General features: G+C 46.4%; 96 protein-coding genes and 1 tRNA gene (2 of these 97 running past the window's edge). 38 read left to right on the top strand and 59 right to left on the bottom strand.

What is annotated here, in order from left to right; all coding sequences use genetic code 11:
* Together J2X05_RS08075 and pabB are read right to left on the bottom strand one after the other, a co-directional pair.
* A protein-coding gene (locus tag J2X05_RS08075) for a dienelactone hydrolase family protein (RefSeq protein ID WP_310071029.1) crosses the window boundary here: on the bottom strand, nt 1-333 show its beginning. Its footprint begins 420 nt before the window's first position; only the first 333 of its 753 coding nucleotides appear in the window; its start codon is at nt 331-333; its stop codon lies beyond the left edge, outside the window.
* Between the two features lie 85 nt (nt 334-418).
* Entirely contained in the window at nt 419-1,858 is a 1,440-nt protein-coding gene (gene pabB, locus J2X05_RS08070) for an aminodeoxychorismate synthase component I (protein ID WP_310071028.1), read from the bottom strand.
* Nucleotides 1,859-2,016: 158 nt separating this feature from the next.
* On the opposite strand from pabB, the gene J2X05_RS08065 reads away from it, so the two are divergent.
* From J2X05_RS08065 to J2X05_RS08015, 11 genes are all read left to right on the top strand, one after another.
* A complete protein-coding gene (locus tag J2X05_RS08065) occupies nt 2,017-2,646 on the top strand; it encodes a DUF4230 domain-containing protein (protein WP_310071025.1) in 630 nt (209 codons plus the stop codon).
* A gap of 10 nt (nt 2,647-2,656) precedes the next feature.
* Nucleotides 2,657-5,512, top strand: coding sequence for a DUF2339 domain-containing protein (locus J2X05_RS08060; RefSeq protein ID WP_310071022.1), 2,856 nt, complete (start codon nt 2,657-2,659; stop codon nt 5,510-5,512).
* Between the two features lie 14 nt (nt 5,513-5,526).
* The gene (locus J2X05_RS08055; RefSeq protein ID WP_310071021.1) at nt 5,527-6,921 is read left to right on the top strand and encodes a DUF3999 family protein; all 1,395 of its coding nucleotides are present in this window, start codon (nt 5,527-5,529) and stop codon (nt 6,919-6,921) included.
* A gap of 49 nt (nt 6,922-6,970) precedes the next feature.
* Nucleotides 6,971-7,699: a hypothetical protein gene (locus tag J2X05_RS08050; RefSeq protein WP_310071020.1), complete on the top strand. Its 729-nt coding sequence runs from the start codon at nt 6,971-6,973 to the stop codon at nt 7,697-7,699.
* Between the two features lie 95 nt (nt 7,700-7,794).
* Nucleotides 7,795-8,550 carry a ribonuclease H1 domain-containing protein gene (locus J2X05_RS08045; RefSeq protein ID WP_310071017.1) on the top strand — a complete coding sequence of 252 codons (756 nt, stop codon included), beginning with the start codon at nt 7,795-7,797 and terminating at the stop codon, nt 8,548-8,550.
* Entirely contained in the window at nt 8,550-9,131 is a 582-nt protein-coding gene (locus J2X05_RS08040) for a hypothetical protein (RefSeq protein ID WP_310071014.1), read from the top strand. The genes J2X05_RS08045 and J2X05_RS08040 overlap by 1 nt, the downstream gene beginning before the upstream one ends.
* Nucleotides 9,132-9,278: 147 nt before the next feature.
* On the top strand, nt 9,279-10,022 hold the full coding sequence (locus J2X05_RS08035) for a Crp/Fnr family transcriptional regulator (RefSeq protein ID WP_310071011.1): 744 nt from the start codon (nt 9,279-9,281) through the stop codon (nt 10,020-10,022).
* An 88-nt stretch (nt 10,023-10,110) separates the two neighbouring features.
* The gene (locus tag J2X05_RS08030; protein ID WP_310071007.1) at nt 10,111-11,556 is read left to right on the top strand and encodes a hypothetical protein; all 1,446 of its coding nucleotides are present in this window, start codon (nt 10,111-10,113) and stop codon (nt 11,554-11,556) included.
* Between the two features lie 59 nt (nt 11,557-11,615).
* Entirely contained in the window at nt 11,616-12,461 is an 846-nt protein-coding gene (locus tag J2X05_RS08025; RefSeq protein WP_310071004.1) for a hypothetical protein, read from the top strand.
* A 435-nt stretch (nt 12,462-12,896) separates the two neighbouring features.
* On the top strand, nt 12,897-14,186 hold the full coding sequence (locus J2X05_RS08020; protein ID WP_310071001.1) for a DASH family cryptochrome: 1,290 nt from the start codon (nt 12,897-12,899) through the stop codon (nt 14,184-14,186).
* Between the two features lie 145 nt (nt 14,187-14,331).
* Complete coding sequence (locus J2X05_RS08015) at nt 14,332-15,474, top strand: helix-turn-helix domain-containing protein (RefSeq protein WP_310070998.1); 1,143 nt, start codon at nt 14,332-14,334, stop codon at nt 15,472-15,474.
* A 70-nt stretch (nt 15,475-15,544) separates the two neighbouring features.
* On the opposite strand, the gene J2X05_RS08010 is transcribed toward J2X05_RS08015, so the two are convergent.
* Complete coding sequence (locus J2X05_RS08010; protein ID WP_310070997.1) at nt 15,545-16,912, bottom strand: family 16 glycosylhydrolase; 1,368 nt, start codon at nt 16,910-16,912, stop codon at nt 15,545-15,547.
* Nucleotides 16,913-17,185: 273 nt separating this feature from the next.
* Between J2X05_RS08010 and J2X05_RS08005 the strand changes: the two genes are divergently transcribed.
* The gene (locus J2X05_RS08005; protein WP_310070995.1) at nt 17,186-18,043 is read left to right on the top strand and encodes a 3-keto-disaccharide hydrolase; all 858 of its coding nucleotides are present in this window, start codon (nt 17,186-17,188) and stop codon (nt 18,041-18,043) included.
* Between the two features lie 456 nt (nt 18,044-18,499).
* Nucleotides 18,500-18,949, top strand: coding sequence for a hypothetical protein (locus tag J2X05_RS08000; protein WP_310070993.1), 450 nt, complete (start codon nt 18,500-18,502; stop codon nt 18,947-18,949).
* A 152-nt stretch (nt 18,950-19,101) separates the two neighbouring features.
* Here J2X05_RS08000 and J2X05_RS07995 read toward each other — a convergent pair whose 3' ends face one another.
* The 7 genes from J2X05_RS07995 to J2X05_RS07965 all read right to left on the bottom strand — a co-directional run bounded on the left by J2X05_RS07995 (nt 19,102) and on the right by J2X05_RS07965 (nt 29,157).
* The gene (locus tag J2X05_RS07995) at nt 19,102-22,602 is read right to left on the bottom strand and encodes a HEAT repeat domain-containing protein (protein ID WP_310070988.1); all 3,501 of its coding nucleotides are present in this window, start codon (nt 22,600-22,602) and stop codon (nt 19,102-19,104) included.
* 184 nt (nt 22,603-22,786) lie between these two features.
* On the bottom strand, nt 22,787-24,142 hold the full coding sequence (locus tag J2X05_RS07990) for a multicopper oxidase family protein (RefSeq protein WP_310070987.1): 1,356 nt from the start codon (nt 24,140-24,142) through the stop codon (nt 22,787-22,789).
* Nucleotides 24,135-25,700, bottom strand: coding sequence for a TolC family protein (locus J2X05_RS07985; protein WP_310070986.1), 1,566 nt, complete (start codon nt 25,698-25,700; stop codon nt 24,135-24,137). Before J2X05_RS07985 ends, J2X05_RS07990 begins: the two co-directional genes overlap by 8 nt.
* 107 nt (nt 25,701-25,807) lie before the next feature.
* Nucleotides 25,808-26,206, bottom strand: coding sequence for a hypothetical protein (locus tag J2X05_RS07980; protein WP_310070985.1), 399 nt, complete (start codon nt 26,204-26,206; stop codon nt 25,808-25,810).
* A 13-nt stretch (nt 26,207-26,219) separates the two neighbouring features.
* On the bottom strand, nt 26,220-26,678 hold the full coding sequence (gene cueR / locus J2X05_RS07975) for a Cu(I)-responsive transcriptional regulator (protein ID WP_310070984.1): 459 nt from the start codon (nt 26,676-26,678) through the stop codon (nt 26,220-26,222).
* 5 nt (nt 26,679-26,683) lie between these two features.
* Nucleotides 26,684-28,936 carry a heavy metal translocating P-type ATPase gene (locus tag J2X05_RS07970; protein WP_310070982.1) on the bottom strand — a complete coding sequence of 751 codons (2,253 nt, stop codon included), beginning with the start codon at nt 28,934-28,936 and terminating at the stop codon, nt 26,684-26,686.
* 11 nt (nt 28,937-28,947) lie between these two features.
* On the bottom strand, nt 28,948-29,157 hold the full coding sequence (locus J2X05_RS07965; protein ID WP_310070980.1) for a heavy-metal-associated domain-containing protein: 210 nt from the start codon (nt 29,155-29,157) through the stop codon (nt 28,948-28,950).
* A gap of 147 nt (nt 29,158-29,304) precedes the next feature.
* On the opposite strand from J2X05_RS07965, the gene J2X05_RS07960 reads away from it, so the two are divergent.
* The 4 genes from J2X05_RS07960 to J2X05_RS07945 all read left to right on the top strand — a co-directional run bounded on the left by J2X05_RS07960 (nt 29,305) and on the right by J2X05_RS07945 (nt 32,850).
* The gene (locus J2X05_RS07960; RefSeq protein WP_310070978.1) at nt 29,305-30,282 is read left to right on the top strand and encodes an HPP family protein; all 978 of its coding nucleotides are present in this window, start codon (nt 29,305-29,307) and stop codon (nt 30,280-30,282) included.
* Nucleotides 30,283-30,432: 150 nt separating this feature from the next.
* Nucleotides 30,433-31,242, top strand: coding sequence for a peptidylprolyl isomerase (locus J2X05_RS07955; protein ID WP_310070976.1), 810 nt, complete (start codon nt 30,433-30,435; stop codon nt 31,240-31,242).
* A 24-nt stretch (nt 31,243-31,266) separates the two neighbouring features.
* The gene (locus tag J2X05_RS07950) at nt 31,267-31,632 is read left to right on the top strand and encodes a hypothetical protein (RefSeq protein WP_310070974.1); all 366 of its coding nucleotides are present in this window, start codon (nt 31,267-31,269) and stop codon (nt 31,630-31,632) included.
* A 213-nt stretch (nt 31,633-31,845) separates the two neighbouring features.
* Nucleotides 31,846-32,850: a right-handed parallel beta-helix repeat-containing protein gene (locus J2X05_RS07945; RefSeq protein WP_310070972.1), complete on the top strand. Its 1,005-nt coding sequence runs from the start codon at nt 31,846-31,848 to the stop codon at nt 32,848-32,850.
* Nucleotides 32,851-32,961: 111 nt separating this feature from the next.
* Here J2X05_RS07945 and J2X05_RS07940 read toward each other — a convergent pair whose 3' ends face one another.
* The 8 genes from J2X05_RS07940 to glgC form a co-directional block, all read right to left on the bottom strand.
* Nucleotides 32,962-33,651: a response regulator gene (locus tag J2X05_RS07940; RefSeq protein WP_310070969.1), complete on the bottom strand. Its 690-nt coding sequence runs from the start codon at nt 33,649-33,651 to the stop codon at nt 32,962-32,964.
* A gap of 68 nt (nt 33,652-33,719) precedes the next feature.
* Complete coding sequence (locus J2X05_RS07935) at nt 33,720-35,252, bottom strand: sensor histidine kinase (protein WP_310070967.1); 1,533 nt, start codon at nt 35,250-35,252, stop codon at nt 33,720-33,722.
* Complete coding sequence (locus tag J2X05_RS07930; protein WP_310070964.1) at nt 35,249-36,700, bottom strand: TrkH family potassium uptake protein; 1,452 nt, start codon at nt 36,698-36,700, stop codon at nt 35,249-35,251. The genes J2X05_RS07935 and J2X05_RS07930 overlap by 4 nt, the downstream gene beginning before the upstream one ends.
* Before the next feature lie 128 nt (nt 36,701-36,828).
* Nucleotides 36,829-39,927, bottom strand: a complete 3,099-nt coding sequence (locus J2X05_RS07925; RefSeq protein WP_310070962.1) for a phosphorylase b kinase regulatory subunit alpha/beta — start codon at nt 39,925-39,927, stop codon at nt 36,829-36,831.
* Nucleotides 39,928-40,133: 206 nt separating this feature from the next.
* Entirely contained in the window at nt 40,134-40,496 is a 363-nt protein-coding gene (locus J2X05_RS07920) for a hypothetical protein (RefSeq protein WP_310070959.1), read from the bottom strand.
* 59 nt (nt 40,497-40,555) lie between these two features.
* Nucleotides 40,556-42,070 (bottom strand): 4-alpha-glucanotransferase, encoded by a 1,515-nt coding sequence (gene malQ / locus J2X05_RS07915; RefSeq protein ID WP_310070957.1) that lies wholly within the window; start codon nt 42,068-42,070, stop codon nt 40,556-40,558.
* Nucleotides 42,071-42,137: 67 nt separating this feature from the next.
* Nucleotides 42,138-43,868 carry a glycoside hydrolase family 57 protein gene (locus tag J2X05_RS07910; protein ID WP_310070952.1) on the bottom strand — a complete coding sequence of 577 codons (1,731 nt, stop codon included), beginning with the start codon at nt 43,866-43,868 and terminating at the stop codon, nt 42,138-42,140.
* Complete coding sequence (gene glgC, locus J2X05_RS07905) at nt 43,861-45,126, bottom strand: glucose-1-phosphate adenylyltransferase (protein ID WP_310070950.1); 1,266 nt, start codon at nt 45,124-45,126, stop codon at nt 43,861-43,863. The genes J2X05_RS07910 and glgC overlap by 8 nt, the downstream gene beginning before the upstream one ends.
* Before the next feature lie 110 nt (nt 45,127-45,236).
* Here glgC and J2X05_RS07900 point away from each other — a divergent pair, with 110 nt between their 5' ends.
* The 3 genes from J2X05_RS07900 to glgA are packed head-to-tail and all read left to right on the top strand — an operon-like array spanning nt 45,237 to nt 49,183.
* On the top strand, nt 45,237-45,485 hold the full coding sequence (locus tag J2X05_RS07900) for a hypothetical protein (protein WP_310070947.1): 249 nt from the start codon (nt 45,237-45,239) through the stop codon (nt 45,483-45,485).
* A 19-nt stretch (nt 45,486-45,504) separates the two neighbouring features.
* The gene (glgB, locus tag J2X05_RS07895; protein ID WP_310070945.1) at nt 45,505-47,712 is read left to right on the top strand and encodes a 1,4-alpha-glucan branching protein GlgB; all 2,208 of its coding nucleotides are present in this window, start codon (nt 45,505-45,507) and stop codon (nt 47,710-47,712) included.
* 22 nt (nt 47,713-47,734) lie between these two features.
* Nucleotides 47,735-49,183: a glycogen synthase GlgA gene (gene glgA / locus J2X05_RS07890; protein ID WP_310070943.1), complete on the top strand. Its 1,449-nt coding sequence runs from the start codon at nt 47,735-47,737 to the stop codon at nt 49,181-49,183.
* A 46-nt stretch (nt 49,184-49,229) separates the two neighbouring features.
* Here glgA and J2X05_RS07885 read toward each other — a convergent pair whose 3' ends face one another.
* The 4 genes from J2X05_RS07885 to J2X05_RS07870 are packed head-to-tail and all read right to left on the bottom strand — an operon-like array spanning nt 49,230 to nt 54,314.
* Nucleotides 49,230-50,843, bottom strand: a complete 1,614-nt coding sequence (locus tag J2X05_RS07885; protein WP_310070940.1) for an ABC transporter ATP-binding protein — start codon at nt 50,841-50,843, stop codon at nt 49,230-49,232.
* A 3-nt stretch (nt 50,844-50,846) separates the two neighbouring features.
* Complete coding sequence (locus J2X05_RS07880; RefSeq protein WP_374725259.1) at nt 50,847-51,737, bottom strand: ABC transporter permease; 891 nt, start codon at nt 51,735-51,737, stop codon at nt 50,847-50,849.
* 3 nt (nt 51,738-51,740) lie between these two features.
* Nucleotides 51,741-52,676 (bottom strand): ABC transporter permease, encoded by a 936-nt coding sequence (locus tag J2X05_RS07875; RefSeq protein ID WP_310070937.1) that lies wholly within the window; start codon nt 52,674-52,676, stop codon nt 51,741-51,743.
* Nucleotides 52,677-52,679: 3 nt separating this feature from the next.
* Nucleotides 52,680-54,314: a peptide ABC transporter substrate-binding protein gene (locus J2X05_RS07870; protein WP_310070935.1), complete on the bottom strand. Its 1,635-nt coding sequence runs from the start codon at nt 54,312-54,314 to the stop codon at nt 52,680-52,682.
* Nucleotides 54,315-54,569: 255 nt separating this feature from the next.
* Between J2X05_RS07870 and J2X05_RS07865 the strand changes: the two genes are divergently transcribed.
* Together J2X05_RS07865 and J2X05_RS07860 are read left to right on the top strand one after the other, a co-directional pair.
* Nucleotides 54,570-55,187 (top strand): histidine kinase, encoded by a 618-nt coding sequence (locus J2X05_RS07865; protein WP_310070931.1) that lies wholly within the window; start codon nt 54,570-54,572, stop codon nt 55,185-55,187.
* Nucleotides 55,188-55,252: 65 nt separating this feature from the next.
* Nucleotides 55,253-56,167 carry a GGDEF domain-containing protein gene (locus tag J2X05_RS07860; RefSeq protein WP_310070929.1) on the top strand — a complete coding sequence of 305 codons (915 nt, stop codon included), beginning with the start codon at nt 55,253-55,255 and terminating at the stop codon, nt 56,165-56,167.
* Between the two features lie 62 nt (nt 56,168-56,229).
* Here J2X05_RS07860 and J2X05_RS07855 read toward each other — a convergent pair whose 3' ends face one another.
* The 9 genes from J2X05_RS07855 to topA all read right to left on the bottom strand — a co-directional run bounded on the left by J2X05_RS07855 (nt 56,230) and on the right by topA (nt 68,441).
* Nucleotides 56,230-58,098 carry a SurA N-terminal domain-containing protein gene (locus J2X05_RS07855; protein WP_310070926.1) on the bottom strand — a complete coding sequence of 623 codons (1,869 nt, stop codon included), beginning with the start codon at nt 58,096-58,098 and terminating at the stop codon, nt 56,230-56,232.
* Nucleotides 58,099-58,294: 196 nt separating this feature from the next.
* Nucleotides 58,295-58,567, bottom strand: a complete 273-nt coding sequence (gene hbs, locus J2X05_RS07850) for a non-specific DNA-binding protein Hbs (RefSeq protein ID WP_039914522.1) — start codon at nt 58,565-58,567, stop codon at nt 58,295-58,297.
* Nucleotides 58,568-58,782: 215 nt separating this feature from the next.
* Nucleotides 58,783-61,203, bottom strand: a complete 2,421-nt coding sequence (lon, locus tag J2X05_RS07845) for an endopeptidase La (protein ID WP_310070919.1) — start codon at nt 61,201-61,203, stop codon at nt 58,783-58,785.
* Between the two features lie 159 nt (nt 61,204-61,362).
* Nucleotides 61,363-62,661 (bottom strand): ATP-dependent Clp protease ATP-binding subunit ClpX, encoded by a 1,299-nt coding sequence (clpX, locus tag J2X05_RS07840; protein ID WP_310070915.1) that lies wholly within the window; start codon nt 62,659-62,661, stop codon nt 61,363-61,365.
* Between the two features lie 137 nt (nt 62,662-62,798).
* Nucleotides 62,799-63,437, bottom strand: coding sequence for an ATP-dependent Clp endopeptidase proteolytic subunit ClpP (gene clpP, locus J2X05_RS07835; RefSeq protein ID WP_310070912.1), 639 nt, complete (start codon nt 63,435-63,437; stop codon nt 62,799-62,801).
* Between the two features lie 176 nt (nt 63,438-63,613).
* Nucleotides 63,614-64,927 carry a trigger factor gene (gene tig / locus J2X05_RS07830; RefSeq protein ID WP_310070910.1) on the bottom strand — a complete coding sequence of 438 codons (1,314 nt, stop codon included), beginning with the start codon at nt 64,925-64,927 and terminating at the stop codon, nt 63,614-63,616.
* Nucleotides 64,928-65,001: 74 nt separating this feature from the next.
* Nucleotides 65,002-65,086: transfer RNA gene (locus tag J2X05_RS07825), tRNA-Leu, on the bottom strand.
* A gap of 148 nt (nt 65,087-65,234) precedes the next feature.
* Nucleotides 65,235-65,756 (bottom strand): DUF6586 family protein, encoded by a 522-nt coding sequence (locus tag J2X05_RS07820; protein WP_310070907.1) that lies wholly within the window; start codon nt 65,754-65,756, stop codon nt 65,235-65,237.
* A gap of 63 nt (nt 65,757-65,819) precedes the next feature.
* A complete protein-coding gene (topA, locus tag J2X05_RS07815) occupies nt 65,820-68,441 on the bottom strand; it encodes a type I DNA topoisomerase (protein WP_310070904.1) in 2,622 nt (873 codons plus the stop codon).
* A 335-nt stretch (nt 68,442-68,776) separates the two neighbouring features.
* Here topA and J2X05_RS07810 point away from each other — a divergent pair, with 335 nt between their 5' ends.
* Entirely contained in the window at nt 68,777-69,478 is a 702-nt protein-coding gene (locus J2X05_RS07810) for a hypothetical protein (RefSeq protein ID WP_310070903.1), read from the top strand.
* Here the strand turns inward: J2X05_RS07810 and J2X05_RS07805 are convergent, their stop codons facing one another.
* Nucleotides 69,479-69,982, bottom strand: coding sequence for a hypothetical protein (locus J2X05_RS07805; RefSeq protein WP_310070901.1), 504 nt, complete (start codon nt 69,980-69,982; stop codon nt 69,479-69,481).
* Between the two features lie 75 nt (nt 69,983-70,057).
* Between J2X05_RS07805 and J2X05_RS07800 the strand changes: the two genes are divergently transcribed.
* Nucleotides 70,058-70,516, top strand: coding sequence for a universal stress protein (locus J2X05_RS07800; RefSeq protein ID WP_310070898.1), 459 nt, complete (start codon nt 70,058-70,060; stop codon nt 70,514-70,516).
* A 29-nt stretch (nt 70,517-70,545) separates the two neighbouring features.
* Here J2X05_RS07800 and J2X05_RS07795 read toward each other — a convergent pair whose 3' ends face one another.
* On the bottom strand, nt 70,546-72,471 hold the full coding sequence (locus J2X05_RS07795) for an ATP-binding cassette domain-containing protein (RefSeq protein ID WP_310070895.1): 1,926 nt from the start codon (nt 72,469-72,471) through the stop codon (nt 70,546-70,548).
* Nucleotides 72,472-72,689: 218 nt separating this feature from the next.
* Between J2X05_RS07795 and J2X05_RS07790 the strand changes: the two genes are divergently transcribed.
* Entirely contained in the window at nt 72,690-74,690 is a 2,001-nt protein-coding gene (locus J2X05_RS07790; protein WP_310070892.1) for a transglycosylase SLT domain-containing protein, read from the top strand.
* Nucleotides 74,691-74,775: 85 nt separating this feature from the next.
* Here J2X05_RS07790 and J2X05_RS07785 read toward each other — a convergent pair whose 3' ends face one another.
* A complete protein-coding gene (locus J2X05_RS07785) occupies nt 74,776-75,714 on the bottom strand; it encodes a chemotaxis protein CheV (RefSeq protein ID WP_310070889.1) in 939 nt (312 codons plus the stop codon).
* Between the two features lie 227 nt (nt 75,715-75,941).
* Here J2X05_RS07785 and J2X05_RS07780 point away from each other — a divergent pair, with 227 nt between their 5' ends.
* Entirely contained in the window at nt 75,942-77,180 is a 1,239-nt protein-coding gene (locus J2X05_RS07780) for an EAL and HDOD domain-containing protein (RefSeq protein ID WP_310070886.1), read from the top strand.
* An 8-nt stretch (nt 77,181-77,188) separates the two neighbouring features.
* On the opposite strand, the gene J2X05_RS07775 is transcribed toward J2X05_RS07780, so the two are convergent.
* The 6 genes from J2X05_RS07775 to J2X05_RS07750 form a co-directional block, all read right to left on the bottom strand.
* Nucleotides 77,189-77,437 carry a glutaredoxin family protein gene (locus J2X05_RS07775; RefSeq protein ID WP_310070883.1) on the bottom strand — a complete coding sequence of 83 codons (249 nt, stop codon included), beginning with the start codon at nt 77,435-77,437 and terminating at the stop codon, nt 77,189-77,191.
* A gap of 61 nt (nt 77,438-77,498) precedes the next feature.
* Nucleotides 77,499-78,803: a DUF5610 domain-containing protein gene (locus tag J2X05_RS07770; RefSeq protein ID WP_310070881.1), complete on the bottom strand. Its 1,305-nt coding sequence runs from the start codon at nt 78,801-78,803 to the stop codon at nt 77,499-77,501.
* Between the two features lie 74 nt (nt 78,804-78,877).
* Entirely contained in the window at nt 78,878-79,759 is an 882-nt protein-coding gene (locus J2X05_RS07765; protein ID WP_310070878.1) for an FHA domain-containing protein, read from the bottom strand.
* Nucleotides 79,760-79,847: 88 nt separating this feature from the next.
* Complete coding sequence (locus J2X05_RS07760) at nt 79,848-80,570, bottom strand: sensor histidine kinase (protein WP_310070876.1); 723 nt, start codon at nt 80,568-80,570, stop codon at nt 79,848-79,850.
* Between the two features lie 2 nt (nt 80,571-80,572).
* Nucleotides 80,573-82,219, bottom strand: coding sequence for a response regulator (locus J2X05_RS07755; RefSeq protein ID WP_310070873.1), 1,647 nt, complete (start codon nt 82,217-82,219; stop codon nt 80,573-80,575).
* A 95-nt stretch (nt 82,220-82,314) separates the two neighbouring features.
* A complete protein-coding gene (locus J2X05_RS07750; protein ID WP_310070868.1) occupies nt 82,315-84,096 on the bottom strand; it encodes a bifunctional diguanylate cyclase/phosphodiesterase in 1,782 nt (593 codons plus the stop codon).
* A gap of 159 nt (nt 84,097-84,255) precedes the next feature.
* Between J2X05_RS07750 and cmoA the strand changes: the two genes are divergently transcribed.
* Both cmoA and cmoB read left to right on the top strand, forming a co-directional pair.
* A complete protein-coding gene (gene cmoA / locus J2X05_RS07745) occupies nt 84,256-84,990 on the top strand; it encodes a carboxy-S-adenosyl-L-methionine synthase CmoA (RefSeq protein ID WP_310070865.1) in 735 nt (244 codons plus the stop codon).
* Nucleotides 84,991-85,013: 23 nt separating this feature from the next.
* The gene (gene cmoB / locus J2X05_RS07740; RefSeq protein ID WP_310071351.1) at nt 85,014-85,982 is read left to right on the top strand and encodes a tRNA 5-methoxyuridine(34)/uridine 5-oxyacetic acid(34) synthase CmoB; all 969 of its coding nucleotides are present in this window, start codon (nt 85,014-85,016) and stop codon (nt 85,980-85,982) included.
* 53 nt (nt 85,983-86,035) lie between these two features.
* Here the strand turns inward: cmoB and J2X05_RS07735 are convergent, their stop codons facing one another.
* Nucleotides 86,036-86,578, bottom strand: coding sequence for a flavodoxin (locus J2X05_RS07735; protein WP_310070860.1), 543 nt, complete (start codon nt 86,576-86,578; stop codon nt 86,036-86,038).
* Between the two features lie 159 nt (nt 86,579-86,737).
* On the bottom strand, nt 86,738-87,244 hold the full coding sequence (locus J2X05_RS07730) for a Spy/CpxP family protein refolding chaperone (RefSeq protein ID WP_310070858.1): 507 nt from the start codon (nt 87,242-87,244) through the stop codon (nt 86,738-86,740).
* Nucleotides 87,245-87,433: 189 nt separating this feature from the next.
* Between J2X05_RS07730 and J2X05_RS07725 the strand changes: the two genes are divergently transcribed.
* From J2X05_RS07725 to J2X05_RS07715, 3 genes are all read left to right on the top strand, one after another.
* Nucleotides 87,434-88,141, top strand: a complete 708-nt coding sequence (locus J2X05_RS07725; RefSeq protein WP_310070856.1) for a response regulator — start codon at nt 87,434-87,436, stop codon at nt 88,139-88,141.
* Nucleotides 88,141-89,538 carry an ATP-binding protein gene (locus J2X05_RS07720; RefSeq protein ID WP_310070854.1) on the top strand — a complete coding sequence of 466 codons (1,398 nt, stop codon included), beginning with the start codon at nt 88,141-88,143 and terminating at the stop codon, nt 89,536-89,538. Before J2X05_RS07725 ends, J2X05_RS07720 begins: the two co-directional genes overlap by 1 nt.
* 298 nt (nt 89,539-89,836) lie before the next feature.
* Nucleotides 89,837-90,769 carry a GGDEF domain-containing protein gene (locus J2X05_RS07715; RefSeq protein WP_310070852.1) on the top strand — a complete coding sequence of 311 codons (933 nt, stop codon included), beginning with the start codon at nt 89,837-89,839 and terminating at the stop codon, nt 90,767-90,769.
* Nucleotides 90,770-90,837: 68 nt separating this feature from the next.
* Here the strand turns inward: J2X05_RS07715 and rluB are convergent, their stop codons facing one another.
* From rluB to J2X05_RS07690, 5 genes are all read right to left on the bottom strand, one after another.
* Nucleotides 90,838-91,755, bottom strand: a complete 918-nt coding sequence (gene rluB / locus J2X05_RS07710) for a 23S rRNA pseudouridine(2605) synthase RluB (RefSeq protein WP_374725261.1) — start codon at nt 91,753-91,755, stop codon at nt 90,838-90,840.
* A 227-nt stretch (nt 91,756-91,982) separates the two neighbouring features.
* Nucleotides 91,983-92,918 (bottom strand): SMC-Scp complex subunit ScpB, encoded by a 936-nt coding sequence (gene scpB / locus J2X05_RS07705; protein WP_310070849.1) that lies wholly within the window; start codon nt 92,916-92,918, stop codon nt 91,983-91,985.
* Nucleotides 92,915-93,733 carry a segregation and condensation protein A gene (locus J2X05_RS07700; protein ID WP_310071346.1) on the bottom strand — a complete coding sequence of 273 codons (819 nt, stop codon included), beginning with the start codon at nt 93,731-93,733 and terminating at the stop codon, nt 92,915-92,917. The genes scpB and J2X05_RS07700 overlap by 4 nt, the downstream gene beginning before the upstream one ends.
* A gap of 230 nt (nt 93,734-93,963) precedes the next feature.
* Entirely contained in the window at nt 93,964-94,590 is a 627-nt protein-coding gene (locus tag J2X05_RS07695) for an L-threonylcarbamoyladenylate synthase (protein ID WP_310070847.1), read from the bottom strand.
* Between the two features lie 69 nt (nt 94,591-94,659).
* Complete coding sequence (locus tag J2X05_RS07690) at nt 94,660-95,496, bottom strand: PHP domain-containing protein (protein WP_310070844.1); 837 nt, start codon at nt 95,494-95,496, stop codon at nt 94,660-94,662.
* 71 nt (nt 95,497-95,567) lie between these two features.
* Between J2X05_RS07690 and J2X05_RS07685 the strand changes: the two genes are divergently transcribed.
* The 6 genes from J2X05_RS07685 to rlmB all read left to right on the top strand — a co-directional run bounded on the left by J2X05_RS07685 (nt 95,568) and on the right by rlmB (nt 99,592).
* The gene (locus tag J2X05_RS07685; protein WP_310071343.1) at nt 95,568-96,305 is read left to right on the top strand and encodes a VC0807 family protein; all 738 of its coding nucleotides are present in this window, start codon (nt 95,568-95,570) and stop codon (nt 96,303-96,305) included.
* Between the two features lie 62 nt (nt 96,306-96,367).
* A complete protein-coding gene (locus J2X05_RS07680) occupies nt 96,368-96,667 on the top strand; it encodes a YciI family protein (protein WP_310070841.1) in 300 nt (99 codons plus the stop codon).
* 36 nt (nt 96,668-96,703) lie between these two features.
* On the top strand, nt 96,704-97,363 hold the full coding sequence (locus J2X05_RS07675; protein WP_310070838.1) for a TIGR04211 family SH3 domain-containing protein: 660 nt from the start codon (nt 96,704-96,706) through the stop codon (nt 97,361-97,363).
* Between the two features lie 11 nt (nt 97,364-97,374).
* Nucleotides 97,375-98,028, top strand: coding sequence for a peptidylprolyl isomerase (locus J2X05_RS07670; protein ID WP_310070835.1), 654 nt, complete (start codon nt 97,375-97,377; stop codon nt 98,026-98,028).
* On the top strand, nt 98,015-98,785 hold the full coding sequence (locus J2X05_RS07665) for a pyridoxine 5'-phosphate synthase (protein WP_310070833.1): 771 nt from the start codon (nt 98,015-98,017) through the stop codon (nt 98,783-98,785). Before J2X05_RS07670 ends, J2X05_RS07665 begins: the two co-directional genes overlap by 14 nt.
* A gap of 33 nt (nt 98,786-98,818) precedes the next feature.
* A complete protein-coding gene (gene rlmB, locus J2X05_RS07660) occupies nt 98,819-99,592 on the top strand; it encodes a 23S rRNA (guanosine(2251)-2'-O)-methyltransferase RlmB (RefSeq protein WP_310070831.1) in 774 nt (257 codons plus the stop codon).
* Nucleotides 99,593-99,673: 81 nt separating this feature from the next.
* Here the strand turns inward: rlmB and J2X05_RS07655 are convergent, their stop codons facing one another.
* Nucleotides 99,674-100,987 carry an ammonium transporter gene (locus tag J2X05_RS07655; RefSeq protein WP_310070829.1) on the bottom strand — a complete coding sequence of 438 codons (1,314 nt, stop codon included), beginning with the start codon at nt 100,985-100,987 and terminating at the stop codon, nt 99,674-99,676.
* Between the two features lie 411 nt (nt 100,988-101,398).
* Between J2X05_RS07655 and J2X05_RS07650 the strand changes: the two genes are divergently transcribed.
* Entirely contained in the window at nt 101,399-102,397 is a 999-nt protein-coding gene (locus J2X05_RS07650; RefSeq protein ID WP_310070827.1) for an MraY family glycosyltransferase, read from the top strand.
* On the opposite strand, the gene J2X05_RS07645 is transcribed toward J2X05_RS07650, so the two are convergent.
* The 11 genes from J2X05_RS07645 to cysN all read right to left on the bottom strand — a co-directional run.
* Nucleotides 102,398-104,287 (bottom strand): polysaccharide biosynthesis protein, encoded by a 1,890-nt coding sequence (locus J2X05_RS07645; protein ID WP_310070825.1) that lies wholly within the window; start codon nt 104,285-104,287, stop codon nt 102,398-102,400.
* 124 nt (nt 104,288-104,411) lie between these two features.
* Nucleotides 104,412-104,705, bottom strand: a complete 294-nt coding sequence (gene ihfB / locus J2X05_RS07640; protein ID WP_310070822.1) for an integration host factor subunit beta — start codon at nt 104,703-104,705, stop codon at nt 104,412-104,414.
* 123 nt (nt 104,706-104,828) lie between these two features.
* Nucleotides 104,829-106,508 (bottom strand): 30S ribosomal protein S1, encoded by a 1,680-nt coding sequence (gene rpsA / locus J2X05_RS07635; RefSeq protein WP_310071340.1) that lies wholly within the window; start codon nt 106,506-106,508, stop codon nt 104,829-104,831.
* Nucleotides 106,509-106,833: 325 nt separating this feature from the next.
* Entirely contained in the window at nt 106,834-108,174 is a 1,341-nt protein-coding gene (locus J2X05_RS07630; RefSeq protein WP_310070819.1) for a UDP-glucose dehydrogenase family protein, read from the bottom strand.
* A gap of 42 nt (nt 108,175-108,216) precedes the next feature.
* Nucleotides 108,217-109,635, bottom strand: coding sequence for a mannose-1-phosphate guanylyltransferase/mannose-6-phosphate isomerase (locus J2X05_RS07625; protein ID WP_310070817.1), 1,419 nt, complete (start codon nt 109,633-109,635; stop codon nt 108,217-108,219).
* Nucleotides 109,636-109,743: 108 nt separating this feature from the next.
* The gene (gene galU / locus J2X05_RS07620) at nt 109,744-110,637 is read right to left on the bottom strand and encodes a UTP--glucose-1-phosphate uridylyltransferase GalU (protein ID WP_310070814.1); all 894 of its coding nucleotides are present in this window, start codon (nt 110,635-110,637) and stop codon (nt 109,744-109,746) included.
* A gap of 25 nt (nt 110,638-110,662) precedes the next feature.
* Nucleotides 110,663-112,015: a phosphohexomutase domain-containing protein gene (locus tag J2X05_RS07615; protein ID WP_310070812.1), complete on the bottom strand. Its 1,353-nt coding sequence runs from the start codon at nt 112,013-112,015 to the stop codon at nt 110,663-110,665.
* Between the two features lie 139 nt (nt 112,016-112,154).
* The gene (gene cmk, locus J2X05_RS07610) at nt 112,155-112,826 is read right to left on the bottom strand and encodes a (d)CMP kinase (protein WP_310070809.1); all 672 of its coding nucleotides are present in this window, start codon (nt 112,824-112,826) and stop codon (nt 112,155-112,157) included.
* Nucleotides 112,827-112,862: 36 nt separating this feature from the next.
* On the bottom strand, nt 112,863-113,564 hold the full coding sequence (pyrF, locus tag J2X05_RS07605) for an orotidine-5'-phosphate decarboxylase (RefSeq protein WP_310070807.1): 702 nt from the start codon (nt 113,562-113,564) through the stop codon (nt 112,863-112,865).
* A 110-nt stretch (nt 113,565-113,674) separates the two neighbouring features.
* Nucleotides 113,675-113,992, bottom strand: coding sequence for a ComEA family DNA-binding protein (locus tag J2X05_RS07600; protein ID WP_310070805.1), 318 nt, complete (start codon nt 113,990-113,992; stop codon nt 113,675-113,677).
* A 191-nt stretch (nt 113,993-114,183) separates the two neighbouring features.
* A protein-coding gene (gene cysN, locus J2X05_RS07595; protein ID WP_310070803.1) for a sulfate adenylyltransferase subunit CysN crosses the window boundary here: on the bottom strand, nt 114,184-115,343 show its 3' portion. Its footprint extends 259 nt past the window's final position; only the last 1,160 of its 1,419 coding nucleotides appear in the window; its start codon lies off the right edge, out of view; the stop codon is at nt 114,184-114,186.

The following is a 115,343-nucleotide window of genomic DNA, read 5'->3' as shown; positions in this document are numbered from 1 at the left end:
GATCATCGCTTGCGTATCGGTATCGTGTGCCTCCAATGTTTTGGCGACTTTGTCGGCATTGCCTTTATCGCGGCCCGCATCGTCATAACCCAGTACAGTGCCGATTGGATTTAATTCATGGAACACTTCTGGAACAATGACGATAAAGCCATGGCCCGCCATAATTTGTGCGCTGCGGCGAATCGGTGACGTTTGTTGGAAAATTTCAGAGTAGAGAATAATGGCGGGAAATTTTTTACCGGCAGTTTCAGCGGTGTCTTTCGGGTGATACAGATAGCAACGCATGATGCCAGTTGGGGTGTTGAGGTCAACCTGGTGATTCTGAATAAGCACGTTTCTCTCCTCTAAATTAATTGTTGCTCGAAATTGACTGTTGCTCGAAATTGATTGTTACCCGAAATGATTTGTTAATAAATAATTAAATGCCTGTTCCAAATTCCCGCTCAAGTGTATCCATCAGCACTTTTACTTTGGCGATGGACTCGCGGTATTCCTGATCAGTTTCCGAGTCGGCGATTATGCCACCACCACCCCAGCAGTGAATCTTATCGCCATCGCACACCAGTGTGCGGATCGTGATGCTGGTATCCATTTGGCCATCGGCACTGATGTAACCCAGGCTGCCGCAATATAGCGAGCGACGGGTGGGTTCCAGTTCTTCGATAATTTCCATGGCGCGGATTTTCGGCGCGCCGGTAATACTGCCACCGGGGAAGGCATCGCGCAGCACATCAATTGCACTCGCATTCGCTTTTAATTCCCCCGTCACAGTACTTACCAAATGATGGACATTGGCAAAGGTCTGCAGTTCACAGAGCTTAGGTACGCGCACATTGGCGCAATGTTTACTTAAATCGTTGCGCAGCAGATCGACAATCATCACATTCTCAGCGCGATTCTTCTGGCTGTTTTGCAGCCATTGGGCATTGGCTGCATCTTCCTCAGGGGTGATGCCGCGTTTGATCGTACCCTTAATCGGTTTGGTTTCCACCTCACTGCCGCGCACCTGAATAAATCGCTCAGGCGATAAGCTCAGCACCGCGCCCGTTTCCAATTGCATAAAACCGGAGAAGGGCGAGGGCAGCGCATCGCGTAATACCAGGTAGGCGATAAGCGGATCACCGCTGAATTCCGCACTGAAGCGCTGGGCAAAATTCACCTGATAGCAATCTCCCGCGCGTATGTACTCCTGGATTTTTGCCAATGCATCGCGGTAGTCGTGTACATTAAGATTGCTCTTGAAGTCACTGATTTCAAATGATTTATCGCCACTCTTAAATACTTGCTTTAAGTCGTGGAACACTGGCTTTTCAGCCTGTGCCACACATAGCTGCTCAATTTCCAAAAAGTTATAAGCACCTTCAAGGGTTTGACTGAGCCCTTCATTGATCACCAACCAGCTCTGTTGCTGGCTGTGATCCTGCAGTATCGCCCAAGGGTAGATGCCGACCGACATGTCCGGAAGGGCAACATCATCCAGCGCAATGCTTGGAATAACTTCCAACCGGCGGCCAAGGTCATAACCAAAATAGCCGAGCGCGCCACCGATAAATGGGAGCGGGTGGTTTTGGGTTGGCAGATAAATTGGTAGCAATTGTTTGAGGAGATAAAAAGGATCTTGCGCGGATTCTTCAGCGCGTCCGCTGGCGTACTGAATCAAGGTGGTAGCACCGCGTGTCTGCAGTGAGCATTGAGGTGCGGCGGCGATAATATCGAAGCGGCCATAGCTACTGCCGGGGTGCCCTGAGTCTAACCAGATGGCATTGGGTAAATGGCGTACAACCGCAAACCAATGGGCCGAATCTGGTTGATAAACAAGCGGAATAATGCGTGGCTCTTGATAGGCAAATTCGTGCATGAAATCTCGTCGGGCAGTGCCGTTACGGGGGCTGTATTCTACCCCATCACGCATGGCCTGCGGCAAATAGACTTTGGTGCCAAGCCCGTTTAAGCTGGCCGGACTTTTTTGTTTGCTTGTCTGCCCCACCGCTTCTTTGACCCAGTAAGGATTTCACGATGGATGTGCTCGTCTTTATTCTCGCCATGTTTCTGGGTGGCATCGCTGCCTGGCAGATTTTTAATTGGTACTACGCCAAAAAATTTAAAACGCCCAAACAAGATGTGACCACTGAATCCTTTGTTTTACTGGAGCGCATCGAGAAGGTCTTTAAGGTGGTATTGGCTGAAGGCTACTTCACCGAGATATACGACCACAACACCAAAAAAGATTTCTTCGGCATTTTCAAAACCAATAGCAAAGCATTGGTGGTCGCCAAGGCCAAAGTGTCGGTGGGTTACGATTTTTCCAAAATGAAATTCCGCCGCGATCACAACAGCCGCACCTTGGTGATTGAACATTTCGCCGACCCGGAAATTATCTCTATCGATACTGACTACAAGTTTTACGATATCAACCAGGGCATCCTCAATAAATTCGATAATGATGATTACACCGCAATCCTCGCCGAAGCCAAAAAGTTGATGCAAGAAAAAGCGCAGGAAAGCGAGCTACCGGAGATAGCGCAAAAACAAGTGCAATTGATGATGCAACAACTCTGCGCCTCTGCCGGATGGCAGTTGGAGCATGAGAAAGTATTGGAACCGCTGAAAACGGTTCAGGTCATTACCGGCGACAATAATAAATAAGGAATTCAAAATGGCACTACTCATTATTTTCACGCTGGTCGGTATGGGCATTGGCGAAGCCGTGTTTTATAACAACGGTTGGATCATCGGCGGCGCACTCGGCTTTTTAATCACCAAAATTTTTCAAATGACCAGCACCATCAATCGCCTTGAGCGCGATGTGAAAATACTGCAAACCCAAGCCGAAAATTCGCCCCCGCCAATTGTGCAACCCGTTCAGCAACCGGCGGCGCAATCAGCGGCACAGGCAGCGCCTGTTGTTCCTATTGTTGCCGAACCAGCGCCAGAAAAAATTCCATTGGCCGAGCGCTTGAAAGCCCATGGGATTGAATTGCCGCCAGAAGTACCGCAAACACCACATACACCTCAAACAGAAAGTTCTACAGACAATAACGATCTGCCCATCAGCGATGCTGAACTTGAAAACCTTGCGATGGCAACGGCGCAACCTGCCGCTGAGCAAATCAAACCCGCTGTTGCGTCTGTCCAATACAGATCGCAAGAGCGTGTCCCCGCAGAACCTAACGCATTTGAAAAAGGTATTGCTTATGTGAATCGCTTTTTTACCGAGGGCAATCCCATTGTGCGCATCGGTATGGTGGTGATGTTTTTCGGTTTAAGTTTTTTAGTGAAATACGCGTCCAACCAAGGTCTGTTGCCGATTGAGTTGCGCATGGCTGCCGCTGCAGCAGTGGCGATTGCATTAATCGGTTTGGGCTGGAAAACCCGCACAAAAGAGGGCGGCTATGGGTTGGTGTTGCAAGGCGGTGGTATTGCCGCACTCTATCTAACCGTATTTGCTGCGGCAAAAATGTATTCGCTTATGCCGACCGGTGCCGCCTTTGCGTTGATGTTTATTATTGTGATGCTGGGTGCCGCGCTCGCGGTTTTACAAAATGCACAAGTGCTTGCGCTTATGGCCACTGCCGGTGGTTTTCTTGCACCCATTCTTACGTCAGACGGCTCTGGTAATCACGTAGGTTTATTCAGTTTTTATCTGCTGCTTAATATTGGAATTCTCGCCATCGCCTGGTTTAAAACCTGGCGCTTGCTCAATTGGGTTGGTTTTGTTTTTACCTTTGTGATTACCTCAGCCTGGGGTGTGCTGGATTACCAGCCGCATTTGTACGCAAGCACCCAACCGTTTTTGCTCGCATTTTTCGCACTTTATTTAACCGTTTCGATTTTATTTTCGCTCAAGCAACCGCCGAACTTAAAAGGTTTGGTAGATGGCAGCCTCACTTTCGGTTTGCCCATTGTTGCGTTTGGTTTGCAAACCGCGCTGCTCAAACACACCGAATACGGTTTGGCGATTAGTGCGTTGATTCTCGCGGCGATTTATATTGGTTTGGCGCGTGTGCTCTGGGCTAAATACCAAACTACACATCGCGTATTGATCGAATCGTTTATCGCACTCGGTGTTACCTTTGCCACCTTAACCATTCCACTCGCGTTGGATGCGCAGTGGACATCCGCCACCTGGGCACTTGAAGCAACCGGTTTGATTTGGGTCGGTTTGCGCCAGCAGCGTTTCCTGCCGCGTTTTGCCGGCTATTTATTGCATATTGCTGCGGCCTTTTCGCTGGTCATTCACGGCATAGATGCAGGTGCGATTCCGCTGATCGCAGGCGATTTTATTAGCCTCTTGATTTTGGCAGCGTCGGCCCTGTGCATTTCCTATTTACTCACGCGCTTTGCTGAACACAGTAATCGTTTTGAAAAGCCCTTCGCACAACTCACGCTAATCATCGGTTGGTTGTGGTGGTTACTCGCCGGTTATATCGAGATAGAAAAGCATATTCCCGGCGAACAACACTTCCCGTCGCTGATGTTATTTTTTGCAGCTTCAGTTGCTGCGTTCGTGCTACTGAGTATAAAAGTACAATGGCCACAATTGGCGCGGGTCGGTTTCTGGTTGTTGCCTTTAACTTGCGTACTGGCAATGAGCAATTTTGGTGAAGGCTTGTTTATCGGTTATGACGTTTATCCCTCGCAAGGCTGGGGTTTGCTTGCGCTGCTGGCTTTTGTGTTGGTGCAATATCGCTTTTTGTGGCGCCAACGCGAAATAAGTTCTTGCGGTTTGCTCAGTGTGTTTCACGTCTTAACCGCCTGGTTTTTATTTAGCCTTGTGTATTGGGAGGCGATCCATTGGCAAAACGAACTTAATTGGCACGGCACCAGTGCAGCGGTATTGTGGTTTGCCTGTTTGGTAGTGCCTTTGGTTGCCTTGTTGAACCTCACCAATAAATCCATTTGGCCGTTTGCAAATTACCCTGCGGATTACAAAAACTTAATTCCCGCACCACTGCTGTTTGGTCTATTGCTTTGGTTTATTTATGCCAGCCACTATTCCGGTATTACCGATCAATTCTATTTGCCCATTTTAAATCCGCTCGATTTAGCGCAAGCAGCGGTTCTGGTAATTTTTGCTTACGCAATTAAGCGCGGTTTTATCGGCTTGCATTCTGCACCCGCAGAGTTGCGTTACGGCGCAATCGGTTTATTGGGTTTTGTGTGGATTAACATTGTGTTGCTGCGTGCAATTCACCAATACGCCGATGTTGCCTATGTATCCCATGTGATGTGGGATTCCGTCATCGTACAAATGGCATTATCGATCCTGTGGGCGATCTGTGCATTGGTTATCATGAACCTCTCGCGCCGCTGGCAAGAGCGCAAACTCTGGATGCTCGGCGCGGGATTATTGGGTTTAGTGTTGTTAAAACTTTTTACCAAAGACCTAACCGGCACCGGCACGCTCGCGCGCATTGTCTCGTTTATGGTTGTCGGTGGTTTGATGTTGTTGATTGGTTATTTATCGCCAATTCCGGCGAAGGCGAAATCAACAACAGATGAAGAGGTTTGATTGTGGAGTTAGCCATGCAAGTTATTAAAAAGCGTTTCCTATTGTTATCGTGCTTACTGGGTATGACGGCCAACGCCGAGGTGATCCCCGTTTACCAAATAAACGAAGCGCCCGGCACCTATGTGCAAACTACGCTTACTCACGATATTTATCGCTACAGTGCGGACACGCAGCTAAATGATTTGGTAGTGACCGATGCGCAAGGCAATAAATTGCCTTACCGCATTACGGCGCCCAGTACCCAAGTGAATGAGCAATCGCAATTAGCCGATGCGCGTTTCTTTCCCGTTGCCGTCGGCGCACCGCCTGAGGCGTTAATCGCGTTAAGCAGTGCATCAATCCGGTTGGATGCGAATGAAATATCGGTCAGCGTAGAAAAAACCACTAACGATAAACTGCAAGACCAAAGTGCACCGGTTGATTTTTATGTGGTGGATGTAAGCGATCTAAAAACCCGCATCGATAAATTGGTGGTGGATTGGCAGGTAACGGAAACTAGCCAATATTTGGAGGTACAAGTCAGCGGTACTAATGACCTCACTACTTGGTCGAACATCGCGCAAACCACATTGGTGCAATTGCAAAAAGAAGGGCAGTTGCTTACTCGCAATAAAATTTCAGTCAATTTGAGCGAGAAACAATACGCCTATTTGCGGTTGAAATTCACACGTGGCAATGAGAATTTGCAGCTCAGCAAAATCCAAATCGAAAACACCGATAAAGTCGCCAATGCCTCAGAGGTTGATCGCTGGGAAGTAAAAGGCACACTCGCAGAAGATCAGGATTCAGCACTGCGCGCAGGCAATCACACCGCCGCCATGCCTGTCGCAGCATGGGAATTTGCGCGTGACGATATTGCGCCCGTTGCCAATATCAGCCTCAACCTCGGCACCATTATGTATGGCGATAACATCAAAGTGTTTTCGCGCAACACCGAAAAACAACCCTGGCAATTACTTCATCAAGGAATTTGGTTTAATACGCAAGTAGGGAGCGAGTGGCAGCAGAGCGATGCAATCAATATCTACAGCAATAGCGATATCTACTGGCGCGTTGAACTCAACGAGTTGGTGCGCACCACGCTTAATCCCTCCTTGGTTTTCCATCGCCAACCACAAACGCTGCAATTTATTGCAAACAATGCCGCGCCTTACAAAATCGCGATAGATGATCAAGCCGCCCCCAATAGCCAACAAACCAGCACACAGATTTTTTCGCAGTTGGTGAGTGGTAAAGAATTGCAGTTGGGGCAGGTGGCATTTACGGAATTGAACCCGAATATAGATTCGTTTGCTCGTCATGGAATGCAGGTGAGTTGGAAGACGCTGTTGTTTTGGGGGATTTTGTTGTTGGCTGTGGCGGTATTGGTGGGTGTTGCTGTTCGGTTGATGGGGCAGATGAAGATTTGAATTCAATTGGGATTGCTCTTGAGAATCTGCTGAAATAATGGAGATTGTTGTGAAGTCACTAAAAACCTATGTTAAATACTTGATTTATTGTGCATTAATTATCATGGGAGTCTCGTTGCTGGTATCAATTTTGATTTGGTTGTTGTCTTTCTCTTTATGGGTAACAGTGCTAACAACCAAAGAATACGGATACGCTTATGAGCTGAAAGACAACGTACAGACGGCAGTTGTGAGTGTTTGTGGCGCAATCCTGGTGGCTTTTTGTGCCTTTTTTGGAGTGAGAAGCCAAAACTTAAGTGCTGAAAAACGTCACAATATCGATTTAAATAGAAGTCTTCGAAAAGATTTATATTTTGAAGTATGCACATCTTTTTCTCAACGTTACGAGTACTTGATAAATTTTTCCAATCCTTTGATTGCAGAAGGGGATAGAGAAAAATTAATGAACAATAAAAGTGAAGGATTATTTAAAATGCAAATGGTAGCCTCAGCTGAGCTAATAAAGAAAATGCTTGAGGCGGAAGAGGAGTGGGCAAAATCATTATTTGATATTAAATTTAATATAATCAATAAGCCAACATGCCATTTAGAAAAAGTTATAGAGGTTATGGAAAGAGTGCAGCCTTATGTTATTAAAGTTGCTGAGTTTAATGTGCTTGCTCGTCGTGATCTCAAAGAAGATTTTCCTGATGAGAGTGAGTACATGAAAATCATTGAAACTAGTTTTAATGGAATGCCAATTTTTCTTAAGAAATTAAAACACGAAGTTGAGTGTTGATGCAGTTGGTGTTAACTCCACATCGTCATCCTGAGTTCAATGAATAAACTAGATATCAGCAAATATTTGTTTGCAAATCAATTAAAGAGAGTGTGATGGCTTCAAAATTTTATGTGGTATGGGCAGGGCGGGAGACGGGGATTTTTACGGATTGGCCGACTTGTAAGAAGCAGGTCGATGGATTTGTGGGGGCGCGTTATAAATCGTTTCTAACACGTGAAGAAGCCGAAGCCGCTTTTGGTGGCGCAAAATCTACCGCCGGAACCGGACGTGCTGCAGCCGCTAGCGGTGCCAAAATCAAAACCTATAATGCCGCTGAAGTAAACGCATTACCCGTCGATGTAAAAATATTTACCGACGGTGGATGCGAACCAAACCCCGGCGAGGCGGGTTCGGGTTTAGCGGTTTATCACGATAATAAAGTGGTTGAGCTTTGGTATGGTTTGTATAACCCCATGGGTACTAACAACACCGCTGAATTAAATGCATTGCATCAAGGTTTATTATTGGCAAAAGATGAAATCGCCAAAGGCAAAACTGCAGCGGTTTTTTCTGACTCCCAGTACTCCATCCAATGCGTTGTGCAATGGGCAATTGGTTGGGAAAAAGCGGGTTGGAAAAAGAAAGGCGGCGAGATTAAAAACCTCGAACTGATTAAAGAAATTTATTCCCTGCACCAAACCCTGAAAGACAAAGTGCAAGTGTTGCATGTGAATGGCCACGTTGGTGTACAAGGCAACGAACTCGCTGACCGCATGTCCATTCTTGCTATCCAGTCCCGCGAAACTGAATTTGCACTCTACCGCGAGCCGTTGGATATAACAGCAATTTTGGCAACACGTGCAGGTTGATGAATAGAATGAAATTCGGTGTATGCCCTTGCTGCAGATCGCGCAATTTAAAAAAGATTCAAGGGGAGCAATTCACCTGTTTGGATTGCGCGGCACCTTTGCGCTTCACATGGAATTGGCTGCACTGGGCTAGCATCATTGCCTACATATTGTTGTCACATTATTTGGATGAGGTTCCAGTAACTATTCGCTTTAGCATTCTTGCTGTGGTGCTGGTGGTGTTGCTGATTTTATATTTTCGCCTTCGCCAGTTTCATTTGGATGAATTTAAACTTGATGAAGAGCTCACTGCGGCCAAGAGCGAGTTGTATCAGATAGACAGATTTGTTGGCGGCAAAATCGGTGTAATCGACTTTATTAACGAAGTGGATGAGTTAAAAAAGACCTATGCAAAAGAGCCTGCAATACGGTCGCTTGTACAGGATCACTTTAACCGTGTCGGTGGTTTGAGTATTGAGGAGCAGGCACTCAGTTTTACATCAATCCACCCTTATGTGGATCTTAAAAAGATCGCGCTTCAACAGCAACACGAGACCCGTAAACGATTTGAGCGTTTGAATGCCTACAAATTACAAATCTAATGTAAATAATCACCTCATTCAGAAAAACATTGGTATTCCCGCCACTAACTGCTTTAATCCCATCAGCAACACAAATGGCAGTCTAAGGCTGCCCACATACGATAATTATCGTTTACGCGGTTAAATCCGTCTCTTTACAAGCCACTTATGCCAAAAGCCCTGAACAAAGACACAAAACTCCCTAACCCAAAATTAAATCACATACTCGCCTCGCTCCCTGCCGCGGACTATGAACGGATTTTGCCCGACCTCAAACTAATCGATATGCCTCTCGGCTGGACTATGTCTGAATCGGGCGATCATATTAGTTACCTGGATTTCCCAATTTCGGGCATCGTCTCTTTGATGTATAACCTCGAAGATGGCTCAACCAGTGAAACAGCACTGGTAGGTTGTGAGGGTATGGTGGGGATATCCATTTATATGGGCGGAGAGAGTATGCCCTCCAGTACGGAAGTGCAGACCGCCGGACAAGCCTATCGCCTCAGCCGTAGATTGATGAAGCGCGAGTTCGCTTTGGGTGGAGAGTTACAACATTTATCCTTATTATTCGCCCAGGCCTTAATATGCCAAACATCGCAAACGGCAGTTTGTAATCAACATCACTCTGTCGAGCAACAAATGTGTCGCTGGATGTTGATGTCGTTAGATAGATTGAAAACTTCTGAACTGTTAATCACTCAGGAAGCCGTTGGCCGACTCTTGGGTGTAAGGCGTGAAAGCGTGACACAAGTAGTGAGCCTGCTGCAAAAAGACGATTTGATAGAGCGTGGCCGTGGCCGTATTAAAATTTTGGATCGCGTCAAGTTGGAAAAACGTGCCTGTGAATGTTACGCAGCTGTTAAGGATGAGTACGAGCGTTTGCTTCCAGGTAGTTTGAATTTAGAATAAGCAGAGCAATATAAAATTTAACACTGGGCAGGAAGGGCAAGGAGCTGCATATATCCCGGGTAGATTTTTATACGTTTTTGGCAATATTATGAATAACACTGTGTCTGGTTTTTTCCCCCGTTATTTTCACAACACCTCATTTACCGTTTTTGCCTTTCTATTATTTGGTTTGTTGTTGTGGATACCCTCGCTTTTTATTCCCTTTTGGGGCGATGATTATTTTTTCTTAACGCAAGCACGTGAAGCTCGCTTAAATGGTGATTCCTGGTGGTTGCCGTTTGTAACGCAATCGCAAACCGGTTTCTGGCGGCCGTTAAGTATGGATACCGGCTGGCGGTTTGTAGAACAAGTGCTGCACGGCGATGTCATATCCGCGCATATTTATTCATGGTGTTTAACACTCGTATCGCTACTGGCCGTAGCTTGGTTCGCGTATGAATTTGCGCGGGCGATACAGTGGCCGCAACCAAAACTGATTGCACTACTCACAGCGGCTATGCACGCGGTACATGTGGCTACTTATTTGCCGCTGCATTGGGTCGCAGCGATGAATAGCCCGACGCTGGTGTTTTTTATGAGCGCAACGCTCGCCTTGTGGATTGCATTGCCGCGTTTGCAGGGCAGGGTTCGCTGGCTGGCTTTACTGATGCTCCCCGTGCTGCAATTGCTGGCATTGTTTAGTAAAGAGTTGGCAATTTTAATTCCCGCATTAGTGGTGGTGCTTGCGATATTTTTGCGCGACAAACAAAGCTACCAAAGAGCGGATGTAGTTGTTTTGTTGGTGTGTGTAGTGATGTGTTTGGTGTGGTTGTATTTCTATAAAGAGTTCACACCCAGCCGCCATTCCGCTTATGGTTTGACGCTGGGCGAGAATCTGGTGATTAATACCCTGAGTTATTCCGCATGGATTTTTAATGTGCCGCGCGAAGCCTTGCGTATGATCGTTATGGAGCGATACTTGTTGGGGGTTGCATGGGCGGCTGCCTGTTTTATCCCCATGGCTATTGTGTATTGGCTAAGTATTCGCGCGTTAAAACCTTCACTCACCATTGTGCAATGGCTTGCGGGTTTGGCTTTTTTAATTATCGCTTACGGCCCCTATTTTTTATTGGCTAACCAATCTTATGAATATTATGCCGCTGTGGCGATAATACTTCCCCTGCTGTTGGTTGCGCGCGCGCTGGTGATGACTGATCGAATTAAGATTGGTTTGTTACTGGTAGGTTTTTCATCATTAATAGCAGTGCAGGGCACACGCTCGGCAGCTTACCCTGCGGTAATTGATCGCGCCTTTTGGGCGGAACGGCAAATAGAAACATTGCAACAAGATACGATTGTCTCGCCCTTATTGGTCAGGGTTGCTAATGAACATCAGTTTGCCGCTATAGGTGTGCGTGGCTTAGAGTGGCGATTGGGGTTGCCCATAGGCAGTGTAATACTCACACGGGATTGTTATCGCAACGGTGAAAAATTAGCACAGAGAATTCTGGTGCAAAATACTGCTGGGGATTTTGTGTGGGAGGATTGCAATTGATCGCAGCAAAACAGATTTGTCTTAAAACAATTTTAACTACATATGCAGATGAACTTGCTTTGATCATCGGCAATGGCATCAATCGTTACAACAGTGATAGTGGCCTGAATTCGTGGGATGCAATGTTGTTGGATTTATGGATTAAACATACTGACGATGACCCCAAGGATATTCCGCTCGGAATATCACTCACTGAATTTTATGACGCACTGGATTTAAGTAGCACCTCTAAAACCAAAAACCTACAAAAAGAATTTTGCGATTTTCTTGTTGGTTGGAATGCAAAAGCGCATCACCAGACGATGATGGCTTGGGCAAAACGCCATTCAGCCCCGGTATTGACGACTAACTTTGATGAGACCTTGTCAGATTGTGCCGCGCTGGAATTACACCATGCCGATGCTGTGCGCTTTACGGATTTTTATCCCTGGGCCAGCTATTTTGCAGCGGGAGAAGTTAGAAACCCTGCGCAGGAATTTGCGATTTGGCATATCAATGGTATTAAGCGCTATTCGCGCAGTATCCGCTTGGGGTTAAGCCATTACATGGGCTCCGTTGAACGAGCGCGCACCTTAATCCATAAGGGCGGGGAGGGGCGTTTATTTGCCGATGCCAACCATGGCAAGTGGAATGGTCGCGATACATGGCTACATATTATTTTTAATAACGACTTGTTGTTTATCGGTTTGGGATTGGACACTTCTGAAATATTTTTGCGATGGTTACTGATTGAGCGCGCAAAATATTTTAAAACTTTCCCCGAGCGCGCCAAAAAAGCCTGGTATGTTCATGCAGGGCGGGACTTATCACAAGGACAAACAATATTTTTGAAAAGTGTCGGCTGTGAAATTATCAAAGAAGAGAGTTACGACGCGCTTTATGGGGATAGTTGGTCAGTCCTTTGACTCCGATCGCTTAGGCCGCTCGTACATTTATCTGTGCGGTCTTAAATGATCGACAGATAAACAAGAGGGTTTCACGCGTTTGAATATCGGTTACCGTTCGTGCGACCGCGACGGCAGTTTCAAAATCGTGTTTCAGGCACAGGCATCTGACTTCACGAATCAATTCAATGTCTTTCCTAATCAAATCCATCTTCTACCTCATTGTTAGTTGAAATCTCCGTGTGGGAATCACACATTTCTACCTGCTCCGCAGGCACCGTTGTAAGTATCGCGTAGGCTCGCAAAAGCTCCAATCCGATAGGTCTGGTTTGCTAGATTAGATTTTCATAACAGGAATTTTGCTAGCACTTTCACGCCTAATAAGCCCCCCACAGAATGATACAAAACCGTCTTCAGATCGTATTGGTGAACACTAGCTTGCCAGGATCTTTACAAATGAAAACAGCAATTTATTGGTTCAGATATGACCTGCGGTTGGCTGATAACCCCGGTTGGACGCAATTGGTTGCCTCCTGCGACTCTGTGGTGGGTGTGTTTGTATTGCCCAAACGCTGGTTTGTGCCGGGGCGTTATCAAAGCAAGGGCATAGAATCCCATCGTTTGAGGTTTTTGCTTGAATCACTTGTTGATCTGCGCTCCCAGTTGCGCGCCTGCGGTAGTGAATTGATCGTACTTGATGGCGATCCTGCGCACGAGCTTGCAAGCCTCGCGGAGCATTTGGATGTGGGGGCAATTGGAGTGGGGCAGCATCCGGGCAGTGACGAGTGTGATGACGTGGTGCGTGTGCAAAATCGGATCGATATTCCGGTCAAGTCCAGTGAGAATTTCACGCTCTTTGATCGCGCCGAATTACCCTTTGATCTGCAAGACTTGCCCGATATTTTTTCGCAGTTTCGCAAGCGTGTAGAGCAACAGCCGCCAAGCTGTGCACTCTCTGCGCCACAGCGCTTGCGTCAGAGTGTGATGGTTGATCATTCAGCTTGTGTACTGGACAAGTGGTGCGCGATTTTGTCAGCGCAGCGTATGGCCAATCCAGTACATTCACAGGCTCTGGCTTTTTCGGGCGGCACCAGGGCAGGTGTTGAACAATTACAATATTATTTGGAAGATTCACACAACATTGCATCCTACAAAGAGACGCGCAATCAACTTGATGGCTGGGATTTTTCATCCAAGTTATCGCCTTGGTTAGCCTTTGGTTGCATTTCTGCGCGGCAAGTTGCCGAGGCTATTCGGCACTACGAAAATAAATATCAGGCCAATGATTCCACTTACTGGCTGTATTTTGAATTGCTCTGGCGTGAATACTTTCAATGGCTCGCGTTTCGTTACGGCAAAAAAATGTTTGCGCTGCGCGGCATACAAAATAAAAATCCGCTGTTGAGTTTTTATTCCGCTGAGTTTACTGCCTGGTGTTACGGTAATACCGCCAGTGATTTTGTGAATGCGTTTATGCGGCAGCTACTTAACACGGGCTGGATGTCGAATCGCGGCCGCCAGATTGTCGCCAGCTATTTGATTAATGAATTGGGTGTTGATTGGCGCTACGGCGCTGCCTGGTTTGAACAGCAACTTATTGATTATGACGTAGCCGCCAATTGGGGTAATTGGCAGTACCTTGCCGGAGTGGGCACAGATCCGCGTGGACGGCGGCATTTTAATATTGAAAAACAGCGGCAGACTTACGACCCCGAATCAATTTTTATCGAGCGCTGGGGAGCATAAATCTAACTGCTGCGGTGGTGTAGCAAATACTGATGGTGCGCGGGGTTTTGTGATCAATTCCTGCAGAATCGTATTCTGTATCGCGCCTGATCTGTAATTCCCGGTTTATACTATCGCCAATTTATTATTGGTATGGTGTAAGTCGATGGATACGCCGATTTTTAATATTCACGATGTCATTTTGATTATGACATTTGCTGTTAGTGGTGCATTGGCGCTCATGCAGCCTGTAGTGCCTGATTCCAACCACTTGGCAAAAGGCGTGTTGGCGATATTTTATATCTGTATTGCCATCGACGCCGTGTGTACTTTGTTGCTCTGGAATGATCAAATCCACCACAGTGAATTTACTTCCTATGTTATTGCCTATTTTTTTGTGTTGGCCTCTCTCATCAAAGGCGCTGCGCTGTATTTTTACATTCTGGCGATTACCCGCGAAAATTTTTCATTTCAGCTGACTGATGCGCTGCACCTGGTCCCTGTCTCGTTGTGTTTGTTATTGTTAGTGGCGCTTAGAGTCAATACGGATGTATTGCGTTTTGATCTCGATGAGATTAGTCCCGCATTTGAACGGGCCATTCATGGCATTTGGTATTTTATTAAGATAATGCCGGTGGTTTATGCGGTGGCGGCACTGGTGGGGTTGCGTTGGTATCGTCAACAGTTGCGCGAGCGTTATTCGTCTATTAGCGATGTGCCGATCGATTGGCTGAACTACTTGGTGATAGGCTTTTTATTCTCATGGATGTGGACGCTGGCGGCAAATATTTTGGGTAACATTTCCAGTTTATCAACCGCAGAAGTGGTAGGGCTGGCAAATAATTATATCAATTTCGTTCTGGCGATTGCGCTATTTGCCTACAGTATTGCCTATGTCAAAACCCTTCTAAGGGCAGGGGGCGATAACCAATCGGCTGAAATGCCTGATAAAACCAGTGAAATGCTGCTTGAGAAAATCCGTGCAGGCATCGAGCTACAAAAACTCTATTTGAACCAAAGCCTCACAATTGAAGAGTTTTCCAATGAAATAGCCGCTCCTTATCGAGAGGTTTCCAATACCATTAATAAACACTTTAATACCAATTTTTTTGAGTTTATTAATCGCTACCGGGTGGAAGAAGCCAAACGTATGTTGGCTGATTCTGCCTATGATTCGCTAAGTATTTTGGAGATATTGCACGAGTCCGGGTTTAACAGTAAGTCTGCCTTCCAACGGTTTTTTAAACGGCTAACGGGTGTTTCTCCGCGTGCCTTTAGAAAAAATCCGATGAGCGTAAAAACCGACTAGTGTAAAAACATAATGGCGTAAAGAACAAAAAGGGCGCCTGTGCCAAGCGGACATCAGGCGCCTTTTTTAGTTAGGGTTTTTGGTAAATACGCACATGCTCAATTTCAAATGAGCGCGGGAATATAGAATCATCCACCGCCCCGCCCATATCGCCACCAACAGCAAGATTCAACAATAAATATTGCGGTTTGTTGAACGGCCAGGCCGCTATTCCAGAGCCAGTATTGTAATAAGTGTGATACACAGTGTTATCCACCGCAAATACAATCTTGTCGGCAGTCCAGGTCATTTGATAATTATGGAAGTTGCTGCAAGCATCGGGAATTTGGATGGATTTGCTATCGCCCCATGTGCTTTCGGTTGCAGGTGTCCAAATGGTTCCATGCACAGTCGTAGGATCCATACCCACATGCTCCATGATGTCGATCTCGCCATTGGCTGGCCAGGGGTCATTGACGGTGCCGAGTGTCCAGATTGCCGGCCAGGTTCCTTTGCCGCAGGGCATTTTTGCGCGAATTTCAAAATGCCCATACGTCCAACTGGCTTTGCCATTGGTGATTAAACGTGCAGAGGTATACTGCTGGCCACCGTAATCAGCTGCTGAGGTGAGCGCCTCTTTGCGTGCAGTAATAATTAATTTTCCATTTTTTACTTCAGAGTTTTGTAAACGCGCTGCTGCATAATATTGTTTTTCGTTGTTGTACCAACCGGTTTGGTTCGCCTCTGTGTCGTATGCCCACTTGGTGCTACTTGGTAAGCCAGCAACATCGAATTCATCTTGCCACACCAAATTGTAGCCAGCCGGCACGCCATTGTTATTGGATGCTGAACTGGATGATTTTGTTGATGAGGCGACGGAAGATTTAACTGCAGAAGAGGATTTACTCGATGAGGATGATTTGATCGATGACGAGGATTTGCTTGAGCTAACTGCACCATTGGGAATGACTTCGATCCAATTAAAATTCCAACCCGCCGTTTCGGCATAGACCCCAAGCTGATAAGTCCCTGCTGCGATAGTGGTAGTGAACGAAACGGTCTTCCAATTTTGCCAGCCGTTGGTCGCCGATATTGGAACACTCCCCAAATAAATTGACCCGGCATTCAAATCGAGCGCAACGCGCGCACCGGTTGGACTGGCCACACGCAGGTTGATGGTATAGCTACCACTGCTGGGGATCACCAAATTGCTATAGGTGAGCCATTCATTGGCGGTGATCCAACCCAGATTAAAACCGCCATTGGTATCCAGCGTTTTTTCGATATCGACATTATCTGTGCGATAGGCGCCTCCGGTATTACCGGTGGTGGAATCGTAATAGTAGTTGTAGTTCTCCGCTTGAAAAACAACTGCTTGCGCCGGAGCGCATAGCATCCCGGATATCAACAAACCAGCGCTGCCAAAACAGGTGTTATTGAAAAGATGTCGAAGCTTCATACTAACCTCATTAATTATTCGTGGATGATTGGGCTCGCCAAGGCGATACCACTCATGAATATTTGCGTTTGGCTGGGGCTAAGTCGCTCCACTTTTCGCCAGGAGAAAAATCAAACGTCCCATTCCAGTGTGCGGAAGTGGGTTGTTGGAGAGGTTTGTGCGTTGGTTCGCAGCCACAGGGCGACCAGGGTTTGGTTTTGTAAATTCCTTGTTATTTATCTGATAATTGGGTTAGATTTGCCGGATAAACACTAATAACAGGATGATTTACTGATGACTAACCTACGCTTATCCCTGACGACTCTTATAGTGTCTCTTCTTTTTAGCTCTGTAGCCCATGTGGCGTCCGCCGCTGCGCCAACGACGGCACAGAATCCGGACCAGGAAGAGTGGATCGATTTATTTAACGGCAAAGACCTGAGCAACTGGTCGCCGAAGATCCGTGGTTTTGCGCTGGGTGAAAACGCATTTAATACGTTTCGTGTTAGCGACGGTATTCTGCAAGCGCGCTACGATGAGTACACCGAGTTTAAAGAACGTTTCGGCCATATTTTTTACAATGGAGGGCCGTTTTCCCATTACAAAATCCAGGTGGAATATCGTTTTGTGGGTGAACAAGTGAAAGGGGGCCCAGCCTGGGCATTGCGCAATAACGGTATCATGTACCACACGCAAGATCCTAAGACCATGGCAGTGGAACAGGATTTTCCGGGCAGCATGGAGTACCAATTATTGGGTGGTAATGGCAAAGACCCGCGGACCACCGGCAACCTTTGCACTCCGGGCACACATGTCGTTTTCAACGGAAAATTTACTGAAGACCATATTATTAATTCCAGCAGCGACACTTATCATGGCGACCAATGGGTCACAGCAGAATTAATTGTGCACGGCAGTGAAAAAGCCGAGCACTTTATCAATGGCAAAAAAGTATTGGAGTACACCGGTTTACAATGGGATGACCGCACGCCCAATGGCAGTGGTTTTATTGCTTTGCAAGCAGAGAGCCATCCAACCGATTTCCGTAAAGTGCGGCTGTTAAATCTGGAAGGTTGTATGGATAAAAAAGCGAATAACTACAAAAGCTACTTTGTAAAAAACAAACCTGATGCCTGCCAATACAACAAATAACCCTCATGTCACACCCTACTGGTAATTGTATTAACGGTACGTCGCTGAGTATGTGCTGGATGATTTAAAGCAAGCCTGATCATTATTGTTGCTTATTGCATTCGAATAACCTTGCGAGTGTTGTTAAAGCCAGCTCATAACGAGCTGGCTTTTTTATGGGCATCGCCGTAGTGCGGTTTTTTAGGGCAATCGAATGCCCTACGTAACGACAATTTATGTTGTGCAACGAACAGACGCTCAGCATATATGGGTAGATACTTTAATTTTAACGTAATGTTTATCTGTTGGCTCAGGTGAAACAGATTCCGGTTGATTGGAGCAGTTGTGGATGTGCAAGTGACGGATTTTCAGGATGTCACAATAAGCAAGAAGCCATTAGTTAGATGGCACCCTTATCCAAAGCGCTAAGGTTCGAGAGTGATATAGCTTGTAAGGTCAAGACATGAGGCAGATGACATGGAAATTAAAACTTTTTCAGATTTGATTGGCTGGACTCGTCAGCTGCATAGCTACTTGGCAAAATATCTTGCGGATTGCTCATCAAAAAATGAAGAAGAGCGAGCTAGATTACTACTCGATTATCTGGCCGAGCACGAATCCAAAATGGAAAAAATGGTGGCAGCGTTCGAAAGGCAGGCCGAAGCCGAAGTGATGAACACTTACATTTACGACTATTTATCTCATCAACCTATCCAATCAAACGAGATACCCTACGTGCAACTTGGCTTTGATAGTATCTGCCAAGAGGTGTTTGATTATCATCAGCAGGTCATTGAGCTCTATCGCGATCTTGAAGAAAAAGCCGTAATTCCTGAAGCGAAGGATTTGCTTGGTTCCTTACTGGCGATGGAGCAGCACGAGGCTATGCTGCTTGTCCGGCAAACAGGACGAATGAACGATCTTTGAGAGGTGAAGCTTCACTGCTCCACCTTTTATGCTGTGCACAACGGGGCATGAAATCATCTGCCATGTTTCAGTTTTTGTGTAGCTGAATTCGGCGCGGTGCCAGTTTTTACATTCAGTGAATTTGTACTCTTCCTTGAGTGTCCAGTAGTAAGTTAATGTCCTTCGTGCACTTCTTCTTTTAAGGTTGAAAGGTAAGCAACCAGATCGCGTAACTCCGCCTTGGTGAGCCCCAAACCCATTGGTGGCATAGGGGAAATTCCGCCGAACTCGAGTTTTTCAATTTCTGTACGCGCAATCGTTTTCGCTTGGTTGTTTGTGGTAATTGTCACGTCTGTTTTAGTTTCTGCATCAAACGAACCTTCAATCCTTTCACCTGTTTTTAATGCCACGGTGACACGGCCAAAACCGGGAGCGATTCGAGCTGCGGGTGCAACCAGTGCTTCCAGCATTTGTTCTGGTGTAATGCGGGTGGCAATGGTGGTTAAATCCGGTCCCACTTTGTTTCCGCGTGTACCTACCATGTGGCAACGAACACATTGGGTTGAGTTGCTGTAGCGAAATAGTTTGACACCTTCGTCTGGATTGCCGCCGTAAATAGATTCGCGGTAAATATCGAGTGGATTGTTTTTATCCTTTTTGCTTTCGTAAGTTGCCAGCAGTTGTTTAAATTCCGGTGTGCCGATTTTTTCCACCGCCGTTATTAGTTCAAGCTGTACTTCCGGTGCAATTTTTCCATCGATCAAGAGTGCCATTTGCTCGGCGAATACCGCTGCAGCTTCCGGTGCTTTTACATTCGCAAGTGAAAGCAGCGCTGCTTGTTGTTCGCCCGTAGTTCCATTTTTTAGCAAAATGCTGTGCATCTCTACCACTTGTGCGATGGGCAGGTTCAATTCAGGAACCAGTGCGAGGGCCTTCATGCGTACCGATTGGGATTTGTCTTTCAATGCGATAAAGACCAAGTCGCCGATATTCGCAGGGTTAAATTTTTTGAGTGTGTGCAGCGCGGCGATACGCACGGCATCCGATGAATTATGTTTGAGTAATTCAACCAGCTGGTCATTGGCTTTCTGGATATTTAATTCGCCCAAGGCTTTAACCGTGGCCTCGCGCACGTTGCTGTCTTTGTCGGCCAATAATGTGCTGTAGCCGCCACCAAGCGCTGCAATTGCTTCTGCCTTCGGACGGTCGAGTGGGCCGCGATACATTCCAGTAACACGGTCGTAGTTAGATGACTCTGCCCATACCGATACTGCTTGAATTGCTTCTGCGCGCAACTTTCCCGAGATATTTTTTTGTTGTGCAAATTGGATCAGACGGTTGGCATTTTCTGCGCTATTGCCCCCGGCATAAACGTTAGCGTTGATGGCGCGGCGCAACAAAGGCTCATTGGTAAACACGGGCTGTTCAATTAATTTGGCCAGTGCAGGCAACGCATCGACAACCAGATTGTCATCATTAATCGCTCGTGCGGCATTGGTGACAACAAATTCGCTTTTATCATTTAAAAATAAGGCGAGGGCAGGGCTTTCCATTTGTTTTAATGCAACCACTGCGGCGACCCGCACGGCTTCGGATGGATGTGTCGAGAGTTTACTTAATGCTTCCTGATTGCCAATACGTCCCAATGCGATAGCACCTGCGTGACGCAAATACACATCTTGTTCATTATTGGCCTGAAGCATATCAACCAGCGGTGCTATGGCCGATTCTGCGCGGATGCGCCCCAAGGCTTGGGCGGCATAGAGTTGCGCACGCGGATTTTTATCGGCAAGCAATGGCAATAATTTTTCTGTCGCCGCTGTGGTATTGGCATCGCCTAAAACCTTGGCGGCTTGCGCGCGAACCTCAGGATCTGCATCTTGAAGTAAATTAATTAATACCGCGTGCTCGGTCGGATTTTTACGCAGGATTTGCCCCAGGCCCCAAATAGCATGAATGCGCGCGAGCTGGTTGCTCGATGAAATGGCGATGGTCTGCAAGGGTTTTAATTGCTGGGTTTCCACCAATGCGAATTGTGCTTTTTGGCGCACACGCATATCCACATGGTTTAACAGTTCGACTAATTTCTCAGTGGGTTCTTTACGCAGGTCAGCAGCAAGCAATGTTTTGGTTTCTGTGCGGATAGCATTGCCAGCCGTATCAGGGGTGTCCAATTTCCACACTCGGCCTTTTTGTTTTAACCCCCAGCCTTCAATCCAATCACTCATGTAGAGCGCACCGTCAGGCCCGAAATCCAAACCGGTTGCTAACACGCCGCGGAAAACATTTTTGTCACTAGCCAATTCAAAACTTGCACCTTGTGGTTTCAATGTGAATGCGTTAACGCCTGCGCGTGTAGCCGAACCGACAAATTCCACCACAAAGAAATGATCTTTCCATTGGTCATTAAAAGCAGTGCCGGGGTTGTATGTCATACCCGCCGGGCCTGCGTGATAAGGCGCTACGGGTGGCAGTACATGCGCAGCCTGGCCTTTGAATTGCGGCTTGTAATATTCCTCATCCATCCAGACTTTGTAATTATTATTTTTAGGGTCTTTGTATTTTCCGAGCTGCCAATTAATTCGCCAGCCGGTATCTGAGCCTTCAATTAAGTGCACTACGCGTTCATATTCGCCAACGTGATCACCATCGTTATCCACACTGATAAAATTGCCGTATTTATCAAATGAAAATTCATAAATGTTGCGCAGGCCTGCGGCGAAGACTTCAAAGTTACTGCCATCGATTTCACTGCGCACAATCACGCCTTGATTTGGGTAGTGCCATTTTTTACCGGTGCTGTCAGTAACGCTGGTGCCTACGTCGCCCATGCTGTAATACATTTTTCCATCGGGGCCTAGCAGCGCGCCGGAAAGGCCGTGGCCACTAAAACCAATGTGCACACCGTAGCCATTGGCGAGTGAGGTTTTGCTATCCATTACACCGTCGCCGTCGGTGTCTTTTAATCGCCAAAAATCCGGGGCGACATTCACAAATAATTCATCGCTTTGATCGTTATAAAACATTCCTCCGATAACATCGGTCACTTCGGTATTAAAATCTTCTACTGCTGTGTGAGCAAAATCCGCTTTACCTGTGCCCTGCGTATCTTCCAAACGAATCACTTTTTCTTTTACAACAGCAAGATCGCGCCAATCGTGGCTGCCATCGTTATTACGATCAGGAATGCGTTCGTTTTGTGCACTTTTTTCCGGCGCGAGTTCACTGTGTAGAAATGCTCGGCGATCTTCAACCGTTGTGAATGCAACTGAAGGGTGTTCCCAATCGGGATAGGCGCGGATATCAAATTCAGAATTGTTACTGCGCTGGGTAATACCTGCCCAGATACGCCCTTTGTCATCCACATGGATGGCCACTGTATCGCCCAATAATTTTTCTGATGCCCAGAGTTCGCGGGTAATGCCATCGGCCAATGTCATGGGAACTTGCTGCTCAATAGTCTGTGCAGTTTGTTTTGCCTCATCGGGCGTGATGCGGGTGATGTCGAGCGCCGCGCTACTTGCTGCGGCACTTGCTTGTGTTTGTTGAGCTTCAGATGTGGGCGACTCTTTGGAGCAACCACCGATAATAATCAGTGAGCCGATAATAGGGACAATCAAATAACGGGATAAAGGGATTCCAAGCGGGCATTGTTTCAGCGTAGATTGTTTCATGGTCAGCTCACAGCTATTTATGATTATTAGTCACAGGGGACGGACTTGTAGTTGTGTAGAATTATAGGTGAGTCAGTGAACGGCCGCGTGCAAATTGACGCTTGTGAACATTAATTAACACTTGGAGAGGAGCGACAAGGCAGAAGTGATGATTATTCCTGCCTTGTCTGAACTACATCCTTTTTTATACCGGTATTCCCGCAGGTACTGCAGAGACTTTTTTCGCTTGCGTACCTTCTGGTGCTTCATATAAATCGGCGACCGAACCTAATTGATCGCGCACACGTATCATGGAAAACATACCGCCCATTTCCAATTTTCCGTGACGGCCTTCGCCCATCATCATTGGCAGGGTATTTTCCGGCCCCGGCATATGGCCCATATCGGTATGTACCTGATGTTCTGCCATTCCACTTTCACCCATCGCCATATAGCCGGGCAACACTTTATTGATTTGCGCTTCCGGTTGTTGGGCTCCGAGCATATTGGGTACACCGTGCCCCATGGCATTCATGGTGTGGTGGCTCATGTGGCAATGGAACGCCCAGTCACCGGGTACAGCAATAAATTCCAGATCGCGTGTTTGGCCTACGCCAACAATTTCAGTGACTTCTTTGCGCCATTGCGTTTGTGGCCAGCGCCCACCATCTGAACCGGTTAATTCAAATTGCACACCGTGTAAATGAATCGGATGATTCCACATCGACAAATTGCCCACGCGAATTCGCACGCGCTCACCGGTTTGCGCGACCATGGATTCAATCGCAGGAAATACTTTGCTGTTCATGGTCCACAAATCAAATTCACTCATCACACTGGGATCGGGTTTATAGGTTCCCGGATGGACTGCCCAATTGTGCAGAAGCACCGCGTAGTCGCGATCAACTGCCGGTGTGGTTTGTTCTTTGGGGTGAATGATAAACATGCCCATCATCCCCATCGCCATTTGCACCATTTCATCGGCGTGCGGGTGATACATGTGGGTACCGTGTTGGACGAGTGTAAATTCATACACAAAGGTTTCGCCCGGTTTTATAGGTGGTTGTGTTAAACCGCTAACGCCATCCATTCCCCACGGCAGTAAAAGCCCATGCCAATGTATGCTCGTATGTTCTGGTAGTTTGTTGGTAACGTAAATACGCACGCGATCCCCTTCGACTGCTTCAATCGTTGGGCCTGGTGTGCTGCCATTGTAACCCCAGGCTTTTATTGTGGTTCCCGGTGCGAATTCGTGTTCAACTTCTTCGGCGATTAAATGAAATTCTTTTACGCCATCATTCATGCGATAGCCAAGCGTGCGGCCATTAGGTGTAATGACCGGGCGATAGCCTTGCGCGGTCGGCTCCATTTTTTTTGTGCTGACAGCAGGAATATTTTTGGTGGTTTTCGCCACCCGTTTTTTTGTGGTGGTATGTTGTGAGTGATCAACACCGGCAGTATTTTTCTGATGAGCTGAGTGATCTTGCTGCGCGCCCAGCGGCAAACTGGCCGCAACCAAACCTGCTGCGCTGCCCAATAAAAGAGTGCGACGATTAATCATGGTTGTGCTCCTCATGTTCACTGGTCGTTTTATCGACGGATTCTGTAGGCATATCGTCTTCATGAAGTTGATGCGCTGAATGATCATCTGCTTGTTGATGAGTGCTGTGGTCCATTTTGCTGTGGTCCATTTTGCTGTGGTCCATTTTGCTGTGGTCCATTTTGCTGTGGTCCATTTTTCTATGGTCCATTTTGTCGTGCCCCATCTTGTTATGATCTACAGCTGGCGGCGGTACAGGAAGTGCACGCCCAATTGCCAATTCAAGTTGCGTGCGTGCTTGCCAGTAATTTTTTAATTCGCTGGTATAGTCGTGCGCTAATTGAATTTGTTGCCGTTTAATATTGAGCAATTCAAAAGGGCTGCCCAGCATAAAATTGACTTCGCGGTTGGATAGGGTTACGCGCTTTTCTGCCACCTGTAAACTTGCGCTAATTAAATCGAGCTGTTCGCGCGCCAACTGCATTTGGTTTAACGCTTGGGCGATTTCAGTGTCGACATCTAATAGGGCTTGTGCGAGCTGCGCTTGCGTTTTTGTGGTTTGTGCATCGATTGCGGCAAGCTTGCCTTGATTGCGGTTAAAAATGGGCAATGCAAATTCGATTTCGGGGCCGACATTGGTTGCCCCATCAAATTCGCGCTCGGCATTGATGCCAATGCTCATATCGCGCCAACCGTTTTCCTTGCGTATCAAACTGCGGCGATTTTCTAATTGAGCCAATTGTTGTGTGGTGATTTTTATATCTAGGCGGTCATTTTGTGCTTGTTTAAGCAGATCCGCGTGCGTTAATTTTTCTGTGGGCAATACCGGTAACTGATCAGGCAAGGTGATTGCCTGATGAGAGTTCATGCCCAACATATTCAGCAGCGTAAGATACTGTTCATGCGCATTACGTTTGCGCTTTTTGACTTGCTGCTGCACACGGCGCAATTCATTGTCGTAATACAAAAAACTATTTTCCGACATGTTGCCCGCGCGGTAGAGGCTGTTGGCCAATTGCTGGCGGGCGAGGGTGGCATCCAGCATTTGCTGCTGTACTTGCAGATGCTGACGCGCTGCAATCGCGCTGTAATAAGCATCGCCAGTTTGTGCAATCAAGGTTTGCAGGCGCGATTGCAAACGCAATTGCACACTGAGCAAATTATCCTCGGCAAGTTGGCGGCGCAGTGGACGGGTAAATAATTCCAATAGTGGTTGGCTTAAGCCGACGTCCAATTGCCAGCGCCCACCATCTTCCGGTTTTAATGCACCGATCGATAAATGCGGATTGCTGATTAATTCCGTTTGAAGGCGCTGCGCATCGGCAATGCCCAGCTGCGCCATTTCAATACGGACTTGTGGGGATTGGCTAAGTAAAAGTTGGATCGCTGATTTCAGATCAATTGTGTTGTCATCAATGTGCGCCGGCACAGAGGATAAACTGGCACCGGGATGCGTTTGACTAAGTTGTTCAGTGGCCAACGCCACTGAATTTTGTGTTGGTGTAGTGGTACAGGCACTGAGCAGCAGGCTTACGCAAAAGAGTAAGCCGCTACGAAGGAGCAGGTTAGTGGAGTTCATTTTTAAATGTCCTTAACTATTGACCGAACGTAACAACATCGGTGCAGCAAGTTAACAGCGAAAAATCGATTAAACCGAAAGGTTTATCAGTGTTGATCAGTAAAAATTTAACGGTAAAGTCGCGGTGGCCGCTGCGGCATCGCTAGTAGAGGTTGTGCAGGGGAGGGGGAGGTAAATTGTGTATAGAGGATGAGAATGTCAAAAATAGGCTGAGTAAATTCGCGCAGTACTAATGCTGAGTGCCAAGTACAAGAAAACTGGCAGTGTTTGCAAGATTGCGTATCGGCTGAATTGCCTTGGTCAGTGTTTGATGCTGGATAATCCGCTTGTGTTTCTACCGGTGTATCGTGGCAAGAAAAATGTGGCGTGGCTTCAGGTGATTCATCCGCCTGCATCAAACTAGCGTCCAGTTGCGCACAATGCAGCCATTGCCCCGCAATTGCCTGCAGCGGTAGCCACAGGCAAAGAGCGATCACAATAAGATGCAAGTTTTTACGCGCAATCATAAAAAATATTCCGCTAGTGTTTGTGAGTGCAGGCGAGTCCATCCAAAATCGGGCAATCAGGCCGATTATCTCCGTGGCATTGCGCTGCTAAATCGCTGAGCGCCTGACGCATCTGCTGCAACGATTTTATACGCTCATCCATGTCACTGATATGTTCAAGTGCCAACTTTTTTACTTCTGCACTACTGCGCTGCGAATCTTGCCAAAGACTGGCGAGTATTGCTATTTGTTTCATCGAAAATCCCAAATCCCGCCCACTTTTTATAAAACGCAGCAAGTGGATGTCACGAGTTTGGTAGACGCGATAATTGGCATAAGTACGATCCGTCGGTTTGACTAGTCCAAGGGTTTCATAATGGCGAATCATTTTGGCGCTGACACCGGTAATTTTCGCAGCTTCCCCGATGCTGTGTAGCCCTTGGGCGTGAGCATCCGCCAATTCCAGTACCGGTTTGTGGGCAAATCGACTCATGATTTTTACTCCGTAGCGGTTTTCCAATTACGTAAGCGTAGTGCGTTGGTGACAACAAAGACGCTGGAGAGTGCCATGGCGCTAGCGGCCAACATAGGCGATAAGAGTAATCCAAAAAATGGATAAGCAATACCAGCGGCCAGCGGAATCAATGCAACGTTGTAGGCAAACGCCCAAAATAGATTTTGCTTGATGTTGCGCATAGTGGCGCGCGCCAGGGCAATGCTTTTGGGGACACCCTGAATATCGCCACTCACCAGTACCAGGTCGGCGCTTTCAATTGCAATGTCCGTGCCTGTGCCAATCGCCAAACCTAAATCGGCTTCTGCAAGCGCGGGCGCATCATTAATGCCATCGCCAACATAGGCAATTGCGCCGTGTTGTTTGCGCAATTCTTTCACCGCCGCTACTTTCTGATTGGGCAACACTTCAGCAATCACCAAATCGATGCCCAATTGTTTTGCAATTACGTTAGCGGTACGTTGATTGTCACCGGTGATCATGGCGATTTTAAAATCGAGTGAGTGTAGGGCTTTCAACGCAGCAACGGTTCCGGGTTTTATGGTATCGGCAAGCGCCATCACTGCGGCAATGTGATTGTTGACGGAAACATAAATTGGCGTTTTACCCTCAGCCGCTAGTTGCTGTGCAGTTGTGCTAAATACATCAAGATTGATACCGAGTTTTTCAAACAGGCGATCAGCACCTATATGGATTTCTTCGCCAGACACCTTCGCTTTTAATCCATAGCCGGGAATTGCTTCAAATGTTTCCAAAGTGCCAAGCGCGATTTTTTCTGCCGCCGCAGCGTCTACCAATGCATTTGCAATCGGATGTTCAGAGTGTTGCTCTGCCGCTGCAGCTAAGGCCAGCACTGTATTTTTTTCAAATCCGGATGTAACAATAAAATCGGTAAGTTTGGGTTTGCCAAGTGTCAGGGTGCCAGTTTTGTCAAAGGCGATGGTCTTCACTTCTGCAAGTGTTTGCAATGCTGTGCCGCTGCGAAATAACAACCCCAGACTCGCTGCACGACCAGTTCCCACCATTATCGATGTCGGTGTTGCCAACCCCATGGCGCAGGGGCAGGCGATAATCAACACAGCTACTGCATTGACTAACGCAAAGCTCAGTGCAGGCTCGGGGCCGAAGAACAACCAAACCATAAAGGTCAGCGCAGCTATCAACATCACCACCGGCACAAACCAACGCGTAATTTGGTCCACCAGCGCTTGTATCGGCAACTTTGAACCTTGCGCTGTTTCCACCAACTCAATGATCTGCGCCAGCAGCGTATCTTTGCCGGTTTTGGTAACACGATAGGTGAATGAGCCCGTGGTATTGAGCGTGCCACCAATGACTTCAGCGGCGACCGTTTTACTGACAGGGATGGGTTCACCGGTCATCATGGATTCATCGATAAACGAACTGCCCTCAATAATTTCTCCATCGAGCGGAATTCGCTCGCCGGGGCGAACGAACAGCAGATCATTGCGTTGAATCAACGATAGTTCTACAGTTTCTTGCTTACCATCGCGCAAACGAGTGGCGTTGCGAGGTTGGAGTTTTACCAGGCGGGCAATCGCATCGCTGGTGCGACCACGGGCGTTGGCTTCCATCAATCGGCCCAGCAAAATCAGTGTGACTATTACCGCAGCTGCTTCGAAGTAAACGTTCACCGTGCCAGCAGGGAGAGCGTCAGGCGTAAAGGTTGCAACTAAGGAATAGCTCCAGGCGGCCAAGCTGCCAAGAGCTACCAGCGAGTTCATGTCCGGCTGTAAACGCACCAGCGCTGGTAAACCCCTTTGATAAAAGACCCAGCCGGGACCAAACATCACCAGAGTTGTCAGCGCCGCTTGTATGATCCAGTTCCAATTTTCCAAATTAGCCATTAGCCAGTGATGCAGTGCAGGAATTAAATGACTGCCCATTTCCATGGCGAAGATGGGCAGTGTAAGAATCAGGCTGAAAAGAAATTTTTGCTTAAGATCGACTCTTTCCTTCTCGCGTTTTGCGGCGTTTTCTTCTTGATCTGAAACTTGGGCGGGGCGTGCCTGATAACCCGCTTGTTCTACTTTTTGAATTAAATCGGCAATAGGAACGCTATGTGAAAGCATTAAGTGCGCACGCTCTGTTGCCAGATTTACGCTGACACTACTGACTCCATCCACTTTTGTTAGCGCTCGCTCAACGTGGGCGACGCAGGATGCGCAGGTCATCCCCTCAATCGCTAAATCCAGTTCTTGCATGGTGGTGCTCATGGCCTTTTCCTCTATGAGTGGGTGGTCTCGAGTTGAGCTGGATAACCTGCGTCACTCAATAGTGAGAGCAACTGCTCGCTGGATAAAGCTGACTCAACTTCTATCCTACGGATAGCTGGAAAGGCTTTTACCTGAGCAAGCTTGTCAGCGTTGTTAATGGCGCGATTGATAGCGGCGGCGCAGCCCTGGCAAGTCATATCCTGAACAGTAAATCGGTACATGATGAACTCCTACTTGGTTGACGTTAAAGCCAGACTAAGGCTTACCATCGTGGGAAGGTCAACATTTTATATTCTAGTCTTTATCAATTGCGGTCTGTGCGTTGAGCTACTAGTATCACGCACTTTATTGGTGCGACAGGATCTGCCATGACGATTAAACACCTTCTGCATGAAGCTCGTTTGCTCTTGGGTATAGAGCGTAATACCACCCGCAACGGCGAGAAAATCATATCGGCGGTCGGCGCTTTTTTCGGCATACTGGCGGTTTATTGGGGCACACGTTGGTGCTTCCCCGATGGCTTTATGCATACCGCAGGCACCTTGATTATGGTGACCTCTATGGGAGCGACAGCGGTGTTACTGTTTGCGGTACCGCAAGGCGCTTTGTCCCAACCCTGGGCGGTAATTGGTGGGCATTTGTTATCTGCCTTTGTCGGAGTGAGCATCCAACAGTTATTTCCCGATCAGACTTGGACGCCAGCATTGGCAGTGGGTTTGGCGGTGGGCGTAATGCATTACTTGCGCTGCATGCATCCACCCGGTGGAGCGACGGCTTTAGCGGCGGTGATTGGCGGTGCAGAAATTTACCGGTTGGAGTACTTTTATCTGGTGATGCCGATCCTGATTAACGTGGTCAGTATTATGTTGATGGCTATCGCCTTCAATGCCTTTTTCCCCTGGCGTCGCTACCCGGCACATCTCACCCGCCGCAAGCTCGCAAAACCGGCGGTGGCATCCGAGCGGCAATTCGAATTAACCCAGGAAGACTTTTCGGCAGCCATGGAGCAGCTCAACTCCTACGTGGATATCACCAGCGAAAACCTTACCCAATTGCTGGAGCTGGCAAAACAGCATGCCGAAAAAAACATCACCCACCCGGAGCATATTATCGCGGGGCATTTTTACAGCAACGGCAAGTTGGGCAACTTATGGAGTGTACGTCAGGTCGTAGATGCCGCTGACAACCAAAACGCCAGTAAAGATCAGGTGATTTACAAGATAGTGGCGGGAGCGGGCGGTTATGCCACCGGGATTTGTCTGCGGGCAGAATTTCGCCAGTGGTCACGCTATGAGGTTAAACAGCAACCCAATGGCCACTGGAAAAAAGTCACTGATGAAGATTAGCGGCACACCGACTGTCGCTGTATTACAAATTCCAACAAATTTCAGGTGTTTAGGGGCTAGTAGTCAGGATAAGATGCGGCAATCCTGGCTGGGCTCCAAGGCCTTGTTGGCAAAGTATCCTATCTATTTATAACTAGAGGTTTATCGTTCATGCGTTTATCTACCCAGTTCACATCTCCCGCCAAATGGCTCAAGCACTCATTTTCTGTAGCATGCTTGGGCGCAAGCTTATTAATGACGCAAGCAGCTAATGCGACTACCGTGCAATTCCAAACTGTGATGGGTGATTTTGAAGTAAATCTCTTTGATAAAACCACACCAAAAACCGTTGAAAATTTTCTGGCTTACGTAAAGGCTGATGCTTACAAGAACACTATTGTGCATCGTTCTGTGCCGGAATTTGTGGTGCAGGGTGGAGGTTACCGATACACAGGTCAATTGCCTTTGATCATGATCCCGCAAAACCCGAAAGTGATCAACGAGCCTGTCTACTCCAATCTGCGCGGAACTATCGCTATGGCTAAATTGGGAAGCGATGCCAATAGCGCCACAAACCAGTGGTTTATTAATTTGAGCAATAATGCATCAAATTTGGATAAGCAAAACGGCGGATTCACGGTGTTTGGCCAGGTAACCGGTAACGGCATGGCGATTCTTGATGCAATTGCTGCGCTCAATCGTTTCACATTGGGCAGCCTTCAGGGGTTCCCTTTGAGAAACTACACGGCGCAAGATAATACAAACAATGTGGCAATCACCGACTCGCATTTGGTGCTTATTCAAAATATTGTGGTATTAAATGCTGATCCTGATACCGCAGCAAACTTGAACCCGACCAAAAATACCCTTATCAACGAAACCGACAAAGATGATGGCGGCAGCGGCAGCATGGGTTTAATCAGTTTGCTGATGTTAGGTTTGCTTGCGTTGGGGCGTAAAAGTCTATTGAATAGGAAGTAACTTTTACTTCCAGAGGGACGTCTCGTGATTACTTATTTGTATTGGATTGCCGTTGTCAGCGTTGCCATTTTTGTGTTTTGGGGAGTAGGCCGCTACCTGAAGTGGAAAGCTGGTTTAATTGGCGGTTTGGCGATATTAATCATCGGTTGGGGGATGTACTTCTTTCATTACGAACAGCATTTCGTCAAAAACTTTGGCGGTGTTATGTCGATTGACGTCCCCAAAGGCCAAATGCATATGCAAGCCACCTGGAAAGACGACAATCTCTGGGTCGAAAATTATGACCCGGAAACCAACAGCTGTATTTTCAGCGAATATTCAAAAGGCAGTTTGTTAGAGGGTAGGGTAACGATTAAGAACTGTAATCCGCTTATGCCAAAAACCGAGTAGTTAGTTGAATATCATTACGTAAATGCCACAAAAGGGACCAATGGTCCCTTTTGTGTTTCTGGAATACCCAACACATAGCTCCAAGGATTTGAACGCAGCAAGCAATTAGATTTTTTTTGGCTAAAGGGAATTTTTTCGTTGTTGCTGCCTGTTTAAGAGCTAGGCTTCAGGTAAGCGGAGTGAAAAACTCTAGCGTTCGAGAGAGGCCGGACTATGAAAATCACTCATAGAGCACATGTTGTCTTGACGCTGCTTGTAACGTTTATGACGGGTAGTGTTATATCGGTCAATGCGACCGAAATTATTAAAGAAAAAACCTGCGATGCGATCCAAAATGCTATTAACCAGTTGCCGCCAGAGGGTGGTGAGCTTGCCCTTTTACCCGGCACTTATACCTGCACCCATCCCGTCGTTATCGACAAAAATAATGTCACGTTAAAAGGAACAGGGCCAGCAACACTTCTTCGCCTTGCAGATAATGCCAATGCGCCGGTCATTATTATGGGGCTCGCTGAAAATGTTCCCAGCCGCTCCACTCGCCATGTGCGCGTTGTTGATTTAATGATAGATGGCAATCGAGCCAACCAATCTTCTGAGTGTATGGGGGGGGCTTGCAGTGATGCGTTTCCATTGCGCAATAACGGTATCAGTATTCGTCGCTGTGTTGATTGTACGGTGCAATCGGTCACTGTCTACGGCGCTATGTCGGGTGGTTTAGTGACAGAGTTGGGGTGCCGCCGTTTAACAATTCGTGACTACACCTCTTACGATAACGAGTTTGATGGTCTGGCGGGTTATGAAACGGAAGACAGCACCTTTTCCGGTATTCATCTGTATGGCAACAAAGCGGCAGGTATCTCAACCGATATCAAGTTTAATAATAATAAATTCTACGATATCACTATCTCCGATAATAAAACGGTGGGTATCTTCATGCGTGATTCGCTGGATAATTCATTCACTAATTTACATATCCGCGATAGCGTCCAGCACGGTATTTTTCTTGCGCAAGTCAATACTGACCCAAGTACGGCAGCAACTGGCAATACGTTTACGGGTGTAGTGATTTCCCGCTCTGGAGGCATGGGGATTTTGGCGAATGATGCATCCTGCATCAATAACATGATGGTTGGTGCGCAATTCATTAATAACAAGCATGGGTGTATTAGTGAGGCTGCATCGGGGTTGGTAGAAAATGTAGGGGCAATTTGCCGCTGAAAGAGTTGGTGTGGCAGGTTTGCTAACAGAGCTATTGCAGATGTGTGTGTACCAGGATGTATCGTTTAGGTAGCTCGCGATCCTATTTGATCGCGAGCTTTTTTATGACGGTTAATTTTCTACGCTGGGTAAAAATCGATAACCTACACCAGGTTCAGTTTCTATGTAGCGCGGATTGGATGGGTCATCGCCCAATTTGGTACGCAAGCGTGCGATAAAAATGCGTAGGTAATGCGTATCTTCCACATGGGTACCACCCCAGATTTCACGCAATAACTGTTGCTGGGTAACCAACCGGCCAGCGTTATTGATCAGGCGTTTTAATAATTCAAATTCTTTGCGCGACAGCTTGGCTACTTCACCATCCACACTGAGCTTCCGCTCTTGCAGATCAATGAGCACCCGCTCATCCTGAAATTTTTGTACGCTTTCCACGCTTGGGCCAAATGCTTTTATTAAGCCGCGAATGCGCGCCAATAACTCCTGTATACCAAAAGGTTTGACTACATAATCGTTGGCGCCCACATCCAGTGCCTGCACAATTTCTGACTCACGGTTGCGTACAGACAGGACGATAATAGGTTGGTGGAAAAAATCGCGCAGTTTTTTTAGCACTACCTGGCCATCGAGGTCAGGCAAGCCCATATCCAGAATGATGAGATCGGGTGTTTCCTCTGCTGCCAATACCAAACCTTGCCTGCCGGTATCGGCTTCCAGAATGACATAGCCTTGGGCAGTCAGGCCTATTTGTAAAAAACGACGAATCTGGGGTTCGTCGTCAATAATTAAAATTCTGCTCATAAGGACTCCATTTTTTAGGGAGTATAAACAGATGGAGTGTGCCCCTGCGTCATATCCCTGTTAAATCTTTATTCTGCTGATGTAGGGAGTTCATGCTGTTCTTGTTGGTTATTAATGGGCAGCTCTATACGCACACAGCAGCCAGGATAATCTTTATCACCTATGCGCCTGGGGTTAGCGTGAATGCTTACATTACCACCATGCGCCATAATCATACCCTGGCAGATGGTTAGACCAAGGCCGCTTCCCGATCTGCGCCTATCGCCTTTTTCAGCTGTATGGAAGCGTTCAAACACTTTTTCCCGCTCATCTTCAGGAATGCCGGTGCCCTGATCGCAAATCGCGATGATTATTTTATCCTCCTCTTTGGTGCATTCAATATCGATACTGGCATTGGTTGGCGAGAACTTGATTGCATTGTCGATCACGTTAAATATCGCCTGCTCCAATAAGGCCGCGTGTACGTACAGTAAGGGCAGGTTGGGGTTGATGTCCTCCTTCAAAAAATTATGAATCAACAGCGGCCTTAAACGCTTTTTCACCACGCTCATAATTTCTTCTACGCTGACCCAGTTGCACTCCAATTGCAGTTTGCCAAATCCAAGCCTGGTCATGTCCAACAAATTTTGTGTGTAACGGTTAAGACGTTCCGCTTCTTCCAGTACGGTATTTAACAACTCCCGGGTCTGTTGTTTATCCAGATGCTCACCAAACTCAATCACCGTTGAAGTGGCGCCGATCATTGTTGTAAGCGGCGTACGGAAATCGTGCGAAACTGAAGAGAGCAGGGCAGAGCGAAGCAATTCATTTTCTTTGGCAATTTTTTCTTTTTCCAAATCTGCGGCCAAACGGGTTCGTTCAAGTGAAATATTAACCTGGTGCAATAACAGCAGAAAAATATCTTTAGGTAAGTGTTGAATGTTAGCAGTCGCGATGCGCAACAAACCTATTACCTGTTTTGAACTATAAAGAAAGTAGACGTCATGTTCTTGCTCAAGTTGCGGAATTTTTGCAATCACTTCTGGCGTTAAACGCAACTCAAGCAATTCTTCCAAATAAGTTTTGCGTAGATTTGTTAAACGCCGAATCATCGGGTGCGTCGCCCAATTATCGCCATGGGTGATGAGTACACAATTTTCGTACCAGGGTCTTAGTGCATCACGTAGTGCGGCAACGACATCTTCAGTATCAATCGCTTTCGGTAGGCGTTCCAGTAGTTCCAGTTCAATATCGGTCATGAATTCGCGCATGCGAATTTTTTGTATGTTGTGTTTATGTTTGGTTGCCATGTAACCAACCAGTACAGACGTGAGCAAGAATAACAATATTGTCAGCAAGTCTTCGTCCTGATGGATCATGATTGATCCATAGGGTTCGGCAAAAAAGAAACTGAAAGCAAAAAAACTGGAGAGCGCGTTAATGATGGCAAGCTCGACAGTGACGTTAATGGCGATAAACACCACCATCACGATGTAAAGCAAGGGCACATTGGCTTTGGGTAGATAATCGGTGATTAAAAATGCTATAGGCGTGAGCAACCATGGAAATAAAATTCCAATGGGATACGCAAATTTGCGGAGAATTTTTTCAGCATTCATCATGCGCGCCAAAATGCAGGAGTGAAGAGCACCAGGATAGTTAAAAACTCCAGACGACCAAGCAACATACCTACAGAAAGCGCCCATTTAGCGGTATCGCTTAAACTGGAAAAATTTCCGGCAGGGCCGATGATTGGGCCCAACCCGGGACCTACGTTCATTAGTGCGGTAGCCGAGCCAGTGACACTGGTGACTAAATCCAATCCAGTTAGAGCAAGAATAACTGCGATAACAACCAAACAAGCCGTCATTAAAAACATGTAGGAAATTGATGAGGCGATTATTTCCGAGCTGATGAGGCGATTATTGTAGCGGCGGCTGATAATGGCGCGAGGATGAATTGCTGTCATGATTTGCTCTTTCACCAGCCCACCAAAGATTTGCAAACGAAACACCTTTATGCCACCAGTTGTGGAGCCAGAGCAGCCGCCGACAAAGGTAACAAAGAAAAATACAATTAACGATAGTGCTCCCCAGAGTTGGTAGTCACCTGATGCAAAACCCGTGGTTGTAATAACTGAAACGAGATTAAAGCAAGCCATGGTTAGGGCTCTAAAGGGATCCATTTGATTAGTAAGGATGAGTTGTGCAGTTAATATTAAGGTGGTCACTGCCACAATCCAAAGTAGACCGCGTACTTGGGTATCCTTAAATATAATAAATTTTTTGTTTACCAATAAACGCACAAATAAAACAAAAGGAAATGCGCCCGCCAACATAAATATGATAGCAATCCAATGTATTAACAAGCTGTCAAATTGGGCAAATGAACTATCAGAGGTAGAAAAACCACCAGTAGATACAGTGGCCATCGCATGGTTAACTGCGTTAAAAAAATCCATCCCCGCTAACCAAAATGCCAAGCAGCAAATCAAAGAGAGTGCTAGGTAGCAATAAATAATCATCGCCATCAAACTTTGTGCACGCGGCATAGCCTTATCTGACCAGTCTGATGATTCCGTCTTAAAGAGACGCATTCCACCCACGCGCAAAAATGGCAGGATCGCAATCGCCATTCCGATAATCCCCACCCCGCCAATCCAATTGAGCATGGAGCGCCAGAGCAAAATATCTTTAGGTAAGGAGTCCAATCCGGCCATCACTGATGAGCCTGTTGAGGTAACTCCTGATACCGCTTCAAACACGGCATCGGCGAGAGTAAGGGGGTGGTCGATAAGGATGAAAGGTAATGCGCTGAATAGTGATACACCGGTCCAAGCGCTGGTGGTGATCAGAAATACCTGCCGTGGCTGCATAAAATCCAAGCGGGATTTTTTGCCGATCAACAAAAACCCAATACCGACCAAGCTGGTAATAGCCGCGGAGGAAAAAAAAGCTATTTGATTATCGCTGTTGTAAGCGATGGACAGCGCCAAAGGCACCAACATAAACAAAGCAAGGATGTTCAGGATTGCGCCCAAAATCAGCAGCGTAGGCCCTAATAGTTTCATAGTACTCAACTTATGGGAGATGCGTCGGAATTGGCCGCATTCTAAACGCTACGCTGGCGGGAGCCTATGGGGGGGCGATATATATTTCGTAAAACCCTTGCGCCCGGATGGGCGTTTCCCACATCAACTCAATAAGGTTGGGTTATTTCGGCATAAATAAGGGTTACATAGAGATTCACAATGTGCGGCGATTGCTGCATAAAGACAGTCAAGTCAGTCTCTATACCCAAGCTGCTCATCTGCGCCCTGCGCTCACTCATATAACGTACCGCTGCACGTTCCAGCACTTCACGAAAAACCAGAGGTTTTTGAAAGCGCATTTGTGGATTATTAATACAAAACTGAGTATAGGCATAGAGTGCCTCTACCACTGCACTTTTGTAATACGCCGGGTAGAGTTGATGGGTAAGCTGATCAATTAGATGGGCAAAACTTTCTTCCCCAGGGGTCATTGATTGGCGAATGGTTTTGCAATCCAAATGAAAACTTCCGCCACTGGCGTTACTAAATACCAGCGATTGGGAAAACATCAAGCTGTGCCAAATATCTTTGAGGAAGTTTGCATCAAAATGGGTGATTAACCCACGTGCGGTGCGCCATTCCAACCAGTCGGTATCCATTGCATCGGAAAGTACCGGGTTTTCATCTTCAATATTTTCATTGTGATGGATTTTATAGGGGGTGATATGGTTAATCCCCTGGGAGAATACTTTTTTGCGCGAGGTAAGGATTGAACGGATTTTTTTGTACAACTTGGCCGGCGATTGCAAGCCAAGCCATTCAAGCATACTGACATCTTCAGCATCACCTTTATCCATAGCGCACAACAACATAAAGTTACGCAATTGCACAGAGTGTAATCCGTCAAACAGTTTTGGTTCAGAGCGAATTAACGAACCAATCGCCGAAATTAATTCCTGTACCAAAGTGCGTTCAAGCAAATCGGGAAATAACTGCCGTACACTTTCAAAATAAGTGGCATTGGAAAACGACTGATCCACTTTGATTTCAGTATGGTTATTATCGCCAACAGTAATCGTTAAGTTGCGTGCAGCTAGCAATGTCAAGCTGTCAGACAAATCTGTGAGCGTGTAATTTAATTGGGAAAAACAAAAGCGTGATAACAGCCAGTAGTTCACTTTTTGTGAACGGAAGAAAAAGTCGCGGATCAGATCTTTGACTGTGATGGCTGCACCATCAACGCCAATGATATCGGTTAATTTGCGATTTTTAACGTAAAGCGAAAACTTGCGGTATGTAATGATATCGCTCTCGGTATAAAAATGTTCCAGCATAGCTGCTGCAACAGGTTCCAATTGCGCGGGCTGGAGTGCATCGTCTCCTGAAGTGGCAGCCAGTATCTGGTTGTTCATCGATGGAATGTGGAAGTAGGGGATTGATAAGCTATTCACCCTCGATGCGCGATAAGCGAGGTTTGCTGAGGCATAACCTACATATTCATGCTCGCTACGCAATTGATAATCGCGTAGCGTTGCAAATAAGAGCTCCGCATTAGGTACTTTATATAATCGATGATCCATCATTAATGTAAATACTGCCACCTCTGAACTGAGCCAGTTTTTATAAATAAACTCAATTTCCTGCGTCAGATTTTCTATTACCCATTGTGCGTCATAGCGGCGATAATCTTCGCGCTCACTTTGCAACCATGACAAACTCAAATAGACTTTGTTATTGATTTCATATGTCTGCGATGTAGCCAAGCTTTGTACGCGTCGACGTGGTCTCCCCGACAAGCCGAGAGATTTATTTTCACCTACATGTGCATATGCCTCCATCAAACTGGATGCCGATACTACGCCCATGGGTTTAATATCCTGCAAACTTTCAGCAATCACACCGTGTTTAGCAAGATGTTGTTTAATTGTGTCATTTTCTGCCAGTACCACGAGTGCGATATTGGATTTGATAAAGCGGGTAGAGCGGCGCCGCATTTTTAATGGATCAAGGTCATCTGTACTAACCAAGCCTTCATCTAACATTAAACCGGTTAAATATAAACTTTGCGCCCAAACCAAAGGAACGTTTTCGTTAGGTATGCGTGTTTGCGAGCGAGGATTTTTCTTTTCCGCTTCAACATTTTCCAATGGTAAATAATAAAGCTCTGGCAATAAGCCAATGCCATCCACACTTACCATTAATGATTCAAGTTTTTTCCGATAATGTTTTGCAGTAGCTTCACTGCCATCAAACAATGCCGTGATATATAAATAGGTGAAGAAAAGAGGCCATTCTGATTCGACGTTTGCAAAATTACCCAGCTCATCGTGTTCGTAATAAATACGCGAACTTTCTTCAAGAACGGTCTGGTGTCCGTCCCATAAAAAACGTTTGCAACCGTAATTGCCGCCGAGTTTGGTCAATACTGAATCGCGCGTCTGTGTCGCCAGGGTTTCTTTACCCACCGCAAAAGCGGGAAAACCAATAATGCTGAGCAATGCGCTGTCTGTTTCTTTGGAAAGTGACTCGCGCGGTAGTAGTGAGGCGAGGGTGGTTCTTGCTAAAGAAATTGCATCGGCAATTACATGAATTACCGCCCTTTTATCTCCGTGTTTACCAAATAAATTAAAGCCATCCAAGGCTTGCAATGCAGCCTTAGCCATACCAACTGAGCTCGCATTGATTTCGGTTTTACCATTGTTAACTTTATTTCCACGCTCCCAAATCCCGTAATCCGGCGTGCGGTAAGCGCTGGCAATGTAATACACAAGATTTTGGACGAAATCGACTTCATCGTGCGTACAGACAATACGCAAGCCAGATGCGCTCATTTGCGCCAGCATCAGGAGGAAAACTGAGGTTGCATCAATCTGGAGGTGACCCCAGGCATCGTCTGCCACCACGGGTAACCCGGTCGCCGTATCGTATTTGGCGTGAAGCGCATCACCGTTTTCCAGGGAATGCTTAAACTTCTCAACTTTTTGCGCCTGCCGCATCATTGATTGCAGCAAACCGCGCATCAACTTGATAGTGGATTGTTGTAGCTGGTCGCTCTTGTGATCTTCACCTTGGTGCTTGAAGGCCATGCCCAAAGTCCACACACAGACGATGGAATAAACGTTATCGCGCACCCATGCATCGGTGTAATCACCGTGATTATTAATCGCTGTACTTGCAGGCAGCAGTCCGGTAACCGGGTGCTGTTTACTGAGAATGACTGTTTCGACTTCAGCGTATAGACGCTCTAACAGTTGTTTATGCTTCATAGAGCAATTGCCATCGGATGGAGTAGTACAATGCCTTGCTTGAAAAACAAGGAAGAAAGTGAGTTGGGGGGTAAGTTATTGATATTCATAGAATACGCAATTTAACATAATATACATTATGCGCAATTGCATAAAAATCCAGCCCAACTCATTTACTCCTCGAAATTCAATCAACACGCTAAAAGATGCTTTTTGTCACAACGACATCAAGCACTTGCAACCATATCAAACAATTCACTTTCCTGTGGAGTTTCTGGTGATGCGCGCAGCATTTCCGCCAACTGATTGCCGGCATCTTCACCCAGTGCATCCAGTTCGACACCAAAGCCGTGGTCGGTGGTGTGCATAACAATTGAGTCAAACCTGTAACGCTGCAATTTCTGTGCACTTCGATACACCAGTACTTCTATACCTAATTGTTGCAACGGCTTTACATCTGCCAAATCTGATTCGATATATAAACCGTAGCGAGTGCCGTTTTTGATGCGACCTATGGCTACCGGAATGTCGTATCGGTAAATCAGGATTTTAATGTCGGCTGTATAGCGCGCGCTGCATCTATGTTCCATAGCGGTTCCTACGTAAAGTTGAGTGATTAATGTTCTATAGCCTTCGGCTTACAGCGCAGCTAGCTCAAACGGTTATAGGTTGTTAATAACTGCCGAATACGTTCAGCAAGTGTGGGGTCAACTTGATCCCACGAAAACGTCCACACCCAATTTTTATCCGTTGTACCGGGCATATTCATCCTGTGCCCTCCATCCAGCTCCAAAAAGTCCTGCATGGGAATAATGGCCATGCGCCCTACCGATGCCAGCGCTGCTTCAATTAACAACCAGGGCATTTCATCTGCGGAATTAAAACAGTATTGCTTTACTTGTTGGCGATTCGCATCTGATAAAGTGGCGAACCAACCAACTGTCGTATCGTTATCATGAGTTCCTGTGTAAATCACATCATTGCGTGTATGGTTGTGCGGCAAATGTGGATTACTCGTGTTGCCGTCGAACGCGAACTGAAGCACCAACATGCCCGGTAATTCAAATTGATTGCGTAGCGCTTCAACCTCATCGGTAATCACACCAAGATTTTCTGCCACCAAAGGTAGGCCTGGATAAGCTTCAAAACACGCCTGCAAAAAAGCCTCGCCCGGCGCTTTAACCCATTTACCTAAACGTGCATCGTGACTTTTGCCTGGGATCTCCCAATAGGCTTCAAACCCACGGAAGTGATCAATACGGATCAGGTCAAACAACTGTAGTTGCGTTCGCAAGCGTGCTAACCACCACTGGAATCCATCTGCCGCCATGACTTCCCACGCATAATGCGGATTCCCCCAATGCTGCCCAGTCTCAGAAAAATAATCGGGTGGAACACCAGCAACCGTGAGCGGATTACCTTCTTCATCCAATTGAAAATAATGTTGCTGCGCCCAGACATCAGCGCTGTCGTGGCCAACGAATATTGGCATGTCACCGAACAAACTAACTCCTTTTTCATTTGCATATTGTTTTAGTGCTTGCCACTGGCTAAAAAAAGCAAACTGCTCAAATAATACGGTATCAATGGCAGCTTTAAGTTGAGTGCGAATTTTTTCCAGTGCTTTACTGTTACGTTTGCGCAAATCCCACGGCCATGTATTCCACGATGAGCCATTAAATTCTGTCCGCAATGCACTGAACAGCGCAAAATCATCTAACCAGTAATTCTGTTGTGAGCAAAAATTCTGAAATAATTGTCGTGTGCTTGCCCCTGCCTCGCTCTCTATATATTTGTGAAAAGAAATTGCGCCCTGTTGACGTGCATGGGACAGCGATTTTTCACCAACTGATTGCATATCCCCTGCCGTAATCCAGCCTTTTTCGAACAGTGAATCTAGACTAATTAAGTCTGGATTACCCGCATGCGCTGAAATAGATTGATATGGCGACATATCCGCTTGAGTTGGGCCGGTAGGTAGCATTTGCCAAATGGTCAGGCCTGCTTGGGCAACAAGATCTATAAAATAATAGGCGTCTTTTCCTAAAGTGCCGAATGCTTTTTTATTATTTTCACCCCAACAAGTTTCTGAGCAAGGTAAAGAGGTTGGATGCAACAAAACACCAGCAGTGCGTCGTTGAAAAAGTGGTGATTTGTCTGCCATCAATGCCCTTCCCTTTAAATAAATTACAAAAAACAACTACGATCTTTTTACAGTACTACAGGGATTGTTAATTTGCATGGCCTTGGCGCATCACACCACCGGTAGCTGGATCACCGCCCCCAACGCTAATAACTTGATGTAAATAAGCGGGCGCTGGTTGTTCGATAAGCGAATACAAATTCATTAAGTGGCGGCGAAAGAGGTATTCAAAATCGCTGACACTTTGTGATGGGTTGTAATCACCAAACCACCAGAACCAATCGGATCCTTCACAAAGGGCGAGCTGCTTTTCAATTTGTGCTAATTGTGCAGGGGAAAAACTGCGTTTGCTGAGTGCGTGATCCACTTGCTGCTTGGCATCGCAAAGCATGTCCCAGCCGCGATTTTTATCTTTGTCGCCGATCCAGGTGGAGAAAGTCCCATAAACCCAGCTGCCGGCAACAAGGTGGGGCATAGCAACAGGAACAGGTTGCTGCTGATCAAGCACCTCACTGTAAGTTGCAAGTTCAAGTTGTGGATGTGTTGTTAACCGTTCATAGAGTGTATGTAAAAAATGGTAGGCATTTTCAGGGAAATATTCCCATGCATTTTCGCCGTCCATGATCACTGAAATAACCGTATTTTTTGTATCGTTACTAGCGTTGGCTATATGCACCATGTGATTAAGTAGATCGCCAACAGCGTCATCCGAATGCCAGGTGGCGTATTTAAATCCAATCAAGTCGGACAAGCCGTCATCGCGAAAAAAGGTATTGATTTTGATATTAGCAAATTCATATGCGCGATGCAGCGATTGGTTGTCGCTGCGGATTTGTTCGGCAACACTTCTATTTTCGAGTGCACGCAGGCTGTTGTGCAGCACAGAGTCGCCCGTTGCAGCCCAATCAAATTTTGCCTCATGCAATAATTTTAATGTTTCATCGCTCAATGAACCTTCAGAAGCCCAGCATCCGCGTGGGCGCTTGCCAAAATACTGCTCGAACGTTTTAAAGCCCTCATGCAGATGCCATTTGGCACGATTGCGCCCATCTGGATAAAACAATGCATTAGGTAAATTGACATCCGGCATTGCCTCTTTCGCACTATTTAAATCGATCAATAAAGGAATAATAGGATGTGCATAAGGGCTCATGCACAATTCGATTTGACCGGACTCGGCAAGTTTGCGATAGCGCGGGCCAATCGATGCAATCAACTCACCGATGATGCCCAATAATTCGCGGCGATCCTCCAGAGAATAATTACGCTCTTTTTGTTGCAAGCGTTGGATGCGCTCATCTGACCGGCGCGGAATTTCAGCCAGCCAACTGATGTGATACCAAACCCCCAAATCTATTAAAAACTGTTCATTCAGATAACGGCTGATAAAGGGTTTCTCATCAAATGTGCCAACCACATTAGCGAGTTCATGATAGGCAGGAAAGCGTTCAATCATCCGCTCACGATTTGCGCGTAAATATTTTTTAGCGAGATCGGTAAATGCCATAGTGCCTGGTGCAGGTAATACTGGCTCGACCAATGAAGCAAGTACTGCGTCTTTGATTTTTTTACTCTGGTCTTTTAAATGCGCAGCAATTTGCTGCGCATAGTCATCTAACTGCTCCAACAATATAGGCGCAAAGTTCACCACAGCTTTAGCAGCCGGCTGCGCTTCTATGTGCGCAGCCATATCCACATAATCTTTAATGGCGTGAAGATAAGTCCAGGGAAAATAATATTCACCTGTCATAATGTCGCGATAATCGGGCTGATGCATGTGCCAGAGAAAAACGACCTTCGTTTTGCCATTATTAGCCATTGATTTCATCCTGTCCTAGCATGTCGGGTGTCACCAGCACTACACCTTTGGGAGAAATATGGAAGCGTTTTCTGTCAGCTTCTTCATCGTAACCAATAATAGTGCCTTCGGGAATTTTGCAGCGGCGATCAATCAGCGCTTTGCGGATTTTACAGCGGCGTCCTACTTCCACACTGGGAAATAAAACCGAGTCTTCAATCTCGCAATAGGAGTGAACACGAACGCGCGGGAATAACAACGAATGTTTTATTGCCGAGCCGGAAATAATACAACCACCGGCAATTAAGGAATCAACGGCATAGCCACGACGGCCTTCGTCATTAAATACAAATTTTGCTGGTGCCACTTGCTCTTGATAAGTCCAAATTGGCCACGCGGCGTCGTATAAATCCAATTCAGGGGTGATGCCGGTTAATTCAAGGTTAGCTTCCCAGAGTGAATCAACCGTTCCTACATCACGCCAGTAAGCATCTCCACCGGAGACTGGATCGCGAAATGGAAATGCTGTGACGCGATGGGATTTAATCATAGACGGAATAATATCTTTACCAAAATCGTGTGAGGAGTTTGGATTGTCGCGATCTTTTAGCAGTTCGCGGAACAATACTTTGGTGCTGAAAACATAAATGCCCATTGAAGCCAACGCTTTATCGGGCTTGCCGGGCATAGATTCGGGATTCGCCGGTTTCTCAGTAAATTTTACAATGCGATAGTCTTTGTCCATATCCATCACACCAAATGCATGTGCAATTTCCAGCGGAACTTCAATACAACCAACAGTAATGTCAGCACCGCGCTCCACGTGCGCCGCAATCATGGTACCGTAATCCATTTTATATACGTGGTCGCCCGCGAGGATTAATACATACTCAGGGTTGTGGCGACGAATGATATCGATATTTTGTAAAACCGCATCGGCAGTGCCGGCATACCAGGATTCACTCAAGCGCTGTTGCGCGGGTAATAATTCAACGAACTCACCGAGTTCCCCCCCTAGAAACCCCCAGCCGCGTTGTACGTGACGATCCAATGAATGCGATTTGTATTGGGTCAACACGCTGATGCGGCGAATGCCGGAGTTGACGCAATTAGAGAGAGGGAAATCGATAATGCGGAATTTGCCACCGAAATGTACTGCAGGTTTTGCGCGCCAATCTGTTAGTTGATGTAACCGAGAACCTCGTCCACCTGCAAGAATTACCGCCAATGTTTCTCGCGTAAGACGACTAACAAAACGACCCGATGTTGGTGTACTCATTACTACTTATTCCTTATGGCTATTGTGTCTGAACGATGAATTTTGTGTGACGGTTATGCGTAGAGTAAGAGCAATATCAATGCCAATAAATTGATCTGGCGCAAACTCAAGTGAAACACAAAATTTTTTATGGTGCATTTAAAAACACCCACTTGCTCGCTTTAAATGCAAAACTAAGTGTAGCTTCAAGTTTGGCACCGAATCTGCAAATGTCTTTCACGGATGTTATTTTTTGCAAAAAAATGGTGCAACAAAAGAAAGCGATAATGGCTAAGCTAGTAGAGCTTGGCTGTATGACAATTTTATGTAGCCCGAAATGGGGCATAATCTGCAATATGCAAAATCAAGTGCCAAAATAATCACTTAGGAATCGATTCAATGTTGAATGTGAAGCAGGACAAACCCTTATCCCACGAGATGTTGCGTATAGTTACCGCTACTCACCACGACCCTTTTGAGGTGCTTGGACGCCATCCGTTAGGTGCCACCTCAACGGCAGCAGCAGACACCTTTGTGCGCGTTTACTTACCTGGCGCCCGTACCGCTACATTAGTGATTAACGAGCAACATCACGCCCTGAAACGCATTGAAGGCACTGATTTTTTTGAGTGGTACGGTTTGGCAAAAATATTACCGGAGCATTATTTGGTGCAGTGGTACGACCGCCACAATACCATGCACACTGAATTTGACCCCTACTCCTTTGCACCACAATTGGGCGATATTGACATGCACCTCTTTGCGGAGGGGCAACATTGGAACATCTATCAACACTTGGGTGCGCACCCGCGCACAGTTGATGGCATCGAAGGTGTGCTGTTTGCCACTTGGGCGCCCAATGCCGAGCGTATCAGTGTCGTTGGTGACTTTAATGACTGGGATGGCCGCCAGCACCCCTTGCGAGTACGCGGCGGCAGCGGCCTGTGGGAGGTGTTTATCCCCGGAATTAAGGCAGGGGCTTTATACAAGTTTGAAATTCGCAATCGTGCGACCGGTGCCGTTTTTCTTAAGTCCGACCCTTATGGACAGGCATTTGAATTGCGCCCCTTGACCGGCTCAATAGTTAAAGCTCCCTCCGATTATGAATGGCAGGACGGAGACTGGCTGAACAAACGTGCCCACTGGGATTGGCAATCATCGCCTCTCTCGGTTTACGAGATGCACCTCGGCTCATGGCGCCGTGGCTGGGTGGGTGAGTTTATGAATTATCGCGAACTCGCCCATCAAGTTGTCGATTATATAAAGCCGCTGGGATTTACCCATATCGAAATTATGCCTGTTAGTGAACATCCGCTAGATGACTCATGGGGTTACCAAACTACTGGCTACTACGCGCCGACGAGTCGCTTCGGTACACCGGATGATTTTCGCTACTTTGTCGATTATCTCCATCGCCACAATATCGGGATCATCCTCGATTGGGTGCCCGCGCACTTCCCGAAAGATGCGCATGCCCTCGCCCGTTTTGACGGTTCAGCGCTTTATGAGCACGAAGATCCACGCTTGGGTGAGCATCGCGATTGGGGTACCTTGATATATAACTATGGCCGCAATGAGGTGCGAAACTTCTTATTGGCCAACGCCCTCTTCTGGTTAAAGGAGTACCACCTTGATGGTTTGCGAGTTGATGCTGTCGCTTCCATGCTGCATTTGGATTATTCGCGCGAGCCGGGCGAATGGATACCAAATATCCATGGGGGGAATGAAAATCTTGAGGCTATGTCGTTTTTGCAAAAGCTGAATGAAGTTTGCCATGGGCAACACCCTGGCGCGTTGGTGATTGCAGAGGAATCTACTGCCTGGCCGCAAGTCACTCGCCCCACCTGGGTGGGTGGCTTGGGCTTTTCAATGAAATGGAATATGGGTTGGATGCATGACACCCTGGATTACATCAGTAAAGATCCTATCCATCGCCAGTATCATCACAATCAATTAACTTTCGGCATGATGTACGCTTTTACCGAAAATTTTATGCTGCCTTTTTCGCATGATGAAGTGGTGCACGGCAAAGGTAGTATGATCAATAAAATGCCCGGCGATGACTGGCAAAAGTTTGCTAATCTGCGTTTACTTTACACCTACTTGTTCACTTATCCGGGAACTAAATTATTATTTATGGGGAGCGAATTTGCGCAGTGGAGTGAGTGGGCGCAAAGTCGCACACTCGACTGGGATTTACTCGACTACGCACCGCACCAGGGTATGCACACATTGGTGAAAGATTTAAACCACTGCTACACAAGTATGCCTTCACTTTATCAGCGCAATTTCCGCGGCGATGGTTTCGAGTGGATTGACTGTCATGACAGCACTCAATCTATCGTGAGTTATATTCGCAAGAGTGATCACGACTTCAGTATAGTGATTTTAAATTTCACCCCTGTGACACGTACCAATTACCGTATCGGCGTTCCGGTCGCTGGTGCATATCATGAAATTTTAAATTCCGATTCAAGTTTTTATGGCGGTAGCAATTGGGGTAATTCCAATCCAATCTATTCCCAACCCGTACCCTGGATGAATCATCAACAGTCATTGGAAGTAAACCTTCCACCTTTGGGTGCACTTATTTTAAAACTGGCTTAATTGTTACGAAGAAGGATCACTCATGCAGAAAATTTTATTTGCAACCAGTGAGGTTTATCCACTGATCAAAACTGGTGGGCTTGCGGATGTAGCAGCAAGCCTTCCACGTGCGCTGCTAAAACTGGGGCAAGATGTAAAAATATTGCTACCCGCCTATGCGAGTGTGCTGGAGAAAGCCAAAAACGTCGGCATCAAAGAGATTGCACAATTAGAGATTGAAGGCTATTCAGTATCATTAAGACAAACTCGCTTACCCGGCACCAAAGTGATTGTTTTGTTAGTGGATATTCCAGAGTTTTTTGAACGCGAAGGAAATCCCTACTGCGGCCCTGATGGCAATGACTGGTTTGATAATCACAAACGCTTTTATGTATTTGCCAGAGTTGCTGAACTCATTGCTTTGGATCAGGTGGGATTGAATTGGCAACCGACAATTGTGCACTGCAACGATTGGCAAACAGGTTTGATCCCGGCATTGCTTTCCCTCCACCCCAATCATCCGGCCTCTGTGTTTACCATACACAACCTGGCTTATCGCGGTCTATTTTCCTATCAAGCGTTTGCCGAATTAAATTTGCCTGCAGTATTTTGGCATCATGAGCGCTTGGAATTTTATGGTCAAATGTCCTTTATAAAAGGCGGGTTGGCTTTTGCGGATTTCATCACCACAGTCAGCCCTAGTTACTCGAAGGAAATTCAACGCCCGGAGTTTGGCAATGGCTTGGATGGACTAATACGCTATCGCAGCGATGCGGTTGCCGGAATTTTAAATGGTATAGATACCGATGAGTGGAATCCGGGAACTGACCCTCATTTAACTTGCAACTACAATCGCCGCACCCTTGGCAACAAAACCAAAAACAAATTGGCATTGCAAGAAGAGCTTGGCCTTACTGTGAGTTCTGACATCCCTTTACTCGGATTTGTTGGCCGACTAGTTGACCAAAAAGGCGTGGATTTAATTCTGGAACAAATGAACCAGTTGTTAACCCTGGATTGCCAACTAGTGATTTTAGGCAGCGGATTCCCCCATTATGAAAAAGCGTTAAAAAATATTGCCGAACAATACCCACAAAAAGTTGCTGTCACTCTTGGCTATAACGAAACCTTTGCTCATCGTATTGAAGCGAGCAGTGATATTTTTCTGATGCCATCCATCTTTGAGCCTTGCGGCTTAAATCAATTATACAGTTTGCGTTACGGCACGCTGCCCGTTGTGCACGCCGTTGGTGGGCTACGTGATACCGTTTTTGAACAGACGTTGGAAAGTGAGTCAGGCGAGGCCAATGGTTTTGTGTTTCACGGTGCCACTGCAGGAGAGCTACTTGCTGCGATTCAACGAGCTATTTCGCTCTTCAAGCAAAAAGATCGCTGGAAGCAGCTGCAACTGAATGCAATGAGTAAAGACTTTTCATGGGACGCTAGCGCCAAAGAATATTTGGCGATTTATGAGCAGATTGTTTCAGCCTGAATCCGGGATTAAAAATGGGCATTGCTGCCCATTTTTACATCTGCATTTACAGGGTAGGAATTGCCGCGAGCAGTTGCCGTGTGTATTCCTGCTGTGGTGCGGAAAATAACTGCTCCGTTATCCCCTCTTCAATTAACATCCCTTTCTGCATAACTACCACGCGATCACATAGATAACGCACCACAGACATGTCGTGAGAGATAAACAGCATCGTCAAATTGTGTTTTTGTGTTAACTCCAATAACAATGCCAATATTTGCGCACGGATGGTTACATCTAGCGCGGATACTGGTTCGTCAGCAACTATCAGTTTTGGTTTCAATGCAATCGCACGTGCGATAGCGATACGCTGACGCTGACCACCTGAAAACTCATGGGGATATTTGCGGATAAAACGCCGATCCAAACCGACATCATCCATTAGCTCATTGACTTGATCCAGCACAGTAGACTTGGTGGCAAGGCCATGCACCAGGAGCGGTTCAGCCAGCGTGTCAAATACCGTCATGCGTGGGTTTAATGAAGCATAAGGATCTTGAAAAATCATCTGTATATCGCGACGCATTTCTGTGAGGTTTGCGGGGGACAAACCTAATAATTCTTTACCGTTAAAAATCACTTCGCCCGACTGCGCATTCACCAAACGAATGATACTTCTACCCAGCGTAGACTTTCCCGAGCCTGATTCACCAACCAGCCCAAGTATTTCACCACGATAAATATTAATGCTTACATCATCAACACCACGTGCAAACTGCTTAATACGATTAAACAGAGAGCCTGCGTGCGACGCGTAACCCACCTGAAGGTTTTTTACATCCAGTAACGGTGCCTCATCCATTTTGGCTGCACTGGCAACGGGTTTTGCTGTGGCTAGTACAGCGCTGAGCAGTTTTTTTGTGTATTCCTGAGTTGGATTTTTAAATATTGCTTCGGTTGTGCCCTGCTCTACCAATCGCCCCTTTTCCATTACCAACACATCGTCTGCCATTTGCACTGCCACACCTAAATCGTGGGTAATAAAAATTACAGCGAGCTTATGGCTTTTTTGAAGACCTTTAATAAGTGCGAGAATTTGTGCCTGGACAGTTACGTCCAATGCAGTCGTTGGCTCATCTGCAATCAGTATTTCAGGCTCTCCAAGGAGCGCCATAGCGATCATAACGCGCTGCCGCATGCCACCCGAAAATTGATGCGGATATTCATCAATACGTTTAGTTGCATTCTGGATGCCAACTTCAACCAGTGCAGCGATTGATTTTTCCCGCGCCTCTTTTTTACTCATTTTTTTGTGTTGCAACAAGACTTCGATAAGTTGATCTGCAACGCGCATATAGGGATTTAAACACGTCATCGGGTCTTGGAAAATCATGGCGATTTTATGCCCGCGCACATGGCGCAATTCGGATTCAGGCATTTGCAATAAATCTTTGCCATGAAATAGTGCGCGGCCTGATTCAATTTTCCCAGGGGGTGACGGAATTAATCCCATCAACGCATAGCATGCGACCGACTTGCCTGAACCTGACTCACCTACAATGCCCAATACTTTTCCCGCTTCAAGTGAAAAACTTAAGTTTTCCACCGCTACTGTTTGGCCATTACGGGTATTAAACAATACCCGCAAATTTTCAACATTGAGTAATTTTTCGCTGGTCATGAGTTAATCCTTGGATGCTCGTGGGTCAAGTGCATCGCGCAAGCCATCGCCGAGAAAATTGAGTGAAAACAAGGTGATTGTTAGAACCAGACCTGGGAAAATCAGCAGCCAGGGATATTCTTCCATGGTCTCGACCCCACCAGAAATTAACGAGCCCCAGGAACTTGCAGGCGGTTGAATACCCAAACCTAAAAAGCTTAAAAAAGATTCCAATAAAATAACACTGGGAATAGTGAGAGTTGTGTAAACAATTACGGGACCGAGCACATTAGGGATTAAATGCCGCGAAATAATTCGCCACGGCGATAACCCCATAGAAATCGCTGCCTCGACAAACTCTTGCCGCTTAATAGTTAATACTTGCCCACGAACAATCCGTGCCATAGTCAACCACTCAACTGCACCGATTGCCAAGAACAGTAGCAACATACTACTGCCAAAAATAACAGTAAGCAAAATAATAAAAATCGTGAACGGCAATGCATAAAGTGCATCGACGATCCGCATCATCACCGCATCAACACGCCCCCCAAGAAAACCAGCTATCGCGCCCCAAAGTACGCCTATTGTTAATGCTACAGCAGTAGCAATAAATCCAACCATCAACGAAATACGGCTACCGTACATAATGCGCGTCAACTGATCGCGCCCCAAGGTGTCGGTACCCAACCAATGTTGCGCAGAGGGAGGGGACGCAGCTAATGCCAGATCTTGTTCGTCATAACTGTAGGGGGCAATCCAGGGGGTCATGATTGCAATCGCAATCAGCAGCAATAAAAAATATAAACTAGCCATCGCCATTTTATTTTTGCGCAAGCGCGCGGCTGCATCCTGGCTTAGTGAGCGGCCTTTTTCCAGTGCTGAAATATCCAAGGTTTTTATAAACTCTGTCACGCCTTAACCTCTCTCTTCCAGTTCTTGCCGCAGCTTCGGATTCAACCAAACCTGAACTATGTCGGCGAGCAAATTAAACAAAATGATCAGGAAGGCAAAGAAAATAGTACAGCCTAAAATCATCGTGTAGTCGCGGTTAAATGCCGCTATAACATAATATCGGCCAAGTCCCGGTACCTGAAAAATTGATTCAACGACAAATGAGCCCGCTAGTAGCCCCGCAATCGCAGGTCCAAGAAAAGAAATTACCGGCGTGATGCCACCACGCAATGCATGCACCAAGACAATACGAATGGTTGAAAGGCCCTTTGCCCGCGCTGTGCGGATATAATCCTGCGAGAGAATTTCCAGCATTCCACCGCGGCAAATCCGTGCGATATACGCGGCATAAACAGAACCAAGCGTAATCGACGGCAAAATTTTATCACCCGGAACTTGCCCCCATCCCGCTACAGGTAACCAGCCAAGCCAAATACCGAATACCAATAACAAAATTGGTCCAAGTACAAATGTCGGCATACAAATTCCGATCATTGCAGTAGACATAGGTACATAGTCAAGCAAGGTATTTTGTTTAATCGCTGCCAGTATTCCAGTAGGCAATCCCACAAGCAGCGCAAATAAAATTGCGTAGAGAGAGAGTTCTAATGTGGAGGGTAACCCGGCAGCAATAAGTTCAGTTACCGAATGGCTGGCAAATTTGAACGAAGGTCCAAAATCTCCCTGAACGATATTGCCCATGTAATCCATGTATTGCTTCCAGAGCGGATCATCCAGGTGGTAACGTTTATTGAGCTGCGTCAGCACTTCTGGAGGTATTGCGCGGTCTTTATCAAAAGGCCCACCGGGTGCTGCGCGCACCATAAAAAATGTTACTGTCGCGACCAGCAACAATACTGGAATAGCTTGTAAAACACGTTTGAGTATGAACAGAAACATAGATCACTCTGGTTGGGGAGAACTGGGTTCAAGATAGAGTTTTTTGTAGGAGTAATAATCCAGAATATTTTGATGATAGCCTTTTAATTGTGTAGAGATGAGATTGTTAGTTGTGTAGTTGTAAAGTGGAATTAAAGGTGCCTCCTCCAGCAACAAGGCTTCAGCTTGTTGAAAAACTTCATATCGCTCTTGTTTGTCCGCAATGGTCGCTGCTTTTTTTATGAGCTCATCATACTTTTTATTTTTCCAACCCGTTTTATTGTCACCACTATCGCTAGTAAAAATTTCTAAAAATGTGTTGGGATCTACATAATCGCCGACCCAAGCCATACGGGCTACGTTGTGATGCAAATTTTTAATTTCATGCAGATATACCTTCCACTCCTGATTCCTAAGCTTGATATTAATATTCAGGTGATTTTTCCACATTTGTTGTATTGCCTCGGCAATTTTTCGGTGGTCTTCGGAGCTGTTGTAGGTCAATTCAACACTGGGGAAATTTTTACCGTCGGGATAGCCTGCTTCCGCAAGTAATTGCCGCGCCTTTTCCGCATTGAACACAATCTGGCTTCTCGATGTGTAGCCTAATGTATCGGGTGGCGTTAGTGCGCCGGTTGCGCTTTGTACACCGTTAGTCACGCTATCCACCAATGTTTTTCTATCTATAGCAAAAGCCAGGGCTTTACGTATACGCACATCATCAAAAGGTGGTTTTGTTACATTGAAACCATAAAAGTAGGTCGCCAAATAGGGATAATGATTGTATTCGGGGTCTTTGTTCGCACGGTAGACCGGAATTTTTGCGTAAGGCATCCATTCAGTCCGATGTAAATGACGCGCTTTAAACATTCGCTCTTCAACCAATAACTGGTCTATAGGCATGAAATGAATTTCATTAAGGCGAACATTTTCGCTATCCCAATAGTAAGGGTTTTTCTTAACAACCAAGGAACGGCCAGGAATCCAATCTTTTAAAGTGAAGGCGCCATTGCCGACGAAATTTCCCGGCTTTGACCAAGGGTTTGTTGGGTCATCAAGTTCGCCAAATTGTTTCATACTGGCAGTGTGCAGTGGAAATAACGCTAGATAATCGAGCAACTGCAGGAAATAAGGTGTGGGGTTTTCCAGTTCTATTTTTAAATACCGATCGTCCAGTGCTTTAAAACCAACGAGGGAGAGGTCGGTAATTTCTTTACGGTAGTATTTTTCAGCATTTTTGAAGACAAATAGCGACGTAACCGTCTCGTTACCCAGTGCAGGCATCAATCCGCGCAACCATCCATTCACAAAATCATGGGCAGTTACAGGATCGCCATTAGACCATCGTGCAGTTTCCCTGATATGAAATACGTAGGTCATGTGATCCGCTGAAACTTCCCAGCGATCCGAAACAGCAGGCACAACTTCAAGAGTGCGTGGGTCTTTGCCGACCAACCCCTCGAACAGCGCCGCAATAATGCGTCCTTCTGGCATACCATTGGTTCCGTGAGGGTCGACACCCGTGACATCCGTACCATTCCCAAAATACAGTATTTGCTGCTCAGTCCCCACATCCACCAAGGTTTTGCGCTCGCAGGCCCATAGCCCTAACATCAGTATTGCCAACACCAAAGTTCTTGTTGCCATAGTTATGGTCATTAATTTTCTCTCCGCCAGCATGAGGTCTATCAGTGCCTTTTTCCGAATAGTAGTACACTTTAAATACCAAACATAGCTATATAAAAAATCATTATTAACAATAACTTAGGCTTTTTTTAGCGGTTTACTTGTATGTTGAGGCAGGCCCTTGGGTAATAACTGCCTCACATCGCAACATGTTTCCCTACAAATTTATAGATTGCTGCTAAGCTTCAGTTAAATGCACCTCGGACTGACCATAACAAGATCTGAACTATGCGAGATTATTTGCTCACCGAAGATCAGCGCGATTGCCTTCAGGAAATCACCAATGTTGCCATGGGGCAAGCCGGCTCCCATCTGGCTCGCCTGCTAGACGTTTTTGTGGTGTTATCCATCCCACACGTTAGTGTCCTCAACCCTACCGATATTGCCATGGCGTTACAGTCGCTCAACCGGGAAAGTCGCAATGACATAGTGCACGGTGTGTGCCAAGGTTTCATAGGAGGTGGCATTGCCGGTGAGGCCATGCTGATATTTCACGAAACTGACTTTGATGATCTTGCCAAGCTGCTGAAATATGATCGCGTTACAGATGAGCAGGCGCAGTATGAGCTACTAATGGACACCGCCAATGTATTAAATGGTGCATGCTTGCGAGGATTGGCGGAGCAGTTGGATACTCACTTTAGTTTTGGCCCACCTATGTTGTTGGGACAGCACTGCAATATTACTGACTTGCTACAAAACAATAATATGAAGTGGAAGCAGGCGTTAGTCGTTGAGATCAACTACTCTATTGAGAACCATAAAATTAATTGTGATTTATTATTGGTTGTAGCAGAACACTCTATTTTCGGTCTGACTGAAAAACTTAACTACCTACTCGATTAGGTTGAACCATAACGATGGCAATTAGCGAAGATCTCAGTAAAATTTTCAAGGATGTCCACTGGCAAATGGATATCCTCCAAAATATTGATGTTGGCCTTGTAGTAATGAGTCCGGACTACACGATTGAAGTCTGGAATAGTTTTATGCAAAACCACAGTGGCAAGGCGCCGGAAGATGTACTTAATAGAAGTATATTTACCGTTTTCCCTGAACTGTCGGAACAATGGTTTAGGCATAAATCACAGTCTGTTTTTGTTTTACAAAACACCGCGTTTACTACTTGGGAGCAACGCCCCTATTTATTTCGCTTCCCTCATTATCGCCCTATCACTGGCACTGCTGAATACATGTACCAAAACAGTACCATCATCCCCTTGGTTGATACCAAAGGCGAGGTGGGTCACATCTGTTTGGTAATTTATGATGTTACAGATTCGGCAGTTAATAAAATTGCGCAGCAACAAGCCAACAAACAATTGCAAAACCTAAGCCGCACCGATCACTTGACCGGACTTTTTAATCGCGGTTACTGGGAGCTTCGTCTAATACAGGAATTTAAACGCTATGATCGCTATGAGCAGGCATCCAGCCTGATTATGCTCGACATAGATCACTTCAAGAAGATTAATGATAAATATGGCCATACTATAGGCGATGAAGCAATCAGAGGGGTAAGTCGCGCAATTAAAGAACAGGTACGGGATTTGGACATTGCCGGCCGTTACGGTGGCGAAGAGTTCGGGATTGTCCTTACCAATACCAATGGTGATGGTGCCTGTGTCTTTGCTGAGCGGCTGCGCTCCGCTATTGAGCAGCTAACAATCTACACTGAGGGTCACGAAATAAAATTCACTGTCAGTTTGGGCGTGGCAGAGTTAACCGATAAAATTCACGATCATCGCAACTGGATTGAAAAGGCAGATCAAGCGCTTTACAAGTCTAAAGAGGGTGGCAGAAATCGCTGTACTATGCTTTCGTAGCCCCCTGACTGATGAAATAAAAAAGGCTCCCGCAGGAGCCTTTTTTATTATTACAGTAAAGATTATTGAACTATATCAGCTGCATCTTTCAGGAATTTTTGATAGCTCGAGAAATCATTCTTCCCGTAAATACTACCCAATTGAGCAGTAATTGCTGTTTTTTGTTCTGGGGTTACTTTCTCATAACTACCTGGCGTAACAGCTTCTAAGGCAACTACCGCCAAATCACCAGCAGCAGTCATTACCTTGTCAAATGTGGGCGAGCTTGAAGATGGTTTAGTCATAGTAAATGCATGGCGCAGGACATCTGAATCAATGTCAGCACTGCTACGTGTAGCAGCTTTTACCTGTTTAAACTCAACACCTGCGGCCTTGCTTAATTCAGAAAAACTACCACCCGATTTTAAGTCGGCAATCAACCTGGTAGCTTGCTCATCAAGCAGTGTCTTGGCTTTCTGATCTTTCAGGGTATTAGTGATTTGTTCTTGAACACTGGCAAGTGGTTTAACCTGGCTAGGTTTGTAATCGGTTTTTTTCAATACAACCACATTGCTTGAATCGATTTCAATCACATCACTACTATTACCTTCCTGCAAAACTTCAGTAGAAAAAGCAGCTGCAACCACTTTGGGATTGGCCATTAAATCTTTACCTTTGCTGCGCTCAAACAGGCCAGAGTTCTCAGCTTTAAGATTTAGTGCTTGAGCCACCTCTTGCAAGCTTTCTGCGTTGTAAGATTCTTCACGTAATTTTTCTAATTGAACAACGAACAAGTTCTCAGCTTCCGCACGTTTTAATTCATCTTCAATGCTTGCCTTTTGTTCTTCGAATGAAGGTGGTTCGGAACCTTTTTCTGCTAAAAGTTTGATGAAGTGTGTACCAGCATCAGTTTTAACCGCAGAAGAAACCTCTCCTACCTTTAATGTGGCAAGTGCTGATTCAAATTCTGCAGGGAAGGCATCGCCTTTAGTGAAACCCAAATCCCCGCCCTGCTCCTTACTACCTAAATCGTCAGAAAATTCTTTAGCTAATGCAGCGAAGTCATCACCGGCAGCAAGTTTGTCAGCGATAGTTTTAATCTTATCCTGATTATCACCCTCTACAAGAATGTGGGCTGCCTGGCGCTCTGGTGCAGCAACAAAAGAAGCTTGGTTTTGTTCAAATTGTTTGCGTACTTGCTCTTCTGTAACGCTGATGTTTTTCATCAGATCCGCTACATTGAGGCTTATGTAATCGACCGCAACTTGCTCTTCACTAGTGAACATTTGTTGATTTGCATCGTAATAGCTTTGGATCTCTGCTGTTTCAACCTGAATTGTTTCACGCACTTTTGCCGCGGGCAATATAACGTATCCGAGATCGCGTGATTGAAAGCTAAGCGCAACTACATCATCCAGTTGCGAGGGGGTTGCAAAAGCTGTTGCGCTGACACCCGCTTGCAACTGATTAATAACAATTTCATCAGATAAAATTTTAGCGTAAGTGCTATGGGTATATCCCATGTTTCGCAACACTTGTTGATAGCGATTGTTATCAAACGCTCCGGCTTCATTTTTAAATTGGGGCGCAGTAGCGATTTGCTCACTGAGATAAGTATTGCCCACTGCCATGCCTGATTTTACTGCAGCTTGCGACAACACCATTCGCTGGACCAAATTATCAATTACAGGCTTACGCAAATACTCATCTGTGAGAAATTCTGCAGGTATTTGGTCACCATAGGTATTCAGCATTTGCTGCTTCTGCATACCAATAGCTCTGGCCACATCCATTTCAGTGACTTGCTCGCCATTTACTTTGGCGGCCTGATTGGCAGATGTATCCCAATTGAATAATGCCTCAACACCCGTAAGGGCAAAAATGATCACCAAAAACCCAATCAAGATAAAAGAGATAACACCTCTGGAATTGTCTCTGAGGTTTTGTAACATTTTAAACTCCTAGCAGGATGAAGGTGCCTTGCGCAGATAAACTGAGACTACATAGACAACTAAATACTTAATTATTCGATGTTTGAATAGGCACTTGGCCTTGTTTTTTAATTCGCATTTTACTAAAAAAAAAGCGCACCTAGATGCGCCTTTTTATGCTTTAACATTTCAGATTTGTATCTGAAAAAAGCACTTATTAGTTGACAGCATCTTTCAATGCTTTCCCCGGTTTAAACCCAGGAACTTTGGCAGCAGCAATCTTGATTTCTGCACCAGTCTGAGGATTGCGACCGGTACGTGCAGCTCTCTCTTTCACTGCAAAAGTACCAAAACCCACCAGAACCACAGAGTCACCATTTTTGAGGGCACCAGTGATACTTTCAACGACTGCATCCAAGGCACGTCCGGCAGCAGCTTTAGGAATATCCGCAGACGCGGCAATGGCTTCAATCAGTTCAGTTTTGTTCACACTTAACCCCTTTTGATTATTTGTTTCTAAAAACACAGTGCAAATTAATGTCGCTATTAATCTGCGTTACCCGTGCAGCAAATGAATTGCGATTTATACCAACAGAGCTTCTGGGGGTCAAGGAAAGCTTACAGCTTTACACAAAACCCCTTTGAATCTGATCAGAAAACAAGCAGTTCCTGCCAGATCTTGAATCAGGTCACAGCAGCGCTTGTTCAGTGAGTGCTCAGACGATTATCGCTCTCCGTGGTCTTTTGTGCGGCCTTCTCCAGCGCTCTATATTCCTCATCACTCAAGGGCTTGGGGCTGGATTGCAATGCAATGGCCAAGACCTCATCAATCCACTTCACTGGTTTGATGGAAAGGTCTGCTTTGATATTATCTGGAATCTCTTTTAAGTCTCGCTCATTTTCCGCTGGAATGATAACCGTTTTAATTCCTCCCCTGTGCGCGGCAAGCAGTTTTTCTTTCAACCCACCAATACGCAAAACCTCTCCGCGCAAAGTGATCTCGCCAGTCATAGCAACATCTGCCCGTACCGGTATTCCTGTTTGTACTGACACTAAGGCTGTGCACATAGCTATACCCGCGCTAGGGCCATCTTTTGGTGTTGCACCTTCAGGAACATGAATATGGATATCCACTTTTTCGTGATGATCGGGAGCGATGCCCAGTGCCTGGCTGCGCGAACGAACAACAGTTAAAGCTGCCTGGATAGATTCCTGCATTACATCACCCAGTGAACCGGTTTTTATGATGCGCCCTTTACCAACAACAGCTGTTGCTTCAATCGTCAGCAACTCCCCGCCCACTTGGGTCCACGCAAGCCCAGTCACCTGCCCTATTTGATCCTTACTTTCTGCTTTGCCAAAATCAAATTTGCGCACACCCAACAAATTCTCTAAAGACTCCGAGTCTATTAAATCAGCGCTGGTTCTATTGCCTTTGACATGGCGAGTTACAACTTTGCGGCAAATTTTTGCAACTTCTCGCTCCAATCCTCTAACACCTGCTTCACGGGTGTAGTAACGGATGATGTCGCGAATCGCATCGGAACCAATATTAATTTCAGTATCTTTAAGACCGTTTGCCTTCATTTGTTTTGGAATTAAGTAGCGCAATGCGATATTTAATTTTTCATCCTCGGTATAACCTGGGATGCGAATAACCTCCATACGGTCCAATAGTGGGCCAGGAATGTTCATTGAATTGGATGTGCAAACGAACATCACATCCGACAAATCATAATCGACTTCGAGATAGTGATCGCTGAAATGGCTGTTTTGTTCCGGATCCAAAACTTCCAGTAATGCAGATGCTGGATCGCCGCGATTATCCATGCCCATTTTGTCAATTTCATCCAACAAAAAGAGCGGATTTCGCACACCCACTTTGGCCATCTTCTGAATAAGCTTCCCGGGTAATGAGCCTATGTAAGTTCTTCTGTGCCCGCGAATTTCAGCTTCATCGCGTACACCCCCCAAGGCCATGCGTACAAACTCACGATTAGTGGCACGCGCAATCGACTCACCCAGGGACGTTTTACCTACACCAGGCGGACCAACCAAACACAAAATGGGGCCTTTTACTTTTTTGACGCGCTGTTGTACCGCGAGATATTCGAGAATGCGCTCTTTTACTTCCTCAAGTCCGAAATGATCTTTGTTGAGCACTTCTTCAGCGCGTATAAGGTCATGGCGAACTTTACTTCTCTTACTCCAAGGTACTTTAATCATCCAGTCGATGTAGGCGCGCAGTACGGAAGCTTCCGCAGACATCGGTGACATCATTTTTAATTTGTTTAATTCTGTGCGTGCCTTTTCCTCGGCTTCTTTAGGCATTGCAGCTGCGATGATTTTCTTCTCCAGTTCATCCGCTTCACTAACTTCTTCACCTAATTCACCTAGCTCTTTTTGAATAGCTTTTATTTGCTCATTCAAATAATACTCGCGCTGGCTTTTCTCCATTTGCTTTTTAACGCGACCACGAATTTTCTTCTCGACATGAAACAAATCCACCTCAGCATCCATCAGGTCTAGAAGATGCTCTATGCGTGCATGTATATCAGCCATTTCCAAAATGGATTGTTTTTTGGGAAGGTCGAGCGACATGTGTGCAGCTATGGTATCCGCTAAGCGGCCAGGCTCATCAATGCCTGACAACGAGGTGATCACCTCTACAGGTACTTTTTTGCTGAGATTGACATACTGCTCAAACTGACCGATTGCTGAGGCAACCAGTGCACGAGCTTCAGCGCCTTCTATCGGCGGACTGGAAATAACATCTACAGTTGCCTTGAAGAAACCGCCAGCCTCCTCAATGGACTCGATATTGGCTCGCTCGCGCCCTTCTATAAGCACTTTTACTGTGCCATCAGGTAATTTGAGTAATTGAAGGATCGAAGCAATCGTTCCTATGCTGTATAGATCTTCAGCTTGTGGTTCATCCTGCTGTGGATTTTTTTGCGCCACCAGCAAGACTTGCTTGTCGCTGGCCATCGCACGTTCAAGTGCTTCTATGGATTTGCCCCTGCCAACAAAGAGCGGAGTAACCATATGCGGATAAACAACCACATCGCGCAAGGGCAGCAAGGGGATTTCAGTGATATGGGATTCATGCAGAGTTTCAGCGACCATTGGTTCCTCTCTATTTCAAGAAGGCAACAACTACCTTGCCATGAAAACAAGATTGGGGTCTAAAACTGGGAATTACAAGTTATTGAAACATAAAAAACAAAAAGAGCGCACCTGTGCGCTCTTTTTGTTCGTTGTGCCCAAAGGCTAGCCGTTAGTCGTCTAATCTTCCGCAGCTGCTTTTGCAGGTTTATCAGTATTTTCATAAACCAACAAAGGCTCAGACTCACCTTTTATTACAGACTCATCCACCACGACTTTAACCACGTGCTCTTCAGATGGAATCTTGTACATGGTGTCCAGCAACACGGATTCCATTATTGATCTCAATCCTCGCGCGCCAGTCTTGCGCTCAAGTGCTCTCTCCGCGACGGCATCCAAAGCATCTGTACGGAAATCGATTTGTACACCTTCCATTTCGAACAATCTTGCATATTGCTTGGTGAGCGCATTACGCGGCTCCGTTAATATTTGGATTAACGCGGCTTTATCAAGCTCATCCAGGGTGGCAATGACTGGCAGGCGACCTACAAACTCGGGAATAAGCCCATAGCGAACAAGATCTTCTGGCTCTAGATCTTGCAATGTTTGTCCAAAATTACGCTTTTCGTCCTTGCTTTTAACTTCTGCGCCAAAACCAATGCCGCCTTTTTCAGAGCGATCGCGAATGACTTTATCCAGTCCGGCAAAAGCTCCACCGCAAATAAACAAAATATTTGAGGTGTCGACCTGCAAAAATTCTTGTTGCGGATGCTTGCGACCACCTTGCGGAGGCACGGAGGCAACTGTGCCCTCAATTAGCTTCAAGAGTGCTTGCTGCACACCTTCCCCTGAAACATCGCGGGTGATTGACGGGTTGTCAGACTTGCGGGAAATTTTGTCTATTTCATCAATGTAAACAATACCCTGCTGGGCTTTTTCTACATCGTAATCGCATTTCTGCAGCAGCTTCTGGATGATATTTTCAACATCCTCACCCACGTATCCTGCTTCTGTAAGCGTAGTTGCGTCGGCAATGGTGAAAGGAACATCAAGCAGGCGCGCCAGGGTTTCAGCCAACAAAGTCTTACCGCTACCTGTTGGCCCAACTAGTAAAATGTTACTTTTGCCCAGCTCAATCGGCTCTTTTTCCTTACCACCTTTATCGCCAAAACGAAGGCGCTTGTAATGGTTATAAACAGCAACCGCCAGTACTTTTTTGGCGCGTTTTTGGCCAATAACATACTGATCGAGAATGGCGGAAATCTCATGCGGCTTGGGAAGTTTTTCTGAGCTACCTTCGGAAGCGCTTTCCTGAATTTCTTCGCGGATAATATCGTTGCAAAGGTCAACACATTCATCGCAGATAAAAACCGATGGCCCGGCAATCAGTTTGCGGACTTCATGCTGACTTTTACCGCAGAAAGAGCAATACAGCAACTTTCCGTTTTTATCACCTGCGTCACTAGTGTGATCGGTCATTTAACCCACTCCATCTAAATTTCTATAACAATTGTCAGGTTAAAAAAACAAATTTCAAGCGGGCGGACATTATTTAGTAGGATCCACTCGCATTGCGATGGCTGATCCGAGCTTGGTTTTATTCTGACAAACAAACATTATTTGGCTGGCTGAGTACGCTTATCGATAACAGTATCGATCAACCCGTAGTCTTTTGCCTGTTGAGCCGACATAAAATTATCGCGCTCCGTATCAATTTCAATCCGCTCTATCGACTGCCCTGAGTGATATGCCATTAGCTCATTCAACCGTGCGCGAATTTTCAATATTTCTTGTGCCTGAATATGTATATCTGATGCCTGTCCCTGTGCTCCACCACTTGGCTGGTGGATCATCACGCGGGAATTTGGCAGGCAAAACCGCTTACCTTTAGTGCCAGCATTCAGCAGAAAAGCTCCCATGCTGCAAGCTTGACCGATACACATAGTGCTTACATCAGGCTTAATGAACTGCATGGTGTCATAAATTGACATACCCGCAGTAACTGAGCCGCCAGGTGAATTGATATAAAGATGAATATCTTTGTCTGGATTTTCAGCCTCAAGAAATAAAAGCTGGGCCACTACCAAATTTGCCATGTGGTCCTCAACAGGACCAACCAAGAATATCACGCGCTCTTTGAGCAAGCGGGAATATATATCAAATGATCGTTCACCTCTTGCCGTTTGCTCAATAACAATCGGAACAAGGCCGCTATTAATAAGAGATAACTGGGAGTTCATGTGTTCGTATGACATCGTGCGTTTTTGTCCTTAAGCGGGCTAATAGCGTCGCCAATATTGAAAACTAAGGTTTTTTGACACTAGAGAGCTTAACCCGTGATGGGATTATATGCCAGTCAAATGAGGTAAATTGGGAGGTATTCGAAGAAGGGAGAGCCGCAAAACAGGCGTTTTGCGGCTTTTTTAAACGATTAGCGTTGTGCGTTGGCCTTGATGATTTCGTCATAGCTGGTTTCCACTTCAGAAACCTTGGCTTGCGACAAAATGTGGTCAACTACTTGATCTTCCAGCACGGCAGATTCCACGCCAGCCATCAGTTCCTGATTGCTGCTGTAGTACTCAACAACCTCTTTAGGTTCTTGGTAGGTGGAGGCGATTTCTTCAATCATCGCTTTCACGCGCTTTGCGTCAGGCTTGAGCTTGGCGGATTTTACGATCTCTCCAACGATCAGTCCCAAAGTTACGCGACGAGAAGCCTCATCCTGGAACATGGTGTCAGGCAGCAAGGATTTAGCATCGAAGTTTTGTTGCTGGCCACCAAAACGCTGCAGCATCTGATTGCGTAAAACCTGAATTTCATTCGCAACCAATGCTTTAGGTACTTCAGTGGTGTGCGATGCGATAAGCGCATCCATAACCTGAACTTTAACCTTGGCTTTTAACGCATTGGCTAACTCGCGATCCATATTGGCTTTTACTTCTTTGCGGAATTGTTTTTCTCCGCCTTTTTCAACGCCAAACTTCTGGAAAAATTCTTTCTTCAGCTCTGGTAGTTGAGCTTCTGAAACACTGTTCACAGTGATTGAGAACTGAGCCGCGGCGCCTTTCAGTTCCTCTGCTTGATAGTCTTCAGGGAAGATTACTGAAATCACTTTTTGCTCACCGGCTTTTAACCCAGCAATACTCTCTTCAAAACCGGGGATCATTGATTTGGAGCCAAGTACCAAGTTGTGGTTGTCTGCTTTGCCACCGGCAAATTCGACACCATCTTTGGTGCCAACAAAGTTGATATTAACCTGGTCGCCGTCAGCAGCCGCGCGCTCTACTACAGACCAAGTGGCTTGATGCTTGCGCAATACTTCGATCATGTTGTCAACATCAGCTTCAGTCACTTCTGCTTTGAAACTTGTAAGTTCAAATACAGAAAGATCGCTCAATGCGACACTTGGATACACTTCGAAGGTGGCAATATATTCAAGATCTTTTCCTGCAGCCAATTGTTTGGGCTGGATAGATGGTTGACCTGCTGGCTTAACATTTTCTTTTTGTACCGCGGCATAGAAAGAACGGCTAATGACATCGCCAACAACTTCTTGACGAATACCGGCACCAAAGCGCTGTTTTACAACAGACATAGGCACCTTGCCCTTGCGGAAGCCTTTGATGCTTACGTTGCGCGCCGCTTGCTTCAAGCGATTTTCAACTTCGTTTTCTACTTGCTCTGCGGGTACGCCAACTGTCAAGCGGCGCTCCAATCCAGAAGTCGTTTCGAGTGAAACCTGCATATATGCCTCGTGAAATAACTGAAAGTGTGTAGCAGTTGATCAGGTACCCTGAAACACAGGATACCGGGGGAATTTGGTGCGGACGGAGAGACTCGAACTCTCACACCTTGCGGCGCCAGAACCTAAACCTGGTGTGTCTACCAATTTCACCACGTCCGCTTGGGTCGCCTTCAACTCTGCGAAGGCACTGACTTAGTTTTATCGCGCTCTAACCTGTTGATTTTTAATGTTTTTTATAAAAATCAAAAGCCCCAGTACGCGAAGGGTGCTGATTGTGCCACAGTCATTCTGCGGGTTCAACTTTTTATCAATACTCGGCGCTTGTGTCTCGCTGACGAAGAACCAAGGCGCGGAAACTCTCCAGCCATGAAGCCAGGAGCTCAGGCGTCAACTTTAACAGGGGTGCTTCATCCGCTTCATTCAATTCCACCAACTCAATCAGATTTTCCTGTCCAAATGACTTCTTCGCTTTGGGTTTCCCGGGGGATTTAGAAAGCTGCGTATAATAACCAGTTAACTGGTTCAACCAGGTTTCGTTTGTTTCGGTAAGCGATAGCAATTCGGATGACTCTGACGAAGTAATATCAGACTGCTGCAAAGCTGCGACCAAATCCTGCACCGAATCAATTGCCGATAAATTTTTGATTCGATGATGCTCAGCCAGCTCACGCAAATAAAAATGCAGTCCCATTGCCAAATGAAATACCGCCGCATCAACAAGCGCTTGGTGCTCAAGCGGTTGGCGAGCTGGGTGTTCATTTAATAGCCTGATAATAGCGCTGGCATAGGCCAGCTTTTGGTTAACCAGCGATAGATGACTAATAGACATAATTAACTGACTGGACTTTTTGAGGGGACATTAGCCATCCAAATGGATGGCTTCTGCAAAACCTTACTTTTGTACCTTCCACTTGCCGCCTTCATAAAACGCTTTCCAACCAGTCGCCTTGCCATTGATTTCAGTTTGGACGTACTGCTCTTTGGTTTTGCGACTAAAACGAATAATCGCTTTATTGCCTTCAGGATCTTTTACTGGTGCAGACAATAAAAAGTGGTATTTCGGATCTATTTGATCTTTGTAGGGTAACAACTCTTCAACCAAGGGGGCACGCGTTTCGCGATTTTTTGGGAACTGGCTTGCAGCAAGGAACAAACCTGCTGCGCCATCGCGCAGTACATAGTGGTCATCCACCTTTTCACAACGCAGCTCCTGCATCACAATTGGATCGACTTTTGGCGGTGCAGCCTCGCCACTTTTGAGCAGTTTGCGGGTGTTTTTACATTCGCTATTGGTGCAGCCAAAGTACTTACCAAAACGACCGGTTTTAAGCTGCATTTCGCTGCTGCATTTATCGCATTCGATCGTCGGGCCCTCGTAGCCTTTCAAACGATAACTGCCTTGCTCTACCTCGTAACCAGCGCAATCGGGATTGTTGCCGCAGATATGCAACTTGCGGCTCTCATCGAGCAAGTAGGAATCCATTGCCGAGTTGCATATTTTGCAGCGATGCTTGGCGCGCAACTGCCGTGATTCAGCCTCTTCATCCGCATCCGCATCGATGACTTCATCGCCGGAAACCAGGTTCATGGTGTTTTTGCAGCGTTCTTTAGGCGGCAGTGCGTAACCGGAGCAACCCAAAAATACGCCCGTGCTACCGGTGCGGATCTGCATATGTCGACCGCATAAGCTACAGGCGATATCAGTATCAGTAGGATCATTCGCGCGCATCCCTTTGGCGCTACTGGAAGCCAGAGTCAGCTTTTTGCTGAAGCCCGCATAAAAGTCATCTAACAGCGAGCGCCAGTTTTTACCACCCTGTGCCACCACATCCAAGGACTCTTCCATGCTGGCTGTAAAACCATAATCCATAAGATCGTCAAAGCTTTCAACCAGGCGCTCAGTGACTATGTCACCCATTTTCTCAGCATAAAAACGGCGATTTTCCTGACGGACATAACCGCGCTCCTGAATAGTGGAAATAATAGAAGCGTAAGTTGATGGGCGGCCGATAGCGCGTTTTTCCAGTTCTTTTACCAAGCTGGCTTCGGTATAGCGCGCTGCAGGTTTGGTGAAATGTTGCTGTGGATTGAGCTTCACCAATGGCAGCACCTGGCCGACTTTCATATCAGGCAAAACTACATCTTCGTCTTTTTTCGCAACTTGTGGGCTGACTTTGGTGTAGCCATCAAAACGGATTACCCGGCCGCGGGTGCGCAGCTCATAGTCTCCAGCCGCAACCACCACGCTAGTGCTTGTATAATCCGCGGGTGTCATTTGGCAGGCGACAAACTGCTGCCAGATCAAACCATAAAGACGTTCTGCATCGCGCTCCATTCCACTCAATTGATTGGGCAATGCGCCAACGTTGGATGGGCGAATTGCTTCATGCGCTTCCTGTGCACCGTCTTTGCTTGAGTAAATGGTGGGTGACTCTGGCAGATAACGCTTACCGAAATTTTCCAGAATATAGTCGCGGCAGGCTTCAACCGCTTCTTTACTCAGGTTGGTAGAGTCAGTACGCATGTAGGTGATGTAGCCAGCTTCATACAAACGCTGCGCCATCATCATAGTTTTCTTTACCCCAAAGCCTAAGCGGGTACTTGCCGCTTGCTGCAGAGTAGACGTAATGAAAGGAGCTGAAGGTTTTGATTGGGTTGGCTTGTCCTCGCGGCTGATGACTTTATAAGCCGCGCCTTGCAAGGCTTTGACGGCGGTCATCGCCTGGGTTTCGTTGATTGGTTTAAATGCCTCATCGCCTTGCTTTTTCACTTCGAAGCTAGCGATTTGGCTTTTATCGGCCTGCAAATCGGCAAAGAGTGTCCAATACTCCTCGGGTATGAAGGCGCGGATTTCGCGCTCGCGCTCAACTACTAAACGCACTGCAACTGACTGTACGCGCCCGGCCGATAGTCCTCGTGCAACTTTTTCCCACAATAAGGGGGAAACCATATAACCCACAACACGATCCAGAAAACGTCGCGCCTGCTGGGCGTCAACACGGTTTTGATCAATAGGGCCAGGAGTTTTGAACGCGTTTTGGATTGCTGTTTTGGTGATTTCGTTAAACACGACTCGACGATAACGTGATTCGTCTCCGCCAATAGCCTCGCGCAAATGCCAGGCAATAGCCTCCCCTTCTCTATCCAAGTCGGTTGCGAGATAGACCATATCGGCCTTCTCGGCAAGCTTCTTCAGCTCATCGACCACTTTTTCTTTGCCCGGGAGAATCTCGTATTGCGCCTCCCAACCATTTTCCGGGTCAATACCCATGCGGTTGATCAGTTGGCTTTTACTTTTTTTGGCTTGATAAATAGCTTTTTCTTCAGCCGACATTTTGCGTGTCGCCGCTGCTTGTTTGGCGCGCTCTTTGGCATCCACAGGCTTGGCACCGCCGCTGGTAGGCAAATCACGAATATGACCAATACTGGATTTAACGACAAAATCGCTCCCCAGGTATTTATTAATGGTTTTCGCCTTGGCAGGCGACTCAACGATAACTAAGGATTTACCCATGGTGGTCAGAAATATCTCTATAAAAAGAAGGCTGTATAAGGGGTTGAAATATGCGCCAAACTATTACAACAATGCCCCTAAGACGGGTTAAACTAACAGTGAAGGTGCGCATATATAAGTCTTGAATCCCAAGGGGTCAAGCTATAATTTCCTGCATGACTTATAGTGGAGCCTCAGTAGATATGCAAAAGTTAGTAGTAAAGGAGAGAGATTTGCACTTTAAAAAATGCTCATATGTATATGTTATTTAACAGTTTTCCGTTTGCTAAATACTTAGGGACAAGAATCAGATAAAAACCCGAAACCCAACGTCCCTTGCCCCAGTAGATTCCCGCATGACCTTGATTGTGATTCTTGTTTTTTTGATGCTGATAACACTTTTTGCGGTGAGTGCGCTCCATGGCATACAGCAGCGTCAGCGTCAGCGTCGATTGGAGCAGCGTCGTTTACGCATCCAAGTTGAAGAGTTGACCGAAATCGTAAATTGCCTCGAGCAGACACTGCCCAACCGAACCATCACCAAACATATCAATGACATGATTATCGCAATACAACATCAAATGTTGGCACTGGAGGATAAAAATCGTGAGCACCTGGAGGCGGGCATCCAGAAGAGCGAACAGTATTCTGAAGAATTACTCAACCCCAAAAACCGACACAATATTAGTTATCAGCGGGAAAGCGATGCACAAATTGCCAAAACCCAGCTGCATCTGAACGAAACCATGCACTTGGTCACGCAACTTGCCGCACGTGGCACTATCAACGAAATCGAATTGGATGCCTATTTAGCGGAGTTGCGTTGGGCTTATTTAATGGTGTCAGTGATGTCCTACATTGGCCAAGGCGATAAATCCATGGCTATAAGCGACCGCTTTTCTGGATTGGCGTTTTATCGCAAGGCGCAACAACTGCTAATAGAGTCAATGCATCAAGACCCACGCCGGATACAAATGATCAAAGAGTTGAGTGAAATGGTTGATGGAGACCGCATCGGGCTCAGTCGCAATTTGCGCGAATCAGCTTCGGCGGTCTGATTAATTGATCATAGGGTTATCAACTTTATGCAATTTGGTTAGTATTTCGATCAGTAAATCCAGTATCTCAACACCTTCTTTCTCCATCCAAAACACACTGACCCCAAGATTGCTGCAACTAATAGCCAGCACTGATGCGGGTAATTGCGGCAGATAAGCTTTAAGCAAGCTGCAAGTTGCATCACTTGGGCGAACATCTGTTTGCCAATCCCACTCCTGATAAAAATTTCCGTCGTGGACGTATTTGGTGCGCATCAGTATCCACTCTGGCACTTCCCGCGCGTTGGGTGTTGGTGGTAAATAATAGACTGGTGCAGTCGCCGGTTGATCCATGTCAGTTTTCAATACCGGCAGCCGCCGCATACTAAAGCGCACACCCTGCTTGCTGGCATGTAAGCGTAATTGCTCTTTACGCTGCTGGGCAGGGCTTGGCCTGAGCATTGAAATTGGGCCTATGACGATTGCAAAGGCCAGAATCAAAATAATAAAAAACCAGATATTCATCGAAATCCTTAAAACTTTATGTGAGAGCAACTACTCTTAATCTAGCGATATTCACTTTTGCCGAGGATGGGAATCATGACAGAAGCTATCAATTACAAACATATTATTGTTGGCGTGGATCTCTCTGAGGATTGCCCGCCCGTGATTCGCCGCGCTGCTGCGATAGCCCAAGCCTGTAATGCCAAGCTCACGCTCGCCCATGTGCTAGAGCCAATTGCGTTTGCTTATGGCGGCGACATGCCGGTAGATTTAACCGGGGTGCAAGAACAGCAGGTGCAGAAAGCAGAAGCTGATTTGGCGTTGCTGGCGAAATCAACCAACTACCCCATCTTGCAGCAACATGTTTTGGTTGGCCAGCCCGCCGCCGAACTGCATTATCTCGCCGAGCAGGAATCGGCTGATTTAATAGTCGTGGGCAGTCATGGCCGGAAAGGTTTTGCGCTACTACTCGGCTCCACACCCAACAGTGTCTTGCATGGGGCGACCTGCGATGTGCTAGCTGTGCTGGTAAAAAAACAAACCGGTGAGGCCTAGGCTTCACCGGTAGCGATTTAAAACTCCTACTATTCCTGCTGCATATCTTCCAATTCCGCCCAGCGCTCGAAACAATCGTCGAGTTGTTGTTGCACTTTAGCCAGTTCCTGTAACTTTTCCTCTACTACTGCAGCGGCTTGGCTGTAGAAGTCACTGGCAGTTGTGATGGACTGCAACTCATTTAATTGCTTTTCAATTAATTCAATTTTTTGGGGCAGCTCATCAAATTCTTTTTGAAATTTGTAACTGAGTTTTTTTAGTTTGGCTGGGGCTTTAGCACTGACAGTTTCCACCACCTCCGCTTTTTTTAATTCAGCAACCGGTGCATTAGCAATCGCCGCTGGTAGCTCATCTGCCTGGGTCCATTTACCGCCCTGACGGATCCAATCGTCGTAGCCCCCGACGTATTCAAGTACATTGCCGCGCCCTTCAAAGGCGATAACACTGGATACGATGTTATTCAAAAATGCCCGGTCATGGCTGACCAGTAACAGTGTGCCAGTATATTCAGTGAGGATATCTTCCAGCAGCTCAAGTGTTTCTACATCCAGGTCATTGGTCGGCTCATCCAACACCAATAAGTTCGCGGACTTACTGAATAATTTGGCGAGCAATACGCGGTTGCGCTCACCGCCCGACAACGCGCGTAGCGGTGTACGCGCACGTTCACCGCTAAATAAAAAATCGCTCAGGTAAGAAAAAATATGTTTTGATTTTCCGTCGATATCTATAAATTCGCGTCCACCCGCGATGTTATCGACCGCATTTTTGTTGAGATCCAGTTGATCGCGCAGCTGATCGAAATACGCAACTTCCAAATTGGTACCCAGTTTCACGCTGCCCGATTGCGGTTGTAATTCACCGAGAATTAATTTCAGCAGTGTGCTTTTTCCTGCGCCATTGGCGCCGACTAAACCAATACGATCACCGCGCATAATGCGCGTCGAAAATTGGTTGACGATTTTTTTATCGCCCCACGAATAGGAAACATCCACCAAATCAGCAACTAACTTGCCCGAATCACCTCCGGATGCCAGTGTAAAATTGGCTTTGCCGACAACTTCACGGCGCTGCGAGCGGGTTTCACGCAAGGCTTTTAAGGCGCGCACGCGGCCTTCATTGCGAGTGCGACGGGCTTTAATGCCTTGGCGAATCCAGACTTCTTCCTGCGCTAGCCGCTTATCAAATAATTCGTTGTGGCGAGCTTCATCGGCAAGGGCCTGCTCTCGATACACCAAAAAGCTGTTGTAATCCCCCTCCCAATAGCGCAAGTGGCCGCGATCCAGCTCTGCAATATGAGTGGCCAATGCTTGTAACAGTGAACGGTCATGGGTGATGAACACCAGCGCACCGTTGTAATTGAGCAATTGTTTTTCCAGCCACTCGATCGCAGCAATATCCAAGTGGTTGGTTGGCTCATCGAGCAAAAGCACATCGGGTTCGATAACCAGTGCGCGGGCAAGCGCAACGCGGCGGCGCCATCCACCGGAAAGTTCGCGCATGTAGCGTTCGGCCGGCAAATCGAGGCGGGAGATAATTTCATCCACTTTCTGCTGCAATGCCCAACCGTCATTGGCTTCAATTTGATGCTGCAAATCTGCCATTCGCGCCAATTGGCTATCACTGATGTCATGCGCATGGGAGAGCAAACGATATTCTGCCAGCAGCTCTCCTACCCCTTTTGCACCTGCAGCAACTGCATCAAACACTAACCGGTCATCTGCTTCTGGTAAGTCTTGCTCCAGTCGGGCGATGCGGATTCCGGTCTGGCGGATGACTTCACCTTTATCCAGATCGACTTCGCCATCGAGCACTTTGAGTAAACTGGATTTACCCGTGCCGTTGCGTCCAATCAAACACAGGCGCTGACCGCGCTCAATACTGAGTTCAACACCATCGAGGAGTACTTGCAGGCCATAACTGAGCCCGGCTTTTTCAATTTTAATCAAAGACATAGAAGGAATAATTCAGGTAGTTTTTCAACGAAAATGATACTGGCAGAAGCACCAATGGGCTGTTATTCTCAAATGAGATTTAGCTAACGGCTAAAGTGGTTCATATGACTGGCGACATTATCACGACGCCCGCTCAGCAGGCGCAAAAAGTGCCGCATCATATCCCACCAGAAAGGCATAACCAACCCGCCCGGGTTTGATAATAATTTGAGGTATCCATGAGGTTTTCAAAAATACTTTGGCCGGTAGCGTTGAGTGCCAGCGTATTCGTTGGCAGTACAGCTGTGACTAGCGCCCAAGCCGCAACGGCGTCGACAACCAAAACAACCGCCAAAACAGCGACCGCAAAACCAGACCCTCGGCAAATCGAACGGCAAAAATACGCGCAGGCACAAAAAGCTCTCAATGCGAAAAGCATGACGGAATATCGCAGTTTGCTTAAACAACTGCAGCATTATCCGCTGCTACCCTATCTTGAATATCAGGAGCTCACTCCGCGCTTGATCAATTTACCCAAGCAGGATGTTGATACTTTTTTTGCACGTTACCCCGACTCTTTCCTGTCCGAGCGATTGACGCATCGTTGGTTGCGCACTCTGGCACAGCGCGAGCGCTGGAGCGATTATCTGAAATACTACGACAACCGCCTCACTGATCCGGAACTGGCGTGCCTACATTTGCGCGCGCGTCTAGCAACTGGCGATAAAACAGCACTTAATGATGTGGCGCCGCGCTGGAACATCGAGCAAGCACAATCCAAAGCCTGCGACCCGGTGTTTGCAGAATGGAAAAAAGCTGGGCTGATGACTCCCGAGTTAATTTGGGAGCGCCACCTCAAGGCAGTAATTGCAGCCGACAAAGGGTTAACCAGCTATTTGACAAATCTGTTGCCGGCGGTTGATCGCCCTATGGCAGCCTTGTTGCAACAAGTCGATGCCAACCCTCGCTTGTTAAAACAAACAGGAAAATTTTCCAAACAATCACCAAAAATGAAGACCGTCATCTTGCATGGCTTGGAAAAATTAGCACGCACCAACGCCAAAGAAGCACTCGCACTTTGGCACACGTATGATGCGCAGCAATTATTTGATGACAATGATCGCGTTAATCTCAAATATCACATAGCGCTGCGTTTACTTTATCAGGACCATGAAGTTGACGCTGAAAAATTAGTGGCGTCCACGCCTAATTTAACGCGGGTAGATTTGCTTGAATGGTTGCTGCGCGAATCTTTGCGCAAGCAGGATTGGGAGCGTGTTAACGAATGGCTTGCACGTTTGCCGGAAGATGCGCGCAAAACCGAGCGCTGGCGCTACTGGCAAGCCCGCACAATGGAAGAGTTAGAAATAAAAGAAATCAACGGCGAAACCCCTGCCAGTATTTATAGTAGCGTAGCACCAGCCAGAAGCTTCTATGGATTTTTAGCGGCAGATAAAACCGGGGTGAATTATCACTTGTTAGATCGTCCTATGACATTCACCAGCGAGCAAATTGCTGAAGTAGAAAATGCCCAGGGGATACTGCGCGCACGTGAATTTTTTGCGCGTGGCGAACTGGGTGCAGCCAATCGTGAATTTTTTCATACAACCCGCCGTATGCCTTTGGAGAAAATGGTGATCGCCGGGCGTTTGGCTGAAAAACTGGGCTGGTATCGCAACGGCATTCAGGTGATGGCAGATGCGCAATATTGGGATGATTTACAAGTGCGCTTCCCCATCGTATACAAGGAGCATGTAGCAAAAGCAGCGAAACAAACTTCTGTAAACCCACTTTTTATTTTTGCGGTAACCCGCCAGGAAAGTGCGTTTGTACACGATGCAAAATCAACCGCTGGCGCCGTTGGGTTAATGCAACTATTGCCAGCAACCGCCAAACAAACAGCACAAAAAAATGGTTTGAGTTTTACGCTGCAAGATTTGGTGACGCCGGAAAAAAATATCGCACTGGGCAGCCGATATTTGGATCACTTGCTAGGTGTATTTGATGGCAACCGGATACTCGCTGCCGCCGCCTATAATGCGGGGCCAACCCGGGTGAAAAAATGGCTAAATAAAGATAAAGGCGCACAACTACCTTACGATGTCTGGATCGAAACCATTCCTTACAAAGAAACTCGTGGTTATGTCCAAAACATATTATCGTTTTCGGTTATTTACGCCTATCGTTTAGGACAAGAAACTAATTTTGTAACGCCGGCGGAAGCAAGTCGCCAATTGTGACCCCGCTGATAAGTGTGATAATAAAAAGCCGCTCCTGAATTTCTCGGTGCGGCTTTTTACAATCAATGTTTTTACTCGGCTCAACTTATTTTTTTAGATATTCACGTAAGCGTTTTTGCACAACTGCGGCCAAATCATCGGGCTGAAACTTGGATAGAAAATCATTACAGCCCACTTTTTCAACCATCGCCTTGTTAAAACTGCCACTGAGTGATGTGTGCAATACCACATGTAGATTTGCCAATGCCGGGTCTTTACGCACCTCCGCAGTCAACCGGTAACCATCCATCTCCGGCATTTCAGCATCGGTTATCAGCATTAAAATTTCATCGGTAACTTTGCGCCCGGAGGCAGTCCACTGCTGCAGCATTTTCAAAGCTTGCAAGCCATCCTGAACCGACAACACTTCTATTCCAATATTGCTTAATGTTTCCTTTACTTGTTTCACCGCCGTTGGTGAATCCTCTGCGAGCAACACTTTTAATTTGCGCTTTTTTGCCTCTGCAGCCAAATCAGAGTCCAGCACTTCATCGGAAACGGTAGTGTTATAGGGAATGATGTCGGCAAGTACCCGCTCAACGTCTAGGATTTCTACTAATTGTTCATCGATTTTAGTGATGGCCGTTAAGAAATGACTGCGCCCCGTTCCTTTTGGTGGAGGCAGAATTAGCTCCCAATTGAGATTCACGATACGGTCAACTGCACCAATTAAAAATGCCTGAACTGACCGATTGTACTCAGCCACAATCAGATTGGCATTCTCCAACTCTTTCAATTCACTCATTCCAATCGCAGCACGCAAGTCTATTACGGGAACGGTTTGGCCGCGCAAGTGCGCCACACCGCGAATATGGGGATGGCTATGCGGTACATGGCGCAGGGTTGGAACCTTAACTACTTCCTGCACCTTAAAGACGTTAATGGCAAATAATTGCCGTCCGCCCAAACGAAACATAAGCAGCTCAAGGCGGTTTTCGCCCACCAAACGGGTGCGTTGATCAATAGAATCTAATAACTTGGACATGGTTGTTACCATCAATTTTTACAGTTTCTGCAAAGAAACTTGCCATAAAACACTATGAGTATAGGCAAAGTTTTGCGGTGAGCTTGAATTTCAGCGCCGCCAAATAAGAGAGATTCTTACCGCTACAGTTGTAAGCTGACGGTTGCCAGCTACACTTCCTAGTGAGTTGCGCAGATCGCCGGAAGCGGATCTTTCCAAACACAACAATTAATCAATCCGTCTATTCTATGACCGAAGCCATCCCTCTTCTCGCTCGTCAGCCTATTTTTGATGGCAATATGCAAGTCGTTGCTTACGAGTTACTTTGTCGCAATAGCGATTTAAAATTTATTGCCTCCAGTGATGGCGATGCAGCCAGTTCTCAAGTATTGCTTAACGCATTTACTGAGTTATCCATCGAGCAGGTAGTTGGCACACACAAAGCGTTTGTTAACTTTACGCGCACTCTGCTCAATTCTCCCCCACCGTTTAATCGCCAAAAATTGGTTATTGAAGTGCTTGAAGGCCAGCGGGTTGATGCCTCTATGCTGCATTCACTGAAGCAATTGCGCGAACAAGGTTACACCATAGCGCTGGATGATTTTGAGCTGGACGAAAATAGCGAAAGCCTAGTGGCCTATGCAGACATTATCAAATTGGATGTGTTGAGCTTATCGCCTGAAAAACTGCAACACCATATTGATTACCTGAAACCTTTTGGTATCACCTTGATTGCAGAAAAAGTGGAAACCTATGAAATGTTCGAACAATGCAAAGCATTGGGGTTTGACTTGTTTCAAGGTTATTTTTTAGCCAAACCCCGGGTTATTACCGGGCGAAAAATTTCAGAAAACAAACAATCGGTATTGCAATTGTTATCTGCATTACACGACCAGGATGCGCCGCTCGAAAAAATTGAACGAATGATCGCGCGCGATACCCTCTTGAGCTTTAAATTATTGCGTCTGGTTAATTCAGCAGCCTTCGGTTTATCGCGCGATGTAGAGTCATTGCGGCAGGCAATTATGCTGCTCGGGTTAAATAAACTGAGGAACTGGGTCAACTTGTTAGCTCTTTCCAATTTGAGTGGCAAGCCACATGAGCTTAGTGTGGCGGCATTAACACGTGCGCGCATGTGTGAAACTATAGCCACTAAAATGAATCAGCGAAATCGACCAGACTCTTTTTTCACGGTGGGGTTATTGTCAACGTTGGATGCTTTTCTCGATACACCACTGAAAGAATTATTAGGTAATCTTTCGCTCAGCGAATCGCTCAACCAAGCGATGCTAACGCATGCCGGTCCGGAGGGGTTGGTGCTGCAGGTAGTGCAAGCACACGAGCAAGGCAACTGGCAGGATATTGACTGGGATCATCTGGCAGAGCTGGGGCTAACCCCGGAACTCATTGCAGAGATTTATGTGGATTCATTACATTGGGTGGCAGAAACCATGAATACTTTGGGGCTGGCACCTGGCGGAAAATAACAATTCACTCAAATAGTAATTCGTGCGAGAAAGTTAGCGGCCTGATTTGAATCAAAGGGCCAGCCTAGTTCATCGATGTGGCGCGGAGATTTCAATACCGGAATTCTTACCCCATAGCGCTCGATCAACTCATCCGATTCAGCGATGTCAATTTCTTCCAAATACAGCGAGTAATTATTCAATAAGGGGGAAACAATCTCCCTGGCCATCTCGCATAAATGACAGCCAGGGGTTGAGTAGAGGTAAATTGATTGCATACACAACACCGCAGAAAAAATGGCAGTGTATCAGTTCAGGGGCGTGTAATTCACTGAAAAATTAACCCAGATCCAGCGCAAATATTTGCTCCATAAAATCGCGGAAACGTTTGCCTTGCTGTTGATCTACCTCGGTCTCTTTACCGGTCACTTTTTCTGCCATATTGGCCAAGAGCGATTTCGGCTCATTGAACTCAGCAGCACGGTCCAAACTGGCAAGCAGATCCTTGATAAAATTACCCAATGGCAATAACTTATCCGCTAACAATTCTGGCTTACCAGAATTACCGTCTGCACGGCTTGGCTCAAAAGTTTGATAGGCTTGGGTTACTTGCTGGATTTCTGCTTGCGCCAAATTTAGCGCGAAGCTGCCAATTTGTTCGGCGTCGTAACCTAAATTCATTGCCTGATCAAACGCAACATCCAAATCACCCTCAAAAAATTCGCTGGCAAGATCATTTACTCTTCCAAGTAAATCATTAATTGCACCCAACTCATCTTCATTCAATTCGCCTTCAATAGAGAGAGAGAATGATTGGCTGGAGCTGTAACTGGCATTGAGTGCACCAACTGAATTATTGCCACGTCCCGCACGTGCCGCCTCGACTGCTAAGCCCTCGCTGGAGGTAGCTTTGATAGTCACTTTATCGCCTTCTTTCGTGGTCAGTTCAAAGCTGAATTCACGCGCACGGCCATATTCGTAATTGCTGTAGCCAAGATAACTACTGGTCGCCGGTAAAAATTCTGGTACATCGAGTTTGGCTGGTGCCTTTTTAAGCTCCGCTGTTTTCAATACTTCTGCGGGTTGATTGGATACGGGTTGGTCGGATTCAACCTCAGTTGACTGGATAAATTTGGAGCGCAATTCATCGACACCTTCCAGCACCAAATCGTAGGTTTTGCCGATATCTGCTGTTATCTCAGGGGATAGTAAACTCAGCGCTTCGAGTTTCTCGCTTGCTTCTGCAAAGCCTTTTTTAAACCCGGCCAAGCCAGCATCAAGACGCGCTTGCAGCTCTTCCTGGCTTGCTCCTTCGGCGACATCCAACTGCAACCGCCGCTCGATAAAACCAAGGATGTTATTGGCCACCTTTTCCGCTGTTAGCGGCTCAAACGTTTCGTACTCGGCACTGGCTGCCTGGCCGCGTGAGCTGATTTTTTCATAGGCCATGGTCAGCGTGCGGTTGACGATTTGCAGGGCTGTTTGCCGTTTATCGTACAAACTGGAGGAGTCAGCTCCGCTCACCTCTGGTGCTTTGTACGAATTGCCTTGGGTGGCTGTATTGACCGTATTTATCTGCGGAAGATTACTGTCACTACGCCCTGGGTTATTAACAGAGGGGTTGTTAAGCGAGGAAATATTCATAAATTCACCTGTGTGCAGCCATAGCTGTCTGTAGCATCACAGGTTATCGACTGGTTCCTGCAAAGCTTCAATACTTATTTTCGCGTTAAGAACAGGGCTGTTATAACCACAACGGCCAGCACACCCAGAAAAATAAGACCGTATTTCCCCTTACTATTCTCCTGCGGAGCCGTTTTAGGCTGACTACCTGCGGCTGCGCGGTTAGGAGAGGAGGCCCTGGTTGGCGCTATAGCTTTTTCACGCTGGCTGGCTTTGGGCTTGGCTTCTACCACTTCTACTTTGACCGGCACTTTGCGAACGGTTGTTTTGGCCATGTCATCGGAGGGACCCATCACCCCAAAGGTGAGCGCATCAAAACGCAATTCGTCACCACGTTTAACCCGCGCTTCGGCAACCCTTTTACCGTTGAGGAAGGTGCCATTGGCTGAATCCAGGTCTTTTACGAACAGCATTCCATCAATAATTTGTAATTGCGCATGACGACGGGATAAATGCGCAGCAGCCAAACTGATATCACATTCGCTGGCGCGGCCGATGACATTTAACTCTTTGAGTGGGAAAACACGGTTTGCCAAGGCGGTGTGATTAGCTTTAAGTGACCACCCCGTTGTCTTGGGGGCACGTAATTGGGTGACATTAGCCGACTCCTCGGCAATAACCTTGGCCTCACGCTTGGGGTCGATCACAACCAATTCCACTTGGCCAAGGGTGATTTGGTCATCCGGCTTAAGTTCGCACGCTCCGGTAACAGTTTGACCATTAACGATAATGGGCTGGGTTGGAATAAGGTTGCGCAAGGTGAGATGCTCGTTATCAACCAGCACCTCCATATGTACATCGCTGGCGAGAGGATCATCAATAACCAGCGCATTAGTCGCTGAACGGCCTATGGTGATCTTGGGCTCCACCAGCCATACCGCATTGTATTTATTATCTTTAAAGCGGATTTTAAGCATAAAATTTAACCTGAAAGCAAAAACCGAAACGGGCTGTGATAATGCAATAGCCGCACTGTGATTTCAACACCTCAATCAGGCAGCGCCATCACGGTAAATAGAGTTTTAACACCCCTCCCCCTAAGGGACCGTTGTTGGCAATTGTCATATAGCCCTGCCCCTTTTTGGATTTATGTAATTCCAATACTTTGCGTGTAAATAACAATCCTAACCGTGTATTGCCTGAGCTAAATGACACAGGTGTTTGCGGCAAGGACCCCATCAGCATGTTGTCCGGATAACCCTGTCCGTCATCCGCAACAGAAATACACAAGAAACCATTTTCTTCTGTTGCACTCACCAACAGTTGCTTACGGCTATAGCGCGCGCAATTTACGATTAAATTATTCAGCACTCCACCAATCAATTCATTATCAAAATACCAAATCAAGTCGCTGTCACAATCCACCTGCACGTCAATATTGCGGGACTTCAACAAGGTATCGTTGCGTGCAATTTGTTCATCGATAATATCGATCGCATGGTGTTCATCAATCACTACCGACATAGTGTTCTCATCCATACGATAGAGCGACAGCAACTGCACCAACTCGCCATTGATGCGCGCTGCCTCGTATTCCAACACCGAAAAAAAGCGCGCCTGTTCTGCATCTTTCGGCGGTGAACTGGTCATCATGGCGGACAGGGTATTTAACAACATCCCCAGCGAGTTTTTCATGTCATGTACACTGGAGGCGAGGACAAATGAAAAATCAATGGGTGTTTGCCCATAGTTTTCATTACCGTTTTTTTGTTCAGATGGTGAATTCACAATTAACCTCGCTTGTCTTTTTCATAAGCCCTAACCAGACTGTTGTAAACATCATTCAACTGGCGATAACGTTGGAATTGCGGATGCTGCTGGGAAATGATGGCGCTGGTTTTAGTAAAGGTCTGTTGAATTTTTTCACTTACACTGGATTCAAAGCGGGTTTTTAATTTATCAATCATGGCCTGCACGTAGTTCAAACGCAGTCCGATATGATTCGGTAGTTTTTGCAAGGCAGTTTTGAATGCATCAGCGGCGGCAGTGAAATCTTTGGCATTATAAAAAGCGATTCCCTTTTTGTTGATCTCTGCCACCATGAGTTTATTTTTCTCGCTGCGCGGCTCATCCAACAGTACATCCAAACGCTGCAATTGTTCTTCCTTACCGGCATAGCGATGCAGTAAATCGCCCAACAGCCGTTGGGCATCGTCAGTTTTACCGATAAAACGGAGAGTACGCACCAATTCAATCTGAACCGATAGCGCATCTTCATCTTTTGTATCGCCTAGCGATGATTGCGCGCTTGCCAATGCATCTTGCGCACGGCGCTGGTCACCAGCGCACACCTGCAATTGGCTTTCTAGCAGTAAGGATTCAACCTTGCGCAAATTAGTTTTGCCGAAGTTCTCTTCAAGGTTGTTAACACAGGCTATGGCTTCACGGATTAATGGTTTGGCCAATTCTTTATCAATTGAAAATAAATCAATCGTCGTCTGTGCAAAAAGCGAGTGAACCTCAGCTTTGTCAAAGCAGGAATTTTCCCCGAGCTTAACAGCGCGTTTAAGGGCGTTGGCGGCGGTGACCAAATCATTATTTTGTTGTGCGACATCCCCCAATGCCTGCTGGCGCAGAATGGAAAGCGGGGAAATATCAGTAGCTTTCTGCAATACATTTTGCAAACCTTCCGAATCGTTTTGCAGCTTGTATAAATCGGCTTGCAAATCGTATGCTTTCATACACAGTGGGTTTGCCTGCAAAATATTTTCCAACCATTGCTGTGCACCTAGCAGATCATTCTGCGCTAATTTGGTTTTCACCATACCTAATTGCGCCCACTCCAGCTCGCGATTATCGAGCACTGCGCGATAAACTGCTTCAGCTGCGGTCAAATTATTTTTTTTTAGATATAACTGCCCCAGTAATTTTTGACAGGCATTGGCGTAGCGACTACCTGACGCAACGAGCTCTTTGCAAAGCGTAATTGCCAGTTCGTCATCCCCCGATTTCTGGGCGGCATGCACTGCTTTTAACTCCACACGCTGTTCAATCAAACGGCCAAGGCGCTGATCCAGTGCCTTAGGAGTAATGGGTTTGGCGAGATAGGCATCCGGCTCATAGTCGTAAGCCGCCATAATGGTGCCTTTGCTATTTTCTGCGGAGACAAGAATAAACAAGCTGTCCGAACAAGGGTTGTCAGTAGAGCGCAATTCTTCCAATACTTGCTGGCCACTTTTGCCCTTGCCTAAATTGTTATCGCACAAAATTATGTCGTAACTACGCGCTTTGCAAAAACGTAGCGCCTCTTCACCACTGGCTGCCGAATCGGCGTTGCCAATTCCCAGATCCATCAGCATTTTGTAGAGAGTTCCGCGAAAATTCTCAAAATCATCGACGATTAGCGCGTGCATCTTGTAGTAGCCAAGATCAGCCATTAGTCCACCTCCATAACGAAATTAGACTAAGAATAGCCCAGGATTTTCAGGCTGCTACAGATTTTTCCCGTCGGTCTACCGCCTCCCTCCCCTGTTTAGTCAGTACGTGCCAGCTGCGGCTTGCGTCGGCGAGATTGGAAAAGATTATTGCCGCCCTGCATTTTGGCGCTGTGTTTTGCCTCGGCCAGCAGTTGGGATACCTGATGATGGGTTTTACAAAACTCCAGATCGGGCGCTACGCACCCTATTGCCAGGGTTAGCGCACCAAATTTTTGGCGCTGCCCCTGCCGATCAACACTCCAGTATTCTGTGGATTCGAGTGGAAGAAATTGGCTGCTGGCCGCCTCAAACCTGACCAATATTTGCGCGCAGCGCTGCTGCCAGTCCGCGCTACCAAACACTAAAATAAAATCGTCGCCACCGACGTGACCGACAAAATCGCTGGCTGTGTCTACGCAGTCACACAGTATTCGGCTCAGCTGCAAAATGACTTCATCACCCGCACTATAGCCAAATGCATCGTTAAACGGTTTGAAATGATTTATATCGCAATAGGCCACCACAAATTCTTTTTTGTGCAGCAGTAAATGATCAACCCACTCATATAGCGGTACATTGCCCGGCAATTGCGTGAGCGGATTGCTATGCCGGGCAACACGCAATTTTTCTTCGGTAATCGCACGCAATAGGTCGCGCACTTTGCCAACACCGAGATATCGATTGGCGTCACTCACAATAAAATCGACACTCAGGTTTTGCTGCGGATCTTCACTGATAAGCTGCCCCACTACTTTTAGATCAGTCCCTACATCAACAATGATGGATAGCGGACTAATAAAGTCGCGGATGGGTTTTTGTGCATGCAACTCATGGGCAAATCGGCGCGAAAAAATATTGAGGATTTCTGCCCGGCTGACCATGCCCAACGGAATATCGCCATCAACCACAGGAACACAGGCTAAACGCACGTCGGCGCGAAACATTTTCACCACAGTTTCAGCATTAGTTGTCGATGTTACCTGTACAGAATCCATTACAATTTCGCGCACAGTGCGAGTGAAATGGTCCTGGTAACGTCGTACGGAGTTACCGGCGTATCCTGCAATGGCAGTGGGCAATTCGAGCGGCGGTAATGCCTGCGGACGCGCAATAAAATAACCTTGCGCATACTCGACCCCCATAGTGACCAGAGTGGCATATTCCGCGCCCGTTTCAATTCCCTCTGCGATGGCTTTATGTCCCATGCGATGTGCTATATCCAACATCGCGCGCACAAACTCGCGTTTGACCGGATCTTTGTCAATTCCGGAAATAAAATGACGGTCAATTTTGACGTAATCAGGACAGAGTTCACTCCACACACGCAGCCCTGCATAACCCGCCCCCAAGTCATCCAGCGCTACAGCAAAGCCTTGCCGCTGGAAGTGATCAGAAGCCGCACGCAATAAATCCAGCTCATCAAGCGGTTGGCTTTCGGTTAACTCAAATACCAAACGTTCCGCACTTAAACCGACGCGCTGTAAAATTTCACGCGTGACGCCATCGCGATATTGGCTATCGGTAAAACTAATGGGGCTCATATTAAGAAAAAGTTTGCCGGGCAAACTCAATGCGGCAAAACGCTCGCAAGATACTTCCCGGCAGGCAAATTCCAATGCAGCCAGTAGACGTGACTCCCGCGCAACTGCGAAGAGTGCATCCGGCTTATGCAGGGGGCTATCTTCAGGTCCGCGAATCAAGGCCTCATAACCAATAATACGCGGATTCTCCACCGCGATTATCGGCTGAAATACCGGAGTCAGAAGTTTGAATTCAATTAAACGGCGTAATTCCTTTTGCAGGGTGGTTTGATTAAACACAGGGTTCTGCAAAGACATAAGATGACAACTTGATATCGACTATGGGTGAGTAAACTGAATATTCCTGCGGAAATATGACAGTTTTATGAATTTCTCAATTTGTTGTCACAATCAATGAAGGTTACAATGCGCGCACCTGTTTTACCTCGCCCACTACGCCATTAACCAGTCAAGAATATGCACGATATAAACCCCGATACCATTTATGCCAATCCGCTGGCAGAGGTCAGTCGCTTCGCATTTGATCAGCGCGTGGTAGATGTATTCCCCGATATGATCAAACGCTCTGTACCCGGTTATGCCACCATTATTAATATGATTGGCAATCTCGCTGAACGCTATGTACAAGCCAATAGCCAGTGTTATGACCTGGGCTGCTCGTTAGGTGCAGCGACGCTTGCGATGCGCCACCGTATTCAGGCAGCGGATTGTAAAATTATTGGTGTGGACAATTCAGCGGCAATGATCGCGCGCTGCCAACAAGTGATAGCGGCTGATAGCGGTGAAGTTCCCGTCGAATTGGTAGAAGCACAAATTCAAGATGTGGTATTGCACAACGCATCAATGGCTGTGCTCAATTTCACCTTGCAATTTATTCCCGTTGAAGAGCGACTGGAAATGCTGCGCAGTATCTGCGCAGGATTAAATCCCGGTGGAGTATTAATCATCTCTGAAAAAGTCGCTTTTGATGATGAACCCCATCAACACTTGATGACCGAATTGCACCACAATTTCAAACGCGCCAACGGCTACAGTGATTTGGAAATTGCGCAGAAGCGCGCCGCGATTGAAAACTATTTAATTCCCGAAACACTTGATGCACACCGCCAACGCTTGCGCCAAGCGGGCTTCAACAGTGTTGATGTATGGTTTCAATGTTTTAATTTTGCATCGCTGATTGCAATTAAATAGAGTAAGTAAAGACTGTGACACAGATTAATTACGATCAATTACTGAATGCACTTAAGGATTCGCCTCTTGCTGGTTGGGCCGAGCAACTGCCTGCGCAAATCGCGGCCGGACTTTGTGAAAAACGCTACGGCGATTTAGCTGGTTGGAAGCAATCGCTCGCAAAACTTCCGACCGTAAAAGGCTCACGGATTGCGCTCACTGAAGAGGTGCGCATCGGCCACAGCAGCGATTGCGATGAAACAACACGTGCAGAAATTCGCAGTGTCTTGCAGGAATTAATTCCCTGGCGCAAAGGCCCCTACTTTGTTCACGATATCCATATTGATACCGAGTGGCGCTCGGATTGGAAATGGGACCGCGTCTTACCCCATCTCGCCCCACTAAAAGACCGCTTAATTCTCGATGTGGGTTGTGGCAACGGCTATCACTGCTGGAGAATGCTAGGTGCCGGTGCAAAACGCGTGATTGGAATTGATCCATCACCGCGTTTTATTGTGCAATTCCATATGATCAAACATTTTGCCGGTGCCAATTATCCCGTCGATGTACTGCCAGTCGGTATTGAAGATGTTCCGGAAAAATTGCAGGCATTTGATACGGTTTTTTCCATGGGCGTTTTTTATCACCGCCGCTCGCCGATGGATCATTTACTCGAATTAAAAAATACACTGCGCCCCGGCGGACAGCTGGTGCTTGAGACCTTGGTGATTGAAGGAAAACTGGGTGATGTATTAGTGCCCGAGGGTCGCTACGGTATGATGAACAACGTGTGGTTTTTGCCGAGCTGCGACACCATGCTGTCCTGGCTGCGCAAAATGGGGTTTAGCAATCCGCGTGTAGTGGATGTGTGCCCAACAACAACGGAAGAACAGCGCGCAACAGAATGGATGCGTTTTCACTCGTTACCGGAATTTTTACATCCGGAAGATTCATCATTAACTGCCGAGGGACATCCGGCGCCGATTCGGGCGGTGTTTGTTGCAGAAGCATAATGTAAAAAAAATGGGCGCACGCAGCGCCCAATTTTCCAATGCAGAAGAACAGCTTAATCGTCCAACATTTCCAGCGGTGTATCCAAACCAAATTCGACATGAATTTGTGTGCACCAGCGATTCAATCGATCCGCGCTTAAATTTTCTTGCTGGTCTTCATCCAGCGCCAAGCCGACAAACATACCAGTACCGGGAATTTCTGCCTTGGATGCTTCAAACTCGTAACCTTCCGTCGGCCAGTGCCCAACAATTTCCGGGCCGGTTTGGATAATGACATCGTGCAGCATGCCCATGGCATCAAGAAAATAATCGCCGTAACCGAATTGGTCACCCAAACCAAAAAGCGCCACCTGTTTGCCGGAGAAATCCACTGCCGCGATATCATCCCAAAACTCTTCCCAATCTGATTGGATTTGGCCAAAGTCCCAAGTGGGGATACCGAGGATAATCTTGTCGTAGTTGGCAAAATCCAACTGGGTTACGTCGGCGATATCACGTACATCGACAACATCAGCCCCGAAACGCTGTTGAATACGATAAGCGACACGCTCGGTATTGCCTTCGTCACTGCCAAAAAACAGACCAATCTGGGCCACGATAACCTCGGGATACAGGGAAAATAGGGATAGGGAAAAACGGCGCGGATTTTCCCAAGATTAGCTCGCGCAAGCAAGCCCACATTTTGCACCCTGAAAATAAATAACCCCGGCAAGCCGGGGTTATAGGTGAAACCAGCAGTATTCCTGGCCTGTGATTTAACTTTTAGCTGCTTCGCGTGCCTCTTTGCGTTCGGCCTTACGCTCCAAACGCTTGGTTTTCGCTTCTGCCAAGGTTTGTTTTTGCTCCTCCGTCAGCACGGCTAAGAACGCTTTTTTCGCTTTAGCACCTGCCAGTGCCTGTTCCGCGTGCAACTTGCCCAAGCTATCAGCCAGAGCATTGAGTTCGGCATCGTTGGCACCGGCATCCACAGCTGTTGCCAATGCGCTGCGCGCATCCGCCAGTTTTGTATGAAGGGCTTCGCGTGCAGATTCATTAGCTTCACGTTGTGCCTTCAAAGTTTCCTTTTGCGCATCTGTCAATGTTAACTCCTGGCCGAGATGCCTGAATTCGCGGCCCGCAAAACCGTCATGCTCAGCCCATTTGGCCGCATGATGCTTGCCCTCACAGTTTTTCCCTGCGCCACCGGCTATGGTCGGCACAGCTATACTGGCAGCACTTAACAACAACAACAGACCAGCCACTAATGCTTTGTTCGATTTCATATCAATATCCTCTGGATACTTTGGACTAATTAAATAGGTCGCTTAAACGCAGACTCCAGAATCAGAGCCAGTGAATTCATTATGGTGGCTATAATGTTAAGATTGGTTAATGAAAACCAAAGAATCATGACTCTCATCGGGGGCTGGTGCACACTCACCGCCTTCCATCATCGGGGACTGTAAATCGCTATGCTTAAAGTTCTTCTCATCGACGACGACAAAGAACTCAGTCAATTACTGAGCGAATACCTGCAAACGGAAGGTTTCGCAATTGATACCGCTTATGACGGCCAAACGGCGTTAGAGCTTGCGCTCAAACAACCCTACTCTGTCATTGTGCTGGATGTGATGCTGCCCGTCCGCAATGGTTTTGATGTGCTGAAAAATTTACGCCAACACAGCCAAACTCCTGTGATTATGCTCACAGCCAAAGGCGATACAGTTGACCGCGTAATTGGGCTTGAAATCGGTGCAGATGATTATTTATCCAAACCTTGCGATCCGCGCGAATTGGTTGCACGTATTCGCGCTATATTGCGCCGCGCCAACCAAAAAGATGTAACGCCCAGCAGCATCGAGCGCCTTGCATCTGGAAAGTTATCCCTGCATTTAGGCACGCGCACAACCACTTGGGATAACAATGAGGTTCCGCTCACTGGAACCGAATTCAGCGTGCTGGAAATTCTTGTTCGTCGCGCTGGTCAAGTAATCAGCAAAGATGATATGACTGAACAGGCACTCAACCGCAAACTCACGCCTTACGATCGCAGTATCGATGTGCATGTAAGCAATATCCGCAAAAAAATTACCGCAGCAGGTTCGTCAAAGGATTTGATTATCAACGTGCGTGGCGCAGGCTATATGCTGACCATGAATGATGATGAATCCGTAAATTAATGACCCGTCTTTATTTAAAAATCTTTTTTACCTTTTGGTTAATCACGGTGGCGATTATTATCGGCACCAATATAGTTGTGCATTGGTTTGATATGGCGCCGGATGGCAACCTGCAACACAGCAGTGAAGCCAGTGACGATGATCCAGCCAAGCGTTTGCTGTTTCAAATGGTGGGTAATGCCGTTAACCGCAATACCCGGCAATTGATTCAGGATTTGCGTGCAATGCCCGCATGGTCAACTCGTTTTGTGTATGTTATCGATAAAGAAAACCGCGACCTGCTCGACCGCCCTCTTCCACCTGGCGTTATGTTTCTCGCGCCGCGCCTCACATTCAAACATCCGTTCGATAAGGTACAGGACCGCAACCGAAAGCTCTTTGGTCGCTACATCACCCTGAACGATGGTAACAGCGTGAAATTAATTACGATTTCTGCCGGGCGCGACGAGGGGCAGGATCGCGATATTATTTGGGAATTATTTCTCGATAATATTTGGCCGCTACTACTGGTATCGATTTTAGTCAGCGGTTCCGCCTGCTTCTTCCTGGCCCGCCATTTCACTCGCAGTATCAACACACTACAAAAAGCCACTCATCAAATTGCACGGGGTGATTTGAGTGTGCGCATCAGCGAACAATTTCGCGGCCGCAACGATGAAATCGCAGCACTGGGGCGCGACTTTGACCATATGACGGAACGCCTCGAAAAATCCATGCAGGAACAGAAGCGTTTAATTAAAGATGTGTCACACGAATTACGCACGCCGCTCGCTCGCTTGCAAATTGCACTGGCACTGGCGCGGCAGCGCAGCAATGGAATTGTTGACCATGAATTAAACCGTATCAAACAAGCGGCCGATTATCTCAACGACATCATTACCGATATTCTCACCCTGCCAGTACAAGGCCAGGACAGTTGGGTGTTGGATGACGTGTTGGATTTAGTGAGCCTGATGCAAACACTCATGGACGATTACCAGGCAGAAGCCTACGCAAAAAATGTCAACATTCGCTTTAAATGTTCGCTGGAAGAAGCACTGGTTGCTACTCACGGCAATATGCTGGTTGGTGTGTTTGAAAACACCCTGCGCAACGCCCTGCTCTACACACCGGAAAATTCCGAGATTTGCATCGCCCTGACTGAAACGGGGGACGGAGAGCATTACCGCGTAGACATAATGGACCAGGGCCCCGGGGTTCCTGAAGATGCACTGGAGGATATTTTCCAACCCTTTTTCCGCACTGACCAGGCGCGCGCGCGCGAAAGCGGTGGTTACGGCCTTGGGCTGGCCATTGCCCAGCGTAGCGTCTCATTACACCGTGGGCGTATTTGGGCTGAAAACCGCCCTGAAGGCGGCCTCAGCTTGGGTATATTACTGCCACAAATTAAAGGCTAATGCCTACTTAACCCACATTTCTCCGCACGAGTACTACCGCCATTATTGGATCAATTCTTGCCGACAAACTTTTGGCTAGCGGCAAACTCTTTCCGCCAGTACAAAAAAACCACGCTATTTTTTTGGCGAAAATATCTACAACTGACTTTAGACTAATCGCCTATCTATATGATATATAAAGGTATTTACAAATAAAAAGTAGATGGCATGAATTTCGCTAAATGTCTGTCACAGGCGCCTGAATAAGCAAAAGCGGCAAGTGGGCGACGAACAACTTTTAACGTGACAGGTAAAGATTATGCGGGACATGACCATGGTGACCAATGCCCATAAGGCAAACGGCGCAAGCACTATCCCTCTCATCCCACTGACCCCGGAGCAGGAACTCACTACCCGCATTCGCCTTGCACAAGCGTTGCAAATGAGTTTGGACCCGGCAGAAGTACTCAATCTGTTTTACACACATATCCAAGCCATTGTCAGCCTGTCCGGCATTCTTTTTAAATTTGGCAATGGCAGCAGCGAGCTGAAAATTGGACGTGAATGCTTACATCATTGCGACTATCGCCTTACAACTGATGAAGGTTATCTGGGCGAGATTATTTTTAGCCGCAGTAAACGCTTTGCGGAGGCAGAGCTAATTACCCTGGAGTTTTTACTCAGTTCACTTATCTACCCATTGCGTAATGCCATCCGCTATCAAACAGCGATGCGTCTTGCCTTGCTCGATCCTTTGACACTACTTGGTAACCGCGCCGCACTGGACACCGCCCTGCGCCGCGAATTACAAATGGCTGAGCGCCATCAGCACGAGCTATCGCTTTTGATGGTAGACGTAGATTTCTTCAAAAAAATTAATGATGAATACGGCCATCACCGCGGCGATTTGGTGCTGTGTGAAATTGCCAAGGGAATCCAATCGGCTTGCCGTGGTTCAGACATTACTTTCCGCTACGGCGGTGAAGAATTTGTAGTGGTGCTGGGAAAAACAGACGCTGAAGGAGCAAAAATTATAGCTGAACGTATTCGCCAGCAAATTGCTGAAAGCCATATCAAATATAATGGAAAGACCATAGATACTACGGTGAGTATCGGCATAGCAACACGCCACAGCAACGAAAAAGAACATATCAATGATTTATTTGAGCGCGCAGACAAGGCACTTTATATCGCTAAAAACTCAGGCAGAAATTGTGTTATTAGCAGCGATGAAATACTCATCAAATCGTAATGGATTAATCACTCTGGAATAAAAAACCACGCTTACTCAGCGTGGTTTTTTTATTGCAGATAACTAACTTATTCCACTATAGGTGGACGTTTGCGCACGGGGACTTTCGGGCGGCGCGGTGCTGCAGAAGCGGCGCGTAATTTTTTATCGTGGCGCTCACGCTGCGCTGCTTCATCGCGTGTAGGTTCCATCATCCGAGTATAGGTTGAGCTATCAAAACCCGCTGTCATACACAGATCCTGGATTTCGCGCTCGGTAAGATCAGTCCACTGGCCAACGCGCACGTGCGAAGGAATAAAAATATTGGCATAGCGAACACGCTTCAGGCGACTCACTTTCACACCTTGCGATTCCCACAGGCGGCGCACTTCACGGTTACGTCCTTCCATTACCACACAATAGAACCAGCGGTTTTTGCCTTCGCCAGCACCATCGACGATATCGGTAAAGCGCGCAACACCATCATCCAGCGCCACGCCTTTTAACAGGTTGGTGCGCATATCATCCGTTACTTCGCCTTGAATACGAACCAAATATTCGCGGTCAATAACGGAAGATGGATGCATTAATTTGTTAGCCAACTCACCATCGTTGGTAAACAACAGCAAACCACTGGTATTAAAATCCAAGCGGCCTACTGAAATCCAACGCTCACCTTTTAATGGCGGCAAGTGGTCATATACAGTCGGGCGGCCTTCAGGATCAGAGCGCGAACAAATCTCACCCTCGGGTTTGTTGTATAAAATCACCCGGCGACGCGTTAGCTCACTGCGCAACACCACCCGCTGGCCGTTCACGAAAATTTTGTCTTGCGGCATAACGCGATCGCCCAATTTGGCGATTTTATCATTAACTTTTACTTGGCCAGCTTCAATTGCACGCTCCATTTCACGGCGTGAACCAATACCTGCGCGGGCGAGCACTTTCTGTAACTTTTCATCACCGGGCACTGCTACTGATGTCTTTTCATCTGCAGCTTGGGCCACTTTTGTTTTAGGTGACGCGGCAGATTTATGCGCAGGCTTGCCCGTTGTTGATTTTGCAGGGCGATCAACTAGATCACGCTTGTGAGTCGGATTGGCTTTTGCCGGTTTAGCGGTCGCTGCTTTTTTGTCGGCAGATTTCGCTTTTCCAGCAACTACTGGCTTCACAGCCTTGGTAGGTTTTTCAGGTTTATCCCGGTTGATTTTCTTCACCATAGATTATTAAGCAGCTAATCGCTGCGGGGTTCTTCTTCATTGTTTATTGTCTCTGTATCTGAAGAGTCAGCAACAGCTGCATCTTCCTCTACATCGACAAAAGCATCTTCACCATCAACAAAACCTTCTTCGTAAAAAGCGGCTTGTGTGTCTACTGGTTCAGCATCAACTTCACTGGCAGCAACAGGTGGATTTTCATCTGGAATTGGCGGATCTGTATCTTTCTCTCCCAAACCTGCCTCACCTAAATCCAGCACCGGATTTAATTCATCCAGATCGCGGATTTCACTCAGCGACGGTAATTCTTCCAAACTTTTTAAATTGAAATAATCCAAAAATTGGCGCGTGGTCGCAAAGAGTGATGGACGGCCGGGAACATCGCGATGCCCGACTACCTTGACCCAATCGCGCTCCAACAAGGTTTTCATGATATGAGAGCTAACAGCTACGCCGCGAATCTCTTCGATGTCGCCGCGCGTAATTGGCTGGCGATACGCAACCAACGCCAAGGTTTCGAGCAATGCGCGCGAATATTTTTGCGGTTTTTCTTCCCACAGACGATTTACCCAGGGCGCAAGATTATCGCGCACCTGAAAGCGCCAACCAGAGGCCACTTCTTTTAATTCAAATCCGCGCTCGGCACTGGCCGCCTGAATATCGAGTAAGGCTGCAGCAATCTCATCTTTACTTGGCGCTACTTCTTCATCGAACAGTTCCAGCAAGCGTGCAATAGTCATCGGCTGGCCTGCAGCCAAAATCGCGCCTTCAATAATCTTGCGCAGCAGTTCTGCATCAACCGGCATTTGTGTAACGGGAACAGTTGCCGACTCTTCCGTATCAGACTCTTCGTGCAGTGCACGCGACTCTTCACCGGCCTCCTCACCTACCTCAGTAGATGAATCCAGATCCTCATCAAGAGCATCTTCTGCGATATCAATTTCGTTTGTCATTGTGTTCTGGCTTTTACGTGAATAGGTGCAAAGGATTCGCTTTGAACAATTTCCACCAGCGATTCCTTAATCAATTCCATCACCGCGAGAAAGGTGACGACAACCCCAAGGCGCCCTTCTTCCGCTTTGAACAGGCTGACAAAGGGAACAAAATGTTGATGCGCTAATGTATCCAGCACCTGCGCCATACGCTCGCGCGTGGAGAGTTTTTCCTTGGATACATGATGGCTTTCAAACATATCAGCGCGGCGCAATACTTCCGAGAGCGCCAATAATAATTCCTGCAATTCCACATCCGGATCGAGCCGCGTCAAACTGCGGTCAGGACCTGCGGCAGTAACCGGGAACACATCGCGGGATACACGCGGCACATGGTCCAAATCAACTGCCGCCTGCTTAAACCGTTCGTATTCTTGCAAACGACGAATGAGCGATGCACGCGGATCTTCCTCTTCTTCATGCTCTTCCGAAGAGCGCGGCAATAGCATGCGCGATTTAATCTCGGCAAGCATAGCCGCCATCACCAAATACTCTGCCGCCAGCTCGAATTGATGCGCTTCCATCAAATCAACATAGGCCATGTATTGAGAGGTAATTTCCGAGACATTGATATCGAGGATGTCGATGTTCTGGCGGCGAATCAGGTACAGCAATAAATCCAAGGGGCCTTCAAATGCCTCCAGAAATACTTCCAGTGCATCGGGCGGAATATATAAATCCTGTGGCAACTGGGTGTAGGCCTTGCCGTGAACCATGGCAAAAGGCATTTCACCTTGCTGGGGCCCTTTTTGTACATGCGCACTCGCTGGTTCCACAACTAGCTCTTCATTGGTGACTGCGCCGGCTTCAGTTATTGCCTCTGGTGGTGCAACAAGATCCGAAGACGTAGAGGTTTCGAGGGTTTCACTCACGCAAGGTAACTCACAGGTTAGTCAGTAGGATCAGCGGCCTCGTCGTAGCACCGGATAACAAGGGCGGCATTATAGCCATTTCACGAGGCGCCGGACAGCACGCTAGCTCGACAACCAACTCCTTTATAGATCAATTAGTTAGAATCAAAAGGTGAGAAGTCACCCTTCCCTTGGCGCACCAGTTGCGGCAGTGGCTCGGTAAGATCGATAACAGTGGTAGGCTCAAGTCCACAATAACCCCCATCGATCACCAACTCTACAAAGTGCTCCAGGGTATCGCGGATATCATAGGGATCGGTCATAGGAAACTCTTCACCTGGCAACAACAGGCTGCTGGTCATCAAGGGTTCCCCCAATTCTTCCAGCAAAGCCAGCGCAATTGGATTATCCGGCACACGCAAACCAATGGTTTTGCGCTTCGGGTGCATCAATCGCCGCGGGACATCGGCAGTCGCCTCAAGGATGAACGTATAGGCACCAGGCGTATGGTTTTTAATTAACCGGTAGGCTTGGTTATCAACGCGCGCATAAGTGGCGATCTCGGAAAGATCGCGACACATCAGCGTAAAATTATGGTTTTTATCGAGCTTGCGCAGTGTACGAATGCGCTCCAGTGCATCTTTGTCTCCTATATGGCAGCCAAGTGCGTAGGCAGAATCGGTTGGATATACCACCAATCCGCCTTTACGGACAATGTCAGCGGCCTGAACAATTAAACGATGCTGCGGGTTTTCGGCATGTATTTGAAAAAACTGGGCCATTGCAATGACTCCTTACGACACTCGCCCATCACACGGAAAGACTGGGCAGAGGAAAATATTTTATTAGTGTTATGGGTTATAGCCCAATAACTCCCACACAGGTTTGGCATGAGCCGGAAGTTTGCCAAAGCTACCCAATTCCTGCCATGGTTGATCAGGAAAGTGGAAATCCGAGCCACAGGATGCATAGAGTGAACGGGCATTTGCGATACGCAATAAATCCTCAGTCAAAGCAGCAGGCTGCAATCCACTAATCACCTCCAGCGCATCGCCTCCAGCCGCGGCAAATGAGTCGATAAGTGCGCACATTTTGGTGCGCGTCAGTTCATATTTGGCCGGATGCGCCAGCACAGCTACACCACCGGCCGCATGAATCCACTCAATTACATGATCCATCAATGGCCATTGGTATTTAACATCTGCAGGCTTACCCGCCCCCAGATATTTTTTAAAGGCCGCATTGATGTTTTTTACTGCACCCACCGCAACCAAATATTGCGCAAAATGTGGTCGCCCCAGGGTAGCATTACCAGCAATCCCCTGCGCCCCCGACAGTGCGCCGGGAAACCCGGCTTTGGATAATCGATCTGCAATTGCCAGTGCGCGTGTCTTACGCGCTTGCTCTTGAAACTCCAGGGCGGCAATCAGTGCAGGAGAATTTACATCAACCCCCAACCCGACAATATGTACACCACCCTTTCCCCATTGACTGGAAAACTCTATACCAGAGATCAAGGTGATGCCTGCATCCAACGCGGCTTTTTGTGCAATCCCCACAGCAGCTATGGTATCGTGATCCGTAATCGCCAGCACTGCAACGCCGCGCTCTTTCGCGCGCGCGATCACAGCTTCCGGGCTAAGCATCCCGTCAGAAAAATGGGTGTGGCAATGCAGATCAAAAATCACTCGAACTCCAAACAACAAATACATCACCAGGATTGGTCATGACCGACAATAACTCTGAAAAGAATGTGAGCATGTTAGCCGATAAACCTCCCGCAGAGCCCGCAAATTCGCAGCCCAAACCTAAAAAAGAAAGTTTTTTAGCCAATCTGTTAATGAACATTGTTATCCCTACGCTCATTTTGACCAAACTCAGCGGGGATGAACATTTGGGGGCAACCTGGGGGCTCATCGTTGCACTCGCATTTCCCATCAGTTACGGGTTGCGCGATTTTCTTATCAACAAAAAAATTAATGTTTTTTCTGCTTTGGGTATTGTCAGTGTATTGCTCACGGGAGGCCTAAGCCTTTTGCATTTGCCCCCCCAATATTTTGCGATTAAAGAAGCTGCAATCCCCGGCATTCTTGGCATTGTCACACTGATCTCAATAAAAACGCGCTATCCGCTCGTAAAAACCTTTATCTATAACGACAAAGTACTGAAGATTCATAAAGTCGATTCAGCCCTGCAACACTACGGTACACACAAACAATTTGAGCGGACATTGAACAATGCATCGCTGATGATTGCCGCGTCGTTCTTTTTGTCATCGGCATTAAATTACATTTTGGCCAAAATTATTCTAGTCAGCCAACCAGGAACAGCAGAATTCAACGCAGAATTAGGTAAAATGGCCGCCCTGAGCTACCCCGTTATCGCACTGCCAATGATGATCATTATGATGGGGACGTTATTTTATGTATTTCGCAGTATTCGCCTGCTGACCCATCTAACACTGGAAGAAGTGATTAATGATGGCAGTGAGAATTAACCGCCAGACGAATTTTATTTTTTCAAAAAATCCGTTACCGACTTTAGCCAAGAGAATGTTTCATGCTTTACGCCATTATTAGCGAAGATATTTCAAATAGCCTGGAAAAACGCAAACTAGCGCGCCCCGCTCACCTCGCCCGCCTACAACAATTGAATGACGAGGGCCGCCTATTTGTTGCTGGCCCGCACCCGGCAGTCGACAATAGTGACCCAGGTGAAGCAGGCTTTACTGGCAGCCTGGTTATTGCTGAATTTGGATCCCTTGAGCAAGCGCAATCCTGGGCAGATGCAGATCCTTATGTAGCGGCTGGTATTTACGCCAAGGTTGTTGTAAAGCCATTTAAAAAAGTTTTGCCTTAAGTCTTTTTCTTTTCATTTTTAAGGATCGGAGCAACTGTGAAAAAAATATCCCTGCTTGGCTGTACGCTATCGCTTTTCACTTTGTCATTAATCAGTGCACCTAGTATCGCCGTCGATAAATATGTTTCTGACGTTATCTATATTCCTGTGCGTAGCGACAAAAATCCGCAAGCCAGTATTTTGCAACAAGGATTAGCGAGCGGAACCAAACTCAATTTTATCCGCGAAGAAACCGGCACTGACAATAATCTCTGGTCACTTGTTATGACACCTGATGGCACCGAAGGTTGGGTACGCAGCCAAAATGTCACTGACAAGCCAACAGCTGCACTTCAGTTAGCAGCCCTATCAAACTCGTCACGTGATATTTTGACATTGCAAACTGAAAATGCTCAGCTCAAAGAACAGCTCGCAAAAGTTCAGCAAGAGCATCAACAACTATTGGCTGACACAGAAGATATGCGTCAGGCTGCAACTACAGCATTTAATCTGGAAGAAGAACATCAACGCATGCTCAAAGATAACCAACTGTTACAAACCCATGCTGATGTACTCAAAGCGGAAAATGAAAAACTCAAAAATACCGACCGTTTTAATCACTGGATTTACGGTGGTGGTTTAGTATTTGGTGGTGTTTTCCTTTCTTTTATTTTGCAAGCCTTCGGTCGTCGCAAACGCAGATCAGAATGGCGCTGAGAGTAGCTAACATGTTAAAAAAAATCGCGCATTTATTATTAGGTTTTAGTCTGGCTACAAGCATCAACGCTTATGCTGCTGAAAACACCCTGGTGGCCATAAAGACCGACTTGGGAACATTTGTCGTAGAGGTGTATTCCAAAGCTGCACCGGTGACCGCGCAAAACTTTCTTGGTTATGTAGATGCCAAGTTTTATGACGGCACCATCTTTCACCGTGTGGTACCTGGCTTTGTTGTTCAGGGTGGCGGGATGACATTCGATTTTGCTGAGAAAGAGACCCGCAAACCGATTGTGAATGAGTCAGTGAACGGCTTGAAAAATGATTACAAAAGTGTAGCTATGGCGAGACAACAAGATCCCAATAGCGCAACAGCCCAGTTTTATATCAACCTGCAGAACAACCCCGGCTTGAATGCAACCGAGACCAAACCTGGCTACACCGTATTTGGTAAAGTCGTTGCCGGAATGGATGTGATTGAAAAAATTGCACAAGAACCGCGTGGAATGTTTAAAGCCTTTCCGGAAGCGCCTAATTATGCCGTGCGTATATTGAGCGCAACACGAACTGATGCCGGCAGTTTAGATGCCCTGATTGAGTCGCAAAATACCCCAAAACCATCCAGCATTAAAGATGCATTGGTACCCATTAATGACCCCCAGTAACAACACTGCTCTCAGTGTAAATTTAAATAAAATTGCACTGATCCGAAATTCCCGCCCAGGAAATTACCCGAGCGTAATTAGTCATGGCGAGATCTGCATTCAATCAGGCGCAGACGGGCTTACAGTTCACCCCCGCCCGGATCAGCGCCACATTCGACCACACGACGTTTATCAACTCAGTGAGCTGGTCAAATCCCACGCGGGCATTGAATTTAATATCGAAGGAAACCCCTACGCAGAATCGCTGGGGGATTTTCCCGGCTTTATTAAATTAGTACAGGACGTGCGCCCACACCAATGTACATTGGTGCCCGACTCCAATGATCAACTTACATCTGATCACGGCTTTAATTTAAAAGTGGCTGGAGAGAAATTACGCCCACTGATTTGTGAATTGCAGGATCTCGGGGTGCGCGTCAGTTTATTTATGGATCCGGATATAGAACAAATCTCACTGGCCAAAGAGCTGGGGGCTGATCGTATTGAGCTATACACTGGTCCTTATGCCGAAGCATTCAAACACCAGGATGAAAACTTTCACGCATTGTTCCAAACCTATATCGATGCAGCAATCCACGCACAAAAAATTGGCATTGGCTTAAATTCCGGGCACGATTTAAATTTGGAAAATCTTGCCCTCTTTCGTCAAGTGTCCGGGCTGCTCGAGGTATCCATTGGTCACGCACTCATAGTAGACGCAATCGCAATGGGATTGCCGGCAACGGTGCAAGCATACAAAAAACTCTGCTCGGCATAATCCTACCCCCCTCACTAATGCAAGAAACCCAGTATGAACAAACCCCGTGATGACAGCCCCGCTTATCTGGAAAAGAAGCGTTTTTTTGATTCATTAATGACTGTCTATGGGCGAAAAACTGTTCTCGAAGCACTGCAGGATCCCGCGACATTTATTTATCGCCTGCATCTGGCCAGCAGCAATAAATCAGCGGATATTCTTGACGATATTATTTCGTTGGCAAAAGCAAAAGGGGCAGAGATTATTTATCATGAGCGGCAAGCATTAGCGCGCATCTCTAAAAATGCATCACAAGATCAAGGGGTGGCAGCAGATTTACAATTGCGCGGCTATAAACTCTACGATGAGTTTCTTGCAGAAAACAAGAAAAAAAATTATACCCTGCTGGCACTTGATGGAGTACAAAACCCACAAAATCTGGGCATGATTATTAGGTCGGCTTGCGCTGGCAATATCGATGGAATATTGCTGCCCCAAAAAGGTAATGCTCAAATTGACCCGCTTGTTATTAAAGCGAGCGCTGGCACTGTATTTCGAGCTCCGTTATTGCGCTGTAAAGATCTCCCCAAAGCTTTGGGTGACTTTAAGCAAGCAGGTGTAATTGTCTGCGCCCTATCGTCACACGCCGCAACAGAACTTAAAAAATTCACTCCTGATGCCCCATGCATTTATGTACTAGGTAATGAGTCTGAAGGGGTTTCACAGGAAGTTACCACGCTGTGCAACGAGCAAATCTGTATTCCAATGAATAATGGCGTGGAGTCATTAAATGTTGCAGTCACGGCAGCCTTAATTGCCTTTAAATAATCGATATTGAATTCCTACGGCGACAAAATAAAAAAGAGGAGCAGATGCTCCTCTTTTTTGTTGGATTTGACACGCACTCAATTAAAGCTTGTAGCCATCCTCTTCATGCAGGCTCAAATCCAAACCAACACTTTCCTCTTCTTGGGTTACACGTAAACCGGAAGTAAATACACCGGTAACTTTCAGTAAAATATACGTTACAACGGCGGTATAAATAAAGGTAACAACGACGCCCAGCAATTGCACACCTAACTGCTCCCCCATAGAGGTAATGCCACTGGCGAAACCTTGCCCGCTAAATACACCAAGTTCAGTAGATGCAAATATCCCGGCGAGAATTGTGCCCAACACACCACCGACACCATGCACAGGGAAAACATCGAGTGAATCGTCGATTTTCCACACGCGCTTTATCAGCTGGGTCATGAAAAAACAGACAACACCGGCCGCCAAGCCAATCACTAACGCACCGCCAGGGCCAACATATCCAGATGCGGGGGTAATAGTGCCGAGCCCCGCGACCATCCCGGTCACAATACCCAATACACTCGGCTTTCTGAAGCGCATCCATTCAATAGTCATCCACGCCAAGGCACCTGCTGCTGCAGAAATATGAGTCACCAACATTGCCATAGCTGCATTGCCATTGGCAGCCAGCGCGCTACCAGCATTAAAACCGAACCAACCTACCCACAGCATACCTGCACCGGTAACCGTCATCGTCATATTGTGCGGAGGCATTGCGGTTGTGGGAAAGCCATTGCGCTTGCCAATTACTATGGCTGCAACAAGCGCGGCCACACCCGCAGTGATATGTACGACTGTACCGCCCGCGAAATCCAACAACCCCTTTGCGAATAGCCAACCTGACCCAGCCCACACCCAATGACAGACAGGGATGTACACAGCAAACAACCAAAGTGCAGAAAAGATCAGCATGGAGGAGAACTTCATGCGCTCTGCAAAAGCGCCAACAATCAGCGCTGGCGTGATAATGGCAAAGGTCATTTGATACATTGCATGCAGGCTAAGCGGGATATCTCCCGCCAACGCGTCCTCGGTGATGTTGGCCATGAACACCATACTCAAATCACCAATCCATGCATTACCAGTTCCAAACGCCAAACTGTAGCCTGCGATCAACCATAGGATTGAAACCAAACAAGCAATCGCAAAACATTGCATGAGTACCGACAAGATATTCTTTACACGCACCAAGCCACCATAGAACAATGCCAACCCAGGCAAGGTCATAAAGAGAACCAATGCTGTTGAGGTCAAAATCCAGGCTGTATTAGCACCATTAATTGTCGCCTCTTGGGCAAGTGCGCCCTGACCATAAACAGTCAGCAGCCCCCCTAATAGCGCAAAGAGTTTGAAATTTAGCTTCTTCATAGTGACCCCATGATGGTTTTTTTGGTTAATAGGATGTGATCCGATTGCATTTTAATTTTTGTGGTGAACCTTGCTCTGTTTTGATACAGGGCCAATCTACTGATTGCACAAAGTGTAGGAAATATCATCCACCCCATAAAACAATCGCACCAGATAAAGGCAAAAAAAATCCATTTATTAGGTAATAATTAAAATGAATCAGAGAAAAGCAAATTTTAAACCATAATTATTTTTTATATATTTTTCATATACATATCGCCTTTAGCACCAAGATAAATCATCATAAATGCACCACACAAGAACATATGAATATTTTATAAGTCTATTTTGGTGCAAAAATAATGAAGGATCGTATCCCGGCAGCCTAAGATACAATTCACTACCTCAAACCACTCAACAAAGGATCATACATTGACCAAGTGGCTCACCCTTTGCGTGTTACCTGTGTTTGTTTCACTACTCCTCTCGCGATTATTGATCCATCATTTCGGGAAGCGCCTGCTAGACATGCCCAATATTCGCAGCTCCCACCAAACTCCTACCCCGCGAGGTGGCGGTATAGCCATAGTTGGCGGCGTGATCATCGCAGCATTAACAGCATTGAGCCTGGGCCATATACCCTTCACACCTGTTTACTGGTTGATGATTCCAGCCGGACTCATGGCAATTCTTGGGATCTGTGATGATTTATTCAATCTGAATGTAGCCATACGCCTGACCATACAGTTTTTGCTTGCCGGTTTAGGCATCTATTTGATTGGGATCAACAATGAGTTGCCAGCCCCCATTCAATTGTTAATTACAGGCGTCTTGATTTTATTTATTGTATGGATGACAAATTTATACAATTTTATGGATGGAATTAATGGTTTGGCAGCACTTGAAGCAATCTGCGTGTGTATGGGTATGGCGTTAATATATTGGATAAAAACCATAAACACAGACGCTATTTATTTATTGATAATTATCTCGGCAAGCGCTAGTGGGTTTTTATTTTGGAATTTCCCTAAAGCAAAACTGTTTATGGGGGACACAGGCAGTCTTTTTCTTGGCCTTGGCCTTGGCCTACTTGCTACTGGAAGCATAACTGACGATTTCCGCATTTTTTCCGCCTGGCTAATTATGCTTGGTGTATTTATTGTAGATGCCAGTTACACACTTTCTTCCCGCCTCCTTACCCGACAAGCTGTTCACCAGGCGCATCGAACTCACGCCTATCAAAAAATTGCAATCAAATTAAATTCACATACTTACGCAACACTCGCAATTGTTGCCATCAATCTGTTCTGGCTTCTACCTATCGCAATTGCAGTCACAACAATTCAGATACATTTTTCTGTTGCATTAGCGATTGCCTATGCCCCCTTACTACTGATCGCACATAAATTTCGGGCAGGCTGTATGGAGTAATCAATTAACCAGCAAAACTTTATTTTCCTCAGGCAACTCTGGCGCATCGATTAAATAACCTGCAGGAACCTCGAACAACAATGATTTAATCAAATCACTGTTATTCGACTCACACGCAATAGCCAAACGCTTCAGAAACAACTCCATCTCTTGCCATGATATAAACTGTTCCATCGCACGAAAAATTCTACTGTGCTCTGTGGGAGCAACATTGTCACCAATAAGAAGCTCTTCAAACAATTTTTCACCAGGACGCAAGCCTGTGTAACTAATGGCAATATCACCATCGCGGTCATGCTCGTCGCGAACAGTAAGTCCCGAAAGGCTTATCATACGCTTTGCCAAATCCACGATTTTTATTGGCTCTCCCATATCCAATACAAAAACATCGCCCCCATGCCCCATCGCGCCGGCCTGTATGACCAACTGGGCAGCCTCACGAATTGTCATAAAATAACGAATGATGTCAGGATGAGTTACGGTGACGGGCCCTCCCTCTTTAATTTGCTTGCGAAAGAGTGGAACTACAGAGCCAGATGAACCTAACACATTGCCAAATCGAACCATCACAAACCGAGTTGATGATTCTTTTTGTGCAAGACTTTGCAAGATTAGCTCAGCTAATCGTTTCGATGCCCCCATAAGATTTGTGGGGCGCACGGCTTTATCCGTAGAAATAAGTACAAATAGCTCTACGCCGGCATTAATAGCAGCCTCAGCACAAAACTGCGTTCCAAACACATTATTTTTCATTCCCTCGACGCAATTGCTTTCAACCAAAGGGACATGCTTATAGGCGGCAGCGTGATACACAGTTTGAACTCTATGCTCCACCATAACAGAATCAAGTAGGCGGGAGTTTTGGACGGAACCAAGCAATGCAACAACATTAACCTGATCTACATTTTTCCCTGCAAGTTCGCGCTCAATGCTATAGAGACTAAACTCATTGTGATCAATTAAGATTAATTTTCGCGGCTTTAACTCAATAATCTGCCGACAAAGCTCACCGCCAATCGACCCACCCGCCCCCGTAACCAAAACAACCTTATCCAGGACAGAGGATTCCATTAAATGCTGCATTGGTTGAACGCTATCGCGCCCAAGCAGATCATCAATATCAACATCACGTACATTTTCGATTCTCGCCTTACCAGACAAAATATCGGAAAACTCGGGAATGGTTTGAACATTGATGTGATATTTTTCGAGCTTTTTAATAATATCAAGCCTGGCGCTGTGCGAGGTTCGCCCCAGTGCAAGCAGAAGCTTGCTTGCACCTGTCGATGAAATTAATTTGGGAATAGATTTTGGCGAATAAATTTTTATGTTAGAAAGCAAGGTGCCGTGCAAAAATTTATTATCATCAACAAAGGCAGCTACACGGTATCCCGTATCCTGCAGCGCTTGCAATAATTGATGCCCTGTCCTACCCGCACCGTAAACAATCACCGGAATAGCTTCTCTTGCTGGCAATGCCCCCAACATTAAAATGATATGACGCACCAACAATCTCGGCCCCCCTATCAGCAAGATCATCAATGCAATATAAATAAAAGGGACTGAGCGCGGTATTTTTGAATATGTCAGAAAACCGGAAATCGCCAATGTGGCGCCGGACAAGAACACACAGATTACGATAGTCACTATTGCCGGTTGAGTCATATACCTGAGAATGGCTCGATACATGCCCATACGGATAAAAATAAACAAGCTGGAAACAATGGTTATCAGTAATGCGGCTAATTCTTTTGAGGTGATCACTACATCAAAGGTGCCCAACCTAAGACAAATTGACAGATAGACACCCAGGGTAATAGCGAGTGCATCATAGGATAATGAGATCAAGCGCTTAGCAGGTCTCGATGCTTCAAACAATTTCGTAAACATAGATAGCAACTCGGCGAATCACAAAGAGATCGCAAGGAATAACGTAAAGCGGAGAAGAATATCGGAAGGGAGGGTATAAAAACAGTATCGTTTTAGCAAACGACATCAGTAAGAAAGTGCTAGCTTATAACTTGGAAATACTTTCGTTAACACGATCACGCATTTCCTTACCTGGCTTAAAATGAGGAACATACTTGCCCTCAAGGACAACAGCATCCCCCGTTTTAGGGTTTCTACCTGTACGAGGTGCGCGGTAATGCAAAGAAAAACTACCAAATCCACGAATCTCAATACGCTCACCTGATGCGAGAATATCGGACATATAATCCAGCAAAAGCTTTACCGACATTTCAACATCTTTAATGGTTAGTTGGTTTTGTTTTTCAGTAATATATTCAATCAATTCTGACTTTGTCATAACCTGATCTCTGTTATTAAAAAAACGCTCAAACAACACCACTGGATACACATCAAATACAAAAAGACACAACAACACAGTATATCGGTGACCAGAAAACTGGCCACCGATTCGCAAGAAAGATTACTCTTTACTTTGCATTTGCGCTTTAATCAGATCACCCAAAGTGGTTGGAGAAGCCTGATCAGATTGCTTGCTAGAAAGTTCTTTCATAGCAGTCTTCTCTTCTTCTACATCTTTGGATTTTACTGACAGGCTAATGCTGCGATTTTTGCGATCTACAGCAATAATCTTGGCTTCAACTTCGTCACCCACTTTCAGCAGGTTACGTGCATCTTCCACTTTCTCACGGCTCAATTCAGAGGCCTTGAGAACAGCTTCAACGTCATCTGCCAAGGTGATTACTGCAGCTTTAGCTTCAACTTCTTTAACGATACCTTTAACAACAGCACCTTTATCATTTACAGAAACGTATTCTGAGAATGGATCGGTTTCAAGTTGTTTGATACCCAAAGAAATGCGCTCGCGCTCTGGATCGATGGCCAATACCACAGTCTCCAGTTCATCACCCTTCTTGTACTTGCGAACAGCTTCTTCGCCAGCTTCATGCCAAGAGATGTCAGACAAGTGAACCAGACCATCAATACCACCATCCAAACCGATGAAGATACCAAAGTCAGTGATTGACTTGATTTTGCCGCTGATTTTGTCGCCTTTGGCGCAAGTGCGCGCAAATGCATCCCATGGATTCTCTTGGCATTGTTTCAGACCGAGAGAGATACGACGACGCTCTTCGTCGATATCCAATACCATAACTTCGATTTCATCACCCAGTTGAACAACTTTAGAAGGATGAATGTTCTTGTTAGTCCAATCCATTTCTGAAACGTGGATCAAACCTTCAACGCCTTCTTCCAACTCTGCGAAGCAACCGTAATCAGTCAAATTGGTTACTTTTGCTTTCACACGAGCGCCTTCTGGATAACGCTTGGTGATTTGTATCCACGGATCTTCGCCCAATTGCTTCAGGCCAAGAGATACACGGTTACGCTCACGATCGAACTTCAATACTTTAACGTCGATTTCATCACCAACGTTTACGATTTCACCTGGGTGCTTGATGCGCTTCCAAGCCATATCGGTGATGTGCAACAGACCATCAACACCACCCAAGTCAACGAATGCGCCGTAGTCGGTAAGGTTTTTAACGATACCTTTAACAGCTTGACCTTCTTGCAGTGTAGCAAGCAGTTCGTCACGCTCAACAGAGTTAGCTTGTTCCAACACCGCACGGCGAGAAACAACTACGTTGTTGCGCTTTTGATCGAGCTTGATAACTTTAAATTCCAGCTCTTTGCCTTCGAGGTGGGTAGTTTCGCGCACAGGGCGAACATCAACCAATGAGCCAGGAAGGAAGGCACGGATACCAGCAACGTCAACGGTGAAACCACCTTTAACCTTACCGTTAATAACACCTTTGATAACTTCTTCAGCAACATGTGCTGCTTCAAGAATTTTCCACGCCTCAGCGCGTTTGGCCTTCTCACGTGACAGCTTGGTTTCACCGAAACCATCTTCTACGCTTTCCAGAGCCACTTGTACTTCATCGCCGATTTGGAGTGTCAATTCACCCAATTCATTGCGGAATTGTTCAGCAGGAATAACACCTTCTGATTTCAGGCCGGCGTGAACAGTCACCCAGTCCTTATCAATATCAATTACTACACCGGTAATAATAGTACCCGGAACCATATCAACGGTTTTTAAACTTTCTTCAAATAACGCAGCAAAACTTTCGTTCATACTCATGGTATTACCTATAGATTAGAGATGCAGACGTTAAAACTCGCCCCATCTATTCCGCATGGCCAGTCATACGGGTCAGTTAAAGTAAAATGGAAGCTCCCTCAGGCTGGGTTTGACAGATTCCACTACTGCTAAAAATGTATCCAAGACGCAAATCAAAGCATAGAAAATCAGCAGGTGCGCAAGGCTAGCAGAATGCCCCATATTTTTCAATAGGTTAGCTATGTTTGCGTCGAGAACGAAGGGCAGGAACGAGTTGTAAAGGGAGGGGAAATGAGTGACCGCCAGAAAACATGGCAACCACCCATTAAGGATTTAAAAATCAGCGCCTTACGACACTTAGGCCACGCCCCACAGCATAATACTCAAAACCCAATGAAGCCATTCTGTCTGGTTCATAAAGGTTGCGCCCATCAAAAATGACCGGATTACGCAGGGCAGATTTGAGCATATCAAAATTCGGCGCACGAAAATTTTTCCATTCAGTACAAATAATCAGTGCATCCGCGCGCTCAAGTGCAGCCTCTTTCGTACCCACCAGCTTAAGATCATCACGCAAGCCATAGATGTGCTGCGTCTCTTCCATTGCGACCGGGTCATAAGCCTGAACCTTGGCACCTGCAGCCCAAAGGGCCTCTATCAACACCCGGCTTGGAGCCTCGCGCATATCATCGGTATTGGGCTTGAAGGATAAGCCCCACAAGGCAAATACCTTACCTTTCAGATCATTGCCAAAATGACGGGCCAAATAGGCAAATAATTTGCTTTTCTGCGCCTGATTAACCTTATCGACCGCCTCCATAAGACCAGCTTTGTAATCCACATTGCGCGCAATATTGATCAGCGCCTTAACATCTTTTGGAAAGCAGGAACCGCCATAGCCACAGCCAGGGTAAATAAAGTGATAGCCAATTCGCGGATCAGCCCCTATGCCATTGCGCACTTTTTCAATATCAGCACCTAGCAACTCTGCCAAGTTAGCCATCTCATTAATAAAGCTGATTTTTGTTGCAAGCATCGCGTTTGCTGCATATTTAGTTAACTCTGCGGAGCGGACATCCATAAAAATCATGCGGTCATGGCTGCGATTAAATGGTGCATAAAGCTCGCGCAACAATTGCTCGGCCCTTTCACTATCAGTACCCACCACAATACGGTCAGGCTTCATAAAATCATTAATAGCAGCTCCCTCTTTGAGAAACTCCGGATTGGACACAACATCGAATGGGATGCTAACCCCACGCTTACCAAGCTCATCAGTAAGTGCCGAATGGACTATCTCTGCCGTACCTATTGGTACAGTTGACTTATTAACAACCACTCTATAATCAGTAATACGCTGGCCAATTGTTTTAGCTACCGCAACCACGTATTGCAAATCGGCCGAGCCGTCTTCACCAGACGGAGTTCCGACAGCAATAAACTGCAGCTCGCCATGCTGAACTGCAAGATCCATACTGGTGGTAAACTTCAGCAACCCATGTTGAACCGCCTGTTTAACAATTGCCTCCAGCCCTGGTTCATAAATCGGAATAATCCCTGCATTCAGGTTATCCACTTTTTTCTGATCGATATCAACACAAAGAACATCATGACCAACGTCTGCGAGGCAAGCGCCAGTTACCAAACCAACATAGCCAGTTCCAAATACCGTGACTTTCATTAGAAACTCCCTAGCCTGTTAAAAATAGATTGATAAGCTTTCTTAAGATCGACCATAACTATCTTCGTAACGAATTACATCATCCTCCTCTAGATACGGACCTGACTGCACTTCAACAATTTCCAAAGGTATTTTTCCAGGATTGCTTAATCTATGTTTCGTGCCAACTGGAATGTAAGTAGATTCATTTTCGGACAACAAAAGCGTTTCTTCGCCTTTTTGAACAAGAGCTGTTCCTTTGACAACTATCCAATGTTCTGCACGATGGTGATGGACCTGCAGTGACAAGCTACCTCCAGGTTTTACGCGTATACGATTTACCTGATAGCGATCACCAGTATCTATCGCGTCATAACAGCCCCATGGACGATAAATTTCACGATGCTGAAGATGCTCAGAACGGTTCTGCTTTTCGATGTGGGTAATAATTGACTTAACCTGTTGCGCTTGGGATTTATCAGCCACCAACACGGCATCCGGAGTGTTGATAATCATTAAATTATTAACACCTAATGTGGCCACCAATTTATCTTGAGAGAAAACCAACGTATTGGTTGACCCTATATCGATACTGTCACCAATCAGACTATTGCCTGCAGTATCTTTGTCAGAAAGATCCCAAAAAGATTTCCAATCCCCCACATCACTCCATCCGGCATCGAGCGGGACACAAACTACATTTCGGCTTTTTTCCATAAGCGCATAATCAATCGAAATATTGGGTGCTTGCGCAAAAGATTCTTTATCAACACGAATAAAATCCAGATCCTGCACAGCCCAGGCTTTTGCTTGCTCAGCAGCAACAACAACATCCGGGCTCTGGCTTTGAAGTTCACGCAAAAACACCTCTGTCTGGAATACAAACATCCCGCTATTCCAATAGTAACAACCTTCGGCAAGATACTGTTCTGCGGTCGCAAGATCAGGCTTTTCTACAAACTGGGCTACGGGGAAAAACGCCGCGGCCTCAGTGACTGCTCCATTCAGGGTTTTAATGTATCCGTATCCTGTTTCAGGGCGAGTTGGCTGAACACCAAAAGTAGCAAGATGTCCAAGCTCTGCCGCTTTAATGGCATCAGCAAGTGCGGCCTGAAATACTGCAACATCACTAATCATATGATCAGCTGACAACACCAAGAGAATGGGGTTATCGCCTAATGTTCGCGCATGAATAGCAGCAAGTGCCAATGCAGGCGCAGTATTGCGGGCAATAGGCTCTAAAATTATTGACGATTTTTGCTGGCCAATTTCATGTAATTGTTCCGCGACCATGAATCGATGTTCTTCATTGCAGACCACAATGGATGGAGCAAGGTGTGGCACGCCTTGCAAGCGCAGCAATGTTTGCTGCAGCATGGTTTTATCGCCAAACAATTTCAGTAATTGTTTTGGGTAATGTTTACGCGACAAAGGCCACAGGCGCGTTCCTGAGCCGCCAGCAAGTATTACAGGTATAATCAATTAATTCTCCTTAATGAAAAATGTCGCACCTTAAGCCATTTATCAGAATAACTTACTGCTCACCTAAAAATGGCTTCTCGCAGCAAGCAGTTCGAGCCTCATCTATAGTTAAACTTTGTAGCGATCTTTTAAAAATATTTTAAATTTACTGCCGATATCACTGTGACGTTCGCCATAAATAACATTCGCCATCAGGTAACCAATTTTTGTTCCACAATCATGGCTGCGCCCCACCAATTGATATGCTTCAACAGTTTCTTGACCGAGAAGCGCATCCAAAGCATCAGTAAGTTGAATCTCCCCGCCCGCCCCTGGCATCGTTTTCGCCAACAAATCCCATACAGTTTTTGACAAAACATAGCGACCAACGATTGCCATATTTGAGGGAGCTTCATCTACAGGCGGCTTTTCTACCATTGCTTTAATAACTGCTGTTTTTCCAGGTGGAATTTCTACGCCAGAGCAATCAACCACACCGTATTTATCAACTTGGTCATGAGGCACCTGCTCTACCAAAATCTGACTATTACCAGTCTCTTGGAAACGTTTGGTCATGCCAGCCAGGTTGTCTTGCTTCAGATTACACTCTGCATTATCTACAATCACATCGGGCAACAAGACAGCGAACGGCTCGTCACCTACAACTGATTTAGCGCACAGAATTGCATGCCCTAATCCCTTTGCTTCGGCTTGGCGAACAGAAATAACTGTAAGTCCAGGGGGCGTAATGGAGCGCACCTCCGCTAATAGTGACCTCTTCAAACGCGACTCAAGTTGCGCCTCTAATTCAAAACTTGTATCGAAGTGATTTTCGATCGCATTTTTACTTGCATGAGTTACTAATACGATTTCTTTAATGCCTGCTGCGGCTGCTTCTTCGATCACATATTGAATCAATGGCTTATCAACAACCGGCAGCATTTCTTTCGGAATTGCTTTGGTTGCCGGCAACATACGTGTTCCGAGACCCGCTACTGGGATAACCGCTTTCTTAACCTGCATAACTGTACCCTTCTAAATTTTTATTTTAGCTGTTGAGTAAATTCAATACTTCCGTTGTTTTTTGATCAACCAACATTTGGTTGTTACGACTTTCCACATTTAAACGCACTACAGGTTCCGTGTTTGACATCCGTAAATTAAACCGCCAATCATCAAACTCCAGACTAATTCCATCCGTCTTGTCAATAAACTTGGCAGCCGAAACGTAGTGATTAAATACTTTGTCTATGGCAACTTTTGCATCGGCAACGTGGCTATTAATTTCGCCCGGTGACGGAAACTTGGCAATACGATCTTCTAGCATACTGGATAATGTTTGCTGCTTTCGGCTCAACAGCTCACACACCAATAACCAGGGAATCATGCCGCTATCGCAGTAAAAAAAATCACGGAAATAATGATGCGCACTCATTTCACCGCCATAAACTGCATCTTCCTCGCGCATACGCTCTTTAATAAAGGCATGACCAGTTTTGGATTGAATAGCCAAGCCGCCATTTTGTTTAGCAATATCCAATGTATTCCAGGTTAACCGTGGATCATGAATAATTTTTGCCCCTGGGTTTTTGAGCAAGAAAGCCTCGGCCAACAAGCCAACAATGTAATAACCTTCTGTGAATGCACCCGTTTCATCAAAGAGGAAGCAACGGTCAAAATCTCCATCCCATGCAATTCCCATATCCGCTTTATGCGCAATAACTGCGGCAGTAGTAGATGCACGGTTTTCTACCAATAATGGATTGGGAATTCCATTGGGGAACGTACCATCTGGCTCATGATTAATTTTAATAAATTCAAAGGGAAGATATTTTTCTATGGCATCGATAACATGACCTGCAGCACCGTTACCGGCATTGACGACCAATCGCAATGGCTTTAACTGCGCGACATCGACGTAAGACATTAGATGCTGAACATAAGCGTCTAAAGTACTGAGTTCACGGATACTGCCACGTGCCGCAAAATTTACAGGAGAAAAATTATTATCCTCAGCTAACCGCTTAATATCATTCAACCCTGTATCACCACTAATTGGCTTTGAATTGGCGCGCACCAACTTCATACCGTTGTAATCAATTGGATTGTGGCTTGCTGTAATCTCAATACCGCCGTCAGTTTTTAAATAACTGGTTGCAAAATAAATTTCTTCCGTTCCAGTCATTCCTATGTCTATGACATCGACACCCTCATCGCGCAAACCATTACTTAATGCATTTTTCAATGTTTTACTTGTCAGGCGTACATCACCACCCACAACTACACTTTTAGGCTTTAGAAACTGCGCATAAGCACGACCAATACGATAGACGATATCTTCATTGAGCTCGTCACCCAATTTTCCACGGATATCGTAGGCTTTAAAGCAAGTCAAGGTCATATTCTAATCTCATCTTGAGTGGAGGATATCTTGGAGTCCGATGCTGTCATGTTAAAAATATTGTTATGAAGAAAATATTGTGTGCAAACTAGTTGAGCATTCTTACCGTTTGTTGACACAGATCGAGGGAAGTAAGGAATCATGTAATTGCTGCCAGCATTTTTGTAAAAACTTCATCAATAGTCATAGTGGTGCTATCAATAATTACCGCATCCTTTGCTGGTTTGAGCGGGGAAATGGAACGATTGGAATCGCGCTCATCCCGCTCACGTATATCTCGAACTAACTCGGCCATATCAACAATCTCTCCTTTTTTGCATAACTGCTTGTAGCGACGCTCCGCACGAGCCTCCGCACTTGCGGTCAAAAATAGTTTTACATGTGCTGTCGGAAATACTGTAGTCCCCATATCGCGGCCGTCAGCAATCAGTCCTGGCGAAACTGCAAAAGAGCGCTGACGATCAAGTAAAGCTGCCCTTACACTTGGGTAGGCTGCCACTTTTGATGCAGCCATGCTCACCGCTTCCTGACGAATTGCATCAGTCACCTTTACTCCCTCCAGCAAAATCTGCGCCGAGTTGTCATTTTCAAGGCTAAATATCACGTCCAGCGCTGCTGCTACCTGACTTACTTCATCTTCGCTGTTTAAATCAGTGCCTTTTTTCATCGCTGCCAGTGCAACCAACCGATAAAGCGCACCACTATCCAGCAAATGATATCCCAAATGGCGAGCCAACATCTGGCTGAGGGTGCCTTTACCGGAGCCACTTGGACCATCAATAGTGATAACAATAGGGGCAGAAACATTCATATCGCGCACCACATTCCTTAATAACAGCGTAAAGCATTAGCACAGGGTTTGAATAATAGACTTGCAAGTCTCAGCCGGATCAGGGGACTGGGTAATCGGTCGCCCAATCACTAAATAACTACTCCCGGCGACAAGTGCAGCAGCGGGTGCCAAGGTGCGTCGCTGATCATCAACGGGTGATGTATCCAGGCGAATACCTGGTGTAACAAGGCAAAAATCCTTCCCAAACTGGGTACGCATTAAGGTCGCCTCCTGAGCCGAACAAACAATTCCATCAAGACCACAACTGTGGGTCAGGCGAGCTAACCTCATAACTTGTTCTTCGGGGCTGCACAAAATTCCCACCCCGGATAAATCACTTGCCTCCATACTGGTCAGCACTGTGACTGCAATCAACAACGGCGGCTTACCCGCACGCCGTTCCAATATCTCACGCGCCGCAACCATCATGCGCTCTCCGCCGGATGCGTGTACATTGACCATCCATACACCAAGCTCAGCGGCGGCTTTAACAGCTTTGCTGGTAGTGGTGGGAATGTCATGGAATTTAAGGTCGAGAAAAATCTCAAAACCCGACGCCATTAATTGTTCAACTATTTTTGGCCCGCACGCAGTAAAAAGCTCTTTACCTACTTTCAAGCGGCAATCCAGTGGAGATAATCGTTTTGCAATGGCGAGACATTGATCAGCATTGTCAAAATCCATTGCAACAACAATGCGCGGATCCAGAGTGGACATTTCTTTACCTCACAAAAAAGAAGAGCCCGAGTTACTAAACTCGGGCTCCCATTAAAACAAAAAACAACGCAAAATTCATTCGTTAACGCCCGCAGGGCGCCACCAAATACCTAAATACGAATATTTTCGCGATTTTGAGCAAGAGTTACCTCCCCGATTCCCTTCACCTCCAATAACTGATCCACAGTTTTGAAGTTGCCGTTCTCCTCGCGCCACGCAATGATAGCTTCGGCCTTCTTCACACCAACCCCTTTCAGTTTGGTTAATTCCTGTACATCCGCAGTATTGATGTTAATTGCTTCTTGAGTTGTCACTGCCTCCACCTTTGCAACTGGAGCCTTAGTGGCAGGCACCTCCGCTGCGAATGCCAGTGAAGAAGTACCAAAAGATAAAATGACAATTGAGGCGAGCGAAAGAATAAACTTCATGAAATAACTCCTTATTAATTGATATTGAAAATACGCTGCTTTCCATTCGGTGCGCGCAGGTAGAGAATATTGGCCCGACGGCGTGTTAAAAAGCAGACAATCACCATATTGAATGTGCGAGATTTCTTACAAAAAACAGCAAAAAAAAAGCCCTGATTCTCATCAGGGCTTTCTGAAGGGTGCTTTATTTATCACTTAAGCAGCTTTTGCAAATCAGCAGCATTCCAGTGAGGGAAGTGTTTTCGGATAAGTGCATTCAACTCCAATTCAAACTCACTGAAATTCGTTGCTGAAGTGGCTTTTGCCGCTAATTGCTCAATTACCATACCTGCACCGACAGTGATATTCGTCAGGCGATCAATCACAATAAATGCACCCGTTGCGCGATTATTGCTGTACTGGTCGGCAACCACCGGCTGGGTCAATAAAATATCAACAACAGCGATATCATTCAGTTGTAGCTGATTAACTATTGAGTGTTCTTGTGTATTTACATCAATGCGATAATCGATAGCTTCAACGATACCACTTACCACTTTGCTAGCAAATTTGAACAAATACTCAGAATTAGCCTCGGTTGTTTTTTCTGCCATCCAGACTATATGCGCTTTAAGATGATTTGACTGAGGCACCGAATCTTTTGCTAACACCAACATATCACCGCGGCTTACATCAACCTCGGTTGTAAGCGTTAATGTTACTGCCTGACCGGTAAAAGCTTCCGCTAGGTCGCCATCGTAAGTCACGATAGACTTCACATGGCTAGTTTTTCCTGAAGGTAATACACGAACTTCATCACCAACTTTCACTACGCCAGAGGCGACATTGCCACAGAAACCACGAAAATCGAGATTAGGGCGATTGACATACTGCACGGGGAAACGAAAATCCGAGAAATTTTTATCGCCTGCGATAGGTACAGTTTCAAAAATTTCCATCAAAGTTTGACCTTGATACCATGGCGATCGCTCAGAGCGATTGACAACGTTATCGCCGTCCAGCGCGGAGATAGGTACAAACATTACATTCTTCATGCCGAGCTTTGCGGAGAAATCAAAATAATCCTGTTTGATTTTTTCAAACACAGCCTGATCGAAATTCAACAAGTCCATTTTGTTTACGGCGACAACAATATGTTTAATACCTAGTAGCGAAGCTATGTAACTGTGACGACGAGTTTGCGTCACTACACCGTAGCGTGCATCGATCAAAATAATGGCAAGGTCGCAAGTAGATGCACCCGTTGCCATATTACGCGTGTACTGTTCATGTCCTGGAGTATCCGCGATAATAAATTTACGTTTCGCGGTAGAAAAATAACGATATGCAACATCGATAGTAATGCCCTGCT

This window comes from Cellvibrio fibrivorans (genome assembly GCF_031457055.1).
Lineage (GTDB): Bacteria > Pseudomonadota > Gammaproteobacteria > Pseudomonadales > Cellvibrionaceae > Cellvibrio > Cellvibrio fibrivorans.
The sequence above is the reverse complement of the archived record's forward strand: the minus strand, read 5'-3'. Positions and strand labels throughout refer to the sequence as shown.

What these genes read in the sequence shown, in the direction of transcription:
- J2X05_RS08020 (WP_310071001.1), top strand. Translation starts at nt 12,897, where the DNA reads ATGAAAACAGCAATTTATTGGTTCAGATATGACCTGCGGTTGGCTGAT.
- J2X05_RS07615 (WP_310070812.1), bottom strand. Translation starts at nt 112,015, where the DNA reads ATGACCTTGACTTGCTTTAAAGCCTACGATATCCGTGGAAAATTGGGT.
- J2X05_RS07720 (WP_310070854.1), top strand. Translation starts at nt 88,141, where the DNA reads ATGACCCGTCTTTATTTAAAAATCTTTTTTACCTTTTGGTTAATCACG.
- J2X05_RS07925 (WP_310070962.1), bottom strand. Translation starts at nt 39,927, where the DNA reads ATGAAGCATAAACAACTGTTAGAGCGTCTATACGCTGAAGTCGAAACA.
- J2X05_RS07810 (WP_310070903.1), top strand. Translation starts at nt 68,777, where the DNA reads ATGACCTTGATTGTGATTCTTGTTTTTTTGATGCTGATAACACTTTTT.
- J2X05_RS08015 (WP_310070998.1), top strand. Translation starts at nt 14,332, where the DNA reads ATGGATACGCCGATTTTTAATATTCACGATGTCATTTTGATTATGACA.
- J2X05_RS07750 (WP_310070868.1), bottom strand. Translation starts at nt 84,096, where the DNA reads ATGTCTTTGCAGAACCCTGTGTTTAATCAAACCACCCTGCAAAAGGAA.
- J2X05_RS07685 (WP_310071343.1), top strand. Translation starts at nt 95,568, where the DNA reads ATGTTAGCCGATAAACCTCCCGCAGAGCCCGCAAATTCGCAGCCCAAA.
- J2X05_RS07785 (WP_310070889.1), bottom strand. Translation starts at nt 75,714, where the DNA reads ATGTCCAAGTTATTAGATTCTATTGATCAACGCACCCGTTTGGTGGGC.
- J2X05_RS07920 (WP_310070959.1), bottom strand. Translation starts at nt 40,496, where the DNA reads ATGGAACATAGATGCAGCGCGCGCTATACAGCCGACATTAAAATCCTG.
- clpX (WP_310070915.1), bottom strand. Translation starts at nt 62,661, where the DNA reads ATGACCGATCACACTAGTGACGCAGGTGATAAAAACGGAAAGTTGCTG.
- J2X05_RS07930 (WP_310070964.1), bottom strand. Translation starts at nt 36,700, where the DNA reads ATGAAACTATTAGGGCCTACGCTGCTGATTTTGGGCGCAATCCTGAAC.
- J2X05_RS08055 (WP_310071021.1), top strand. Translation starts at nt 5,527, where the DNA reads ATGCAAGTTATTAAAAAGCGTTTCCTATTGTTATCGTGCTTACTGGGT.
- J2X05_RS08005 (WP_310070995.1), top strand. Translation starts at nt 17,186, where the DNA reads ATGACTAACCTACGCTTATCCCTGACGACTCTTATAGTGTCTCTTCTT.
- J2X05_RS08065 (WP_310071025.1), top strand. Translation starts at nt 2,017, where the DNA reads ATGGATGTGCTCGTCTTTATTCTCGCCATGTTTCTGGGTGGCATCGCT.
- J2X05_RS07980 (WP_310070985.1), bottom strand. Translation starts at nt 26,206, where the DNA reads ATGATTGCGCGTAAAAACTTGCATCTTATTGTGATCGCTCTTTGCCTG.
- galU (WP_310070814.1), bottom strand. Translation starts at nt 110,637, where the DNA reads ATGCAGGTTAAGAAAGCGGTTATCCCAGTAGCGGGTCTCGGAACACGT.
- rlmB (WP_310070831.1), top strand. Translation starts at nt 98,819, where the DNA reads ATGAACAAACCCCGTGATGACAGCCCCGCTTATCTGGAAAAGAAGCGT.
- pyrF (WP_310070807.1), bottom strand. Translation starts at nt 113,564, where the DNA reads ATGTCCACTCTGGATCCGCGCATTGTTGTTGCAATGGATTTTGACAAT.
- J2X05_RS07910 (WP_310070952.1), bottom strand. Translation starts at nt 43,868, where the DNA reads ATGGCTAATAATGGCAAAACGAAGGTCGTTTTTCTCTGGCACATGCAT.
- scpB (WP_310070849.1), bottom strand. Translation starts at nt 92,918, where the DNA reads ATGACAAACGAAATTGATATCGCAGAAGATGCTCTTGATGAGGATCTG.
- J2X05_RS07795 (WP_310070895.1), bottom strand. Translation starts at nt 72,471, where the DNA reads ATGTCTTTGATTAAAATTGAAAAAGCCGGGCTCAGTTATGGCCTGCAA.
- J2X05_RS08010 (WP_310070997.1), bottom strand. Translation starts at nt 16,912, where the DNA reads ATGAAGCTTCGACATCTTTTCAATAACACCTGTTTTGGCAGCGCTGGT.
- J2X05_RS08030 (WP_310071007.1), top strand. Translation starts at nt 10,111, where the DNA reads ATGAATAACACTGTGTCTGGTTTTTTCCCCCGTTATTTTCACAACACC.
- J2X05_RS07755 (WP_310070873.1), bottom strand. Translation starts at nt 82,219, where the DNA reads ATGGCTGATCTTGGCTACTACAAGATGCACGCGCTAATCGTCGATGAT.
- J2X05_RS07970 (WP_310070982.1), bottom strand. Translation starts at nt 28,936, where the DNA reads ATGAGCACCACCATGCAAGAACTGGATTTAGCGATTGAGGGGATGACC.
- cmk (WP_310070809.1), bottom strand. Translation starts at nt 112,826, where the DNA reads ATGAATGTTTCTGCCCCTATTGTTATCACTATTGATGGTCCAAGTGGC.
- J2X05_RS07730 (WP_310070858.1), bottom strand. Translation starts at nt 87,244, where the DNA reads ATGAAATCGAACAAAGCATTAGTGGCTGGTCTGTTGTTGTTGTTAAGT.
- J2X05_RS07790 (WP_310070892.1), top strand. Translation starts at nt 72,690, where the DNA reads ATGAGGTTTTCAAAAATACTTTGGCCGGTAGCGTTGAGTGCCAGCGTA.
- J2X05_RS07725 (WP_310070856.1), top strand. Translation starts at nt 87,434, where the DNA reads ATGCTTAAAGTTCTTCTCATCGACGACGACAAAGAACTCAGTCAATTA.
- J2X05_RS07695 (WP_310070847.1), bottom strand. Translation starts at nt 94,590, where the DNA reads ATGGCCCAGTTTTTTCAAATACATGCCGAAAACCCGCAGCATCGTTTA.
- J2X05_RS07860 (WP_310070929.1), top strand. Translation starts at nt 55,253, where the DNA reads ATGGATATCCTCCAAAATATTGATGTTGGCCTTGTAGTAATGAGTCCG.
- J2X05_RS07995 (WP_310070988.1), bottom strand. Translation starts at nt 22,602, where the DNA reads ATGAAACAATCTACGCTGAAACAATGCCCGCTTGGAATCCCTTTATCC.
- J2X05_RS07645 (WP_310070825.1), bottom strand. Translation starts at nt 104,287, where the DNA reads ATGTTTACGAAATTGTTTGAAGCATCGAGACCTGCTAAGCGCTTGATC.
- J2X05_RS07965 (WP_310070980.1), bottom strand. Translation starts at nt 29,157, where the DNA reads ATGTACCGATTTACTGTTCAGGATATGACTTGCCAGGGCTGCGCCGCC.
- J2X05_RS07870 (WP_310070935.1), bottom strand. Translation starts at nt 54,314, where the DNA reads ATGACCATAACTATGGCAACAAGAACTTTGGTGTTGGCAATACTGATG.
- J2X05_RS08045 (WP_310071017.1), top strand. Translation starts at nt 7,795, where the DNA reads ATGGCTTCAAAATTTTATGTGGTATGGGCAGGGCGGGAGACGGGGATT.
- J2X05_RS08035 (WP_310071011.1), top strand. Translation starts at nt 9,279, where the DNA reads ATGCCAAAAGCCCTGAACAAAGACACAAAACTCCCTAACCCAAAATTA.
- J2X05_RS08060 (WP_310071022.1), top strand. Translation starts at nt 2,657, where the DNA reads ATGGCACTACTCATTATTTTCACGCTGGTCGGTATGGGCATTGGCGAA.
- tig (WP_310070910.1), bottom strand. Translation starts at nt 64,927, where the DNA reads ATGCAGGTTTCACTCGAAACGACTTCTGGATTGGAGCGCCGCTTGACA.
- clpP (WP_310070912.1), bottom strand. Translation starts at nt 63,437, where the DNA reads ATGTCATACGAACACATGAACTCCCAGTTATCTCTTATTAATAGCGGC.
- J2X05_RS07945 (WP_310070972.1), top strand. Translation starts at nt 31,846, where the DNA reads ATGAAAATCACTCATAGAGCACATGTTGTCTTGACGCTGCTTGTAACG.
- J2X05_RS07940 (WP_310070969.1), bottom strand. Translation starts at nt 33,651, where the DNA reads ATGAGCAGAATTTTAATTATTGACGACGAACCCCAGATTCGTCGTTTT.
- J2X05_RS07875 (WP_310070937.1), bottom strand. Translation starts at nt 52,676, where the DNA reads ATGTTTCTGTTCATACTCAAACGTGTTTTACAAGCTATTCCAGTATTG.
- glgC (WP_310070950.1), bottom strand. Translation starts at nt 45,126, where the DNA reads ATGAGTACACCAACATCGGGTCGTTTTGTTAGTCGTCTTACGCGAGAA.
- cmoA (WP_310070865.1), top strand. Translation starts at nt 84,256, where the DNA reads ATGCACGATATAAACCCCGATACCATTTATGCCAATCCGCTGGCAGAG.
- J2X05_RS07800 (WP_310070898.1), top strand. Translation starts at nt 70,058, where the DNA reads ATGACAGAAGCTATCAATTACAAACATATTATTGTTGGCGTGGATCTC.
- J2X05_RS08040 (WP_310071014.1), top strand. Translation starts at nt 8,550, where the DNA reads ATGAATAGAATGAAATTCGGTGTATGCCCTTGCTGCAGATCGCGCAAT.
- ihfB (WP_310070822.1), bottom strand. Translation starts at nt 104,705, where the DNA reads ATGACAAAGTCAGAATTGATTGAATATATTACTGAAAAACAAAACCAA.
- glgB (WP_310070945.1), top strand. Translation starts at nt 45,505, where the DNA reads ATGTTGAATGTGAAGCAGGACAAACCCTTATCCCACGAGATGTTGCGT.
- J2X05_RS07775 (WP_310070883.1), bottom strand. Translation starts at nt 77,437, where the DNA reads ATGCAATCAATTTACCTCTACTCAACCCCTGGCTGTCATTTATGCGAG.
- J2X05_RS07680 (WP_310070841.1), top strand. Translation starts at nt 96,368, where the DNA reads ATGCTTTACGCCATTATTAGCGAAGATATTTCAAATAGCCTGGAAAAA.
- J2X05_RS07670 (WP_310070835.1), top strand. Translation starts at nt 97,375, where the DNA reads ATGTTAAAAAAAATCGCGCATTTATTATTAGGTTTTAGTCTGGCTACA.
- J2X05_RS07715 (WP_310070852.1), top strand. Translation starts at nt 89,837, where the DNA reads ATGCGGGACATGACCATGGTGACCAATGCCCATAAGGCAAACGGCGCA.
- J2X05_RS08000 (WP_310070993.1), top strand. Translation starts at nt 18,500, where the DNA reads ATGGAAATTAAAACTTTTTCAGATTTGATTGGCTGGACTCGTCAGCTG.
- J2X05_RS07765 (WP_310070878.1), bottom strand. Translation starts at nt 79,759, where the DNA reads ATGCTTAAAATCCGCTTTAAAGATAATAAATACAATGCGGTATGGCTG.
- J2X05_RS07885 (WP_310070940.1), bottom strand. Translation starts at nt 50,843, where the DNA reads ATGACCAGCGAAAAATTACTCAATGTTGAAAATTTGCGGGTATTGTTT.
- lon (WP_310070919.1), bottom strand. Translation starts at nt 61,203, where the DNA reads ATGGTCGCTGAAACTCTGCATGAATCCCATATCACTGAAATCCCCTTG.
- glgA (WP_310070943.1), top strand. Translation starts at nt 47,735, where the DNA reads ATGCAGAAAATTTTATTTGCAACCAGTGAGGTTTATCCACTGATCAAA.
- malQ (WP_310070957.1), bottom strand. Translation starts at nt 42,070, where the DNA reads ATGGCAGACAAATCACCACTTTTTCAACGACGCACTGCTGGTGTTTTG.
- pabB (WP_310071028.1), bottom strand. Translation starts at nt 1,858, where the DNA reads ATGCACGAATTTGCCTATCAAGAGCCACGCATTATTCCGCTTGTTTAT.
- J2X05_RS07935 (WP_310070967.1), bottom strand. Translation starts at nt 35,252, where the DNA reads ATGATGAATGCTGAAAAAATTCTCCGCAAATTTGCGTATCCCATTGGA.
- J2X05_RS07865 (WP_310070931.1), top strand. Translation starts at nt 54,570, where the DNA reads ATGCGAGATTATTTGCTCACCGAAGATCAGCGCGATTGCCTTCAGGAA.
- J2X05_RS07630 (WP_310070819.1), bottom strand. Translation starts at nt 108,174, where the DNA reads ATGAAAGTCACGGTATTTGGAACTGGCTATGTTGGTTTGGTAACTGGC.
- topA (WP_310070904.1), bottom strand. Translation starts at nt 68,441, where the DNA reads ATGGGTAAATCCTTAGTTATCGTTGAGTCGCCTGCCAAGGCGAAAACC.
- J2X05_RS07960 (WP_310070978.1), top strand. Translation starts at nt 29,305, where the DNA reads ATGACGATTAAACACCTTCTGCATGAAGCTCGTTTGCTCTTGGGTATA.
- rpsA (WP_310071340.1), bottom strand. Translation starts at nt 106,508, where the DNA reads ATGAACGAAAGTTTTGCTGCGTTATTTGAAGAAAGTTTAAAAACCGTT.
- cueR (WP_310070984.1), bottom strand. Translation starts at nt 26,678, where the DNA reads ATGAGTCGATTTGCCCACAAACCGGTACTGGAATTGGCGGATGCTCAC.
- J2X05_RS07855 (WP_310070926.1), bottom strand. Translation starts at nt 58,098, where the DNA reads ATGTTACAAAACCTCAGAGACAATTCCAGAGGTGTTATCTCTTTTATC.
- J2X05_RS07985 (WP_310070986.1), bottom strand. Translation starts at nt 25,700, where the DNA reads ATGAACTCCACTAACCTGCTCCTTCGTAGCGGCTTACTCTTTTGCGTA.
- J2X05_RS07780 (WP_310070886.1), top strand. Translation starts at nt 75,942, where the DNA reads ATGACCGAAGCCATCCCTCTTCTCGCTCGTCAGCCTATTTTTGATGGC.
- J2X05_RS07805 (WP_310070901.1), bottom strand. Translation starts at nt 69,982, where the DNA reads ATGAATATCTGGTTTTTTATTATTTTGATTCTGGCCTTTGCAATCGTC.
- J2X05_RS07655 (WP_310070829.1), bottom strand. Translation starts at nt 100,987, where the DNA reads ATGAAGAAGCTAAATTTCAAACTCTTTGCGCTATTAGGGGGGCTGCTG.
- J2X05_RS07955 (WP_310070976.1), top strand. Translation starts at nt 30,433, where the DNA reads ATGCGTTTATCTACCCAGTTCACATCTCCCGCCAAATGGCTCAAGCAC.
- J2X05_RS07820 (WP_310070907.1), bottom strand. Translation starts at nt 65,756, where the DNA reads ATGTCTATTAGTCATCTATCGCTGGTTAACCAAAAGCTGGCCTATGCC.
- J2X05_RS07770 (WP_310070881.1), bottom strand. Translation starts at nt 78,803, where the DNA reads ATGAATATTTCCTCGCTTAACAACCCCTCTGTTAATAACCCAGGGCGT.
- J2X05_RS07990 (WP_310070987.1), bottom strand. Translation starts at nt 24,142, where the DNA reads ATGATTAATCGTCGCACTCTTTTATTGGGCAGCGCAGCAGGTTTGGTT.
- J2X05_RS07600 (WP_310070805.1), bottom strand. Translation starts at nt 113,992, where the DNA reads ATGAAGTTTATTCTTTCGCTCGCCTCAATTGTCATTTTATCTTTTGGT.
- J2X05_RS07665 (WP_310070833.1), top strand. Translation starts at nt 98,015, where the DNA reads ATGACCCCCAGTAACAACACTGCTCTCAGTGTAAATTTAAATAAAATT.